This window comes from Enterobacter sp. T1-1, from assembly GCF_000710795.1.
In the GTDB taxonomy this organism is placed as follows: domain Bacteria; phylum Pseudomonadota; class Gammaproteobacteria; order Enterobacterales; family Enterobacteriaceae; genus Enterobacter; species Enterobacter cloacae.
In genome coordinates this window covers 1-112746 of sequence record NZ_JALW01000020.1, presented here as the reverse complement: position 1 = coordinate 112746, position 112746 = coordinate 1, and the positions used below count along the sequence as shown (strand labels likewise).

Below are 112746 nucleotides of genomic sequence, written 5' to 3'. Positions count from 1 at the left end.
AGATGCTGGCCATCGCCCGGGCGCTGATGAGCCGCCCTAAACTCCTGCTTCTGGATGAACCCAGCCTCGGCCTGGCGCCGATTGTGGTGAAACAGATCTTTCAGACGCTGCGCGAACTGGCCCGCAACGGGATGACCATTTTTCTGGTGGAGCAGAATGCGCACCACGCGCTGAAGCTTTCTGACCGCGGCTACGTGATGGTTAACGGGCAGATCCGCCTGAGCGGCAGCGGTGAGGAGTTACTGGGGAATCAGGAGGTGAGGAAGGCGTATTTGGGCGGGGTGTGATGTCAAAGGCTGGTCATTAACTTCTTGAACAGCAGAGCGCGCCAACATTATTTATTTGTTGAATTTCCCTTTATCCCAGCCTTCACCGCGAGCAGTTAAATCGACCGATGGCGCAACCGCTATCCCCTCAGCATCATAAAAAAATGCGGAGGTCGTAAAATCGTATACGGTGCCATGAACGGTGAAAGAGATGTTATTTCCGATTCCATCAACTTTTGCTCGTGGCGTGTTCGCTGTAAGCGTGGGGGCAATGTGCTGTTTTTCGAGTCCCTCCAGGGGATCGCCGTCAAACTTGCTCGCCAAGAAATAGCGGTATACGTCCCCTGTTGTCGTGTCCGGTTCTGCGTATTCAGTGATATATAGCCACGTCCGCGGAGTGAGCTGACGAACCTCGTAAAGCTTGTCTCGCACAGTTAAGCGCTGAATATGCTGTAAATAGCAGTACATCGCGATCATAACGACCATAATCACCGTGGCGGTCCAATGCAGCACTCTAAAAGTGGTGCTGTTTAGCATAGTCTATTCCCTGTTTTATCCAGAACTGATCAATCGGGTCATCGCCGAACGGTGGGCCTTGCATGAAATTTCCCCATTCTTTTCTTGATGTACCCGCTTTCCACTGCGCCGCACCAGCGGCCATATGTAAAATTTCTGCCGGAATGCAAGCAGCATAGCCCACTGCCCCGAAATGAAAGTTACCAAAATCAGCCCACAGCCGATTTTTTTGTTTGTAATCCCACGGCCCACCGTTTCTGACTCGCTGATAAAACCAGATATACGTTAGCGGAGCGGCCATGTCCTGCACTTCGCACCGTGCTCTCGCGAGTCTGATATGTTCCCGTAAAATCTCCAGCCCACGGGGTGGGTAAATTGGTATACATGCCATCCTTGATCTCTGTAGCCATTTAAAGCAGGCAACATAAAAGTAATTGAGAGTGTGTATATTGCTCGAGATCAATTTAATATTTTTATTATTAATATCAATAAGTAACGTAATTTCATTTCAATCATCAATGGCACAATCTGTATTACGCGCTATCCAGTTTTAGCCGTTAATGACCGTTTAATCATCAAAAAGGAGTTTTTGAAATGGCTATTCCTGCTTACTTATGGCTTAAGGATGACGGTGGTGAGGATATCAAAGGATCTGTTGATATTTTAGATCGTGAAGGGAGCATTGAAGTGCTTTCCTTTAGCCACGGCTTATTGGTTCCGACCGATAACGGGACGGGCAAAATAACCGGTACGCGCCTCCATGCGCCTCTCGTAATCGAAAAAGAGTTTGATAGCTCGAGTCCGTACCTCTACAAAGCGGTAGCAACAGGTCAGACGCTAAGAAGTGCAGAGATCAAATGGTATAAAATCAACGATGCAGGACAAGAAGTTGAATACTTCAATATGTTGCTTGAAAACGTCCGGATAGTCAGTATTAACCCCGTTATGCATAACTGCAAAGAGCCAGCATTACAGATACACAATCACAACGAAGGTATACAGCTCCGCTATGAGCGTATCACCTGGAAGTACTGCGACGGGAATGTCCAATACTCGGACGCATGGAACGAGCGCGTTACAGTCTAATGCAGGGCGGTTAATCCGCCTTATTTTTTGCACCCACTCTTGCATTCATACCAGGAAAAGCAAATTTCAAACACAAAAAAACCACCTTTCGGTGGTTTCACGACACTGCTTATTGCTTTGATTATTCTTTGTTTCCCATGGTACCCGGAGTGGGACTTGAACCCACACAGCGCGAACGCCGAGGGATTTTAAATCCCTTGTGTCTACCGATTCCACCATCCGGGCTCGGGAAGAAAGTGGAGGCGCGTTCCGGAGTCGAACCGGACTAGACGGATTTGCAATCCGCTACATAACCGCTTTGCTAACGCGCCGTAAAACTTTTTTAAACTGACACCCGCTATTGCGCATGTCTTTAATCTGGAGCGGGAAACGAGACTCGAACTCGCGACCCCGACCTTGGCAAGGTCGTGCTCTACCAACTGAGCTATTCCCGCATGTCATCAAGTTAACTGCTAACCACTTGATTTCATTATCGTCCGGCTAACTGTGCCGCCGTTCGATGCGTTGCATTCTACTGATATGACGTGATGAGTCAACGTTATTTTTTGCATCCCCGGATCGTTTGCTGAAAATTACGGCGAAACGATCACTGTTCAAGCAAATCTCCGCGCGCCGCGTTCAAATATTGCAGCATTGACCACAGGGTCAGCACCGCGGCAACCCACAGCAGGCCGATTCCCGCCCACTCTACCCAGGCGTTCGGACGCCACAGCATCCAGACCAGCGCCGCCATTTGCGCAGTGGTTTTCACTTTACCAATCCAGGATACCGCCACGCTGCTGCGTTTACCCAGTTCAGCCATCCATTCACGCAGTGCAGAGATGATGATCTCGCGTCCAATCATGGTGGCGGCTGGCAGTGTCACCCACCAGGTATGGTAATGTTCAGCCACCAGCACCATGGCAATAGCCACCATCACTTTATCGGCCACCGGATCGAGGAAAGCACCAAAACGGGTGCTTTGGTTCCAGCGGCGCGCCAGATAACCATCAAACCAGTCGGTGACCGCGGCAATCAGGAAAATCAGCGCACAGGCAAAAGGGGCCCAGACAAACGGCAGATAAAACGCGAGTACAAAGAACGGGATAAGCACGACGCGAAAGAGAGTGAGCAACGTAGGGATGTTATATTGCATAATGACGGTAACTATTTGTTGTCAGTAAAATTTAGCTCTATGTTGCTACAGAGCCCTCAATGTTTCAACGAGTAGTAGATCTTTTCTGCCAGCCCTTGCGAAATACCCGGCACTTTTGCAATTTCCTCCATGCTGGCGTTGAGTAATCCTTGCAATCCGCCCATATACTTCAGCAGCATCTGGCGACGTTTTGGCCCAACGCCTTCAATGGTCTCCAGCGTGCTGGTGTTTTTCACCTTCGCCCGTTTTTTACGGTGACCGCTAATGGCGTGATCGTGTGACTCATCGCGAATATGCTGAATAACATGCAGCGCCGGGGAATCCGGCGGCAGGCTAAAGCCCTCACCTTCCGGCTCGAAGAATAGCGTCTCCAGCCCGGCTTTACGATCGGCCCCTTTTGCCACCCCCAACAGCAGGGGATGGTTTTTATCCCAGCTGACATCCAGGGATTCAAAGACCGCCTTCGCCTGGCCGAGCTGCCCTTTCCCGCCGTCAATCAGGATCACATCCGGGATCTTGCTCTCTTCAATGGCTTTACCATAGCGACGACGCAGCACCTGATTCATTGCCGCATAGTCATCCCCCGGGGTGATCCCAGTGATGTTGTAGCGACGATACTCAGCACGCAGCGGACCGTTCGCATCGAACACCACGCAGGAGGCAACGGTCTGCTCCCCCATGGTATGGCTGATGTCGAAACACTCCATGCGTTTCACTTCCGGCAATTTCAGAAGCGTCGCCAGAGCCGTTAAACGCTGGCTCACCGTCGACTGCTGGGAAAGTTTGGTGCTGAGCGCTGTCGCGGCATTGGTACGCGCCAGCTTCAGATAACGCGCACGGTCGCCGCGCGGTTTGGTCTGGACATTCACCCGGCGTCCCGCCAGCTCGGATAAGGAATCGGCCAGCAGGGTTTTATCGGCAAGGTTAAAATCAAGCAGGATCTCCGACGGCAGCGTGCGCATCTGGCTCCCCTGCAGATAAAACTGGCCGACAAAAGTCTCAACCACTTCACCCAGCTCCGTACCGCCTGGTACTTTCGGGAAATAGCTGCGGCTGCCGAGCACTTTGCCCTGACGAATAAACAGCACATGCACACAGGCCAGACCGGCATCAAAGGCAACGCCGATCACGTCGAGATCGTCACCGGTGTTCGAAACAAACTGTTTCTCCGTCACCCGGCGCACCGCCTGAATCTGGTCACGTATGCGCGCGGCCTCTTCAAACTCCAGCGCGGCGCTGGCTTTCTCCATACGGGCAATCAGTTGGGTCAGGACCTGATCGTCTTTACCGGCTAAAAACAGGCGCACGTACTCAACCTGCTGCGCGTACTCTTCTTCACTCACCAGCCCGGCGACGCAGGGCCCCAGGCAGCGGCCAATCTGGTACTGAAGGCACGGGCGCGAGCGGTTACGGTAGACACTGTTTTCGCACTGACGAACAGGAAAGATTTTTTGCAGCAGCGCCAGCGTCTCACGCACGGCATAGCCGTTAGGAAACGGCCCAAAGTATTCACCCTTCGCATGTTTCGCACCACGGTGCATCGCGAGCCGGGGATGGGTATCACCGCTCAGAAAAATAAACGGGTAGGATTTATCATCCCGCAGCAGAACGTTATAGCGCGGCTGATAGAGCTTAATATAGTTGTGCTCAAGCAGGAGTGCTTCTGTCTCCGTATGGGTGACGGTGACATCAATATTCTGGATGAGCGCGACCAGCGCTTCAGTCTTACGGGAGGCAAGGTTGCTGCGAAAATAGCTGGAGAGGCGTTTCTTGAGATCTTTCGCCTTCCCCACGTAGATAACCGTACCGCCAGCGTCATACATGCGATAAACGCCAGGCTGGCTGGTCACGGTTTTCAGAAATGCTTTTGAATCAAATACATCACTCACTGACTTAATAACGTCTCCGCATTACACAGACCATGACGGATGGCAAGATGAGTCAGTTCAACATCACCGTGGATGTTCAGTTTACTGAACATCCGATAACGATAGCTGTTCACCGTTTTCGGGCTGAGATTCAGTTGCTCCGAGATCTCATTTACCTTCTGGCCTTTGGTGATCATCAGCATAATCTGCAATTCACGCTCAGACAAACTGGCAAACGGAGATTCGGTTTTCTCCGGCTCAATCTGGCTCAGCGCCATTTGTTGCGCAATGTCAGAAGCAATGTAACGCTGGCCGGCAAAGACGGAACGAATCGCGTTCACCACTTCCTGCGGCGCGGCGCCTTTACTGAGGTAACCTGCCGCCCCTGCCTGCATCACCTTCGCAGGAAGCGGGTTTTCGGTATGTACGGTCAGCATGATGACTTTTGTGTCAACAAAGGTACGCGCGATTTTGCGTGTTGCTTCAAGCCCACCGATACCGGGCATGTTCATATCCATCAGCACCACATCGGCTGAATTGGTGCGGCACCATTTAACGGCATCTTCGCCACAGCACGCCTCACCGGCAACTTTAATACCTTTTATATCTTCAAGAATGCGTCGTATCCCTGCGCGCACCAGTTCGTGGTCATCAACAAGAAGGACGTTGATCAAAGGGAATGTCTCCAGAATAGGGATAACGCTACTGAGTGATAATTGGCTTTATATTAACGTTTTTCCTCACAAGATTAAAACGTTAAAAAACCGGCTATTCGATTTCGCTCGCGTTTTTGGAAATTAGCCTGTACAGATGCTGGAAAGAAAGCCCGCGCGGTGAGCGCTTGTACGGCTTTTTTTAAGCATCTGTATTCAAAAAGTTACAAAAATCGCTGCCCCGTCACGGTCAAAAAAACAGTTCTCAAATTTTTGTAACAATAATTAACGGCAAGCGAACCGGCCATAAACAATTAATAATCTTCGACCCTGTGCAGTTTACTGGCACGCGGTGTTTATGCAAATAAACACCCTGCGGAAAAGTATGAAAAACAACCGCTGCATTTTTTGGAACAGCTTGTGGTATACTCCGCCGCCTTGACTTGCATCATCGCGCGCGAGCGCTGTTTTATAACGAGGAAAACAAATGAGCACACCTGAATTTGCAACTGCGGAGAATAGCCAGGAACTGGCCCAGGAAGTCAACTGCCTGAAAGCCCTGCTGACGCTGATGTTACAGGCGATGGGTCAGGCTGACGCCGGACGTGTGATCATTAAAATGGAAAAGCAAATCGCGCAGATGGAAAACCAGGCTGAGTCAGCGGTATTTGCCAATACCGTTAAGCAAATTAAACAAGCCTACCGTCAGTAAAAAAAACGGCTGAATGTGTTGCATTCAGCCGTTATCTCGTCTGGCACGCAGAACGTTCTCTCTGCTCAGATTAACCCTGTCGCCGCCGCGTAACACGCAATCTGCGTCTTGTTTGGCGCGTTGAATTTCTTCTGCATATTCTTCTGATGGAAGTTAACGGTATTCTCCGAGATAGAGAGAATGATCGCTATTTCCGCTGATGTCTTCCCTTCCGCAGTCCATTTCAGAATTTCCCGCTCACGTTTGCTGAATTTCATTTCGGGTGGCATCACCATCTCATCTTCAAAACGCAGCAGGCTGGTTAACGCCATTTGCAGCAGCATCTGCAACCGCAGCTCTAATTCTTCGCTGGTGATCGCGCCCGCCTGAACGCTGGTACACGAAACGGACAGGAAACCGAGCGCGTGATTTGGCAGCATCAGGCACTGTGTTATTCCCTTACGCAAGCCATGGTCACGTGCGCCATTCCATAATGCCTCAGCATCCGCGAATAATTCATCCGTCCAGGGTAAATGGCCCTGAATGAAATTCTCCGGTTTGAGCACCGGATCAATGGCGAAATAATTCTCTGACTGATATTGCGCCATCCACCGTTGTGGATACGTGGTGTGCACAGATATCCTGGGGCGCGTAAATGGCACAGGATGGCGTACACAGAGTGCGTAATAATCAAATTCGAGCGCCTGAGTTTGTCGCTGTAGTTCCTGATATACCTCACTGGCACTGGTCAGTGCCTGAAACCGGAGGAAGCAATCCCGTCGCCAGGTGAAAAAGTCTGAATCCTTCATACTTACTAAATGAAGCCTCTGAAATGATATTCATTATTAAGGTGAATATAACCTAACACATAAAACTTATTTCTAACCACAAAATATCGGCAATAGCACAATTAACTTTAGTTTTGATAAGGTTTATCTGTACTGAGCGGAATAAAAAAACATGGCAGACGAAACCGCGAGAGAATAATTTGCTCCAGAAGAAAAATCTGGAGCAAATGCATGCAAAAATGCTACTGCATAAGGAATTTTTCAAGGAATTGACGGGTTCGCGGCTGCTGCGGGTTGGCAAATAAACTTTTTGCCGGCCCCTGCTCCACAATCCGTCCTTGATCCATGAAAATAGCCCGGTCGGCGACGTCACGGGCAAAGCTCATTTCGTGAGTCACAATGACCATGGTGCGTTTCTCCTGTGCCAGCTGACGAATGGTGTTAAGCACCTCGCCCACCAGCTCAGGATCGAGCGCAGAAGTGGGTTCGTCAAAGAGGATCACATCCGGGCGCATTGCCAGCGCGCGGGCTATCGCCACACGCTGCTGTTGCCCGCCCGAAAGACGACGCGGATAGCTGGTCTCTTTCCCTGCCAGCCCCACTTTGGCAAGCAGTTCACGCGCGCGTGCCGTGGCTTCCTCTTTTGGTTCACCTTTCACAATCACCGGACCTTCAATAATGTTCTCCAGCACCGTCCGGTGCGGGAACAGATTGAAGCTCTGGAAAACAAACCCCACGTGCTGGCGCAGTTGGCGGATCAGGCCTTTTTGCTGGCTGATGGATTTACCGGTATCAATGGTGATCTCCCCAACCCGAATGGTGCCTCCCTCCGGCTGTTCAAGCAGGTTGATGCTGCGCAGCAGAGTGGTTTTTCCTGAGCCGCTCGGGCCAATAATCGCCACCACTTCACCCTGCTCCACCTCCAGATCGATCCCGTGGAGCACCGTTTGCCCGTGGAATTTCTTCACCAGGTTTTTAACGTCGATAGCACTCATTTTGGATCACGCTCCTGGCGGTTAAGCTGGTTTTCAAAATAGTTTTGCAGGGCAGACAGCACCGTCGCCATCACCCAGTAGATCAGCGAGGCAGCAAGATACATGGTAAACACTTCAAGCGTGCGCGAGGTGATAAGCTGCGCCTGACGGAACAGCTCCGGCACCTGAATCGTCGCCGCGAGCGAGGTGTCTTTCACCAGGCTGATAAAGCTGTTGCTGAGCGGCGGCAACGCCACCCGCGCCGCCTGCGGCAGAATGGCCCGGCGCAAGGTTTGCCACGGTGTCATACCGATACTGGCCGCGGCTTCCCACTGCCCTTTATCAATCGACGAAATTGCCGCACGAAGGGTTTCCGAGGTATACGCCGCCGTATTAAGCGACAGACCAATCATCGCCGCCGGGATCGGGTCCAGTTCAATCCCGAACTGCGGTAAACCGTAGTAGATCATAAAGAGCTGCGCGATAAGCGGCGTACCGCGAAACACAGAGATATAAAAACGAGCCAGCCAGCGCACCGGCCAGACGGGCGACATACGCATTAAGGCCAGCACAAACCCGAGTACTAGGCCGAAGAACATGCCACCAATACTGAGCTGTAAGGTGAACACCGCGCCTTTCAGCAGGAACGGCAGCGAATCGATAACCAGTTGAATACTTTCTTGCATTATTATTTTTCGACCTGATTTTTAGACATGAGGATGATAGGCAAACAGCGCGGGCGCGCCGCCGGTGTGCACAAATAAAATCGGGCCTTCATCCTTAAAGCGTTTCTGCGCAATGCCATCAATAAGCCCGGCCATCGCTTTGCCCGTATAGACCGGATCCAGCAGTATGCCCTCGAGGCGCGCCAGCAGTTTAACCGCTTCCATTCCCTCTTCGTTCGGTGTGCCGTAACCCGGCGCAAAATAGTCGTCCCACAGCAGAATATCGGCCTTTGCCTTCAGCTCCAGTTGCTCTGCCACCGCCTGCTGCAAGCTCACCACTTTGGGTTTCTGATCCGCAACGCTGCGCGATACCGTCACACCAATCAGCTCAACGTCCGGCAGCAGGTGCTCCAGCCCGACGGCCAGCCCCGCGTGCGTACCTGCACTGCCAGAGGCAATCACCACTGACGAGAGGCTCACCGCCCCTTCGCACTGCTGAGCAATCTCCAGCGCGCTTTCCACATACCCCAGCGCACCCAGCGCATTCGAGCCGCCCACCGGAATGACATACGGACGAAAGCCCTGTGCTTCAAGGCGTGTGGCCAGCTCATCGAGCTGTGCGGTCGGGTCGGTCAACGCATCGACCATTTCAACCTGCACGTTAAAGAGATCCAACAGCAGACGGTTACCGTTGGTCAGGTAGTTCTCTGCCCGTGTACCGATTGGGTTTTCCAGCAACGCCACGCAGTGCAGCCCAAGTTTTGCCGCCACCGCCGCCGTCTGGCGAACGTGGTTGGACTGAATCGCCCCTGCGGTGACGAGCGTATCCGCCCCTTCACGCAGCGCGTCAGCCGCCAGAAACTCCAGTTTGCGCAGCTTATTGCCCCCCATCGCCATTGGCGTCACGTCATCACGCTTAATAAAAATATCGCGTCCTAAATAGTCAGAAAATCGCGGCAGATACTCCAGCGGCGTCGGCGCGCCGATAAACTCCAGGCGGGGAAAGCGCGTTAAATTCTGTAGTGACATGGGTTCTCCGGTAACTCAGACAAAATGTGATATTTTTCATTATGCACGCAGACGCGTAAGAAATAAAAAAGGCGCTTTTAAAAGCGCCTTTTTTTAACGTCAAAGACTTATTTGGTGACGTCTGCCCCAAACCACTTCTCAGAAAGCGCTTTCAGGCTGCCGTCTTTTTGCATATCCGCAATGGCGGAGTCGATCGCCTTGACCAGGTCTTCGTTACCTTTACGGACAGCAACCCCGGATTCCTGACGAGAGAACGCATCACCGGCGACCGCCAGGGTGTTGTTGGTTTTCTTCACCAGATCCAGCGCCGCCAGACGGTCAACCAGGATGGCATCGATACGGCCAACGCGGAGATCCTGGTATTTTGTCGGGTCATCATCATAGGTGCGGATATCCACACCCTGAACGTTCTGGCGCAGCCACTCTTCGTAGTTGGTTCCCAGACCGACACCGACTTTCTTACCTTTCAGATCCGCGGCCGTTTTGATTGAGCCTTCGTTGCCTTTCTTCACCAGCGCCTGGATACCGGACACGGTGTACGGCGTGGAGAAGTCATACTTCTTCTTACGCTCGTCAGAAATGGTCACCTGGTTAATCACCACATCAATACGTTTGGAATCCAGCGACGCCAGCATACCGTCCCATTTGGTCGGTTTCAGGGACGCTTTCACCCCAAGGTGTTTCGCCAGTTCTTCCGCAAATTCCACTTCGAAACCGGTCAGTTTACCGTCATCACCCTGGAAGCTGAACGGAGGATAGGTTCCTTCCAGCCCGACCAACAGCGTACCGCGCTCTTTCACTTTGTTAAGCAGGTTCTCTGCGGCGAAGGTTTTCACGCTCATTCCCGCGACCAGCGCAACGGCCATAACGCCCATCAGCGCCTGACGACCCAGAAGTGCTAATTTCATAAGTACCCCGATATAGTGGAATTTTTGTGTAGTGTAGAGAAATCGCCTGCAAGGTCAAAGGCGACTGCGCTACATCTTATTCTTTTTTAATATATATCAGAAGTTGTCCCGGCGTGGGCTTTCTGCTTTACCGCCGCCGGCATTTGGACCTTATATTGTGCGTACTTGCGCAGCGCAATACGGTAGTTATTGGTACTGGTCGCAGGCAGCCACGGCTCCAGGTTTTCATCCAGGTAGCCGGTCTTGAGCAGATCGCGGGAAATGTTATTCACGGTCAGATGTTGCCCGAGGCGACGCAGGCGAACCACGTATTCGCGAACGGTCCCGTGACTCATCTCGGTCTGTTCAAACAGGAACTGTTTGAAACCGATAATATCGAAGAAGTCGCTTTGCTCTTTGCAGTGGAGATCGCCACAGAAACGGCAAAGCGCCACCCACTCTTTCTGCTCTTCGAGCCACGCGGCTTCGTCCATCAACGTGTCGAGACGAGAAATCGCAATTTTGTTGACGATTTCGCCACGACGAACCAGCGTGATACGATCGAGTAACTTGTTACAGTGGGCGCAATGCGTCTGGCTGTGTTTAAAGTCTTTCAGGTAGCGGCTTAAAGGCCGTCTTTTAGATTGCTGCACCGTCATGATAACTCCTGGTTGTCAATACGTTGTGCGGCATTTTTCAGGTGAATCAATCACCTATAACTTACCCAGCTTGGTTCGTAAGCGTTTGATGGCCTGGCTGTGCAGCTGGCTTACCCGCGACTCTCCCACTTCCAGAACAGCGCCAATCTCTTTGAGATTAAGCTCTTCCTGATAATAGAGGGTTAACACCAGCTGTTCGCGCTCTGGCAAAGCTTCAATGGCTTCCATCACGCGCTGGCGTAAATTACCTTCCATTAAATGGTGTAACGGGTTTTCTTGCTGATGCTCATCCGTCACCAGCTCGATGCTATCGCCATGCTCTTCGCGCCACTCGTCATAAGAGAAGAGTTGGCTATTATTGGTATCGAGCAACATCTGACGATACTCTTCAACAGGAATACCAAGCCGTTCCGCCACTTCCGTTTCCGTCGCGTTGCGTCCCAGTTCCTGTTCCAGCTGCCCCATCGCATGCGCCACTTCGCGCGCGTTGCGGCGAACACTGCGCGGCACCCAGTCCCGGCTGCGCAGCTCGTCCAGCATCGCACCACGAATACGCTGAACTGCGTAAGTGGTAAATGCCGTTCCTTGCAGAGCGTCGTATCGGTCAACTGCATTCAATAACCCGATACCGCCCGCCTGTAGCAGATCGTCCAGTTCCACGCTCGCCGGCAAACGCACCTGGAGGCGCAATGCTTCGTGACGCACCAGCGGGACATAACGCTGCCACAGCGAGTGTTTATCCATTACACCTTCAGCGGTATAGAGTGAATTCACGATAAACAGCCCTGCGTTAGTTGAGTTATCGGCATGATTATCCGATTCTGCAGGGCGTTCAATTGGATGAATAGTGGGTAAAATAAGGGGTTATTTGGGGGTTACCGATGCATGTCGGGATAACATGCATCCTGCAGCAGGAATAACGTCAGCCTTTTTTACACAGCAAGAATATGCTTGAACATAAATCAGGGTATTGATGGCCTAACTCGTAGCAGCCCTCAAGATATTGCGTCGAGATGATATCCGTCTGTAAAAGTTTATCCCACTGGAAATTAGCCAGCGCTTTGAAAAAAATACCTGTGCGATAAACCACATTCAGTCCGGCAAGACGGGCATCTCTCTCAAGCGTATCCAGAGAATAAGTGCAACGATGGCCATGGAGAAACTCGGCCTCCGTCACCGCACTATTATGCGAGATTAATCCCATTTTGACCGCAATCTGTCTGGAAGCGGCATGCGCATTGGGACACACCAGAAAAAGGTGTCCGTCATCCGTTAGCCATTCATCATTAATGCGTTTTAAGAGGTTAACGGGATCGTCAATATGCTCCAGTACATGGGTGAGAACAATATTGTCATAACGCTCAGGAAGTTGAACATCCTCAAAGCGGGAATGGACAAACGAGACATTTTTTCCCAGGCGCTCACGGGCGATGGTCATCGCCTCTTCGGAAGCTTCCACGCAGGTGATGGCGTTAAATTTTTCAGCCAGGCGTGCGGTGAAATCACCTTTAAAACTACCCAGTTCAAGTAAATTACCCGGCTTAAAGAACGGTGTGAACGCACGAATCATAAAAGGGTGCATCACATCAAAATCAAAGTTATAGGCGTACTGATGATCGGCAGTATCTTTGATTTCCAGATTGTAATCACGAAGGGTCATGTTGTTTTCTCTCTCTGTAAAGTCATGGTTATCTTTGAACCGTTTGCTATTCCAAAGGTAAAACCATGCTTTAGATATAAACGTTGTGCCGACACGTTATTCTTATCGACTTCAAGATTAATTTCAGTCACACCCAGGGAGTGTAAATGTGCAATGCTTTGAATTAACAGCTGGCTACCTATGCCGCAATGCTGAGCGTCCGGCAAAACGGAAACATTGGTAATAAATCCCTGCTGACGCTGCGCGTTATAATACGCAGCCACCAGTCCTCTGAGGGTGTTGTTTTGCCAGGCTTCGCTTCGCCATGCCCGCGCCACTATTTTTTGGGCATAGTCCTGTAACGCTATTCTTTCGCTGATTGACGCAATAAATAGCGGGTCACACCGGTTAAAATGTTCGACTATCTCCTCACGAGAGGCGCGGTTTTGACAAAACACCCAGCGATTCATAACACCAGTTCCGCAAGGCCGAAGCCCGCTTTGCCAAACGCATTACCGTTATAAAGCAAATAGACTTTTTCATCGCAGCGGAAAAGATGGGGATAGCACTGCATTTCGCTGTCCCAGTCATCCACGGACGCGAGCGACGCCATCTGGCTATCATCACGATGCCAGTGGTGTAAATCATCAGACCAGGCATAGCCCAGACGATAACCGCGCCCCTGCCCAGTACGGAAATCGAAACACTCCCGGAAGCAAAAGACCATATGATACCGGCCATTGATTTCAATCACCGTCGGCAGCGCCTGGCATTCGTCTTCCCCCAGCACCGAAGGAATGATTTGCTGGCTGTCACGCTGCCAGTTGATGCCATCGTCTGATTCCGCATGGGCAATTTTATAAATGCGATCCGGCACCGATTCCGGCGTGCGCTTTTTCCAGCCCGTGCCAAAGATGTACCACATGTGGAAACGTTCACGGGTATGGATGACAAAGGCATCACCCACTAAGTGTGGCTCGTGCAATGAGGGGCCCATCACCGGCCCGGTACCGACACGGGTGAAGTGTTCGCCATTGTCTGTGCTTACTGCCAGACCAATGGCCGTATCAACCGAGACCGAAACGCGACGGTTCCACCCGGTTGTCCAGGCCATGATTTTGCCGTCGTGACGCAGAACGTTGCAGGGGAAAATACCGTGCTCGTCGAATGTGCCCAGTTCAGCAGGAGCAAGCACCGGCTCGGGACTGATGCGAAGCACCTCCCGCAGAGATTTATCCATATCCACATAGCAGACGCGGCTGATGAACTTTGCTGAGTGCTTTTCTTGCTCACGCGTGGAGAAGAAGATACGGACAAAGTCATCAAACACCAGCGCTTGCGGAGACTGGGCAAACCCCACCCCATTTGTCAGAGGAGGAAACTGTGACGGCGAATAGATAAGTCCGTGCTTACGCCAGTTCAGGGTTAGCATAATTTGCCCTCCAGTTGTGCCAGGCCAAAGCCATAGCGGCCCACCTGATCCCCCAGATAAGCCATGTAAATAGTGCCATCCAGTTCAAATACGTGTGGGTAGCTGATCATCTCGGCATCCCACCCGGAGGCAGACACATCAATGCCAGCTTTACTGTCATCCCGATGCCACGTGATCATATCAAGACTCCACGCGTAGCCGATGCGGTAACCGTTCTGCTTTCCGCGATAATGGGCGCTGTAGCGGTAGCAAAAGAACATATGGTATTTGCCGTTGGCGTAAAAGACATCCGGGCTGGCCTGCGCCTCGTCCTCTTCGATACGGCTGGGGATCAGATCTTTATTCAGCTTCGTCCAGTTGATGCCATCGTCAGAGGTCGCCATGCGGATCTTGTAGACCGGCTCTGCGCGGCCATCCACCCACTTCCATTTGCGCCCGGCGATATAAAAAAGCTGCCACTGGTTATTGAATCTGCGAATTTTTGGCCCACTCATCACAAACGGCTCATCCGGTGAGTAGCCAATTGCCGGTCCCGGGCCCGCTTTAACAAAGGTTTCCCCCTGGTCATGGCTCACCGCCATGCCAATCGCCACGTTAAACGGCACCGATTCGCAGCGAGTCCAGCCTGCATACCAGGCTTTTACCACATCGTTATCGCGCATTACGGAGACGGGATAGGTTCCAAATTCGTCAAATTCTCCGTATCCGCCCAACGGGAGAATCGGTTCGCGGGCGACGCGCAACACGTGGAAGAGATCGTCACGTGCCAAATCGACCCAGGCGGAGTAGCTGACATATTTTCCCTGTTCATCGGCGGGTGGACGGCAGGAGAAATAGACGCGTACGAAATCATCAAAGATCAGCGTCGCAGGGGCCTGCGCAAACTCTTTAAGCCAGGGGAGATGGGTCACTTCCTGCGGGGTAAAGACCTTACCCAATTTTTTCCATGTAAACATATTAAATTAACTCATAACCATGCTGGAGGCGACGAACCACCTCATTGCGAGGGTTAAACATCATGACGTCAATAATCGACAGCCACGGAATAAACGCCGCGTCAGAATGCGGGTAGTGCCACGGCTGCGGCTGGATAAATTTCAGCTCAAGTCCGCGGTCGACAAAATCCTCCCGGGAATAGAGCGCCATGCCCCCCGGAGGATTAATATACGTACGGGCGTTCATCACCTGACAAATATCGATGACGCGATCCTGAGACTTTAACGCGTGATTCGCCGGTAATGAGGACGAGACAATCAGCTCGCAGGAGAAGCCAAAATAGTCCCGCAGCCGGTTCAGCCCCTGCCACAGATAATTAAAAAGGTTTTCGTCCGGGTTCTGAATAATCTCCTCAACCACCGGCATTACCGCAGAAAATGAGGGGGCGTGGCGATACGCCCCGATAATCTGATTGCACAGCTTGTTGCGGTCAAATGTGGCTGAGAGCTGCCGCTCCCTGATATCCAGAAAGTCCGAGTCTTTTTTTAGCGGCAGCGAGATTAACGACTCCGCACCGCGAACCTGAATACGGTTACGGTTAATCCACCCTTTTTTCGTGTATTTGATGTTGTCATACACCACGAAAGCATCAACGGCCGCCATGAGCTGAAAATAGCCGCAATACGGGAAAAAATAGGGTTGCATGATCGCCAGCTTCATCGGTTTCCTTTCCTATCCATTGACCACCAGCGCTGGCTCTGCCGCATGAGCAGCATCGATAAACAAGCCCTGAATAATCTCAATAATACGACGCTGATCGGCCACCGGCAGTCCGGGATAGATAGGCAGGCAAAGCACCGCATGAGAAATTTCATCGGCAACCGGGAGATGTTGTACATTCGCCGTCGGGAAGTGGCGATACATCGGGAAGGCGCTGATAAGCGGGTAGAAATAACGGCGGGCATAGATATTATGCTTACGTAATTCCGCATAAATCGCATCCCGGCTGACCGCCGAATCTGCGCGAATAAGTACCGGGAAGTAAGAGTAATTCCATTCAATATTACTGGCCGGTTTAATGTATTCCAGCGCCGGAAGCGCGGCATCGAGCAGTTCAACGTAACGCTGATAAATCACCGCGCGCTCCTGCAGCGCACCGTCAATATACTTTAATTGCAGCAGTCCCATGGCCGCCTGCACTTCATTCATTTTGGCGTTAATACCCGGCGCCATCACGATGGTTTCATCGGCAAAACCAAAGTTTTTAAGATAATCGATGCGCTGTTTGGTTTTGGCGTCGTGGCAAATAATGGCGCCCCCTTCGAAGGTATTAAATACCTTCGTGGCGTGGAAGCTCAGCACGGAGAGATCGCCATAATTGAGAATGCTGGCGTTATCCTGTTTGACGCCGAAACAGTGGGCCGCATCGTAAATCACCTTCAGCCCATAGGTATCGGCAATCTTCTGGATGCGTTCCATATCGCACGGAATACCGTAGCAGTGAACCGGCATGATGGCCGTTGTTTTAGGCGTAATCAGTTCTTCAATGCGATCCGGATCGATATTAAACGTGACAGGGTCAATATCGGCAAACACCGGCGTTAAATCATTCCACAGCAGGCTGTGAGAGGTGGCGACAAAGGAGTATGGCGTGGTGATCACTTCGCCCGTAATACGCAATGTCTGCAGCGCCGTCAGCAGCGCGAGCGTGCCGTTAGAGAACAGGCAGACATGCTTTACGCCCAGATAGGCCGCCAGCGCCTCTTCCAGTTGCTGATGGAATTGCCCGCTGTTGGTCAAAATTTTACTTTCCCACAAGGTCTCCAGGTAAGGGATAAACTCCTCAAGTGGCGGAAGAAGTGGACTGGTAACGTAGACATTTTTCATAAGTTAATCCTCAGTACCTGTTACCCGGAAACTGTGAGGTGCTTCGTCAGCACACCATTTACGCCAGGCCTGACGTAGGGCCTGCTGGAAAGGAATCGCCACATTGCTCTGCCCCTGCGTCGGGATCGTGCTCCGCATGTTCTGGCGCAAGGCGTTAAGGGTTTCCAGTTGGGTTTGCCAGCGCACGGCTTTATCGAAATAGTCCTGCTGACTTTCCGCAACAAATTCATCCAGCCCGTAGATATGCATAATCTCGAGCCCCTGACGGGCTGGATAGGTCGCCCCTGCCAGGGTGAGCGTCGGGACGCCCATCCAGATGCCATGGCTGGTGGTGGTGCCTCCGTTGTATGGGAAGGAGTCAAGGAGCATGTCCACCTCGTGATGCATCTGCAGGTAGGCCTCCATTCCCGTGGTTTTACGAAAGATCAGCTGTTCATCCGCTACGCCCAGCGCATTGAGCTTCTTGCGGTAGCGGGCGATCATCGCGTCATCATCCATAAAACCAATCAGCAGCCTTGACGTGGCGTTATGCTGGAGAATGCGCGCCCACAGCGCGAAGACCCGATCGTTCAATTTTTTAGGACGGTTAAAGCTACCGTAGGTAAACCAGCCGTTCGTCAGGGCTGGCAGCGTATTGACGTCAGGACTGGACGCATCCGGCTCGAAGAAATTATCAAGCGGGATCGCAATCAGCTTCTCCGTGAACTGCGCGTCTATCGCCGCATTTCTGACAAACCCGGTACTGATAATGCGGTAATCCATCTGCGTCATCCCGGTTGTGCCCGGGTAGCCCAGCCAGGTGATTTGCACTGGCGCAGGCTTAAAGGCAAACGCAGGTAACCGCGTTCCGGTGGTATGGCCCGAAAGGTCAAAAAGAATATCGATCCCGTCACTGTGGATCTGTTTTGCCAGCTCAACGTTATTGAGATCGGTAACGGATAACCACTTCGTCGAGGTGTTACGGAAGTGCTCCGTGACGGCATCATCTTTATCGAGCGTGCTATAGCCGTAGAGGGAGAACTGTTCCCGGTCCATACCATCCCAGAACGGCCGCAGGAAGCGGCTTACCGGGTGGTTGCGGAAATCGCCGGAGACAAAGCCGACGCGCAGCGGCCGCTCTGGATCCTTGCTACCCTGCCACGGCAGCGCCAGGTCGAATTTTTTCGCCCATGCGCTCACCAGCTCGCCATAAGCAAGATGGCGCTCGAAGAGCACCTCCGGCGAGACGGAAAAATCGTGGGTCAGAACAAACAGCAAGCTGGTGAAACAGTCAAAATCACCCGGCGCAAACTCGAGCGATTTTTCAAGGAAATAGCGTGCTTCCGTCAGTTTCTGGTTATCACTCAGAATGATGCCCATCATTGCGAGATGCAGCGGGTTCGTGGCGTTATAGCGCAAAGACTCTCTGGCACAGCGTTCAGCCATGGCCATGTTGCGGCGCGAGTGATACACCACCGCCAGCGTATTCCAGAATGACGCGTTGTTTTTATTCAACCGCAGCAGCGCCTGGAGGATGCGGGCTGAATAATGCAACTCACCCTTTTTCTGCAGCACCGTGGCCAGGTCGAACCAGATATCCTGCCCGGCAGAGTAGTGGCTCATCAGTTGACCGAGTGCCGACAAGGCCTCATCCCAGTCCCCCATCAGCAGGCTGGCGCGGGAATAGCAGCGAAGCGTATGCAGGTTATGGGGATCGTTTTCAATCTGTCCGCGGATATAATCGCGCGCGTCTTTAGCCAGCCCCGCAGCAATCAGGGCGTTGACGTTTTTGTAGATGAGATCGATAGCAGGATCCTGTTCATCCTTCTCCCCTGCCATTATTTGTCCGTCAGCCAGTAAACCACCCTGCTGCGACCCGACGTTAAGCAGCAACAGCGTATCGATGCTACGTTTGAGATAGTCGACATCCCCCGGGCGTAAATAATGCTGCTGTGCTCTGCGCCACGCTTCAGGGGAGCCTTTCAACAGACCTTTCGCTTTCAGTGCCGAAAAAAGTTCGCTGCTTTTGGCCTGATTGACATCCATCCCTGCAAGTGCAAATTCACGCTCTTCCTGACTAAGCGTGACGCGCGCGCCCCACAGATTAAACGTGACGTCGGCGTCATCGCCTGCCTGAAGAGGTGAAATGAAGGCAAGTTCACGTTCCGGTTGAACATTGTATGGCCCTGGTGAACCGGCCCAGTAGAGTCCCGGAATTTGATTGAGAAACAGATCTTTCAGTGACTCAAGTACCTGTTGGGCGACATCCTCCTCCTTTTCAGGAAGACGGGTGTTGAACACCAGCTGTTCAAACGACAGGCTCAGCGGCCATGCGCCGCCAAGCAGATCAAGAATGTGCAGGGTCGTGGTATTAAGCGTTGAGAAAAACTTCCCTTCCGCGTTGGTGTGAGCATTAACAATTTCACCCCGTTCGTTGCGGTAACGCCTGAAATCACCGGCCCAGTGCAGCGTGTTCAGGCGGGTAAAATCCAGCGCCGCCGCGTTGACGGCATCATCACGGGAAAGCAGGCTGACGCGCTCGCGACGGTTGACGGCAAAATCGAGATATTGCTGCGCGGCAATCGACGTCTGTCCGGATGAGACCAGAGCGTGCAGCTGATGAATTTGCTCGCTAACGCTTTCACCCGTTTCGTACTGCGGCAGCGCATCTCCCACGTAGCGTAACCCGCAGGCGGAAAGGCTATCGTTGAAGTGAATAAACTGCCCGGAGGTATGGGTGGCGCTTGCCAGCATCTCACTAAGGGTGGCGTCGTCAACGTGCTCCATCGCGAGCACATGGTGTTTGTTCTCGCCTTCCGGCTGGGTCATTGCCAGATAGCTGAGCATGCCGCGAGCAAACGCCACCTGCTCTTCTGGCCGGCCCGCAAGACGTGCATGGAAAGCCAGCGCATCCTGGACATATTGCGCCGCGGACTCAGGCGGGGTAAAGGTTTGATGAATGGCAATCATGCCGCGCGCCGCCAAATGACGACGACACCACTGTAACAGCGCGTCACGCTCTGGCATGCCAGCAGGAATAAAGTCCCCGCGGATCAGAATGTAATCGAATTCACCCGGCGACACGCTCAGCACATCGTTAAGACCCGCCGCAACCAGTTCGATATTGGCGATACCCAGACGCTGCGCCTGCCTCTGCCCTGCTAAAACAGCCTCTTCGTTACTATCAATCCCTATCCCGACACAATCCGGCCAGGCCAGCGCAGCGGATAACAACACATCTCCCTGTCCGCAGCCTAAATCCAGGACGCGCGCATTTTCAGGCGCCCCGGCAGGAAACTGATACAGAGCAGCGGCAGCCTGCAGACTGGATAGCGTGAATCGATTATCTGGATACAACATACAGAGAAAGTTCCATGAGTTCAGTGGTTAGCCAAAATAGGTTTGTTGCATCGCAGCTTTATAGTTCTGGTACGCTTCGCCGCCTGATTTTTGCGTGGTCACGGTCCAGCTGAACGTGTCGTCGGTGTAACGAATGTCGATCAGTTTCTCCAGCGGCTCGCGATGAATGGCCATCTGTTCTATCGCCGGAAGGGCATCCAGTGAGACCGACAGCGCGACCTGATCAAGGAACCACTCCGCATTACCGCGGCGTAAGTTCCAGTCAATAAAGGTGGCGACAAGCGAAAGGTATTTACGCGAAAGCGTGCCAGGGACCGTATAGACAAAGCCCGCAGGCACCTGCTCCCACGGCGGCGCGCCGTTGCTGTAAGAGAGGACAATCTCACTCTTCGGGAGATGTGGCTCAATATCCGACCAGTTCTTACGCACCAGACAATCCGCATCAAGCACCATGATCGGTGACGAGAATACGCTCAGCGCATAGCTAAGGAAGACAAAGCGTCTTGAGGCATACCAGACGTTGATACCAAAAACAGGCGTAATGGTTTCGGCCGTCGCGGATATCACCATGCCCGGAAAACGCTGGTGCAGGGCATTAACGTGCGCCTTTGTCTCATCATCCGGGTTATAAAGATGCAGGTGAACGTTAAGCCCATCGCCGTTGGTGTGGTAGACAGACCCTAACAGCGTCAGGGCATGATCGAAGTAATAACGTTTGTCGCACGCCACCAGAACCGTGGTTTTTCCGTTTTCTTCCGCCGGAAGAAGCCACTCGTAGTGCGAAAAATCAGGCTCATAATCAGGCATTTTCAGGGCGGAAAAATCGATGAACGATTCGGGACAGCCACCCAGCTTATGAATGCCCGTGACGATCATCAGCATCGTTAACGCGTCTTCACCAATATTTTCAGGATTGGCGGTCAGCTGCTGGATAAGCGTCTGCATCTGATTAAAATCATCTTCCATCAGACAAACCAACAACAATATTTTCATCACGGTTGGGGATGGACTCACCACCGCGTAGTAGTTAGAAATCAGGAATAAGGCGGCGTCAATTTCGTTAATGCGGAAGAAGACCTGAATACCCGCCACCAGTAGATTAATGCTGTTGTCGTGTTGAAGCGCCTCTACCACCCAGCCGGTAATGGTGTCGCTCATCTCTTTTGAAAATGGCGTGGGCTTCCCTTCATTTTTAAAATCAAACGCGGCGTTTGCAGCAGCAATCGCGCACAGCATGCGCTTCACGGCGAGTTCTTTGTCTGCATCCAGATCGGTCATGGCTTCCATGATCTGGGGTTCGAGCGTGACAATATCGGAATTTTTATAATGCAGGATTTCGGTAACGATATGCGCAGGCAATGCATCCGTTTCCGGCAGGAAAATTAACCGTGAAAATTCGTCACGGTAAAACTGATGCAGCGATCGTGTACGCTCGAACTTGTTCATCCCGATTCTCTTAGTAAGATTGCGATTCTTACCCATCGTACAAGGGAATATCCGGGATAATGGAAGGAACACCCCCGGGAATAATGGCTTATTTCGGAGATTGTCTGACGGGCAAAAAAAAAGGTTGCTGTTTCCAGCAACCTTTTGTGAAACAGGCGCGGCGATTAACGCAGCAGAGACAGCATTGCCTGTGGAACCTGGTTTGCCTGAGACAGTACAGAAGTACCAGCCTGCTGCAGGATCTGCGCGCGAGACATGTTGGAAACTTCGGTAGCGTAGTCAGCGTCCTGGATACGGGACTGAGCAGCAGACAGGTTGTTGATAGAGTTGTTCAGGTTGTTGATGGTAGATTCGAAACGGTTCTGAATCGCACCCATGTTAGAACGCGCGGTATCGATTTTCGCGATTGCAGCGTCAGCAGCAGAGATAACAGCCTGTGCAGAGGCGTTATCAGAGATTGCAGTGCTCAGGCCAGCGCTCAGGGTACCAGAGGTGGCGTTGATCAGCGCGTTGCTGTCGATGGAGATGGTGTCGTTAGAAGAAGTACCTGCACCAACCTGAATTTTCAGCGCGGTAGATACGGAACCGTCCAGCAGTTTCTTACCGTTGAAGTTAGCTGCGCCCGCGATACGGTCGATTTCAGCCAGACGCTGTTTGATTTCAGTGTTGATAGAAGTCAGGTCAGAAGAACCGTTAGTGTCGGTAGCAGCCTGAACAGACAGCTCACGAATACGCTGTAAGTTGGTGTTGATTTCGTTCAGGTTACCTTCAGCAGTCTGAACCAGGGAGATACCGTCGTTGGCGTTACGCGCCGCCTGGGTCATACCTTTAACCTGGGAGGTCATGCGGTTAGCAATCGCCTGGCCAGCAGCGTCATCTTTCGCGCTGTTGATACGCAGACCAGAGGACAGACGCTCGATAGCAGTGCCCAGAGAAGACTGAGATTTGTTCAGGTTGTTCTGAGTGGTCAGGGACAACAGGTTAGTATTGATAACTGCCATAATTTAATTCCTTCAAAAATGGTTTCTAGGGTCGGTGCCTTAACACTCACGGCGTCTCTCACCGTCATGAAAGTTATCGACGGGTCTGAATAAGACTTTAGAAATTTCGTCAAAAAATTATTAACTGATTGATTTTAATGAATTTATAGTTATTAAGGTCTACTCAAAGCACCATCAGAAACGCTATTTTTCAGGAATCGTTTTCACATTTTATTCTTCCCGCGTTTTTCTTTTATATATGTCTCTCACGCGCCAATAGTGCTATATGGCCGTAAGGTTGAGCGCTATTCAGCCGATAATTTTTTTACCTGAAACGTAAACTATCTGCATAAGTCGCCGATAACTACCTGAAACTACCATTGGCTAAAGGAAATAAAAAAATGGCGAGTAGCTCAATCACTCTCTCTTCAGGCGCGACTATTACGAGTCTGGGCGTAGGTTCAGGTCTGGATCTGGCAACACTGTATAACAACCTCGAAACGGCTGAAAAAACCAAGCTGAACACCATCACCAATCAGCAGACGTCCTATAATGCCCAGCTGAGTGCGTTCAGTAAGCTGCAAAGTGCAATGACGTCGCTGAATACCGCCACTGCAGCCCTGGGAAAAACGGACACCTGGAACGCGGCGTCTATTGGCTCGACCAACACCGCCTTCAGCGCCACCACCACGGCCGGTGCAGCGGTTGGTTCCTATAGCGTACAGGTTAAATCGCTGGCGAAAGCTCAGGTATTAACCTCTGCCGTCCAGACCAGTGCCACCGCGCAGCTGGGAGCGACTACCGGTACCACGCGTACCATCACCATCAGCCAGCCAGGCACCACCAAACCGCTGACCGTCGATCTTGCTGACGGCGACACCAGCCTGAACGGTATTGCCAGCGCGATTAACAAGGCTAACGGCAACGTCACGGCAACGGTAGTGAAGTCGAAGGACAACGAGTACACCCTGATGCTGTCCTCGAAAACCACTGGCACGGCCAATGACATGACGGTGACAGTGACCGGTGACGACACCTTAAAAGGCATTATCAGCTACGACTCATCCACGAATACCGGCGCGATGAATCAGCAAACCGCGTCACAAAATGCGTTGGTTACCATCAACGACATCGACATTGAGCGTTCGACCAACACAATTAATGACGCGCTGCCGGGCGTAACCCTCACCCTGAAGGCAGAAAGCACCAAGAGCGAAAATTTAGATGTTACCCGCTCTACCGATGCCACAAAAAAAGCCGTCACGGATTGGGTTACCGCCTACAACTCCCTGCAGTCGACCATCGCCAGCATCACCAAGTATGTGAAGGTGGAAGCCGGTGCCGATCAGTCCGCCAGCAACGGTGCGCTGCTGGGTGACAACACCGTGCGTTCTGTACAGTCACAGCTGCGCGATATGTTGACCGTGGTCCAGTCTGGCTCCTACGCGATCATGGCCCAGCTCGGTATCACCCAGGATCCTACCGTGGGCGCTGACGGCTCAATGGGTAACCTGAAAATCGACGATGCCAAACTGACAAAAGCGCTCACCGACAGCCCGGAAGCGGTGCAGGCCTACTTTATTGGCGATGGCAAAACAACCGGTCTGGCCACGCAGATGGGCAATACCCTGACCGCCATGCTGAGCACAACCACCGGTAAAGAAGGGATCATCAAAAGCGCGACTGACGGTATCAACAGCACGTTGAAAACCCTGGATAAGCGCTACGACGCAATGGAAGCGAGCATCGAAGCCACGATGGCCCGTTATAAAGCACAGTTCAACAGTCTTGATACCATGATGAGTAAACTGAATAACACGGCCACCTACCTGAAACAGCAGTTCAGTTCTTAGTCGTAAGGAACGTATATGTATGCACAAAATGGCGCCCGAGCTTATCAGCAGGTCGGGCTGGAAAGCGCGGTGCTGAGTGCCAGTCCGCATCAACTTGTCGTAATGCTGTTTGACGGGGCACTGAGTGCCCTTGTCCGCGCCCGTCTTTTCCTGGACGAAGGTAAAATCACCGAAAAAGGCGAAGCCTTATCGAAGGCGATCAATATTATCGATAACGGGTTAAAAGCCGGTCTGAATATGGAGATCGACAGTGAACTGCCGGGCAACCTTGCCGCGCTGTACGAGTACATGGTCAGACGTTTGTTGCATGCAAATCTGCGTAACGACGTGGAGGCGATTGTAGAGGTCGAAGCGCTGCTCAATAACATTGCGGATGCGTGGAAACAAATTGGTCCCAATGGTCCTTCTTCTCAGGATATCTATTGATGAATAATCCAGCGTCCGCTCTTGATAACTGGCAGGCCCTCTATAACCTCAGCCTTACCATGTTAAAACATGCTCGTTCCGGTCTCTGGGACGAGCTCATTACCCTTGAGATATCTTATGTTCAGCTGGTAGAGAATATCTCCAAAAACCCTATTTCGGAGGCACATCCGTCCCAGATTGAGCAGGCACGTTTTCTACTCGAGAAGGTTCTGCAAAACGAGACCGAGCTCAAAATGCTGCTTGCCACACGCATGGACGAACTGCGCAGCCTCATTGATCAAACCGGTAAACAGCAATCCATCACATCAACCTATGGAAAGCTGTCAGGGAATATTCTTTATCCAGAAAGTTTGACCCGCGACACACAATTATGATTTCTTCATCCATACTCCAGAAGTCAGCCAAACGGCTTCTGGAGCACGGACGATGAAAAACCCCACCCTGTTACAATGCTTTCACTGGTATTACCCTGCAGGCGGTGAATTGTGGCGAGAGGTCACGGCATTAGCCCCCAATCTTAACGAAATCGGCATCAATATGATCTGGCTGCCGCCAGCCTATAAAGGCGCATCGGGCGGTTACTCGGTCGGGTATGATTCTTACGATCTGTTTGATCTCGGCGAGTTTGACCAGAAAGGCAGTGTTGCCACCAAATACGGTGATAAAGCCCAGCTTCTGGAAGCCATTGATGCGCTCAAAAGCAATAACATCGCGGTGCTGCTGGATGTGGTGGTTAACCACAAAATGGGCGCCGATGAGAAAGAGCACGTTCGCGTTCAGCGTGTGAACGAACAGGACCGCACGCAAATCGATGATGAGATCATCGAGTGCGAAGCCTGGACCCGTTACACCTTCCCTGCCCGCGCCGGACAGTATTCGCAGTTCGTCTGGGATTACAAATGCTTTAGCGGCATCGACCACATCGAAAACCCCGATGAGGATGGCATCTTCAAAATCGTCAATGACTACACCGGCGAAGGCTGGAACGATCAGGTCGATGACGAAATGGGTAATTTCGACTATCTGATGGGCGAAAATATCGATTTCCGTAACCATGCCGTGACGGAGGAGATCAAGTACTGGGCGCGCTGGGTCATGGAACAAACCGGCTGCGACGGATTCCGCCTGGATGCGGTCAAACACATCCCCGCCTGGTTCTATAAGGAGTGGATTGAACACGTCCAGGAAGTGGCAACGCAACCGCTGTTTATCGTCGCGGAATACTGGTCGCACGAGGTGGATAAACTGCAGGCCTATATTAACCAGGTCGAGGGTAAAACGATGCTGTTTGATGCCCCCCTGCAGATGAAATTCCACGAGGCCTCGCGTCAGGGGCGGGACTACGACATGAGCCAGATTTTCACCGGCACGCTGGTGGAGGCCGATCCGTTCCATGCGGTGACGCTGGTTGCCAACCATGACACCCAGCCGTTGCAGGCGCTTGAAGCCCCGGTGGAAGCCTGGTTTAAACCGCTGGCCTATGCGCTGATCCTGCTGCGGGAAAATGGCGTGCCGAGCGTGTTTTATCCCGATCTCTTTGGCGCAAGCTATGACGATACCGGGGGAGACGGTGAAACTTACCACATTGATATGCCGGTGATTGAGCAACTGCACGAGCTGATCCTCGCCCGTCAGCGCTTTGCCCACGGCGTGCAGACGCTGTTTTTTGACCACCCTAACTGCATCGCATTCAGCCGCAGTGGCACGGAAGAGGATCCCGGTTGCGTGGTGGTGATGTCCAACGGTGATGATGGCGAGAAGGTGATCTGCCTTGGGGAAAACTACGGGAACAAAATCTGGCGTGATTTTCTCGGCAATCGTGAAGAAACGGTCACCACCGCAGCGGATGGCGAAGGGACATTTACCTGCAAAGGCGGAAGCGTGAGCGTGTGGGTGATTGAGGATGCATTGTAGTATTTGAAGAGTGCGGCCAGATGCCCTCACCCCGGCCCTCTCCCACAGGGAGAGGGTGCAAACACCAAAAACGGCTACGGTAGCTTACTTTCCAGCGGATTTTTGCTCAGGTAATCGGCACATTCAACCGTTGGGCGATCGACCTTCTGCAGCTCCATGCCATCATACTCCAGCACCGAGCCATCGCGCTCCAGCGGGTAGATATCCAGCTTGCTGGTTACGTTGTAATAGCTGTCTGAACGCAGCATGATTTTACCCGGCACGGCAATTACGCGCTGCCATTGACGGCAGTCCAGCGTATCGCCCTCCTCCGTCACCACCAGCGTGGCAATCGCCTCCGGGCTGACCATTTTGCTCTGCGGCCCTTTTGACTGCCAGTATCCCGCCAGATGTGCCGGAACAGGATGTTTAATCACATCCTTGTAGCTATCTACCTGTACGCACCCGGTGAGTGCCAGCAGCGCGCCAGCAATTGCTATTTTTTTCATCATCTTTCCTGCATTCGAAGAAAAAAATATTGTGGCATTAAAGCGCTAAGGCTGCCAGCGAAGATCGTCCAGGTCTTAGACCTGCATCCCCATCACTTCCTGATACGCAGACACCAGCTTATTACGCACCTGGATCCCCATCTGCAGAGAGACCGAGGCTTTTTGCAAATCGGTCATCACATCGTTCAGCGCCACGCCAGGTTCACCGAGGGTGAACTTCTCGGCCTGGGTACGCGCGGCGGTCTGGGTATCGCTGATACGGTCGAGCGCAGCATGCAGTTGCCCGGCAAAGCTGATGGTCGGCTGCTGTTCTGCCACATTCTGATTACGGGCCGTCATCGCGGTTGCCTGCAGCTGACTGATAACCCCTTCAATACCCTGTATAGCCATGACTCTCCCCTGGATGGTTTTTTACGCGGTCAAGACTAACAGCTTGTCAATAAGATAATGGCGGTAAATAGCGATAAAAAACCAGGTTATTTGGCCCATAGAAAATCACGAATCATCAAATAATGGCTGGGCCATCAATATGGAACTTTTGTCGTGTTTGCCGACCCGGGAGTCAGTTTTGTTTCTCTACACGAATAACGTAAACCACCAGGATTTAAGAGGTGCGCAATGAGTGCAGCAGCATCGACAGCGCCGCAGAATAAATCACTCGAGTGGATGAACCGCCTTCGCGCGAATCCTAAAATCCCGTTGATCGTGGCAGGCGCTGCCGCAATTGCGATCCTTGTAGCGATGGTGTTGTGGGCGAAAAGTCCTGATTACCGCACGCTTTACAGCAACCTTTCCGATCAGGATGGCGGCGCCATCGTCACCCAACTGACTCAAATGAACATCCCTTATCGCTTCGCCGATAACGGGGGTGCGCTTGAGGTACCGGCAGATAAAGTCCATGAACTCCGTCTACGTCTGGCGCAGCAGGGCCTGCCGAAGGGCGGCGCGGTGGGTTTTGAACTGCTGGATCAGGAAAAGTTCGGTATCAGCCAGTTCAGCGAGCAGGTGAACTACCAGCGTGCGCTGGAAGGTGAGCTGGCCCGCACGATTGAAACATTAGGCCCGGTGAAGAGCGCCCGCGTGCACCTTGCCATGCCTAAACCGTCCCTGTTTGTCCGCGAACAGAAATCCCCGTCGGCTTCCGTCACAGTCAACCTTGAACCCGGCCGGGCGCTGGATGAAGGGCAAATCAGCGCGGTTACACATTTAGTTTCCAGCGCCGTCGCCGGTTTACCGCCGGGTAACGTCACGCTGGTTGACCAGAGTGGTCACCTGCTGACCCAAAGCAATACCGCCGGGCGCGATCTGAATGACGCGCAGCTGAAATATGCCGCCGATGTGGAAGCGCGCCTCCAGCGCCGCATCGAAGCGATCCTCGGCCCGGTTGTGGGTAACAGCAACGTCCATGCCCAGGTTACCGCGCAGATCGACTTCTCTAATAAAGAACAGACCGAAGAGCAGTACCGCCCGAACGGTGATCCGGCTCAGGCAGTGATGCGCTCTCGCCAGGTTAACGAAAACGAACAGGTTGGCGGTGCATACCCAGGCGGCGTGCCGGGCGCACTCTCTAACCAGCCTGCCCCGGCTAACGCGGCCCCTATTTCCACGCCGCCGGCTAATCAGCAGAACGGTCAGCAAAATCAGCAGACCACAACCTCGACGGCCAGCAATGCCGGTCCACGTACCAGCAGCCGTAACGAAACCACCAACTACGAAGTGGATCGGACTATCCGCCACACAAAACTGAACGTGGGTGATATTCAGCGTCTGTCGGTGGCCGTCGTGGTGAACTACAAAACGCTGCCGAATGGCAAACCGCTGCCGCTGACGGCAGAGCAGATGAAGCAGATCGAAGACCTGACCCGTGAAGCGATGGGTTACTCCGAGAAGCGTGGCGATAGCCTCAACGTGGTGAATTCACCGTTTAACCCGGTAGATGAGACCGGCGGTGAGCTGCCGTTCTGGCAACAGCAGGCGTTTATCGATCAGCTGATGTCTGCTGGACGCTGGCTGCTGGTGCTGATTGTCGCCTGGCTGCTGTGGCGTAAGGGCGTTCGTCCTCAGTTGCAGCGTCGTGCAGAAGCCGAGAAAGCGGCTCGCGAACAGATGAACGCGCGTCAGGAAGTGGAAGAAGCGGTGGAAGTCCGCCTCAGCAAAGATGAACAGATGCAGCAGCGTCGTGCTAACCAGCGCATGGGTGCTGAGGTCATGAGCCAGCGCATTCGCGAAATGTCAGATAACGATCCGCGCGTCGTGGCGCTGGTCATCCGCCAGTGGATGGGTAACGAACATGAGTAATACGCTTACGGGCACCGATAAAAGCGTCATCCTGCTGATGACCATTGGCGAAGATCGAGCGGCAGAGGTGTTTAAACACCTCTCCCAGCGAGAAGTACAAATTCTGAGTGCGGCCATGGCCAACGTGCGTCAGATCTCCAACAAACAGCTGACCGAAGTGTTGTCGGAGTTTGAGCAGGAAGCCGAACAGTTTGCAGCGCTCAACGTCAACGCCAACGACTATCTGCGCTCCGTGCTGGTCAAGGCGCTGGGCGAAGAGCGTGCCGCCAGCCTGCTGGAGGACATTCTCGAAACGCGCGATACCGCCAGCGGGATCGAAACGCTCAACTTTATGGAGCCGCAGAGTGCCGCAGACCTTATTCGCGACGAGCACCCGCAGATTATCGCCACCATCCTGGTTCACCTCAAACGTGGTCAGGCGGCCGATATTCTGGCGCTGTTCGAAGAGCGCCTGCGTCACGATGTGATGCTGCGTATCGCCACCTTCGGCGGTGTCCAGCCAGCGGCGCTGGCGGAGCTGACCGAAGTGCTGAACAACCTGCTCGACGGTCAGAACCTCAAGCGCAGCAAAATGGGCGGCGTGAGAACGGCAGCGGAAATCATCAACCTGATGAAAACGCAGCAGGAAGAAGCCGTTATTACGGCGGTTCGCGAATTCGACGGCGAGCTGGCGCAGAAAATTATCGACGAGATGTTCCTGTTCGAAAACCTGGTCGAAGTGGACGACCGTAGCATCCAGCGCCTGCTCCAGGAAGTGGACTCCGAGTCGCTGCTTATCGCCCTCAAAGGTGCCGAACAGCCGCTGCGCGAGAAGTTCCTGCGCAACATGTCCCAGCGTGCGGCAGATATCCTGCGCGACGACCTTGCCAACCGTGGCCCGGTGCGTCTGTCTCAGGTGGAAAACGAACAGAAAGCGATCCTGCTCATCGTTCGTCGTCTGGCAGAAACCGGCGAGATGGTAATTGGCAGCGGAGACGACACCTATGTCTAATGAGCTGCCGTGGAAGCGCTGGACGCCTGACGATCTGGCCCCTGCCCTCTCTGAATTCACCCCGGCTGTCGTAGCGTCGCCCGAGGAGGGCGACACCGACGTCGAGGCGCCTGAACTGAGCGAAGAAGAACAGCGCACGCAGATGCTGGCGCAGTTACAAATACAGGCGCATGAGCAGGGTTTCAATGCAGGTCTGAATGAAGGCCGACAGAAAGGCCATGACCAGGGTTATCAGGAAGGTCTGGCGAAAGGGTTAGAACAGGGTATTGAGCAGGCGCGCCAGCAGCAGGCGCCTCTCCATGCCCGTATGCAGCAGCTGGTCAGCGAGTTCCAGCACACCCTGGATGCGCTGGACAGCGTGATTGCTTCCCGGTTGATGCAGATGGCGCTGGAAGCGGCCCGTCAGGTAATTGGTCAGACCCCGGCGGTCGATAATTCAGCGCTGATCAAACAAATTCAGGGCCTGCTGCAGCAAGAGCCGTTGTTCAGCGGGAAACCGCAACTGCGCGTTCATCCGGACGATCTCCAGCGCGTGGAAGAGAGTCTCGGTGCCACGCTGAGCCTGCACGGCTGGCGTCTGCGCGGTGACCCGTCGTTACATCACGGCGGATGCAAAGTCTCCGCCGATGAAGGCGATCTGGATGCCAGCGTCGCCACCCGCTGGCAGGAACTGTGCCGCCTGGCGGCTCCGGGAGTCGTCTGATGACCGCACGCCTCACTCGCTGGCTCAACACGCTCGATAACTTTGAAACGAAGATGGCGCAACTGCCATCTGTTCGTCGTTATGGGCGCCTGACCCGCGCCACCGGTCTGGTGCTGGAAGCCACCGGCCTGCAGTTGCCTCTGGGGGCCACCTGCGTGATCGAGCGTCAGGATGGGCAGGAAACGCGAGAAGTGGAAAGCGAAGTGGTGGGCTTTAACGGCCAGCGTCTTTTCCTGATGCCGCTTGAAGAGGTGGAAGGCATTCTGCCCGGCGCGCGCGTCTATGCGAAAAACATCATCGGCGATGGTCTGCAAAGCGGTAAGCAGCTCCCGCTCGGCCCTGCCCTGCTGGGCCGCGTGCTGGACGGCAGCGGTAAACCGCTCGACGGCCTGCCCGCCCCGGACACCACCGAAACCGGCGCGCTGATCACCCAACCGTTTAACCCCCTGCAGCGTACCCCGATCGAACATGTTCTTGATACCGGTGTGCGCCCGATCAACGCCCTGCTGACCGTCGGTCGCGGCCAGCGTATGGGTCTGTTCGCCGGTTCAGGGGTGGGTAAATCGGTCCTGCTCGGCATGATGGCCCGTTACACCCAGGCCGATGTGATCGTCGTGGGGCTGATCGGTGAACGTGGCCGAGAAGTTAAAGACTTCATTGAAAACATTCTGGGTGCGGAAGGCCGCGCCCGTTCGGTGGTCATCGCCGCCCCGGCGGATGTCTCCCCGTTGCTGCGTATGCAGGGTGCCGCGTATGCCACCCGCATCGCCGAAGATTTCCGTGACCGCGGCCAGCACGTGCTGCTGATCATGGACTCTCTGACCCGTTACGCGATGGCGCAGCGTGAAATCGCGCTGGCCATCGGTGAGCCACCGGCCACCAAAGGCTATCCGCCGTCGGTCTTTGCCAAACTCCCGGCGCTGGTTGAACGCGCAGGGAACGGCATTAGCGGCGGTGGCTCCATTACCGCGTTTTATACGGTGCTGACCGAAGGCGACGACCAGCAGGACCCGATTGCCGACTCTGCGCGTGCGATCCTCGACGGTCATATTGTGTTATCGCGTCGCCTGGCCGAAGCCGGACACTATCCGGCCATTGATATTGAAGCATCCATCAGCCGCGCAATGACGGCGCTGATTACCGAGAAGCACTACGCCCGCGTGCGTAACTTCAAACAACTGCTCTCCAGCTTCCAGCGCAACCGCGATCTGGTGAGCGTGGGGGCGTATGCCAAAGGTAGCGATCCCATGCTCGACAAAGCGATTAGCCTGTGGCCGCAGCTGGAGGCATTTTTGCAACAAGGCATTTTTGAACGTGCCGACTGGGAAGATTCGATTCAGGCTCTGGAGCTGATTTTCCCGCAGGTGTAACACAGGTGGAGGGCGACGATCATGGCGCAAAACAGCGCGTTATCAACGCTGAAAGATCTGGCTGAAAAAGAAGTTGATGATGCCGCATTGCAGCTTGGCGCAATGCGACGCGGGTGCCAGCAGGCTGAAGAGCAGTTGAAGATGTTAATCGACTATCAGCATGAGTATCGCACCAACCTCAATACCGATATGACACAGGGCATTGGAAGCCAGCGCTGGATTAACTATCAGCAGTTTATTCAGACGCTGGAGAAGGCGATAGAACAGCATCGCCAGCAGCTTCAGCAATGGACCCAAAAAGTCGACACCGCGCTGAATTTCTGGCGCGAGAAGAAGCAGCGACTGCAGGCCTGGCAGACCTTACAGGACCGGCAGATTGCCGCGGCGACGCTGGCGGAAAACCGCCAGGATCAGAAAAAAATGGATGAGTTTGCCCAGCGCGCATCAATGAGGAAACCGGAATGATCACACTGCAACAACTGCTGATGACCGACAGCGACCTGTCAGGCGGCATGCAAACGGGGAAAGGCACCGACGGTGCGCAAGACTTTCTTTCTCTGCTGGCGGGCGCGTTAACGGACGCCAGCGGTCAGGGCAAAGATGCGCCGCTGACGCTGGCCGACCTGAAGGCGGCTGGCAGCAAGCTGTCAAAGGTTGCGAAGGACGCCGGGGGGGAGTCCACCCTGCAGGCGAAAATTGCCGATCTGCTCGCGCGTCAATCCACGCAGGCTGGCGATGAAACGGCGCAGACGACGCCGCTGCAAACGCTGGTCTCCGGGCTGATGCCTGCCGCTAAGGGCGATTCCCTGAAGGCGTTAGCCACAACGAATACTGCCGATAACAGCAAAACCGAACTGAGCGAAGAAGAGCTGGCGGGCTTAAGCGCGCTGATGGCCATGCTGCCGCACCAGCAGACCTCCACGCCGGTCACGGCGAAAGGCGCGGGCAGTGAGGGACTCAAAGCAACGTCAGCCCTGACCGCCACGACGCTTACGCAAAACGGCACGTCTGCACACGCGTTGAGCAGCGCCCTGACGGGCAAGGATAACGCGCAGCCGTCTTTCGCCGGGCAGGCGCAAAACGTTGATCCGTCCCTGCCGGCCAACGCACCGGCGACGCCAGCGCTCGCCGTCGCGGCCGAGAAACAGGATCTTGCCAGCGCGTCTTCGTCTTCAACACCAACGGCCACCCTGGCGCCGATTGTCTCCAGCCACGCCACCGCGCAGCCTGCCGCAACCGTTGCCACTGCTCCGGTGCTGAGTCAGCCGCTCGGCACCCACGAATGGCAACAGAACCTGAGCCAGCACATCACGCTGTTTGCGAAGCAAGGACAGCAAACCGCAGAGTTGCGCCTGAACCCGGAAGATCTGGGCCAGGTGCACATTTCGCTGAAGCTGGATAATGACCAGGCGCAGCTGCAGATGGTCTCTGCGCACGGCCACGTGCGTGCCGCACTGGAAGCCGCCCTGCCGGTACTGCGTACGTCACTGGCGGAAAACGGCATTCAGCTTACGCAGAGTAGCGTCAGCAGCGAGAGCTTTGCCGGGCAGCAGCAGTCTTCGTCCCAGCAGCAACAGCAGGCGTCGCGTTCCGGCCAACATGGCGGATTTACTGAAGAGAGCGATGAGTTGCTGCCGACCCCGGCAGCCCTGCAATCCGCTGCGAGCGGCAACCGCGCCGTAGACATCTTCGCCTAAACGCCAGAGGTAGCGTGATTATCCCCGTCTTTTCCACGCTTTGACGTCAGCCGGACACGGGATAATCACCATATTAAGCTGTACCGAAACAGGAAGCTCGTATCAGATGACTGACTCCGCGATCACCAAAAAAAGTAAGCGTTCCATCTGGATCCCGCTGCTGGTGTTAATCACGCTCGCCGCCTGCGCTACCGCGGGCTATAGTTACTGGCGCATGCAGCAGAAACCTTCTACTGCTGCGGCCAAAGCCGAACTGCCACCTCCGCCGGCACCGGTGTTCTTCCCGCTGGATACCTTCACCGTCAACCTCGGTGATGCGGATCGTGTGCTGTATGTCGGCATCACGCTGCGCCTGAAAGATGAAGCCACCCGTTCCCGACTGAACGATTACCTTCCGGAAGTGCGCAGCCGTCTGCTGCTGCTGTTCTCTCGTCAGGACGCTTCAACGCTTGCCACCGATGAAGGTAAGCAAAAGCTGGTCGACGCTATTAAGCAAACGCTGGCGACCCCGCTGGTGAACGGCCAACCTAAGCAGGAAGTCACTGACGTTCTGTATACAGCCTTTATTCTGCGGTAACGACATGGGCGACAGTATTCTTTCTCAGGCAGAAATCGATGCGCTGCTCAACGGCGACAGCGATAAGAGTGATGATCCGCAACCGGGCATTGGCGGCGATAGCGATATTCGTCCCTATGACCCGAATACCCAGCGTCGCGTGGTACGTGAACGTCTGCAGGCGCTGGAGATCATTAACGAACGTTTTGCACGTCAGTTCCGTATGGGGCTGTTTAACCTGCTGCGTCGTAGCCCGGATATCACGGTCGGTGCGATCCGCATTCAGCCGTATCATGAGTTTGCCCGTAACCTGCCGGTGCCAACCAACCTTAACCTGATCCATCTGAAACCGCTGCGCGGCACAGGTCTGGTGGTGTTTTCCCCAAGCCTGGTGTTTATTGCGGTGGATAACCTGTTCGGCGGCGACGGGCGCTTCCCGACCAAAGTAGAAGGTCGTGAATTCACCCACACCGAACAGCGCGTCATTAACCGCATGCTGAAGCTGGCGCTGGAGTCATACAGCGACGCGTGGAAGGCCATTAACCCGCTGGAAGTGGAGTATGTGCGTTCTGAGATGCAGGTGAAATTTACCAACATCACCACCTCTCCGAACGACATCGTCGTCAACACGCCATTCCACGTGGAGATCGGTAACCTGACCGGCGAGTTCAACATCTGCCTGCCGTTCAGCATGATCGAACCGCTGCGCGAGCTGCTGGTCAACCCGCCGCTGGAGAACTCACGTCATGAAGATCAGAACTGGCGTGAAAACCTGGTGCGCCAGGTCCAGCACTCACAGCTTGAGCTGGTAGCGAGCTTTGCCGATATTCCGCTGCGGTTATCCCAGATCCTGAAATTACAACCCGGTGACGTTTTGCCGATAGAAAAACCCGACCGCATTATTGCCCATGTGGATGGTGTCCCCGTGCTGACAAGTCAGTACGGCACAATTAACGGCCAGTATGCGTTACGCGTTGAGCACTTGATCAACCCGATTTTGAATTCGCTGAATGAGGAACAGCCCAAATGAGTGACATGAACAATCCGTCCGATGAAAACAGCGGAGCACTGGACGATCTGTGGGCTGACGCGTTAAACGAGCAAAAAGCGACCCCGGCCAAAAGTGCAGCGGATGCCGTCTTCCAGCAGTTAGGCGGCGGTGATGTCAGCGGTACGCTGCAGGACATCGACCTGATTATGGATATCCCGGTTAAGCTGACCGTTGAGCTGGGCCGCACCCGCATGACCATTAAAGAGCTGCTGCGTCTGACGCAGGGTTCCGTCGTGGCTCTCGACGGTCTGGCCGGTGAGCCGCTGGATATCCTGATCAACGGGTATCTGATTGCTCAGGGTGAAGTGGTGGTCGTGGCCGATAAATATGGCGTGCGTATCACCGACATCATTACCCCGTCTGAGCGCATGCGTCGTCTGAGCCGTTAAGAATGAAAACCCAGGCAACAGTATCACAACCTTCTGCCGTTCCCGGCTCACCGCTGCTCCAGGTGAGCGGTGCGTTGCTCGGTATTATTGCCTTTATTCTTATCGCCGCCTGGCTGGCGAAGCGTTTTGGCCTGGCGGGTAAAACCGCCGGGACGCGCGGTCTGAAGGTCAGCGCCAGTACAGCACTGGGTCCACGCGAGCGCGTGGTCATCGTAGACGTTGAGGACGCACGGCTGGTGCTGGGCGTCACCGCGTCAAACGTCAACGTTTTACATAAACTGCCGCCCGCCCCTGCTATCAGTGATGAGCGTGCAGAAGCCCCTGCGGATTTCCAGTCCGTCATGAAGAGTTTGCTTAAGCGTTCCGGGAGATCCTGATGCGCCGTTTGTTATCCCTGACGCTCGCGGGCGTTGGCCTGTTTGCTCCTGCGGTTTATGCGCAACTGCCCGGTCTGGTTTCAACCCCTCTGGCGGGCGGCGGACAAAGCTGGTCGCTCCCGGTTCAGACGCTGGTGTTCATCACCTCGCTGACCTTTATTCCGGCGATCCTGCTGATGATGACCAGCTTTACCCGCATCATCATTGTCTTTGGCCTGCTGCGAAACGCGCTGGGTACCCCTTCCGCGCCGCCGAACCAGGTGCTGCTGGGCCTGGCCCTGTTTTTGACCTTTTTTATTATGTCGCCGGTTATCGATAAGATTTATACCGACGCCTACCAGCCGTTCAGTGAAGATAAAATCTCCATGCAGGAGGCGCTGGAGAAAGGCGCGCAGCCGCTGCGTGAATTCATGCTGCGCCAGACGCGCGAAGCGGATCTGGCCCTCTTTGCCCGCCTTTCCAACACCGGGGAGCTGCAGGGCCCGGAAGCCGTGCCGATGCGCATACTGCTGCCTGCGTACGTCACCAGCGAGCTGAAAACCGCCTTCCAGATTGGCTTTACCATCTTTATCCCGTTCCTGATTATCGACCTGGTGATCGCCAGCGTACTGATGGCGCTCGGTATGATGATGGTACCGCCAGCCACCATTGCCCTGCCCTTTAAGATCATGCTCTTTGTGCTGGTCGATGGCTGGCAGCTGCTGGTTAGTTCGCTGGCGCAGAGTTTCTACAGTTGAGGAGCGCGCAATGACGCCAGAATCGGTCATGATGATGGGCACGGAAGCGATGAAAATCGCGATTGCCGTTGCCGCGCCGCTGCTGCTTGTCGCCCTGGTGACCGGTCTGATCATCAGTATTCTGCAGGCCGCCACGCAGATTAACGAAATGACGCTCTCGTTCATTCCGAAAATCATCGCCGTGTTCGTGGCAATCATTGTTGCCGGGCCGTGGATGCTCAATCTGCTGCTGGACTACATGCGTAACCTGTTTACCAATCTGCCGTACATCATCGGCTGACGCGACGATGCTCCATTTTACCAGCGACCAGTGGATTCAGTGGCTTGGGGTCTATTTCTGGCCCATGCTGCGCATTCTGGCGCTGATCACCACCGCCCCGATTCTGAGCGAGAAAGCGATCCCGAAGCGGGTCAAAGTGGGGCTGGGCATCATCATCACCATCATCGTTGCCCCTTCCCTGCCTCCGGTGAATATTCCGATCTTCTCGGCCAATGCAGTATGGGTGGCGTTGCAGCAAATTCTGATTGGCGTCGCGGTTGGTTTTACCATGCAGCTGGCCTTTGCGGCCGTGCGCACCGCCGGGGAACTGATCGGCCTGCAGATGGGGCTATCGTTCGCCACGTTTGTTGACCCCGGCAGCCACCTCAACATGCCGGTGCTGGCGCGCATTATCGATATGCTGGCGATGCTGCTTTTCCTGTCATTTAACGGCCATCTGTGGCTCATCTCCATGCTGGTGGACACCTTCCACACGCTGCCCATTGGGGAAAACCCGGTTAACAGCAATGCGTTCCTGGCACTCACCCGCGCCGCAGGGCTGGTGTTCCTCAACGGATTGATGCTGGCGCTGCCGATCATCACCCTGCTCCTGACCGTGAACCTGGCGTTGGGTTTACTCAACCGCATGGCCCCGCAACTGTCGGTGTTCGTCATTGGTTTTCCGCTGACGCTGACGGTGGGAATTTTATTAATGTCATTGCTAATGCCACTTATCGCCCCCTTCTGTGAGCATTTATTCGGCGAGATATTCAACCTCTTAGCGGATATTGTCAGCGAGCTGCCACGTAAATAATAGTCCTCACAGTTGATATTGTCTTTCTGAGGATATTCCTAAAATAAAACACGAAAAACATCTTCCAGGATATATCTGACGCGGTTTAATTGTTTCTAACCACCTCACAATACTTAATATTTACTTTACTTTAAGATGATTCCTGGCAAATTATACGTAACTTTACGGGATAGTGAGTCCGCCTGAAAGTCTTTGTCATGCTCACAGGTTTATTAATTTTTTCCATCCCGTATGGCTGTTTATGAGCTCTCAGGCAGATGGTGAATTATCGTTACGCATTGAGTGAGGGTATGCCATGTCAACGATCATTATGGATTTATGCAGCTACACCCGGCTAGGGTTAACCGGGTATCTGGCAAGCAGAGGGGTAAGAAAGAGAGACATCAACGACGCACACACCGTTGAGGAGCTCGCAGCCGCTTGTGATGAACTCAAACCAGGCGTGGTGTTTATTAATGAGGACTGTTTCATTCACGATCCAGCCAACAGTCAGCACATTAAGCAAATCATTAATCAGCATCCTAAAACCCTGTTTATTGTTTTTATGGCGATCGCAAATATCCATTTCGATGAGTATTTGTTGGTCCGTAAAAATTTATTGATCAGTTCTAAATCGATAAAACCAGAGTCGCTGGATGACATTCTGGGGGATTATTTGAATAAGGAAGTTAAGAATGTAGGAGCGGTTAACTTACCCACCCTATCATTAAGCAGAACTGAATCAAGCATGCTGCGAATGTGGATGGCCGGGCAAGGAACGATTCAAATTTCGGACCAGATGAATATTAAAGCGAAAACCGTTTCGTCACATAAAGGAAATATTAAAAGGAAGATTAAAACCCATAATAAGCAAGTGATCTACCACGTTGTCCGCCTGACCGATAATGTGACGAACGGGATTTTCGTCAACATGCGTTAGTTGCATAAGACCTTGAGTACCCTACACGATCTCTGGCCTGGCCAGAGATTTTTGCTTTTACGGGCGCTGTCGGGCACCCGATGCCGTGTTACTCCGCTTTTTCCACAAAGATGCCATCCGGATGCCCCAGTTCGTTAAAGAACCAGATGCCGAGCGGGTAGTCTTCCAGTGATACCAGATACATTGTACCTTCACTAAACTCTTCAATTGCCAGTACCACCCCCGGGCGGCGCGGTCCACCGTCCGTTTTGACAGTAACCCGATCGTTAACCTTCATACGTTCCTCCTGTGGTTTTGAGCCAGTGTAGAACAAAACGCAAAATCACACATCGCCACGGCGCGCGAATGGCGTTTTTGTGTTCAGTCTATAATCAATGTTGGACACGGTTGAATGAGGATCCCGAAATGAAGACCGATAAAGAGTACAGCGACACCATCAAACGCGAGGTCGAAGTGGATGTCGATGCCCTGTTGGCCGCCATCAATGAGATCAGTGAGTCAGAAGTTCGTCGTGCGGATGACAACTCTGACCGGGTCATCGTCAACGGAAGGGATTATCACACCTACCGTGAACTGGCCGAGGCCTTCGAGCTTGATATCCATGACTTTAGCGTGTCTGAAGCGAATCGTTAGGACGAAAAAAATCCCGGTCATGGGGATGGCCGGGATCAAACTTGCTTATGCAAGAAGCACTTGAAAATTCGTTACACCAGGAAATCTGATGTAGTCGAAACACTATCCTCAACGATTTTGCCTGACAAGCATATATTCTCGTGGCGAATATTATATTTTTTAAACGTGAATTTTTGTTATGAGCAGCAAGGTACGTCGAATGCGGGTTTGGCGGGATCGGTTCCGCGCGTTTCCCTTCCGACAGTCCTATTTTTTAGGAATATTCTTAGATGAAGCGCTATTCGCAATCGGGAGCTGCACGGCCCTCCCTGCAGGACACCCTGCTGGTTTTTTCCGACCTGGATGGTTCGTTGCTGGATATTCATACCTACGCCTGGCAGCCGGCAATGCCCTGGCTGGATAAGCTGCAGGATTTTCAGGTACCGCTCATTCTGTGCAGCAGCAAAACCGCAGCGGAGATGCAGGATATTCAGCAGGATCTGGGCCTCGAGGGGTTACCGTTTATTGCCGAAAACGGCGCGGTCATCCAGCCCGATGTCCGTTGGGAAAAGGCGCAGCGCCATACTATGGGAATGCTTCACCGCGACATTCGCCCGTTCATTGAGCAAATCCGCATGCAGGCAGGGTATAAATTCACCACCTTTGACGATGTCGATGACCGGGTGATCGGCGAATGGACGGGGCTGAGCCGCTATCGTTCGACGCTTGCGCGTAAACATGAAGCCTCTGTCACGCTCATCTGGCGCGACACCGATGAGAAAATGGTGCAGTTTGAAGAGGAGCTGGCGCAGCGCGGTCTGAAATGCCTGCAGGGTGCCCGCTTCTGGCACATTCTGGACGCCTGCTGCGGTAAGGACGTGGCGGTGAACTGGCTGATTGCGCAGTATCGCGAACAGGAAGGCATCATGCCCACGACGCTCGGGCTGGGCGATGGTCCGAATGATGCGCCCCTGCTCGACAGCGTCGACTTCGCGGTGGTGATCAAGGGCATTAACCGCCAGGGCATCACGCTGCGCGACGATAACCCTGCCCGGGTTTATCACACGCAGCAAGCAGGACCGGCGGGCTGGCATGAAGGGCTGGATCACTTCTTGTCCTGATCGTCCCACACCACCTGGTTGCGGCCGCGCTGTTTTGCCAGGTACAGCCGGGCATCCGCTATCGACTGCAGTTGTTCGAAGTCGTAATTCCCCTTCTCCTGCGCGCAGCTGATCCCCATCGACGCGCTGATACGCAACGTCGTGCTCTTTTTCACCAGGATCTCTTTGCTGTCGATGCGTGAGCGAATGCGTTCCGCCACCGCTCTCGCCTCCTCCAGCCCGATACCCGGCAGGACCACGCAAAACTCTTCCCCGCCCACGCGCCCGGCAACGTCGTTCTTACGCAGGGCGCTGGAAATCAGCCCCGCCGCATGGGACAGCACCTTATCTCCGGCCTGATGGCCGAAGCGGTCGTTGATGCTTTTAAAATAATCGAGATCGATCTGCACCACCGAGAACGGCAGCGACTGCGCCTGACATTGCCCGGCCAGCGCTTTTGCCCGCTCAAACAGCGCCCCACGGTTATGGAGGCGGGTGAGAGGATCGTGCCAGGCCTGCCACTGCAACGAGTGCTGGAGCGTGTACATGTTGCTGACCATCCGGCGGATCACCAGCCAGGAGATCAGCAGCATGGCGGTGAAGAGCGCCCACAGGAGCGCCAGCACGATACTGATGCTGCCGAAGTCGCCTTTTACCCCTTCATGCAGGGTATGCACCCGCAGGATAACCCCGTCAAAATGGTCGAGCCGCTCCCAGCTGACAAAACGGCTGCCGAGCCGGATCCCGCCGCCGGTATTGTTCTCAATAGCATGCGCAATCTGTGCCGTTTCACGCTCATCAAAATGGTTGGCCTCGCTTGTGGACGCTTCAGAAGAGGCAATCATATTGAGCCGGGTATCATACAGCTGATATTCGCCCTCGGCGTGGTCATCCGTCGCGTCGGCCAGCATCCGTTTCATGGTATTGAGAGAAAAATCCATCGCCACCACGCCGTACCAGTAATGGTCAAAATAGATGGGTACGCTTGCGGTGATCATGCGCTCGTTGCCCGTCCAGGTTGACGGCGAGGTGATAAACCACAGTACCGCGCGCGCACGGTTGTTACGTTCCGTTTGCTGCGTAAACCAGGGCTGGGTCACCAGATGGTAATAGCGCGGGATAATATCGGCAGTCTGTGTCGCTGTCTCCGTGGAAAGGTAAAACCCGGCGCGGGAGACATAGACCACACGTTCTTCGCTGCGCATGACCGGTGAGGCCAGCCTGAGCAAATACCCCACTTCAAGCGCAGCAGACACTTCATTATCGAGAAGTTCATCGTCGCGATTAAGCAGCGTGGTCTTTTCAACAAAGGCATCCGATACGCCGTTGATGGGCAGCGTACGTTTTGTATCCACGGCAAGTTGCCAGAAAGGACGAGACCGGTCTGCATTGAAGCGTGTCACCGCTGCACGCAGGACATCAAACGCCAGCGGCGTCTGGAGCGCATCGCGCATGCTCTGGCGAAAAAAAAGCAGTTTGTCCACGCTGAACTGAAGCTGTCTGTCCAGCGACGTGGCCACCGTTTCCAGATGGTTGCGCTGGCTTGAGATATAGGCATCTTCCAGCACCACCACTTCACGCCAGGTGAGGAGGGTCGAAAAAACCAGTACCACCAGAAAACAGAGATTAACAATCGCACCTGGATTGCTACGCTTATGCAGCCATTGCAGAAAAGTTCGTCTTACAACAAAAGTATCACGCTGCACACATACTCCCTGATCGCTTCCTTACACCCGATACTTGATATAAAAACGCCCGGCAAGGCCGGGCGTTAAGTGATTAAGCCTTGTCACGCTTTTGCCGCCCGTCACCCGGCTGAAGCTCATCTTCACGAAACGCTTCCCGCTTGATGCTGTAACCGTCATGCCACCGACACTCCACCATTCCGCTGGAATAGCCGGTGACAATCATACGTGGGCCGCCCTTCTTAGGCTTAACTTCATCACTGACCAAAAAGACCATACCTGCCTCCTGTATCAGGGTGAAACTTTTTCAATTTAGACGAGGAATGGCCTTTTTGCATCCTGGCGCGGGTAACAATTAGTGCGCCGTACCGCGCAGCTTTTCAACCAGCTTCACTGCGGCGACCACAATACTGCCCACAATAAAGCCCAGCACCAGATTAAGCAGCGTAGGCAGAATGGCCGCCACCACGGCGCCCTGCTGTGCAGCAAAATGTTCTATCGCATGGTGCAGCGGCGCAATACCGTGTACCACAATCCCACCGCCAACAAGGAACATCGCCAGCGTCCCCACCACGGAAAGACTCTTCATCAGCCATGGGGCGAGCACCAGCAGGCTTTTACCGATCCCTTTAGCTACCGCGCTCGATTTCGCTTCCAGCCAGAAGCCAATGTCATCGAGTTTAACGATAAGCCCCACCAGGCCGTAAACCCCCACCGTCACCAGAATGGCGATCCCGGAGAGGATCAGCACCTGATTCAGCAGCGGCGATTCAGACACGATACCCAGCGTAATGGCCACAATCTCCGCCGACAGAATAAAGTCGGTACGAACGGCGCCCTTGATTTTATCGCGTTCGAAGGTTTTTGGATCCTGCGCTGCCAGCGCTTCCAGACGCTGCTGGCGCATTTCTGGCGTGTCGTGCTTCTTCCTCGCGGCGAAGGAGTGCAGCACCTTCTCTACCCCTTCAAAGCATAAAAAAGCGCCGCCAATCATCAGCAGCGGCGTAATCGCCCAGGGGATAAAGGCGCTGATCAGCAGCGCCAGCGGCACCAGGATCACCTTGTTGAGGAATGAGCCTTTCGCCACGCCCCATACTACCGGCAACTCACGGTTAGCCCGCACCCCGCTTACCTGCTGCGCATTCAGCGATAAATCATCCCCCAGAACCCCTGCTGTTTTCTTCGCCGCCAGTTTTCCCATAACGGAAATATCGTCCAGCAAGGTGGCAATATCGTCCAGCAATGTTAATAAGCTACTTCCCGCCAAAATGACTATCCTTCTTTTTTTGCTAATTAAGTGAATAGTATGGAACAAAACCGCACACCCGGAAACAGGCACATTGCGTCAACAAAAATTTCACAGCAACTACACAATTAAAGGGCTCGCCAGCCCGGTAGTTTTGGCGTTTACTATGAGCGAACTTTTTATTTCGTCGTGAGGGACTATGCGTTTTCGGCACTTACTACCGCTCATCGGGGCGCTCTTTTCGCTGTATATCATCTGGGGGTCAACCTACTTCGTCATTCGCATTGGGGTGGAAAGCTGGCCTCCGCTGATGATGGCGGGTATCCGTTTTCTCTCGGCTGGCGTCCTGCTGATGGCCTTCCTGCTGCTGCGCGGACATAAACTCCCTCCGCTGCGCCCGATGCTGAATGCGGCGCTGATTGGCCTGCTGCTGCTGGCCGTGGGCAACGGCTTTGTCACGGTTGCTGAACATCAGAACGTGCCCTCAGGTATCGCGGCGGTGGTGGTCGCCACCGTCCCGCTGTTCACGCTCTGCTTTAGCCGTCTTTTCGGCATTCGCACCCGCAAGCTGGAATGGCTGGGGATTGGAATTGGGCTCGCCGGGATCATTCTGCTCAACAGCGGCGGCAACCTGAGCGGTAACCCGTGGGGGGCCGTGATTATCCTTATCGGATCCATGAGCTGGGCGTTTGGCTCCGTCTACGGTTCGCGTATTGAGCTGCCGTCCGGCATGATGGCGGGTGCCATTGAAATGCTTGCCGCAGGAGTTGTGCTGCTGATTGCCTCCATGCTGACGGGCGAAACGCTGACAACCATGCCGGATCTGTCTGGCTTCCTCGCCGTGGGTTATCTGGCGCTGTTTGGCTCCATCATTGCCATTAATGCGTACATGTTCCTCATCCGCAACGTCTCTCCGGCGGTCGCCACCAGCTACGCCTACGTTAACCCGGTGGTGGCCGTGCTGCTGGGAACGGGACTCGGCGGTGAAACGCTGTCGCCGGTTGAATGGCTGGCGCTGGGCGTAATTGTGTTTGCCGTGGTGCTGGTCACGCTGGGGAAATACCTGCTGCCCGCTAAGCCTGAGGTGGTGCCGTGTCAGGTGGAGAAACCGTAAACGGATGAATGCCCTGAGTGTCGATCTGCGCGGTCTGACCGCCGCCGCAGATCCACTCTTCAAGCCGTTCGGTCAGATCCCGATCGTTCAGCTTCAGTCTGCCGCGTAGCGCACACTCCCACACCACCAGCACCCGCCATCCCTGTTCGACAAGCGTGGCGATATCCCGCCGATCGCGCTGGACGTTTTTGCCAATCTTCTCCAGCCAGAAATCGGTGCGCGTCGCCGGGACTTTAAACAGGTAGCAGTCGTGACGGTGCCAGAAGCAGCCGTGGGTAAAGATAATGCACTCATAGGCATCAATGACGAAATCAGGACGCCCGGCAAGTGCGGCATCCTGCACCCGAAAGTCAAAGCCTGCCACAGTCAGTAGCCCGGCGAGGCGTTTCTCAATCGCCGTATCACGCGTGCCGATGGCACGCATGTTTTTACTGCGCGTCGCCTTATTGTGCACATCCGTCATTGACGGCCTCACTCTGGCGCAGGGCAACCGCCTGTTTAATGCGTGAGGACAGCAGTTTCGCCACCGCCGCAAAGGCGGGCACCACCACCGAGTTGCCAAACTGTCGGTAGGCCTGCGTATCAGAGACCGGAATGCGGAAGTTGTACCCCTGGGGCGTCTCAAACCCCATCAGCCGCGCGCACTCGCGTGGGGTTAAGCGACGTGGACGATGACGCTGGTTCTCAGGGTTATCAAAGTCTTTCTCGCCCAGCGCTTTGTCCCAACCACGATCGATCAGGATCTCCGCACCGTCTTTGTAATAGCGCGCGGACAGGGTGCGGGTGACACAGTGCGGATCGTTCGGGTTGACCAGGCCAAAACCAAAACCGTTGCCTTTTGCCTGATGCTTTTTGGCATAGCGATAGAGGTACTTCCACAGCACCGGGGTGAGGATAAATTTCGCGTCGACGGCGGGCTCCAGAAGATCGGCGACGGACGGACGGCGCGCCGGATAGAGCGACGGGATATCCCGCAGGGTAAAATCACCTTTCAGGTTGAGATCGCGGCGGAACCCGACCAGCACAATACGTTCCCGGTGCTGGGGCAGGAAGTATTTCCCGTCAATGATTTTCGGATCATCGGCACCCATATCCTGGGAATCCGCCACGTCGTAGCCCAGCTCATCCAGCGTCTGCATAATAATGCGGAAGGTTTTACCGCCGTCATGACTCTTTAAATTCTTGACGTTTTCCAGCACAAAAATGGCCGGACGGCGGGCATCGATAATACGGGCGACATCAAAAAACAGGGTTCCCTGCGTATCGCAGGCAAAACCGTGGGCACGTCCGAGGGCATTTTTCTTCGATACCCCGGCGAGCGAGAATGGCTGGCACGGGAAGCCCGCCAGCAGTACGTCATGCGCCGGGATGTTCTGGCGAATATGCTCGGCCGCCTCTTCATCGCTCACGCCGCTTTTATGGCTCAGCGTGACATCGCGGATATCCGCGTTGAACTGATGCGCATCCGGGTCACAATACCAGTTGGCTTTATAGGTGCGGACCGCGTGTTTGTTCCACTCACTGGTGAAGACGCACTGTCCGCCGATGGCTTCAAAACCGTGTCGAATGCCCCCGATACCGGCAAACAGATCGATAAAGCGGAAGGCATAATGGGGATGGGCGGCGGAAGGACGCGGAAGCAATGTTTGCAGATAACGAAACTCGCCGTCGCTCAGGCGATGCCCTGCCCGCTCGCTGGTGATAAGTCTTTTTATGATTGCCGGGCTCCAGTGGCCCTCACCGTGTGCCATGAGCTGGCTGGCGAGGGTTTTGGCATCATAGATATCCAGCAGCTGGCGCAGCAGCGCCTGCACCGTTGCCGTTGATTTCTCAGCCTGCTCAGGTGCGGGCTCACTCACTGATCGATTTTCCTGCATTCTTTTAACCGGACAATAAAGACTGGAAACAGATTACCACAGTTCAACGGTGCAAACTGCGGCGGAAGCGGCTCAGTACCTGGCTATCCAGCCCCAGGCAGTCACCCTGTAATTCGGCACTCAGTTTTGCCATAAACTGGATGAGAAAATCGGCGTTGTGGCGTGCCAGCTCGCGCCCCATTTCTGTTTGCATTGTATCAGGCAGGCGCAGCAGCTTGGTCTGAAAATGGTCGAGGGCAAACGCCCGGTCATCAGGGGTTCGCGCGTCAGCAAAGGGATCGTGTGCGTCAAAAAGCGGCACGCCCAGCGCCCCAGAAACGGCAAACACGCGCGCCAGGCCAATTGCCCCTAACGCTTCCAGCCGGTCAGCATCCTGCACAATTTTCGCTTCCAGACTCTGCGGCGCGATCCCGGCGCTGAAGCTGTGCGCCTCAATAGCATGCGCCACGGCATCATAATGCGCGGGGGGAAAGTCCGGGAAGTCGCGATGCAGGATCTCACGCGTTTTACGCGCTGCCAGCTGGGATGACTGGCCGCGTTCAGGATGGTTTTTCGGCAGGCTGACAATATCGTGGAAATAGCAGGCGGTCAGGATCACCAGCGGCTCGACCGCCTGGTTAGCCAGGATTTTTTGCGCCGTCATCCAGACGCGACGAAAGTGCGAAATATCATGCGCGGTGTCGTCGGTGGTGTGGTTTTCCCCGAGCCAGCGCTCAAAACGTTGCTGCCACTGCGTAAGTTCCATCATCACGTCCTGTTGTTAAAATGGTTACAATAGCAACTTTCCCGGACGCTATCACGAGTTGTCCTGACGGGGACGGGTGTACCACGCAATCCCGCCCAGGATCAGGCCGACCGTGCCCAGCACCAGAAACCCCAGCAATGCCCCAAGCCATTTGCCGCTGGTCGACCCCAAATCCCCTTCCACTGCTGCATTCGGCAGCGACGGTATTTTACTGATCACCCAGATATACCGGGCCATTGCCCAGACAAAGTAACCGCAAAAAGCGTAAAACACCCACAGGGCCAGTTTGCCTCCCAGGCTGCGTTCGATTTTTCGTTCCATCTTTCACTCCACGGTCACCGCCGTACCGTTTGCACATGCTTACTCTGGTTTTGTGATAATCGTCACATTTTGGCATTAAACCTTGTGCTGTGTGAAGGTTTCTGACGCTCAGTTTGCCTTAAGTTGATCCTGGGCAAGGTTACAGAAGAGGACGACTGGTGAGTGTTTAATCCGGAGAAATATAATTAAGGTTAATAATAGAATTTATAAAATAACCACGAAAAATACTTAACAATAATTAACCAATATATATTTCAAATTATAATTCACGAGAAAAATAAAGCGACACTTAGAAATATTTAGTAATGTTTTTACCCATTTAATTACATTTATTATTGAACTTAAACCCCCTCTCCTGGAATAGTATCGACGCTGTAGTTGCGGAGCGTGATTACATATATTCATATAAATTATCTCTAAAGGGAATATATAATGAAAAGAAAAGTATTGGCCATTCTTGTACCCGCGTTATTAATGGCTGGGGCAGCAAATGCCGCTGAGATGTACAATAAAGACGGTAATAAAGTTGACCTGTACGGTAAAGTCGATGCACGTCATACCTTCTCTGACAACCCTGGCGACGATGGCGATGAAACCTATGTGCAGGTTGGCTTCAAAGGTGAAACTCAGATCACCAACGATCTGATCGGTTACGGCCAGTGGGAATATAAAACCTACGCAAATAATACTGAGTCCGCCGGTGATAAATCCTTTAACCGTCTGGCCTATGCGGGTCTGAAATATGGCGAATACGGTTCATTTGATTATGGCCGTAATTATGGTGTCGTCTATGACGTAGAAGCCTGGACCGATATGCTGCCGGTATTTGGTGGTGATTCCTACACCTGGACTGATAACTTCATGAATGGCCGTGCTAACGGTCTGGCAACCTACCGTAATACGGATTTCTTTGGTCTGGTTGAAGGTCTGAATTTTGCGCTGCAATATCAGGGCGCGAATGAAGGCCAGTTTGCTCAGGAAGATCAGGAAGGAACCAAAAACGGTCACGAAGATGTACGGTTCCAGAATGGTGACGGCTTCGGTATGTCTACCACCTATGATTTCGATTTCGGCCTGAGCCTGGGTGCGGCCTACTCTTCTTCTGACCGTACGAATAAACAAGTTGCTTATGGTGCAGGTAACTACAACCGCTATAGCCCATATGCAGGTGGTGAACGTGCAGAAGCCTGGACCGTTGGCGCGAAATACGATGCTGAAGGTGTTTACCTGGCGATGATGTATGCAGAAACCCGTAACATGACACCATATGGTGATTTTGGTATCGCTAATAAAACTCAGAACTTTGAAGCCGTAGCCCAGTACCAGTTCGATTTTGGCCTGCGTCCGTCTCTGGCATGGGTTTACTCCAAAGGCAAAGACATTGGCGGTAACGATTACAATACTGGTAATGGTTACGACTATGTGGATCAGGACCTGGTCAATTACATCGACCTTGGCATGACCTACACTTTCAATAAAAACTTCTCCACCTATGTTGATTACAAAATCAACCTGCTGGACAACGATGATCGCTTCTATAAAGACAATGGCATCTCCACTGATGACATCGTTGGCGTAGGCATGACCTACCAGTTCTAATCCCCCAAAACACCAAAGGCCGCAATCGCGGCCTTTTTTTATTCCTGCGCGCTCTATTACGGCGCTTCCTGCAACGCCACACGAATGAACCCGTTATTCTGCGCAAGCAACTCATGCGCTTTCCAGGCATCCAGCCCGGTCAGCACCATCAGCACCGCCGTTTTGCAGTTATGGTTACAGCTCTCCAGCGCGGCTTTTGCTACCGCTCGGGTGCATCCCCCCGCTTCCATCACTATCGCGATTTGCCGTTCAGCCCACTGGGTGCTGCTCGCCTCCAGATCCACGCGCAGGTTGCTGTAAACCCGCCCGGTGCGGACGGCCAGCCCGGTGGTCACCATAGAGAGGATCATTTTCTGCGCAATGGCCGCTTTGGTATTCAGATACCCGGCAACCACATCCGGGCCCAGCTCTGGCGCAATCACCATACTTGCCAGTTGCGCCGCTTCGCTTTGCGCATTATCGGTAATCACCGCCACCGGTGAACCGAGCGACCACGCATGCCGCATGGCGCCCCAGACCCACGGCGTTTTTCCGCTTACGGTGACCGCCAGCATCATATCGTGCTCGCCAAAGTTAATCGCCTGCAGGTCGGCAACGCCGCGCTCGTAGCTTGTCGCATCGTCGTCCGCCGTGATGGCAATCACCGGGGTTTTACCCGGGGCATACTCATCCGCCGCCTGTTTCGCCACACAGCCGGACGGCCCCGCGCCAACCATAACCAGACGCCCCCCGTGGCTCAGGGTCGCGGCGGCGTTATCCACCACACGGGCAATAATGGGTAAAAAAGGGGTGATTGCAGCGGAGATAAGTGCATCATCCTGGTGAATAACTTTCAGCATGTCCAGCGTGGACAATCTATCGATATTCATCGTGCTGGCGTGCCGTCTTTCCTTGACCGAACCGGTAAGCATAATGCTCATAAACAGCCTCCTTATTATGAGTACCCACACACTATAAAGTGTTTTATATGGATGACATGCGAGGAGGGTCACGAAAAGCGGAGCAAATGCATGCTTTTACACAGCTTTAAGAAAAGCGCGTCATCGGCGATAATTACCCCTTTCTTCTTCATCGCGGAGTGTTGATGAGCGATTTGCAGCCCTTTCCCCAGACGCGCAAGCGCCCCATGAAACTGAACACGCTGGTCACGTTGATGGTGTGCGCGATCATCGCCTCTGTGCTGCTGCTGGTCTTTGCACTCTATTCAGTGCAGATCACCCGGGCGACCCGCGATGACGTCAAAGATACGGCGCTGGGTATTGCCCGAACACTGGCGAACAGCCCGGAGATCCAGCGTGGCCTGATGCAACCGCCGCAGGCCGATATCATCCAGCCCATCGCCCAGGGCGTTACAAAACGCAACGACCTGCTGCTGACCGTGGTCACCGACATGCGCGGTATTCGCTATTCGCACCCGAACGAAGCGCTGATTGGTCTGCATTTTATCGGCGACGATCTGAACCCGGCGCTGGAAGGGAAAGAGAACGTCTCCGTTAACCGGGGCGCGCTCGCGGAAGCCCTTCGCGTATTTACGCCCGTGTATGACAGCCAGCACGAGCAGATCGGCGTGGTGGTGGTCGGCATCTCGCTTAAAAAAGTGGAAGACCAGATCGCCCGCGGGCGACTCAACGCCGTCTGGACCATTTTGTTCAGTATCTTTATGAGCTCCATGGCGATCTGGGGACTGGTTCGCGTTCTGAAACGCATCCTGTTCGGGCTGGAGCCGTATGAAATCTCCGCGCTGTTTGAGCAACGGCAGGCGATGCTGCAGTCGCTGCGCGAAGGAGTGTTAGCGGTCGATATTCATGGCCGCGTGACGATGATAAACCACACCGCCAGAGAGATATTGCTCCTGCCCTCCGGCAAGCAGACCGAAAACGCCAGCGCCCCCCTGCTGGCCAGCCTGCGTGAGGTGTCAAAGACGGGCATCGCGCGTCAGGATCAGGAGATCAGCTGCAACGGACGGCTGCTGCTGTGCAACATGGTGCCGGTGAAAAGCCAGGAGCGGGTGATAGGCGCCATCACCACCTTCCGCGATAAAACCGAAATCAGCCAGCTGATGCAGCGCATCGACGGCATGGTGAATTACGTCGATGCCCTGCGCGCCCACACGCACGAGTTTATGAACAAACTGCACGTGATCCTGGGCCTGCTGCATATCAAGCGCTACGACAAACTGGAAGAGTACATCCTGCTGACAGCGCACAATTATCAGACGGACATTGGCACCATCCAGAGCAAGGTGAAATCCCCGGTGATTGCCGGGTTCCTGCTGGGTAAAATCAACCGGGCGAAAGAAGCGGGGATCACCCTCACCCTGGCGGATGAGTGCCAGATACCGGATACCGCCAACGAAGAGCAGGTCGCGGTGCTGGTTACCGTGCTCGGTAACTTGATTGAAAACGCGCTGGACGCGATGGAGGGCCAGCAGGAAGGCGAAATCACCCTGCTGCTGCACTATCAGAATGGCTGGCTCAGCTGTGAAGTCAGCGATGACGGCCCGGGAATTGATCCCGCCCAGCTGGAGACTATTTTTACTAAAGGCTTCTCAACAAAAGGTGAAAACCGGGGCGTTGGGCTGTTCCTTGCCCGCCAGCAAATTCAGAACCTGGGCGGTGATATCACTGTCGAATCTGAACCTGGCGTATTTACCCAATTTTTTGTTCACATCCCCTGGGATAGCGAGAGGAATATCGCGTGATAAATGTATTAATTGTCGATGATGACGCCATGGTAGCCGACCTCAACCGTCTGTATGTTAACCGTGTTGAAGGCTTTAGCTGCTGCGGCGTCGCCTCCACGCTGAACCAGGCCGAGGCCATTATTAACAACCCTGCCCAGCCGGTTGATCTGGTGCTGCTGGATGTCTACATGCAGCAGGATAACGGGCTGGATCTGCTGCCGGTGATCCGCGCCTCCGGTCGCCCAATCGATGTCATTATGATCTCTTCGGCTGCGGACGCCGCGACAATCCAGACCTCTATCCATTACGGCGTGGTGGATTATCTGATTAAACCGTTCCAGTTCCCGCGCTTTGAAGAGGCGCTGAACGGCTGGAAGGCAAAGCACAGCCTAATGGGCTCGCACCAGTATTATGAGCAGGCGGACGTCGACAGGCTGATCCACGGCGGCGCGCCGGAGCTGGCAGACAGCAAAAAGCTGCCAAAAGGGTTAACGCCGCAAACGCTGCGCACTATCTGCCAGTGGATTGACGCTCACCCGGAGACCGAGTTTTCCACCGATGACCTGGCCAGTGCAGTGAATATCTCGCGCGTCTCCTGCCGCAAATATCTGATCTGGCTGGCGCAAATCAATATTCTGTTCACCAGCATTCACTACGGCGCTACCGGGCGCCCGGTATATCGTTACCGTCTCCAGCCCGAGCAGACAGGCCTGCTCAAACAGTACTGTCAGTAATGCGATAGCTGTTATCCAGCAAGGTAAAGCGGAAGTGGTGCGCTGAAGAGAGCACCACTTCTTTTGTTTTGGTCACAAAAATCGCTTCAATATCAGGTCGCGCGCGCAGCACCGCGCAGCCTTTCTCCACGCCCATGCCGTACATCAGCGTGGTCCAGATATCCCCGTCGATGGAATCGTTTGAAATGATGGTCACGCTGTCCAGTTCGTTATCAAGCGGATACCCGGTACGCGGGTCAAGGATATGGTGGTAGCGCCTGCCGTTTTGTTCAAAGTAGCGTTCATAGGTTCCCGACGTCACCACGGAGCGGTTCTCTACCGTCATCGCGCCGATCAGCTCATCACCCGCAAACGGTTTTTTAAGCCCCACGCTCCAGCCCCCCTCCGGCGAGCCCAGCGTCTGGATATTGCCCCCGAGGTTGATCAGCCCGAGTTCAGCGCCCTCTTTGCGCAGATAATCCCGCACTCTGTCAGCGATATAGCCTTTGGCGATGGCGCCCAGATCGATCTCCATCCCTTTTTGGATCAAAAAGACGCTACTGCTGGCCTCGTCCAGCACCACATCCTCAGGACGGGTAATCGCCAGCAAGGCGGCGATGTCTTCAGCGGGCGGCACGCTGTCGCCGCGAAAGCCGATTTTCCACCGTTTCACCAGCGGGCCAATCGCCAGGTTAAACGCGCTGTCCTTGAGCAGGCTCGCCGCTTTTGCGCAGCGGATCAACTCAAACACCGGACGGCTGACGGCAACCGGATGCTGACCGGCCGCATGGTTGATATCCATCACCTGCGAATGCGCACGGTTAACGGTAAGCAGATCTTCGTACTGTTTGATCAGGCGAAACACGCGGGAGGCGAGGGCTTCGTCATGGGAAAAGAGTTTGAGGAGAATGGGCGATCCCATCAGGACGGCGGAATAACTGTAAACGCGATGGTCATCAGGCATAGCATGAGTCCTCAGATGTAGCCCCGGCAAGCACCGCGCCGCCAGGGAAAATGCCGGATAACGCTGCGCGTATCCGGCATACAACACAGGGGTCTTACTGCTTTTTCGAACGCATAGCCGCCTGATGTCCTGCAAGCGTACCAAAAATAATGATATCTGCCACCGCGTTACCGCCGATACGGTTACCGCCGTGGATCCCGCCGACCACTTCACCGGCCGCAAACGCCCCTGGCAGCACGTTGTGGTTGCTGTCCAGCACGCAGGTTTCGGTGTTGATGGTCACGCCGCCCATGGTGTGGTGCACGCCCGGCGCAATCTGAATGGCGTAGAACGGCCCTTCGTTGATGGGCGCACGCAGCGCGGTGGTACGGCCAAAATCATCGTCATGCTGTTTTTCAACAAAGCCGTTGTAGCGCTCAAGGGTCGCCAGGAAAGCGTGGTAATCCATACCCAGCGCCTCGGCCAGGGCTTTTGGCGAGCTGGCGCTGGTCACAAAGCCTTTGGCGATGTACTCATCCGCCGCTTTGTTTTTGGCACGAACGTGCTCGTCAAAGACGATATACGCGTATTTCTCCGGCAGTGCGATGATTGAAGCCGAGACTTTATCGCGAGTTTCCATTTCATTGAAGAAACGGTTCCCCTGCTGGTTCACCAGAATCGCTCCGCCGCCGCGAATGGATTCGGAAATCAGGTACGAGGTTTTCTGCTCAACGGTTGGGTGGATCTGGATCTCGCCCATATCTACCGTACCGGCACCGATGCGTTCCAGCAGCGCGATACCGCCGCCGGTTGCCCCTTTGTGGTTGGTGGTGACAAAACCTTCCAGGTCAGGGCGGTATTTCACCACCATCTGGCTGTTGGCGCTGAAGCCACCGGTGGCGACAATGACGCTTTTAGTGGTCACGGTGAGGGTTTCGTTCTCTTCTGTGGTCAGACGCACGCCGGTGACTTCACCGTTTTCGAACAGGATGTCGCTGACGGACGTATCAAGCATTACGTCGATGTTGCGTTTGTTGACGTTACGCACCAGGCCGCTGATCAGATAGCCGCCTACCGCAGAGCCGTCTTTTGGACGGTGCGTACGGTCAATGCTCATCCCGCCGGTGGTGGTGATGTCATTCAGCATAATGCCGCGGGTTGCCAGCCATTCAATCGCCTGCGGCGCATTCTCCACGAAGCGGCGCAGCAGTTCCGGGTTGTTCTTGTTACCGCCCCCTTTCAGGCTCTCCTGGTAGAACAACTCTTTGCTGTCCTGGATCCCTTTCACCCGCTGGAAGCGCGTCTCGGCGGCATTCATCCCGGCAGAAGCTTTGATGGTGTTCCCGCCGATGGTTGGCATCTTCTCAACGATCAGCACGCTCGCGCCCTCATCGTGGGCCTGAATGGCTGCGGCCAGACCGGCACCGCCGCTACCCACTACCACCACATCCACGCAGCGGGTCGCGTTCGGGTCAGCGCCCTCTTCTGCCGCCAGCGCTTTGCTGGATTTCAGCATCGCTTTAGAGACCGCTTTTTTCACCGCTTCACTCTGGCTGGTTGCACCCGTGATGGCATCCACGTGCGGGGTGTTGGCGTCCAGAATGCGGGTGCGGATCTCTTCAAAGCTGGTGACAAACTCAACGTCTTCGCTCGGGCCAGACGCCAGCGCAATATCGGCGATGCGATCGGTTTCCAGGCTAACGTTGATTACCAGTTCGTTAACATCGTCCTGCACCTTCTCAGTGAACATGCCTGGTTTGAATTTTGATTCGCCCATGCTCATATCGCGGATCATCGCTTCCACCAGCGAGAAGCGCCACAGTGGTTCAGGAATGCTCAGATCTTCGCGTTTGGTGCTGTCCATAAACAGCTCCAGACTCTCACCGGCCGCGATCCGGTCAGTCCAGTCCGGGTAAGCGATGGTGGCGCGGCCCACGGCAATCAGGTCGTAACCGCTATCCAGCGCCTCGTTAACGTCTGCGGCATTCACCACGCCGCCGACACCCATCACCGGAACCTGAGCCAGGGTTTCAGAACGCATGGCGCAATATTTTTTGATGAGCGGGGTTGGGTCCTGGGTGTCGACAATGGAAGGACGCAGGGTCGCCCCCACGGAGAAGTGCAGATAATCCACACCGCGCGCCGCCAGTTTTTCCAGCAGGTACATGGTGTCTTCAAAGCGGATACCCGGGACTTCCAGCTCTTCAGGGGAGAAACGGTAGCCAATAATGAACGCGTCGTCCGCGTACTGGCGCACCATTTTGTGCGTGATATCCAGCACCGCCAGCGAGAATTTAGCGCGGTTATCGCGGCTGCCGCCCCACTCGTCGTCGCGCTGGTTAGAGTTCGGGGAGTAGAACTGCTGAATCAGGTAGGTATTTGCGCCGTGAATTTCAACCCCGTCGAAACCGGCCTGGATGGCACGGCGTACGGCTTCACCAAACTTGCCGATCATGCCTTCCACTTCTTCACCGGTCAGGGCAACCGGCGTGGCGGCCCCATCACGCGGCGCGGCAACGGCGCTTGGGCCAACCGGCGTGCGGCCACCGATCAGTTTTGGATCGACCATACGGCCGCCGTGGTAGATCTGCAGCAGGGCTTTCGAGCCTTTGGATTTAATGGCGTCCGCGATTTTCGCCAGCCCGGCGATTTTCTCGTCGTTATCGATACCAATCGCGCCGGGGAACGCAAGGCCGAGGTCATCGATAAAGCAGCATTCAACAATAATGGTACCAATGCTGCCGGAACGGGCCCGATAGTACTCCACCAGCTCGCTGGTGACCGTGCCGTCGTAATAGCCGGTACAGGTGGTCATGGGTGCCATTAACAAACGGTTTTTCAGTTCAGTGCCATTCGGTAATGTGAAGGGGCTCAGAATACGTTCGTTAGTGCTCATAATTGAAACTCCAAACTTTAAAAATTAAGAATTCGTTATCGGATTGATTTTTTTATTTCGTCGTTATTTGCCGATGTCATGATATTAATATAATGATTTTTTTAGTTTCTAAAGTTATTACGTTAGTTAAAAAACTATTTAATCCCTGCGATAACACAAATAACACATTGGTGTTAGCGATTGTAATTTAACTATTCACAATAATTTAAAATTCGTTAAATAACGAATGGTAAAACCATTTCACCAAAACCAAGAAATCCCATATAAATCAATCAGATAAAAATTATCAAAACTCAACATTGTTACAGAAATGATAAATTGAACTCATAATATACGTAATACCCACATACGCCAGAGTGGTTATTAATAAAAGCATAAAAATACCGCTGCAATTCCCTTTTTTTGATCGCGATCAATAGTTATGGCATCCAAAAGCGCAATATAAAAACATCATCAATTTTTAATTTAGCGCAAACCAAAATGCGTTAAATCGCTATTACTGAAAATACAAATCAGCACCTTTAATAACTAAAAAAAGCAAAGAAACTTAAGAAAGCAATTTTGTTTTTCAGTGCGACCGAATTTTTGACAACTTAAGACGTGAAACTATGAATACAAAAACTGCTGTAACGCCCCCTGTGGCGAACCAGGCATCAAATGGGAAAGCAAAACGACTGCTGATGATGGCATTGCCCGTCATCGTCGCCGTCCTGCTGCTGTTTGTTCCGGTACCAGAAGGACTGCCGCCTTATGCGTGGCACTACTTCGCGATCTTTGTCGGCGTGATCGTCGGCTTAATCTTCGAACCGCTGCCGGGCGCGGTGATCGGTCTGACCGGCGTGGTGGCGATTGCGCTGTGCAGCCAGTGGGTGCTGTTCAGCCCTGAACAGCTGGCCGACCCGAAATTCAAGCTGGCGGGTGCCTCCTTTAAGTGGGCGGTCAGCGGGTTTGGTAACTCGACTGTGTGGCTGATCTTCGGTGCCTTCATGTTCGCCGCGGGCTATGATAAAACCCGCTTCGGCCGCCGTCTGGCGCTGATTCTGGTGAAATATCTCGGCCGTCGCAGCCTGACGCTCGGTTATGCCATCACCTTCGCGGACCTGCTGCTGGCACCGTTTACGCCGTCCAACACCGCACGTAGCGGCGGGACCATCTACCCGATCATCGCTAACCTGCCGCCGCTGTATGGCTCAAAACCAAACGACCCAAGCGCGCGTAAAATAGGTTCGTACCTGATGTGGGTGGCGATCACCGCGGCCTGTATCACCAGCTCGATGTTCCTCTCCGCCCTTGCGCCGAACCTGCTGGCACTGGCGCTGGTGAAAAGCACGGTAGGGATTGATATCTCCTGGGGTACCTGGTTCCTCGCCTTCCTGCCGCTGGGCATTCTGCTGATTCTGACTATGCCGCTGCTGGCCTACTGGTTCTACCCGCCAGAAGTCAAAGTGAATAATGAAGTACCGCTGTGGGCAACCCGTGAGCTGGAAAAACTGGGCAAACTGTCCCGCAATGAAATTCTGCTGCTGGTGTTCGTGTGCTGTGCGCTGCTGATGTGGATCTTCGCCGCCGCGTGGATTGAACCAGCCATGGCTGCCCTGCTGATTGTGGGTCTGATGCTGTGGACAGGCGTGCTGGAGTGGAACGATATCACCGGCAATAAAGCCGCGTGGAATACCTTCGTCTGGTTCGCCACCCTGGTCGCGCTGGCGGATGGCCTCTCCTCTACCGGCTTTATCAGCTGGCTGGGTAAAGAGGGCGGTCTGTTAATGAGCGGTATCTCGCCGGGCGTTGCCACCATCGTACTGCTGCTGGCGTTCTACCTGCTGCACTACCTGTTTGCCAGCACCACCGCGCACACCACCGCGCTGCTGCCGGCGATGCTGACCATCGCCTCCACCATTCCGGGCATGAATATGGAAGTCTTCGTCCTGCTGATGGTGACCTCGCTGGGTGTGATGGGGATCATCACCCCATACGGTACCGGCCCAAGCCCGATTTACTACGGGAGCGGCTACCTGCCAACCAAAGACTACTGGCGCCTGGGCACTATTTTCGGTGCCATCTTCCTGGCGGCCCTGCTGCTGATTGGTTATCCGTGGATGTCCATGATGTTCTGATTCCTGACCGCCGGACTTTTCCTCCGGCGGTTTTATTTTTCTGGAGCAAGCTATGTCAAACAAACCGTTTTTTTATCAAAACCCCTTCCCACTCGCGCACGACGACACCGAATACTATCTGCTGACCAAAGAGCACGTCTCCGTTGCCGAGTTCGACGGTCAGGAAGTCCTGAAAGTCGAGCCAGAGGCGCTGACGCTGCTGGCACAGCAGGCGTTCCACGATGCTGCGTTTATGCTGCGTCCTTCCCATCAGAAGCAGGTCGCCGCCATTCTTAACGACCCGGAAGCGAGCCAGAACGATAAGTACGTTGCCCTGCAGTTCCTGCGTAACTCTGAAATCGCCGCTAAAGGCGTGCTGCCAACCTGCCAGGATACCGGCACGGCGATCATCATGGGTAAAAAAGGCCAGCGTGTCTGGACCGGCGGTGGCGATGAAGCCGCGCTGAGTCAGGGGGTGTACAATACCTACATCGAAGACAACCTGCGCTACTCCCAGAACGCGGCGCTGGATATGTATAAAGAGGTGAACACCGGCACCAACCTGCCTGCGCAGATCGATCTCTACAGCGTCGACGGCGACGAGTACAAATTCCTCTGCATGGCGAAAGGCGGCGGTTCAGCCAACAAAACCTACCTCTATCAGGAAACCAAAGCGCTGATCACTCCGGCGAAGCTGAAAAACTATCTGGTGGAGAAAATGCGTACCCTGGGTACCGCGGCCTGTCCACCTTACCATATTGCCTTCGTGATTGGCGGAACCTCCGCGGAAGCGACGCTGAAAACGGTGAAGCTGGCCTCCACCCGCTACTACGACGCCCTGCCCACCGAGGGGAACGAACACGGCCAGGCGTTCCGCGATGTTCAGCTCGAACAGGAACTGCTCCAGGAAGCGCAGAACCTGGGTCTGGGTGCGCAGTTTGGTGGTAAATACTTCGCTCACGATATCCGCGTGATCCGTCTGCCGCGCCACGGTGCCTCCTGCCCAATCGGCATGGGTGTCTCCTGCTCCGCAGACCGTAACATCAAAGCGAAAATCAACCGCGACGGGATCTGGATTGAAAAACTGGAGCACAACCCGGGTCAGTACATTCCTGAATCGCTGCGCCAGCAGGGCGAAGGCGACGTGGTCAGCATCAACCTCAACAAGCCGATGAACGAGATCCTGGCGCAACTTTCCGCGCCCCCGGTCTCTACCCGCCTGTCGCTGAACGGCACCATCATCGTGGCGCGTGATATCGCCCACGCGAAGCTGAAAGAGCTGCTCGACAACGGCGAGGAACTGCCGCAGTACGTTAAAGACCATCCGATTTACTACGCGGGCCCGGCCAAAACACCGGAAGGTTATGCCTCCGGCTCCCTCGGCCCAACCACTGCGGGCCGCATGGACTCGTATGTGGATTTACTGCAGTCCCACGGCGCGAGCATGATCATGCTGGCCAAAGGCAACCGCAGCCAGCAGGTGACGGATGCCTGCCACAAACACGGCGGCTTCTACCTGGGCAGCATCGGCGGCCCGGCGGCGGTACTGGCGCAAAACAGCATCAAGAGCCTGGAGTGCGTGGCGTATCCGGAACTGGGAATGGAAGCCATCTGGAAAATTGAAGTGGAGAACTTCCCGGCGTTTATCCTGGTGGATGACAAAGGTAACGACTTCTTCCAGCAGATCCAGAACAAACAGTGCCAGGGATGTTCACAGCGCTGAGCGTTTCCATAGTGCCGGCAGCCGCGACAATGTTTGATTGATCCGCTCACGCTTGTCGCTGCCCGGCTTCCAGATAGTGACCATCGTCTGACTTATCCCCTGGCTGCCCACTTCGGTGGGCAGCCTTTTTACGTTTTTCCACTGCGTCGCATGAAGATGGGTCGGCAAAAAGCCCCAGCCACAGCCCTGTTCCAGCAGGCCGCGCAGCATCTCAATTTCATTAGAGAAAAGGGTATGCCCGGCAATTTGCAGACGACGGGCAACCGGTTCATCTGACGCGGCATGCATAACCACCTGCGGAACCAGAGAGAGATCGAGCAGCGAAACCGGCGTGGCAACCTTCGCAAAAAGCGCGTCTGCGGCATAAAAATCCATGTCGATGGCTCCCAAAGCCCGCCACTCCATCTCATTGCCCACGCTACGGTTGCGCGCCTGGCAGATACCTAAATCCGCCTCTCCGCTCGCCAGCAGAGCTTCCGCCTCGTCACGCGACGCGCTGGTCAGGCTCAGGCGTATTTTTTGTGCCGCCATTTCTGCAATCAGCGCCTGCAGAAAAGCCCGGGGAGTGAACGGATCGTAAACAAGGGCAATGTCTTGCGTCGCGCTGTCCGGCACCGCTCTGGCAAAGGCCTCAAAGGCTTTCACCTGACGCATCAGCAGGTGCGCCTGTCGCTGAAGCTGTTCCCCTTCAGGCGTTAGCCGCACGCTGCGTCCCTCGCGCAGGAACAGGGCATAACCCAGCCCGTCCTCAAGAAAATCGATCAGATCGCGCAGGGTCGTACGGTCTTTATCGAGCTTAATGGCCGCCTTCATCAGGCTGCCGTGCTCTGCCACCGCAGTAAACGCCTCCAGTTGGGCAAATGAATAGACCATCGCCTCCTCTCCCTTCATTCCGTTTTTCGGGGGAATTTCCCCCATAACCCGTTTTTTATTATAGGGCGCGGCTTCTTAAACTGAAGTCCTTCCTGAACCAAACGAGATAAACATGAAAAACAAAACGTTAAACCGCAGCCTGCTCGCCGCACTGGTGGTCAGCAGCCTCTTATCCCCTGCCGTTATGGCTGCCTGTCACGGCACCGACCTCAACCAGTGTCCTGCACCGTTTGACGCAACCCTTCCCGACACGCACAGCATGCTCACCTGGAGTCAGGCGGATCGCGTGGTGGGCTTTCGTAACGACTATCGCAACTACGCGGGCGATGTTTTCCGCCACGGAAAGGCCACACCGCTGCTGGCAGCAGAGAAACCGCTTACCGACGCCCGGTATCAGGTTAATGGCAAGACTTATACCCTCCAGGATTACGTGAAGCGCCAGAACGTCAGCGGCATGCTGGTGCTGAAGGACGGCAAAATAGCGTGGAAATATCTGGGTGAAGGCAATACCGATTCCACGCTCTGGACATCACGTTCGGTGGGGAAATCCGTGGTCTCTGCGCTGGTCGGGGTCGCCCTTAAAGAGGGCAAAATCCACTCCCTTGACGATCTTATCACCCGCTACGAACCCGATTTAAAAGGCACGGCGTGGGATGGCGTGACGCTGAGACAGCTGATCACTCACACCTCTGGCGTGGCGTGGAACGAAGACTACACCAACCCACAGTCTGATTTCGCGCAGCTCACCGAATGCGAAGCGAAGCCGGGCACCTACGACTGCGTGCGTAAGCTGGTGAAAGGATTACGTCGGGAACATCCGGCCGGAGAGAACTGGTCCTATTCATCGGGTGGCGCGTGGCTGCTGGGTGACGTGCTGGAGCGCGCCACCGGTATGACGCTGGCGGCGTACCTGGAGAAAAGCATCTGGCAGCCGTACGGGATGGCGAACGACGGCGTGTGGCATGCCTATCGTAAAGGCCAGCACGATGTCGGCGCGCACGGCTTTAACGCCACGCTGGAAGACTGGGGCCGCTTCGGCGAATTTATCCTGCATAACGGTACGCTCCCTTCGGGCAAACAGATCCTGCCTGACGGCTGGGTAAAAGAGTCGTCAGACTGGACGCAGGCGAAAGGTTCCGTCTCAGACGCGCATCCGAAAGGGTTGTACGGCTATCAGTGGTGGAATAACGAGGTGCCCGCCACGGCAAAAGACGTTAAGCCCGCGCCAGAGGATTCCCTGAAAGATTCACTCTGGGCGCTGGGGATTTTTGGCCAGATGATTATGGTGAATCAAAAGGAAAACCTGGTGATCGTCCAGTGGTCCACCTGGCCGCAGGCGGAGCCGTCTTTCAGCGCCCAGCCGCTGGAAGCGTCGCTGATGTTTAGCGCGATTGCACAGGCGCTGCGCTGAATAGAGCGCTCTGCCAGTTTTGCCCGGCGGCGCTACGCTTGCACGGGCCTACAAAATTCACAGGTCGGGTAAGCGAAGCGCCACCCGACAAGAGCAGCGGCTACTCTGCCCTTCTGCGCGATATCACAAAATAGCGATATCAGCCACTTAGCGAATTATGGTGAATGAAAAATCAAGGAATTGTTAAGTTATTGTTAGGTATGTAAATCCCGGTCAACGTCCTGTCATTGATGTGCAGTACGCATCAGTTAATGCGTGATTTGCGCTTATTAATTTCCGTTTAATGCGCCAGTTTTCAGAAACAGACGGACAACACGTCAATAAAAAACTGGAGACGACCATGATTTCCTCAACCCCACCTGCAACCGTTCGCGCAAGAGCGGGCGCGATACTTCGCGTCACCTCGGGCAATTTCCTTGAGCAATTCGACTTCTTCCTGTTCGGGTTCTATGCCACCTACATCGCGCATACCTTCTTCCCGGCGAGCAGTGAGTTTGCCTCGCTGATGATGACCTTCGCCGTCTTCGGCGCAGGCTTCTTAATGCGCCCCATTGGCGCGATTGTCCTCGGGGCTTACATCGACAAGGTGGGTCGCCGTAAAGGGTTAATCACCACCCTGTCGATTATGGCGGCCGGCACCTTCCTGATTGTGCTGATCCCCTCTTATGAGAGCATCGGCCTGTGGGCGCCACTGCTGGTGCTGGCTGGACGCTTGCTGCAGGGCTTTTCCGCCGGGGCGGAGCTTGGCGGCGTGTCGGTCTACCTGGCTGAAATTGCCACGCCGGGTCGCAAAGGCTTCTTTACCAGCTGGCAGTCCGGCAGTCAGCAGGTGGCGATTATGGTGGCCGCCGCAATGGGCTTTGCGCTGAACGCGATGCTGGAAGAGAGCGCCATTCGTGAATGGGGCTGGCGGATCCCGTTCCTGTTCGGCTGCCTGATTGTGCCGTTTATCTTCTTCCTGCGCCGCAAGCTGGAAGAGACCGAAGAGTTTCGCACCCGCCGTCACACGCTGGCGATGCGTCAGGTCTTTACCACCCTGCTGGCGAACTGGCCGGTTGTGGTCGCGGGCATGCTGATGGTCGCCATGACCACCACCGCGTTCTACCTGATCACCGTCTATGCGCCTACCTTCGGCAAAAAAGTGTTAATGCTCAGCGCCTCCGACAGCCTGCTGGTGACGCTGCTGGTGGCCATCTCCAACTTTATCTGGCTGCCGGTGGGCGGTGCCCTGTCGGACCGCTTCGGCCGTAAACCGGTGCTGGTTGCCATGACGCTGCTGGCGCTGGCAACCAGCTATCCGGCCCTGACGCTGCTGGCGCAGGCACCGAGCTTCTCCATGATGCTGAGCGTATTGCTGTGGCTCTCCTTCCTCTATGGCCTCTATAACGGCGCGATGATCCCGGCGCTGACGGAGATCATGCCGGTTGAAGTGCGTGTTGCCGGTTTCTCACTGGCGTATAGCCTTGCTACCGCGATCTTCGGCGGGTTTACACCGGTCATTTCAACGGCCCTGATTGAGTACACCGGCGATAAAGCCTCCCCGGGCTACTGGATGAGCTTCGCGGCGATCTGCGCGTTGCTGGCAACGCTTTATCTCTACCGTCGCAGCGCGATGCGTCTGCAAGTACAGAGAGGATAATATGCGCACATTTGTACGTTCAGGTCTGACCGGGCTGGTAATACTGGCGACCAGCGCAGGCGCGCTGGCCCAGGAGGTGACGGTCATGATTTCAGGCGGTTTTAAGGCCGCGCTGGAAAAACTCGCCCCCCAGTATGAAGCCCGGACGGGCGACCATATCGTGCTGATCCCGGGGCCGTCGATGGGACAGACGCCGCAGGCGATCCCCAACCGACTGGCGCGCGGTGAAAAAGCAGACGTGGTGATTATGGTGGGTGATGCGCTGGCGCACCTGGCGAAGGACCGGATGGTCAAAGAAGGTTCGCGCGTTGAGCTGGCGGATTCGCCCATCGGCGTGGTGGTGAAAGCCGGCTCGCCGGTACCGGATATCGCGACCGATAGCGCGCTAAAACAGACCCTGCTTAAGGCCAGCGCCATCGCCTATTCCGACAGCGCCAGCGGCCGGTATGTGCAAACAGAGCTCTTCAAAAAGCTGGGGATTGAAGCACAGGTAGAGGGCAAAGCGCATAAGGTGGAGCGCATCCCGGTCGCCTCTGAGGTGGCAAAAGGGAAATACGCCGTGGGTTTCCAGCAGGTCAGCGAGTTGTTACCCGTGCCCGGCGTAACCTTTGTTGGCAAACTGCCGGATAACCTGCAGTACATCACCCGTTTTGCCGGCGCGGTCACCGCTCACGCGGAGCATCCTTCCGAAGGTAAAGCGCTGCTGGATTACCTCGCATCAGCAAACGCGCAGGAGACCATCACCGCCACCGGGATGCTCCCAGTCACTCCGCCGCGCGATAACGCGCAGTAATGAGTGTTTCCAGCTCAGCGGCAATCCACGACTGAATACGCCCGCTGCGCCGGATCAGCCCGACAGTGCGTTTGACCTCGGGCTCGGTCAGCGGAATGTGCGTCAGGAAGGAGTGCTCAGAGTGCGGCATTGACATGGCGGGGACGGCAGCAATACCAATCCCCGCCTCCACCATTCCCAGCATCGTGGTGACGTGGCGCGTCTCGCAGATCCCCGGGCGCTCCGGCTTAATATGGCCGAGCATCTGATCGAGCAGATTCCGGTTGCCCGATGTAATGTCCAGGCTGATGTAATCCTGCTGATAAAACGCCTGCCAGGTCAGACTCTTGCGTCCCGCCAGCGGATGATCGCGACGACACGCGGCGACGTATACATCCTCCACCAGCGGAATAAAGGTGAGATCTGGCTGCAGGCTCCTCGCAAAACAGATGCCAAAATCCGCCTGCCCGCTGGCCACCGCGTCAATGACGTTGCCCGCGCTGCTGTCGATAAGCTTGATGCGCACGCGCGGATAGCGGCGATGAAACTGGCGGATCACCTCCGGCATAAAATGGCAAGCCGCCGAAGGCACGGTGGCAACGGTAATTAGCCCGGTGCGCTCCTCGCTCACCTTGTCGATATCCGCCAGCATCGTTTCCACGTTTTCCAGAAGCTGCCCGCAGCGGTCGGCAAAGGTCTGCCCGAAGAGCGTCAGCGTCACGCGCCGGGTGGTTCTGTCGAACAGTTTCGCGCCGACGGCGGTCTCCAGCTTTTCAATGCGGCGGCTTAAGGCGGACTGGGAGAGGCAGATAGATTCCGCGGCAATACGGAAGTTACCGTACTCCACCAGCGCTCTGAAGGCATAAAGATCGTTGAGGTCGAAATTGACGGGCATAGATTCTGGCAATCCTTAGCGCTTTCTGGAAACTCGAATATTCATAATAGCGACTTATGAATCAGCGGCAACCTCCACCGCTGATGCATATCCAGAAAGCGCGATGCGCCTTAGCGGGAGTCGATATATGACTCGGTCACCGAATCCACCAGCGCCATCTCTTCACGGCTCAGCAGCATCTCAATATTCACCAGAATAATCATTCGACTGTCGAGCACGCCCAGCCCAAGCAGGTAGCGGCCAGAGAGCACCGAGGCCACGTCCGGGGTCGGCTTGATGTTATCCACATCTATCGACAGCACGTCTGCCACGCCGTCAACCACGATACCCACCACGCGATCGTTCAGATTGAGCACGATGACCACCGTTTTGTCGTCCTGTGACGGATCGGGCAGATCAAAGCGCACGCGCAGATCGACAATCGGCACAATCACGCCGCGCAGGTTGGTTACGCCGGTAATAAAGTTCGGCGCGTTCGGAATGCGTGTGAGGCGATCGCAGCCACGGATCTCCTGCACTTTAAGAATATCAATGCCGTACTCTTCATCGCCCAGGCGGAATACGAGGTACTCCTGGGCGATGGCGTCGGTTGCGGCGGGTTTACTGGCGGTTGCTACAGTCATGCGTTTACCCCCTCCCTCTGGGGTTGTGGAGCGTTGAGCGTTGAAAGCTCAACCACATCAAGGATCAGCGCCACGCTGCCATCACCGAGGATGGTCGCTGCAGAGACGCCAGGCACTTTGCGATAGTTATGTTCGAGGTTCTTAACCACCACCTGCTGCTGGCCGATAAGCTGATCGACCCACAGCGCATAGCGGCAGCCCGCGCTTTGCACAATAACCACAATGCCGTCATCGGCAGGCGCTTCGCCCGCCACCGAGAGGCGCTGGCGCAGCAGCACCAGCGGCAGATATTCGCCGCGCACCTGCAGCAGACGCTCTTCGCCGACAAAGCGGCACAGCATGTCGTCGGTCGGCCGCAGCGACTCCATCACCGCGCCCAGCGGCAGGACGTAAATCTCGTCCCCCACCTTCACCAGCATGCCGTCGAGGATCGCCAGCGTCAGCGGCAGAATAATGCGAATGGTGGTCCCGGCCCCCGGCGTCGAGAGCACGTCCACGTGGCCGCCCATCGCCAGAATGTTGCGTCGCACCACGTCCATGCCGACGCCACGCCCGGAGACATCCGTCACGCTCTCGGCGGTAGAGAAACCGGCGGCGAAGATCAGCATCCACACGTCGTCATCACTCATGGTGTCGCTGATGGTCATCCCCTGAGAGCGGGCTTTGGCGAGAATTTTCTCCCGGTTCAGCCCGGCACCGTCGTCGCTGACCTCAATCACGATATTGCCGCCGTGGTGTTCGGCTGAAAGCGTCAGGTTCCCGGTCACCGGTTTGCCTTTTGCGGCGCGCACCTCTTTCTCTTCAATGCCGTGGTCGAGGCTGTTACGCACCAGGTGGGTAAGCGGGTCGATAATGCGCTCAATCAGGCTCTTATCCAGCTCGGCGGAACCGCCTTTCAGGGTCAGTTCGACCTCTTTATTCAGGCGAGCGCCCAGGTCGTGCACCAGCCGCGGGAAGCGGCTAAAAACGTAGTCCATCGGCATCATACGGATGGACATCACCGACTCCTGCAGCTCGCGGGTGTTGCGCTCCATCTGCGCCACGCAGCCGGACAGCAAATCGTAGCTGGCCGGATCGAGGGTTTTCGACAGCTGGGAGAGCATTGCCTGGGTGATAATCAGCTCACCGACCTGGTTGATGATCTGGTCGACTTTACTCACCGCCACGCGAATGCTGCCCGACTCCTGACTGGCTGCGCGTGGTGCAGGAGGCGCTTTTTTGATAACGGTTTGAGGTAGCGCAGCAGGCGTTGGTACCGGCGGAGTGGCTTCTGCAGAACGTATCTCAATCTGCTTGCTGTCAAGCACAAAGCAGAGCACGGCAGTGATATCCTCCGCCGAGGCAGAGGTCTGTAGCGTGACCGTCATGCTGTCTGACGTCGCCTCAACGTCTGTCACCTCGCCCATGTTGGTCAGCTCGTCGCGCAGCGTCGTCTGTTCGCGCGCCCCGACGTTACGCAGGGTCACCACCAGTGTGGTTTCCGTTTCCTGCGTCGTGCTGGCAGACGCTGGCGCGGGTTCGGCTGGCGTCACAGGCTGCTGGCCTTCAAGGGCAATCTCCCTCAGGGCTTCACAGATATAGCGATAACGGGCTTCATCAGGCTCCTGCGAAGACTGATAGGCTTCCAGCTGCGCTTGCATAATGTCCTTACATTCCAGAAAAAGGTTGATGATTGAGCGACTGAGCGTTCTCTCCCCTGCCCGCGCCTGGTCAAGGAGGTTCTCCAGCAGGTGGGTCGTCTCCTGTAATGCGGTAAAGCCAAAGGTTGCCGCGCCCCCTTTCAGCGAGTGTGCCGCACGAAAGATGGCGTTCAGTTGCTCCTGGTCCGGTGCTTCTATGTCAAGCTGCAGCAAAAGCTGCTCCATCTCAGTCAGCAGTTCTTCCGCCTCGGTAAAGAAGATCTGCGAAAAATCATTCATGTCCATCGGTATAGCCCTGCACGTTTTGCAGATTGATATCGCTCAGCACGCTATCTGCACGCTGGGCCTGCGTATCTTCCAGACGGATCTCCTGCTCTTTCGAGCGGCTGAGCACCAAAATGCTGATGCGGCGGTTCACCGCACTGTCCGGGGATGTGTTCTCCAGCGGCATTCGGCTGGCGGTGCCAATCACGCGTAAGAAGCGTTCATCGTTAAGGCCGCCCCGGATCAACACCCGGCGGGCGGCATTTGCGCGCCCGGCGGATAGCTCCCAGTTGCTGTATCCGCCGTCGCCACCGGCATACGGCAGCGAATCGGTGTGCCCCGTCAGGCTCAACGCGTTTGGCAACTCCTGCAGCAGCGGCACCAGCGCCTGCAGAATGCCGTTCATGTAGGATTCCGGCAGTTCGCTGCCGACGCGGAACATCGGGCGGTCCTGCGAGTCGGTGATCTGGATCAGCAGACCGTCGTTGGTGAGGTTGAGCAGAATGTTGGATTTAAAGTTATTCAGCCGCGGATCGGTTTCGATCATCTTCTGCAGCTTCTCTTTCGCCTGCTTCAGGCTTTCGAAGCGCTTGTGCTTATCGATACTGGCAATTTGTCCTTTAAACACCTCACCCTGCCGCTTGAGAATGTCATCCCCTCCCCCGGGAATGACGCTGTCGCTCAGGCTGGTTTTATCGCCGTTGGCCATCGAGGGCTTCAGCGGCATACGGAAGTAATCGGCAATGAGCTCCCTTTCCATGTCCGTGGACTGCGACAGCAGCCACATCACCAGAAAGAACGCCATCATCGCGGTCATAAAATCGGCATAGGCAATCTTCCATGTCCCACCGTGGTGGGCATGTTTCTTTTTCTTACGCTTACGTGAAATGATGACAGGCGTGACGTTCTTCATGCGGCGCCGTCCGAGGTTTTGGTTTTCAGCGTGGCGTTAGATTTGACTTCACGCACGTGCTCTTCAAGCTCTTCAAACGACGGGCGTTCGCTGGTAAAGATGGTTTTACGACCAAACTCAACCGCAATCTGCGGGGCATAACCATTCAGGCTGGAGAGCAGCGTTACCTTAATGCACTGCAAAATTTTGACCTGGTCAGAACTCTTCTGGCGCAGCAACGTCGCCAGCGGTAAGACAAAACCATAAGCGATAAGGATCCCGAGGAAGGTGCCCACCAGCGCGTGGCCAATCAGCATACCCAGCTCCGCCGCCGGGCGATCCGCCGACCCCAGCGCGTTAACCACCCCCATTACCGCCGCTACAATACCGAATGCCGGAAACGCATCGCCAACCGTGTTCAGGCTGTGGGCGGGCACTTCCAGCTCTTCTTCACAGGTTTCGATCTCCTCGTCCATCAGGGCTTCGATTTCATGGGAATTCATGCTGCCGCCAATCATCAGACGGAAGTAGTCGAGGATAAAGTTGGCGAGCATTGGGTCGCTCATCAGGCGGGGATAGGCGCTGAAAATATCGCTGTTCTGCGGGTCTTCAATGTCCTTTTCCAGCGACATCAGCCCGTGAACGCGGCTCTGGGAGAGCAGCAGAAACATCAGCGCCATCAAATCCATATACACCGCTTTGTTGTAGCGCTTACCGACAAAGATTTTAACCAGCGCCTTCCCCGTCGACTTCAGGGATTTAATATTGTTGCCGACAATAAACGCCCCGACCCCGGCACCGCCGATAATCAGCAATTCCAGCGGCTGAAACAGCGCCATCAGGTTACCGCCGGACAGAAGAAAACCACCAAAAACGGTCAATATGACAACAAGATAGCCAACAATAACTAACACACTCTCTCCTTTTACTTTTTTGACCGATGCCGGTCCTCCCGGCATCAGGTAAACGCCATCTTGCGCACAGCCGTCTGGGGTTACGCCGTCATGATTTCCGGCGCGGCAAACGAGCCCAGAAGCCCGGTATTGCTCACCTGGGATTTTTTAAGCGCGCGCGACGGCGGGCTGCACAAGCTGCAGGTAAATGGGTTTTTAATAAATTCGGTGGTGACGATAAAACCACCACCACACACGCTACAGGCTTTACGCGAAATAATGCCGCAGTCGATAAAGCGTAATAATGTCCAGGCTCGGGTCAGCCCCAGCACCGGCTTCTCATCAGAACAGGTACTGCACTGTTCCAGATAAAGACGATAGGTCTTCATCAGCATTTCAATGGAGCGGCCCTGCTCGGTCTTTTTCAAATAGAGGTAAATGTTGTAGAACATGGAAGAGTGAATATTCTGCTCCCACGACATAAACCAGTCTTCGGAAAAGGGCAGCATCCCTTTTGGCGGCGGACAGCCGCGCAACTCTTTATATAAACGAAGCAGGCGACGGCGGCTGAGTGATGTTTCCGATTCCAGCACCTGCATTCTCGCCCCGAGAGAAATTAACCCCATGGCGATATTTACTTCGTCAATTTCCTGCAGCAGACTCTTTTCACCACACATGATTATGCCTCCTCCGCGGTAATGGCATCTTCTTCGCTTAAGGCATTAAGAAGATTGGTCGACAAAATAATGCCGGTGTGAATTTGCTGCAGCGCTTCAATACGCGAATCCTTGGTCAGATTTTCAATCACAACTTCATCGTCAACCCGCAGACGACAGATAAGCTGATTAGTGGTGGCCAGCTTCATTAATTGTGGCAGCGAAAGTTCTTTCAGGTTATCAATTGTGCCTTCAGACAATCCAAGGCGAAAACCCGCCGCAAATTTATCCTGACGGATCAGCTGCTGCGCCAGCAGAAGATAGGACAGGTTAATATCGTGAATATTTTGCAGATACTCGTCAAAATTGGACACAGGCGAAAACTCCCAATGTTATTCAGCCAAAAGCTGGCATGTCAGTTAAGATAGATAACGTTTCCGAACTGATGCAGAGAGTCTTTTGGTATTGATATTCACCAAGGTAAGTCATTCTTCCTCAGTAAATGAGTCAATGCCAAAGGAGGCTGCATCTCAAAACTGGCAAAATCATAAACACTAAGTATTTTCCGAACAAGCGACAGAAATTTCCTCAAATCCACAAATTGATGTTAACTCGTTGATTTTATAAGTTAATAAAGCATTATTAAACGTTATTAAACCTTGATTTTAATGATTAATCCTGCAGAGAAACCAGTATTAACAATATAAATGTTAATATCCTGTAATTCACGTTAAGCTGATTCCATACGGCTTCTTAACCTTTTCACGGCCAGACTATGTAACTGACTCACGCGTGTTTCCGTAATCCCCAGCACCAGCCCAATCTCTTTCATATTCAAATCCTGCAGATAATAGAGCTGTAAAAGCACTTGTTCCCTTTCGGGTATATACTGAATATGCTCAGCGATCCGTTCTATCAAATTTTCTTTGATAGCGTCATTCAGTGGATTAAGCTGTTCATTCTCATCGCCGTTTGTCTCCCAGCTGTCGGCATAATTCTCCTGCAGCTCATCAACCGAGTACATCTGGCTGGCGTTATTATCTGCCAGCATCTGCTGAAATTCCTGCAACGAGACGCCCATGCGTTCGGCGATTTCAGCTTCAGTAGCTTCGCCCCCTTTTTCCTGCTCGATTTGCTGAATAAGCGCGACAATTTCACGCGTATGGGTGCGTACCCGACGTGGAACCCAGTCACTTTCTCTCAGCTCATCTAATAATGCCCATTTCACCCGCTGGGCGATCCACGCCGTAAGCGTTACCCCTTTTTTGGGGTCAAAACTCTCGACTGCACTTAAAAAACCGATTGAGCCCGCCTGAATTAAATCATCCAGCTCGACGCTGGCAGGAAGTCGCTTATGTAAACGCAATGCCTCCTGCCGCACCAGATAGTGATATTTAGACCAGACTACCGATTTATTTTCCAGCCCTTCGGCCGTGTAAATACCATCCACGATTGCATTCCACCTGCTATTCTCTTAAAGAATTATCCGGTGAAATGGCGCATTCAAATAGTGCGATAAGCCTTTATAAAAATGCGCATTCTGTTACTTCGTCTGTATTAACAGGCTATTTTATAAAATAGCGAGATTAATGGCGGTATTTAATAAAATTAAAAGGTTTCCCACTGGGCCAGGTCGGGCTCTTTTTGACGCTGCGGTTTATTCACTTCCACAGGCACCTTCGCCATCGCGCTCTCATGGTTCAACCTGAATTGCGCCACCAGTTTCTCCAGCGCATCGGACTGCGCTTCCAGTTCGCCCGCCGCCATTGCCGCCTCTTCCACCATCGCCGCATTCTGCTGGGTCACCAGATCCATTTCGTTGACCGCCTGGGAAATCTGATTGATACCCGCGCTCTGCTCGTCAGACGCCGAGGTGATTTCGCCCATGATCTGCGTTACCTGCGCAACAGAGGTCACAATCTCCTGCATCACGGTGCTGGCCTGCCCGACCTGACGTGAACCGACATCGATATTGTTCACGCTGGTATTGATCAGCTGGTTGATCTCTTTGGCCGCATCGGCGCTGCGTTTTGCCAGGTTACGCACCTCTTCTGCCACTACCGCAAAACCACGCCCCTGCTCACCTGCTCGTGCCGCTTCCACCGCCGCGTTCAGGGCCAGAATGTTGGTCTGGTTGGCAATGCTGTCGATCACGCCGTTGATATCGGCAATCTGGCGCGAGCTGGTGGTGATCTGCGCCATGATCTGCTCCAGGCTCTGCATCACTTCCCCGCCGTTATGGGCATTGTGGCTGGCGCTTTCCGCCAGCTCACGCGCCGCATGGGCGTTATCGGCATTCTGACGCACGGTGGTTTTGATCTGTTCCATGCTGGCCGCCGTCTCCTGCAGCGCCGCCGCCTGCTCTTCCGTACGGGAAGAGAGATCGTTATTGCCGTGGGCAATCTCCTGGGCGTTGGTGTGAATACGCTGCACGCTGTCACGGATGCCGAGGATCGTACTGGTCAGGGAAGTACGCATGGTCTCCAGCTCGGTCAACATGTGGCCAATTTCATTCTGGCTGCCAGTGTCAATGGGCTGACTCAGATCGCCCGCCGCCACGCGACGCAGCATTTCAACCGTGGTCTCCATACGACGCACCAGGGTATGGCGCAGCCAGTAACGCACGGCGAATAACAGCCCGACGGCCAGAATCAGCACAGCAATTCCGACACCCAACATAATCTTGTAGCCACGCTCGGATGCATGAATATAGCTTTCGCTCATGCGGGCGCTGGTATCGGTATACTGATCGACCTTATTACGCAGCGCGGTGCGCAGCTCCATATCGTGTTCCAGCGACCCGGAATACCCTGCCGGGTTATGCAGGTAGCCCAGCTTAATTTCGGCAACCTTGTACACTTCGTTGAAAGCCGCATTGACCTCAGCCGCCAGACGATTCTCCTCCGGGGTGTTAAACGGCGAGGCCATAAACGCATCCATATTACGACGCGCAAGTTTCACCACATTCACCGTATGTTTGGCAACATTCTCAGAAACCGGGTTACCCAGCGCTGCCTGCAGCATCAGGCCGTTGGTATTGGCCATTACCGCGCTGATGTTATAGGCGGCATCGCGCATCTGATCGTTATTTTCAGAGGCCACGACAATACGTTTGAAATTGGTATTATTTGAGACTGTGTCATAGACATAATAGGCGGTTACGCCGAACAGCATCACCGCAAACAGGCCAATAATAAGGCTGATTGCGCTATAAATTTTGAGTTTCGTTAACATAGATTTTCACCGGCCGCAGACGGCCGGTGCCTGTGGGAGTCAATTAAACGGTCAACTGGGGGACATATTAAAGAGGTTCATCGACTGCATTTTTTTGTAGACGAACATCGACGCATTAAAGGCCAGCTCTGACATCTGTGATTCAGACACCAGCGTCACCAGCTTGCTGGTGTCTGAACCAATCGCGTTCTGCACCTTTACGATCGTGTCATTGATCATCACGTCACCGGACAGATCCAGCGCGTCCAACTGCTGCAGATTCGTTCCCAGTTCGGCCTGCGCCTTACCCAGACGGTCGATACCTGCGTCAACGGCTTTGCTGGCGGCTTTCATTGCTGCTTTCATCGCGTCTTCGTCAAACGGATCGGCTTTGATGGCCTCTGTGGCAGCTTTAAGAACGGTGAAAATATCATCAAAAATTTCACTACCCAGATGGCCGATCTGCATCTCGGTACTGTCTGCAACGGTCTGCTTTCGGGCTTCAGTGCCTCCCTGATAGACACCGTTTTCATCAAATGGCGGCTTATCCGTCTGAAAACCAGAAAAAATATAACGACCGTTACCGTCACGGTTATTGGCGAGATCGAGCATATTTTTCCATATACCCTCCATCTCTTTACCTAATGCTTCTAACCCCTCTTCCGGGTAGGTTCCATTGCCCGCAGCAACCAGTTTTTCTTTAAGGGTAGTGGTCATTAAATTCACCACACCGTTCAGAATATTGTCCCCATGTTCGAGCGCGCCGCGCGCGCTCGAACGCACGCTGCTGTACATCTCCAGTTTTGCCAGCGCGTCCTGCTGTTTCACCGCGTCGGTTGCAGCCGCCGGATCGTCCGACGCCTTCAGCAGCGTTTTGCCTGCCGACATGCGCAAATAAACATCATTGCTTTGACTCATGCGTTTCGTCATGGCCTCTGCGCTAGTTTTATACATATAAAGCGTACTTAATCGCATCATCGGTTCCTTATCGGATAGACAGTAAGGCATCAAACATATCGGTAGCGGTTTTCAGCAGCTGCGCGTTGGCGTTGTAATACTGTTTAAACATATCCAGATTGATGTACTCCTCATCCATATTGACGCCAGAGAGCGCCTGCTTAGTGTCGTACTTGGTCTGAAAATCAGTTTCGGCACTGGCAAGCTCAGATTTCACGCCACGCGCATGGTCACCGATAGTCCCCACCAGACTGGCGTAGGCTTCAGTTAACGTGTTTTCGCCAATCAGCTTTTCATCCTGGATTTTTCGCAGCGCATCGAGGTTCTTGCTATCACCCGGTTCACCCGCGTTATCACCCGCAGCCGCAAACTCCTGCGCGCTGGCGATCTTGCGGGTTATCCCTTCCGCAGCACCAGCCATCGGGTTAAGGGTGAAACTGTCGCCGGCATCGAAACCGGTCGCCGGAACGTCAATTTCCACACCGTCAAATTTGAGCTTCGTCGGATCGGTCGTATCTACAGGTACCGTGCGTCCATCTTCACCCGTTACGGTCCAACCGCCAGCACCATCGCTGGTCAGGGTATAGTTTTCTGATTTGACATTTTTGTAGTCGGCGACGGTAATTGCTCCCAGCTTACCGGTCCCGGTGTTTTTCGCGTTGGCATAGGCTTTAATTTCTGCCAGTGAGAAGAGATCCCCACCCTGTTTTCCGTCTGGCGTATAACCCTGCGCATGCTGCTCGTTCATGCGGTTCGCCATCGTAAAGGCGATCTGATCGAGCTCCTGGCGCGCAACAGTCAGGTCTTCGTTACGGAATTTAAACAACCCCCCCAGGCGACCTTTGGTGATGTTGCTTTCATCCAGCGGCGAGGCTTTACCGTTCGCATCCACGTAGGAGACGATGGTTTTATTGGGATCGCTGTCCGAGGGCGAGGTTTGTAGCTTATAGGCTCTGTCTCCGGACACCAGCGGACGTCCGTCAGACAGGAGTACGTCAACCCGACCCGAGGTTTTGTCTTCGGTCACTGTGATCCCAATGTGCTCGCTCATCTTTTCCAGCAGCGCATCGCGCTGGTCGAGCAGGTCGGCAGGCGGAGCACCATTTCCCTGGGCGCGTTCAAGCTGTTTATTCAGCTCTGCCAGTTGCTGGGTATAGCTGTTAATATCTTTGGTGCTCTGCTCAATCTGTGTATTGGTGCTCTTTTCCAGTGCGGTCAGGCGCCTGGCGCTGGCGTTAAAACGATTCGCCAGCGTACCAAGGGAGTTGTACACCGCCGCTCGCCCCGACCCATCAGACGGATTACCGCTCAGCGTCGCCATGGCCTTAAACATATCGTTCATTGAGACCGAAACATTATCGGACTCGTCGGCCAGCATATTGTCGATGTCCGCTAACTGTTCATTTCGCCCGGCGAGAGCGGCATAGTGAGAAAGCGAGCCACGCATCTGATTGTTGGCAAACGCGTCATAGGCGCGCTCGACACCACTGGCGCGCGCCCCGTAACCGAAAAAGCCCTGTCCGGTAGACATACCGCCCATTTCGCCAATGATCAGACTGCGACGGCTGTAAGTGCCGGACATGCCGTTTGTCAGATTATCACCCGTCACGCGCAATGCAGCCTGTGCAACGCTCAGGCCACCTTTCGCAAGGTTAAATAAGTTATTCATAATATTCGATATTCCCTGATTGCAGGCCCGGCATACGCAACCGGGCCAGAAAGTTCATGGCTCTGTCTATTTCATCGGTGATTCAAAAAATCACTAAAAAATTTTGTCGAGATCGTTTTTGTAAGCGTTCACGCCCTGCTGAATATCGCCTTTCACTTTCTGAATAATGGTGATGAGCTTTTTGGCGTAGGCCGGGTCGGTCGCATAGCCCCCCGCCTGCAGCGCCTTTGCCCCCTGTTCCGGCGAACCGGACTGCACCACGCCGCGATAGCGCGGATTTTTGGTCAACAGCTTTGCGTAGTCAGAAAGGGCATGTTCATAGGAGTCATAGACGCGGAAGGCGGCTTTCACCTTCTGCTTCACGCCGTTGATATATTCGGTGGTGGTGATCTCAGTGGTTTTGCCGCGCCAGTCTCCCGTCGCTTTAATGCCAAAGAGGTTGTGGCTCGGGCGGCCGTCCGCCGCCGGGATTTCGCGTTTCCCCCAGCCGGATTCCAGCGCCGCCTGGGCGAGGATCAGATGCGGATGCAGCCCGCTCTGCTGCGCGGCGGCCTGGGCCGGGCGCAGCAGACGGGCAATAAACGGATGCGCCCCTTCCGCCGGTTTGGCGAACGATACGGGCGCAGGCAGGCGCAGTGGCCCGCTGGCAGGAGCCGAAGAAAGGCCCGGGGGCAGGAAATCACGTCCTGGTGCGCTCACCACGGGTTCATCAGCCTCCCCACCCAACTGGCGGACGATAAGATCGGCAAAGCCGAGCTGACCACTCCCGGCAATGTTTTGTGCGACCTGCTGATCGTGCATCGCGGTGTACATCTCTGAAGACTGGCTGCTCAGCAGATCGCTCTTAAAGGTGGCATCGCGCATGCTCTTCATCATCATCTGCACGAAAATCCCCTCCATCTGCTTTGCCGCCGCTTTCAGCGCGCCGGGCGACTGCCGCCCGGCCTCCCGTTTCAGCGTATCCAGCGAACGAACATCAAACGCTGGCTGGTCGAATTTGTCGAAGGCATTCATCAGTTCACCTCCAGCTTCGCCCGCAGACAGCCGGCACTTTTCATCGCCTGCAGAACCGACATCAGCTCGTTCGGCGTGGCGCCCAGGCTGTTGAGGGCGCGGATCACCGCGTTCAGATCGGTACTGCTGCGCACGTGCTGCAGCGAGCCGCCGCTGTCACGCACCGAGATATCGGTCTGCGGCACCACCACCGTTTCGCCGCCGCCAAACGGCGTATCCGGCTGGCTGATAATGTTGTTCTGCATCACCTCCACCGTCAGCGAGCCGTGCGCCACCGCGCAGGCGTCGAGCGAGACGTGGCGGTTCATCACCACCGAGCCGGTACGCGAGTTCACAATCACCTTCGCGTCCTGCACGTTCACCCGTAGCGGAATGTCCTGAATGTCGGCCAGAAAACGCACGCGGGACGGGCCGTCCGGCGGCGCGAACAGGCGCACGGTGCGGGCATCTTCCGGCAACGCCGCCCCGCCGCTGTAGCGCTGGTTAATGGCGTCGCTGATCTGCTGCGCCAGCGAGAAATCGGTCTCGTTCAATTGCAGGCGCACAATGCTCTGGGTGGCGAAATCGTTCGGCACTTCCCGCTCGACGGTAGCACCATTGCTGATGCGCCCGCCGTTAAGCTGGTTCACCTGCACGCGGCTGCCGCCCGCCTGCGCCCCTGCGCCGGAGATCAAAATGTTGCCCTGGGCGATGGCGTAGATCTGGTTATCCGCCCCTTTCAGCGGGGTCATCAGCAGCGTGCCGCCGCGCAGGCTTTTAGCGTTGCCCACCGAAGAGACCACGATGTCCAGCTTGTCGCCCGGACGGGCAAACGGCGGCAGCTCAGCGGTGACCATCACCGCCGCAATGTTTTTCAGCTGCATATTGGTGCCCGGCGGGACGGTGATCCCCAACTGCGAGAGCATGTTGTTCAGGCTCTGGCCGGTGAACGGGGCCTGCATGGTCTGGTCGCCGGTCCCGTCAAGACCGACAATCAGGCCGTAGCCCATCAGGGAGTTGGAACGCACACCCTGTACCGTCGCCAGATCGCGGATACGTTCCGCGTGGACCACTTTGGGTACCGCCAGCGTCATGCCATAGAGCAGGATGCTGAGAAAAAACAGGATAGATTCTTTTTTCATGGTCATATCAGAAAGGAGAGAGGTTCAGGAACAGGCGTTGCAGCCAGCCCATGTTCTGCGCTTCGTTGATGTAGCCGTTGCCGACGTACTCGATGCGCGCGTCCGCCACCTGAGTGGACGGCACCGTGTTGCTGCCGCTGATGGTGCGCGGGTTCACCACGCCGGAGAAGCGGATAAATTCGGTGCCCTGGTTGATGGCAATCTGCTTCTCGCCCACCACGCCGAGGTTGCCGTTCGGCAGCAGCTCTTTTACGGTGACGGTAATGGTCCCGGTAAAGGTGTTGCGCGCCGCCGCGCCGCCCTTCCCCGCGAAATCGTTTTTGCCTTCGGCTTCGAAATCCGCTTTACCGTCGCCCAGCCAGCCGTTGAGTTTGGTCGGTACCGCAATCAGCCCCATCCCGGCCGATCCATTACGGTTGGCACTGGCGGAGGAACTTTTGCTGGCGCTCACGTTCTCCTGCAGCAGGATGGTCAGCGTGTCACCCACGTTACGCGGGCGGCGGTCTTCGAACATCGGCTGATAGCCGTAGTTCATGGCCTGCCCGGCCTGAAACAGTGAACCGCCGGTCGCTGCCGGTGCCATCGGTAATGGTGTTGCCGTGGTAGGACCCTCGACGAGGGGCTTTTGCATAATGTGCGCGCAGCCACTGAGCAGCAGTGTGCTTGCCAGCAGCGCGGCCGCCGGAATGTGCATAGACAATATTTTCATTTCAGTGTCGATAAAATGTCTGGCCGCTCGCGCGGCCAGAGAAGATTAAAGCTGGGAAAGACGCTGCAGCATCTGGTCAGAAGCAGAGACCGCTTTACTGTTGATTTCGTAGGCGCGCTGCACCTGAATCATGGTCACCAGCTCTTCCGCCACGTTGACGTTGGAGATTTCCACGTAGCTCTGCTTCAGCGTGCCCGCGCTCTCCATGCCGGGGTTCAGCTCGTTCGGCGCACCGGACGACTGCGTCTCTTTGTAGAGATTGCCGCCAACGCTTTCGAGCCCCGCGTTGTTGACGAAGGTAGTGAGCGTCAGTTGGCCGATCTGCTGCTCTTCCGCCTGACCGGGCACCTTCACGCTGACGATACCGTCGCTGCCGATGTTCAGTTTGGTGGCATCCTGCGGGATGACGATCCCCGGCTGGATTGGGTAGCCTTCAGCATTCACCAGTTGCCCGTCCGGGCTTTTGGAGAAATGACCGTCGCGGGTGTAGGCGTTGCTGCCGTCCGGCATCTGCACCTGGAAGAACCCTTCCCCTTCAATGGCCACGTCGTACTCGTCGCCGGTCTGGTTCATGCCGCCCTGAGTATGCACGCGTTGAGTGGAAACCGGACGCACGCCGGTACCCAGCTGCAGGCCGCTTGGCAGGGTATTCTGCTCGGTCGACTGGGCGCCAGGCTGGCGCATGTTCTGATAGAGCAGATCCTGAAACACGGCGCGCTGACGCTTAAAGCCGTTAGTGTTGACGTTCGCCAGGTTGTTGGAGATAACGTCCATATTGAGCTGCTGTGCTTCCAGCCCGGTTTTTGCGATCCATAAAGAACGAATCATTGTGACTCCTTGCGCGGGCTTAGCTCACGCTTAATAGCTGATTGGCTTTCTGGGCGTTCTCGTCGGCGGTACGGATCACCTTCATGTTCATGTCGAACCCGCGGGAGTTGGCGATCATCTGCGTCATGGCCTGTACCGGACTGACGTTGCTGCCCTCGATGGCCTCTGGCGTCAGACGCAGGGTTTCATCCTGGGCCAGCATCTCGCCGCCTGCGGTGCGGAACAGGCCGTCGTCGCCGTGAACCAGGCTGTTCATGTCGGCGTTGACCAGCTTCAGACGGCCAACCGGCACCAGCATCGTCGGGTCATCGCCCATACCGAGTGCCGAGACGGTGCCATCGCTACCGATGGTGACGTGGGACTGCGGCGGCACTTCCAGCGGTCCGCCGTCGCCCATCAGCGGACGGCCGTTAACGCTGAGCGCCCCGTCCTGATCCACTTCAATAGCGCCGTTGCGGGTATAGCCTTCACTGCCGTCGTCCAGCGCCACTGCCAGCCAGCCGTCCTGCGGCAATGCCACGTCCAGGCTGCGCCCGGTATGGGTAATCGGCCCCATGGTGGTGTCGTGAAACGGGGTGGACTCCGCCACCAGCGCGCGGGTGCGCAGGGTTTCCCCTTCAATGGGCACCGAACGGAAGGCCGCCAGTTGGGCGCGAAAGCCTGCGGTGGAGCTGTTCGCCAGATTGTTTGAGGTGACCGCCTGGCGATTGAGCGCCGCGTTAGCGGCACTCATGGCGGTATAAATAGCGCGATCCATCACTCAGCCTTAACGCAGGTTAACCAGCGTCTGCAGAACTTCAGACTGGGTTTTGATAGTTTGTGAGTTGGACTGATAGTTACGCTGGTAGACGATCATGTTGACCATCTCATCGCCCAGGTTGACGTTGGAGGATTCCAGCAAACCGCCCGTCATGTTCCCGAAGCTGCCGGAACCCGAGGTGCCAAGGTACGGCTGGCCAGACTGCACGGTTTCCGCCCACAGGTTATTCCCCTGCTGTTCCAGACCACCCGCGTTGGCGAAATCTGCCAGTACGACCTGCGCCACGGTTTGACGTTTGCCGTTGCTGTAGATGGCGATCACTTCGCCAGTGTCACTGACCTGATAGCTGTTAAATTTACCCGGTGCCTGGCCGTCAATTTCATCCAGCATCACCTGGGTATCGCTGGCGTTTTGGGTGAGCTTTGACAGGTCCAACTTCAACGTCAACGCATCGGATCCGTTGTAGCCCTTGCCCTTGATATCCATTACCCCAGGGCCGATCAAATTACCGGATGAGTCAAAATTAAGCTCAAGTTTCGCCAAACCATCAGGTGAGGTGGAGTCTTCGGCATGCGCTTCCCATTTCCCTTCCGCGGTATGCACAAAATAGACTTTGATGGTATGTTTGTTCCCGAGACTGTCTGTCGCGGTAACATCACTCACATAGTTATAAGTCTCTTTGTCATCCTTGTTAAAGGGGACCTTGGTTATGACTTCGGCATCCGACTTCAGATTGCCCGTCAATGAACCGGCTTTCGACGCCACTGGTGGCATATCATCTTTTGGAATTTGGATCGGCCCCACCTGTGCACCGGGGTTGATCACCCCATCCGTGGCCTGGTAGCCAGTTAAAAAAAGACCATTTGTTTTGTTAGTGATGAAGCCGCTCTCATTTTCCTCGAACTGACCGTTGCGCCCGTAGAACACACTGCCCGCTTCATCAACCATGCGGAAAAAGCCTCGTCCATTGATCATCATATCCAGCGCCGAACTGCCTGCCGCTGGCCCGCCCTGAGCAAAGTTTTGACTCACACCGGCGACCTGTACCCCCATCCCGGTTGAACCGGCAAAGATATCGGCAAACGAAACAGAACCCGCTTTAAACCCCACGGTCTGGGAGTTGGCGATGTTGTTACCCACCACGTCCAGTGCTTTTGCAGCGGCACTCAGGCCGCTAAGACCTTGTGAAAAACCCATTATTAATTTCCAGAAAGTAAGTGATAACTATTTTTGAATAACGAAGACTTTATCCATGCGAATCGGGTCGTGATTCAGCAGATGCAGAATCGGGCCGGTCGGATCCATGGTGACCCCTTGCACCTGCTCTTGTACCAGACCAAATACCTCCGGCTTATCGCCATCAGGATTACTGGCAGCAAAGGAGATGTCGTATTCGCGATCGTGCGGTGGACCCGGCTCCGGCTTGAAGTTTTCCAGGTCATCGAGATTGTAGGTATTCATCCCCTGCTTAACGTTTTTCAGCTCGGCGGTGTAGGCATTCCCTTCGCTGTCTTCCAGGGTGACGGTGACCGTTTCTGCATCGGCCGTCAGCGCGAAGTGGAAGTCGTCCGAATTGCCCGGGATCTCCACGCCTTCCTGCATGATGCCGATACCCGGTTCGCCAAAGGAAACCTTTGCCTCCCCTTCTATCAGCACGCTACGCCCCACCCACGACGAGGCGCTCATGCTGCCAAGCTGGACCATCCATGCCTGTACATTCGCGACAGAGGTATTGAGCTTCTCCACGCCCGCCGCCATGTTGAACTGCGCCAGCTGTGAGGTGAGCTGGTTGTTATCCATCGGGTTGGTGGGATCCTGGTTTTTCATCTGCGCGACCAGCAGGGTCATAAACTGGTTCGACAGATCCGCCGCGCTGTTTCCGGTACCGGTGCCACCTGCGCCGCTGTTGTTGTTAATCGAAGAGACCGCCATATGCGTCCTTACTGACCAAGCGTTAATGTTTTCAGCATCAGGCTTTTGGCGGAGTTCATCACTTCCACGTTGGCCTGGTAGCTGCGGGAGGCTGAAATGGTATTCACCATCTCGTTCATGACGTTGACGTTGGGCATGCGCACATAGCCCTGTTCATCCGCCAGCGGATTGCCCGGCTCATAGACCAGGCGGTCCGGCGCGCTGCTCTCCACCACGTCGCTAACCTGCACGCCACCAATCTCCTGACCGGCAGACGCGTCAACGGAAAACACCACCTGACGCGCGCGGTACGGCTGCCCGTCCGGGCCCGCCACGCTGTCGGCATTCGCCATATTGCTGGCGCTGACGTTAAGGCGGCGGGACTGGGCGGCCATCGCCGAGCCCGAAATATCAAATACGCTAAAGAGCGACATCGTTGATTACCCCTGACTGAGCACAGTCATCATTTTTTTAATATCCGCGCCAAGGAACGTCAGTCCCGACTGATATTTCACGGCGTTATCCGCAAAATTGACGCGCTCACGATCCATATCCACGGTATTGCCGTCGGCACTCGGTTGATCCGGTACGCGATAGAGCAACTGACTGTCGTCAAACGGCCTCGCTTTACCTTCAATATGCTTATTTGACGTTAATGTCAGTGACACGGGTGATTTCGCCATGGCGTTATTTTCCATGGCAGCTTTTAGCTGCTGAGTAAAATCAATATCTCGCGCCTTGTAGCCCGGCGTATCAGCATTCGCAATATTTGAAGCCAATATATCCTGACGGCGCGACAGCAAACCTAACGCCTGCTGTTGAAAGCGAAAGGCGTCATCAAGTTTATTCATGACAACAGGACTCCTGTCTCGCGTTATTTAAACTGCGATAGTGTAGTCAGCGCGGGTGAAATATCACACCGCGAAGACCCGACAGAAATAAGCCTATTTAGAGAAATAGAAATAATGAGAGAAACGTTAAAAAATCGAAGAAATTAAATGGCGACAAAAGTGTCATTATTTTAGGGAATAAAACACAGGTTTCTGCGTATATAATTTCGCCACGTTTTATATATTAAGGCAATAAGATGATGCTCCGATTATTCAGCACGGCGGTGGCCGTCTTGCTCTGTTCTGCCTCCGCTGCAGCCAGCGTACCGTCTGACCAGATGGCGAAGCAACGTCTGATGCTCAAGCTGGACGCCCTGATCAAACAGCCTGAGAACGGCAGCGAGATCGTGCGCACCGCGACCCTGCTCGCCACCCCGGCACAGCTGGCCGCCGTGTGCGAAAACCCCACGCTGAGTCTGGTGGGGCGCGACAGCCGTCTCACCGGCAAACGCACCGTGCTCGCGCAGTGTGGCGCGCGCCGCCACTTCCTGCCGGTACGCATCAGCGCGCAGGGTACCTGGTGGGTGGCAAGCCAGAGCCTGCCCGGCGGGGCGATTGTGCAGCGCAGCGATATCGAACCGGTCACCGGCAACCTTGACCACCAGCCAGGCGGTTTAATCTTTAATGCCGACGAGATTATCGGCCAGCGTCTGACCCGCGCAATTGATGCCGGTAAACCGCTGTTAGAAAACCAGCTGCGTCAGCAGTGGCGACTGCGGGCCGGGCAGACGGTGGACCTGGTCACCACCGGGGCAGGCTTTCGTATTCGCAGCCAGGGCAAGGCGTTGAACAACGCGGCGGTGGATGACGTACTGAAGGTGAAAACCCTGAGCGGGCGCACCGTGAGCGGAAAAGTGGGGGCTGACGGTCAGGTGATGATTATTTCGCAACAATAAATTTTAGGTTTTCTGTGAATCACCGATGAAAGCAGTATTGAGTAGATAAATTGATTTGCGAGGACACCCATGAGCATTAATAGCAGTCAGACCACCGCGCCGATTACAAAAATCGCCCCGACTCAGGATCTGCGCGCCCGTACACATCCTCAGGACCAGGACGTTGCAGCAAAACGCGCGGAAAAGCGTGATAACACCAACGTTACCCTGAGTGAATTGACGAAAAAGATCCAGACCGACGACAGCCGCGACGTGGATTTCGCGCGGGTCGCCGAACTGCGCGACGCGCTGGCAGCAGGTACCCTGCGCATTGAGCCTGAGAAAATTGCTCAGGCCATGGTGCAGGACATGTTTCAGTTTTAACCGTTTACAGGCCCCTTATGGACAAGCTTTACCCGATACTCGCGCAGATGAAAACGTCTCTGGATGAACTGGAGGCGATCATGATTGAAGAGGTGAATCAGCTCAACCGCACGCAGATCAACCCGGTGTCGCTGCAGGTGCTGGCGGATAACAAAAACCAGCTGCTGACCACGCTTCAGTATTACGACGACATGCGCCGCCAGCAGGAGCAGAGCTGTGGCACTGAAGCCCCCTACCCGGGGCTCGGTAAGCTGTTTGCCAGCTGGCAGCAGGTGCATGAGAAGGTGCGCAGCACCAAGGTGCTGAATCAAAAAGTGGAATCGCTGCTGCAAAGTCATATGAAGAAAAATCAGCATATCCAGAAAGTGATTGACCATGTAGGCAATACAAACTCGCTGTACGGTCCGGCGGGGGAATCCAGCGTCGTAGCGACTGGCCGCAAATATAACATCAGCATCTGATCGTTTCTGTCTGCGTTGTCCTCTTTTGCCCGCCTCTGGTGGGCTTTTTTTGCACGGGCCTGCGGGTTTCATCGTTGAGTAGGCCGGGTAAGCGCAGCGCCACCCGGCAATCAGGGAGGGAACTAAACAGCCGTGTAGGCTTTATTCATCGTACTGGATTTGCGCATGGCGGAGAGTTCGGTGCTGATGGTGGTCAGACGGCCCTGAATAGCCTGCGTTAACAGGGCATCGTTCTCCAGCAGCGTCGCCAGTTGAGCGCTGACGGGTGCTTTGTTGTGCTGTGCCAGCAGGGTTAAATCGATATCACACAGCGTTCTCATTCCCATGGTGTACGCCACAGACTCGTCAAGAAACAGATCCCATTCGCCGTCCCCGGCCTGCTGACGCAGCTTCGCATTGCTGATAAGCAGTTCTTCAATCAGCGCAATAACATCCTTATCCATGTTTCACCTGCTTTTGCTGTGGCGCAATGGCCTGCCAGGTTTCCAGCATACCGGTCATTAGTGCGATGAGGTGCGGCAGCTTTTCGCCGGATTTATTGAGATTCGCCTCCAGCAACGTGCGCGAAATATACTCGTACAGGCTCTCCAGCTCTTCGGCGATTTTCCCGCCTTTCTCGTGGTCCAGCCCGGCGCGCAGGCCGTTATCGATAATATTGATGGCGCGGGAAATCATCTCACCGCGACGGGCGATATTGCCCGACTGGAAATAGATTTCTGCGCGCTTCATGGCGTTGATCGCCCCGTCGTAGAGCAGAACGATCAGCTGGTGCGGCGTGGCGCCATTGATCTGGCTGTCCAGTGAGACAGCGGTGTAGGCACTGTTGCCCGTTTTGGTGTACATCGTCAAATCCTGCCGGGCAGCGGCCTGCCCGGTGTTGTTTGAAAGTTAAATCAAGCCCGCCAGAGAACTCTGTAATCGGGAATTCATGCTATTCATATCACTCATGGCTTTATCCAGACGCATATACTCTTTTTCTCTGCGCAGCATGGCCTCTTCGATACGTTTTTCAACCGCAGCAATCTGTTTACCGACACGGGTATCCTGCTCACGCAGCGACTTGAGGTTGACGTTAATCGCCCCTTCATCACGCGGAATAGAATCGCTGTCGCCGAGGTAGGTTTTAAACACATCCTCTAAACGTCCCTTAAGCCCCTGCGCCTCTCCCTTGCCAAGAAACAGCGCCTCCACCTCTTCGGGGTTATTTTTCAGGGCTTCATCCAGCTTTTTATTATCGATGCTTAAAACCCCGAGGGTGCCGCTGCGCTCCTCCCCCGGCTTCACCTCTTCAAACTTTACAGCAATACCCAACATCCCCAGTGACTGGATAACTTCGCTGGCCTCACCGTAGTTGCCGGATACGGTTGATTTGAGCTGGCTGCTCAAACGACGTAGCGTACCGTCACTGAACAGTGCGCCATTATTGGGATCCTGAATCGGCAGTGAATCCGAGTTGGTGTTATTATCAGGGGCTTTATATTTGGTTACAGACGCTGCCGTGTTGAGATAGGCATTATAATTTTTAACAAATTCTTCAATCAGACTCTTCACTTTCGACGTGTCGGCGGTGATCGCGAGAGTTTCTGGTTTGAACTCATCTTTACTGTCTTTTTCAGAGACTTCACGGAGTTCAAGCGTGATCCCGGTAATGGCATCGGTGATGGTATTTGCGCTGCGTTCAACCTTTTCACCATTGATACGAATGAGAGCGTTATCTGCAGGCGTCACCTGCGCAGGTTTAGTAGGATCATAGCCGGGTTCGCCTGGCTGATTAGATTCTGCCCCGGCAGATTTCAGCACATCGTTAAGCGTGTCATCACCTACAACCTCAATCTGCATCTCTCCGTCTTCACCTGTTTTTTTCGAGGTGAACACCAGTTTGAATTTATCGCCTTCGGCGGGCATCACCTGCGCTGTGACATCGCCGTTTTTGTCGTTCACTTTTTTGGCTATCTGAGCAAGAGAGGTTTCATCATCTTTCAGTACGACCTCCATTGTCTTTCCACCGGTCGTAATTTTCAGCGTACGCTGACTCACCGAGGTATCGCCAAGCTGTTTACTTTGGCTATCCTGTACCGAAGAGGAAAGCTGATGCGCCCTTGCCAGTCGTTCAACAATGACAGAATAGCTGTTGGGGATCGCCCCTTTACCTGCCGTTGCCTTGAAGGACTTATTATCACCAACGCTGACACCGTTAAAACCTTCTTCCTCCAGTTTTTCCATATTCTTTTTTAGGGTATCCAGCGAATTGCTAATACTGCCCCAGGCAGAAATCTTCCCCTGATAGCTGCTCTGCTTTTGCAGATAGGGGTTCAGTTTCTGCATCTGGCCTTCACGCTCTTTCGACAGCCATTCATCAAAAGGTAAGCCGGACCCAACACCCATGAAATTAACAGCCATAAATCTACTCCGTAATAAATGATTATCCGATATTCATTGTCATCGGTAATTTCATCGATCAGTTTAATTTTTTGCATAATCGCGAACAATCTCATCAGGTAAAAAACACATACCTTTGCGCTTATTAATAGATTGATTTTACGATTCGAAGAAAAGACCACAAAACTGATGCTATTTCCTTTAATAACAAAAAAGACAGAAAAATAATTTAGCCAATTTTTAATTCCTCCGATGAATGAGTTATGCGAGGCAACGAACGCATATCTCATACGTTAGTTATCAATTTAAAAGGATATCAATATGGCCCAGGTCATTAATACCAACGCCCTGAGTTTGATGGCTCAGAACAACCTGAATAAATCCCAGTCTTCTCTGGGTACCGCAATTCAGCGCCTCTCCTCTGGTCTGCGTATTAACAGCGCAAAAGACGATGCGGCAGGTCTGGCAATCTCTAACCGCTTCACCTCTACCGTGCGTGGCCTGACCCAGGCAGCGCGTAACGCCAACGACGGCATCTCCCTGGCGCAGACCACCGAAGGCGCACTGCAGGAAGTAACCGAGAACTTACAGCGTATCCGTGAGCTGACCGTTCAGGCTAAAAGCGACACCAACTCCGCAGATGACCGTGCGTCCATCAAAAAAGAGATCACTGCCCGTCTGGAAGAGATTGGCCGTATCTCCAAAACAACTAACTTTAACGGCGTCAACGTTCTGGACGGCTCCCGTGAATCGCTGACCATTCAGATTGGCGATAAAGATGGCCAAACTATTGATATCAACCTGCCGAAGATGGACCTCTCTTCCCTGGGTCTGGAAGCTTTTGGTAAAGACTTCGAAAAGATTATCGATGGTTCGCCGAAGGATTCTGAGTTTACAGTTGCGGGTACCGATCGTTCCACCACGCCAGCCGCCTTTGATGTCGGCCTCGGAACAGCAGTGCAATATACTTTAGATGCAACAGAAAAGGCTAAATTTGCTACCGCTGCTGGTATTGCTGTAGCCGATCTGGAAGTCAGAACGGTGGATGACGGCAAAGGTAATCTGCGTTTCTTTGCTATCGATAATAACAATAAAGATAAATCTGTTGAGTTAGATGTTTCATTTAAGGCCAATGCCGCCGGTACGGCAGCAGAACTGGATGGTGCAATTACCAAAAAAGATGCAATCACCGAGCTCGATAAAGATATCCTGAAAAATGGCGTTAAAACGCTAACCGATATTGAATCTGCAGGCGTTGGTAGCACAATTCCGGCTGTTGGCGGCGACGTAGAGCTGGATCAGGCTGCTCTTGACAAAATTTCACAGGACCTTTTTGCAGGCAAAGACGCAGCAACGTCTGGAATGCAAATATTCAGTGCCAAAGATGATGGCGGAAATACTAAGCTGTTTGCGATGGATAAAGACGGTACCATCACAAGCTTTACCTGGGATCCTGCGACAGCGGGTGGTACCGCTACAGCGGTAGCCGCAACAGAGCAGGAAAAGCACGCCATCCTGAAAGATTCTAGCCAGCTGCTGGATAAACTGGATAAAGCGATGACACAGGTGACCAACTTCACCGCCGATCTGGGTGCGATCCAGAACCGCTTTGGCTCTATCATCGCTAACCTGAACACCACGGTCATCAACACCTCTGAAGCGCGCTCCCGCGTGCTGGACGCGGACTTCTCCGTGGAAGTATCAGCCATGAGCCGCGCGAACATCCTGCAGTCTGCCGGTGTGTCCGTTCTCGCCCAGGCAAACCAGGTTCCGCAGAACGTCCTGTCCCTGCTACGTTAATCTGTATTGCCTTTATATCATTATGTTGCCCTCCCTTGCGGGGGGCTTTTTTATATCCCTATCTTGTCATTGAGGTAATACGCAAAAGGTTACCCACAAAATATTTCAGTGATTCCGTTTATCTCCGATGAAAAAAATATGCGCACACATTCACGCGTATTTTTATTGGCAAATGCCAGACAGCTTTAACAATTAAAAGGATATTGATATGGCCCAGGTCATTAACACCAACGCCCTGAGTTTGATGGCTCAGAACAACCTGAATAAATCCCAGTCTTCTCTGGGTACCGCCATTCAGCGCCTCTCCTCTGGTCTGCGTATTAACAGCGCAAAAGACGATGCAGCAGGCCTGGCAATCTCTAACCGCTTCACCTCTACCGTGCGTGGCCTGACCCAGGCAGCGCGTAACGCCAACGACGGTATCTCCCTCGCGCAGACCACCGAAGGCGCGCTGCAGGAAGTAACCGAGAACTTACAGCGTATCCGTGAGCTGACCGTGCAGGCGAAAAGCGATACCAACTCCAAAGATGACCGTGACTCCATCAAAAAAGAGATCACCGCGCGTCTGAGTGAGATCCAGCGTATCTCTGACACCACCAATTTCAACGGCGTTAACGTTCTTGATGGTTCACGTGAAAAGCTGACCATTCAGATCGGCGATAAAGATGGTCAGACTATCGACATCGACCTCACCCAGATGGATATCAAAACGCTGGGCCTGGAAGACTTTGACCTTGAGTTCTCGAAAATTACCGTTTCTATGGGCAAAGGTGAAGTGGAAGTGCCGCGTATTGGCGATACGCCAAGCGAGATTACTGGTCCCATCGACGTAGGCCTGGCCGAGGACTGGGCGTTTGAGGATGCCGACCTGACAACAATTGCCCAAAAGATCAATGCAGGTTATGACCAGGACGATATTGAAGTATATAGCGAAGGTACAGGGGCCGACCAAAAATTTTATATCAAAGATGTGAATGATGATGAAATTTATGTCGCAGACCTGACGTTCAAAGACGATACTGCTCCACCAACCAAATCGATCCTGAATACAGTGACTCTCGATACCACCGCAGGTAAACTCACCACTCTCGAAAAAGATATCTTCGATAATGGTGGAAGCACGCTAAACGTCACCGCAGCCACCATCAAAGATGGCCTGACCAGCATCACCAACGACAATGGCGATAATGTTGACCTCACCGAAGATCAGATGAACGAAATCGCTGCCCTGTTTGGCGCAGATGCAACTGCAGCAGGCCTGCAGATGGAAATCTTCTCTGACGGTAATGATCATTACGCTGTAGATAAGGATGGCAACATCAAGAAGTTCTCCCTTGATAATGCAGACAGCAATAAAGTCGTTGAAGACACCACGGCAATCAGCGCGATTGATCAAAACAAGATCCTGCAAAGCTGGTCGACCACTACAGCCCCAGATTATCCAGACGTGGCCGACGGCCTGCTGAAGAAGCTAGACGATGCCATGACCCAGGTAACCAACTTCACTGCTGACCTGGGTGCGATTCAGAACCGCTTCGGCTCGATCATCGCTAACCTGAACACCACGGTCATCAACACCTCTGAAGCGCGCTCCCGCGTGCTGGATGCGGACTTCTCCGTTGAAGTTTCGGCCATGAGCCGCGCGAACATCCTGCAGTCTGCCGGTGTGTCCGTTCTCGCCCAGGCCAACCAGGTTCCGCAGAACGTGCTGTCCCTGCTGCGTTAATCTGCGTTACCACCTCACTATTATTACGCGCGTGCCTCACGCGCGGTTTGCCCTCCCTGGTGGAGGGCTTTTTTGTTTTTGTGCTCTGTGCGCATTGCCCGGCGGCGCTGCGCTTGCACGGGCCTACAAGGATCAACGCAAACGTAGGTCGGGTCAGGCGCAGCCGCCACCCGGCAAGGGTTTTAAGACGGGAGGTAAGGCTCCTTCACATAATCCGCCAGCAGGTACACCCTATCGTGCAGTCATCCCGTCAACGCGATGTTCATCTCCTGCGGCAGGGTATTTCCTAGTATTGCCTGTGCCAGCGCTTGCGCATAGTGAACCGGCGTAAGCGTTTCTTACCATCTGTCCTGCATGCACGACGGTGTAGCGTCATGGGCAATGAGTTGCTGGAGAAATCGTTGCGAGAGAAAGAAGAAAGTGCGGACAGAATCGTCATATGAAAGCCTCCGGAGAGATGAGAAATGAATAACAAAGAGCAAACCAGCAGGTCGCTTCGGTACCGCCTTGTATTTTCAGGTTCTCACGCCCGGCTGCGGATATTGCCGCAACGCGGGCACTTTAGTTGGGATAGAAACGAATAACAGGATAAATCACGTATTACAGAGAGTTACTTATGGGATTGCGAGGCGGCTTCCAGATTTGTGCCGGGTGTCGGCTACGCCTTACCCGGCCTACAAAATCTCCGAGAGTAGGCTGGGTAAGCGCAGCGCCACCCGGCTAGCTGCCTGTGCGCTGAAGCAGGGTATTCGCCACCGTATAAACCTCTTCAATCAGCACGCTGTTATTCTGCGTCACCGACGGTGCCCCGCTTTGCGCCTGCATCATCGCATCGTCAACCAGCGCCCGGAGTTCTTTCGACGAACGCGCACAGCGGCTGGCCAGATTGCGCGACTCGACGGCAAAAACACCCTCTTCGTTATGCAGCGAATAGCTGTAAGCACGGCTGGCCAGTTGCACCAGCGTACCGCTACTGTCGGCAATCTGCAGCGCGGCATCGTGCAGGGCATTCATCGCCTGAACCACGCCCGTGGTGCTTTCACTCAGCATGGCCAGGAGATTACCGTTCGCATCAGGTACCCGCAGCAGACGCTCGTTCTCCTCAGCAATGGTGCTGGCTGCCTGCGCAATCACCCTCACCTGTTCGCCAATCTCCTGCATCAGCGGCGGCAGGTGCGCCCCCTGCTCGGTTTTCAGCTGTGACGGAAGTTCTTCGTTAAGGCGGGAAAGGTGCAGGTTAACGCTGCGCAGGAGAGTCAACGTGGAGACCAGCAGCAAAGCCGCCAGCGGCCACGGTTTATGCAGAAGTATGCCCGGGCGTTCGCCCAGCCTACGGGTGGGAACATCAATGGCCAGCAGCCATGGTGTCTCTGCAATGGGCGTCACCACCAGCGTATGTTCGCCGCTGGCGCTGCGAAAACGGGTATGCCGTAATCCTTCGCCCGGCTGGGCCAGCAGCCCACGCAGCGGAACCGCCATCGGCAGGCTGGCATCGTTAAGAGATTGCACCGTCGGCGCACCGGCGGCATCACCGATGATGCGCCCGGTGTCATCCACCATCCAGGCGCGGCCGCCAAGACGCTCGCCGATCTCTTTGACCAGTGAATTGAAGAACTGACGGCTGGTACCCGTCTCTTCGGCGATATCGGTATCGCCTGGGGCTCCTTTGTCCAGCGCAAAGCTTTTCAGGGTGACCACACTTTCGGTCATTGAACGCTGCTGCGCTTCAACCCTGTCGAGTTGCTCACGTAACTGGGTGGCCAGGGCATCAACCTGCGTGCGCAGACGCTGTCCCTCGGTACGAATAAACCAGGGCATAACCCCAGCCTGCACCAGAATCACCAGAATAATAAAAATAACAACTAAAATAACGATAAAAACCATGACAACAGCCCTGTTCTTTTAACGGCAGCACAACGCTACCTCTACAGGGCTATTTTATTATGCAGGCGTCAGTAAATATGCTCTTCAAACCGTTGATAACCGCACACTTGTGTTACCCCTCCACAAAAACAATTTTGCGCACGTTATCCCAGCGTTTGACCAGCCAGCCGTCAAGACTGCAAAGCGTGCCGCCCCAGGTCAACGGGAACAGGCAGAGCACGATATACAGCGTTTCAGGCAGATAAAAAAGCCAGCTCAGCCATGCAATCAGATTAAGCCCGCGTGGAATGGTATAGATGCCAATGGTGGCCAGCGCTACGGTACTAATAATTATCAGTACCAGCGCGCTAAAACGGCTGAATAGCCCCAGCGTCAACAGCAGGCCCATACTGCATTCCAGGAAAGCAACAACAATCGCCATCACGGCCGGAAACGGGATCCCCGCATCGTGCATCGTATCGACCATCAGCAGCTGGTTTTCCGTCACAAATAATTTATTAAACCCGGCGGTAAAGAAAAATACCCCCACCACCAGACGGCAAATAAATACGGGAAACATCGCTGGCAGCTCGGACGTTTGCATAAAATTTTTCAGAGAGAACATCATCCATCCTTGTAAAGAAAATTCATACTGTGTAATAAATTCAATAATCTGTCTTTGCGCAGTATAAATTCGCAGACCTCATTAGCAACCGCTCCCGTTCCCTTCCCGACACAATTAATAATTATATACAGATTAAAAATTGTTAATTCCAAATAATAACAGCGTCTCATTATCACTGCGACAGATGCCCCATCCGCGACATCAATTCCGCAAGTATCTGGTTTTAATAAAATTAAAGTAAAACCACCTAAAGCATTACTTTTAATGAGGTTAACACCCCCCTATTTAATAACCTTAAAAGCATTAAGGCTGTTATTACGTAGTGGTTGCAAAAATATGACGTAAGACATAAAAAGCATGTCGCTCTGGCCTTCGGCTAGCAATAAGGGGCATTCATTACTATTAATTACAGTAACCAGAAGCGATACCTAATACACCAGAAGAATCAAATAACTATGCTAAACCATATCGCGATTGGAACGTCCGTCACGCTGGATTTGCAGACCCGCATGCTTACCCGGACGGATACGCAACAGACCGTTACCCTTCCTCAAAGCGCGTGCCTGTGTCTCGCCGCGCTGGCCGAGGCGCAGGGCGAGGTACTTTCCCAGGAACAGCTGATGGAGATCGGCTGGCGTAGCGCCGGGGTAGAAGTCACGGACAACAGCGTGCGGGTGATGATCACCAAACTGCGCCGCGCGTTTACTCAACTGAACCTGCAGGAAGCGATCACGCTCATCGCCGTGACGCGCAGCGGCTACCGCCTGCTGGTGCGGGAGGCCAGCAGCGAACTGCCACAAGCGGAACCCCTGCCCCTGCAGGATGAACCGGTACAGGCAGACACAGCTGAAGCACAGCCGGTGGTCACCCACGCGCCTGCCCGTGGGGGCAACACGTTTAAACAAAAGCTCTGCGTCACGCTTAGCGGCGTGCTCGTTGGGCTGGTGATTGCGCTCCTCCTGCGCGGCATTGTCGACTTTAGCCCGCAGCCGGTTCACTTTGTGCGCTGGAATGGCCCTGGCGTGCCGCCGGGCTCAATGGTGATGGTTCAGGAGGATAAACAGTCGCAGCAAGCGCTGATTGAATCCACGCTGCAAACCTATTCCCGTCACGTGCTGGACCGCCGCCCCAACGAAAAACCGGCCGCCGTGCTGTACGTCACCACCGGCTCTGAAAAAATGAGCCAGTTCCAGGGCCTTATTGCCTGCCAACAACCCTTTAAGGATTCAGGGAATGACTGCGAATCGTTCTATTTCCGCCTTTATTAAATCCCCGCTCGCGCTGCTGTTTCTGGGCGGGATGGTCGTCGGGCTGGGCGGTATGGCGCTGTACGGATTTCAGACCTCGCCGTACGCATCGCAGTGTATCGCCCCCACCTCCTACTACGTGATTGAAGACGACAACAACGCGACGCTGGCACGCGGTATCTACCGCTCCTACCGTGACGGTCTGTTTAGCGGCCATACCACCTATATCGGCACTATCAGCCACTTCAAAGACGGCAAGCGCGACGGACTGCCCAAAGCGGTGAACCGTGAAGTGCGTTACGATGTTGAACTGTCGGGCAAACGGATCCATCTGACCGTCACCAGCCAACACCGCAAACTTGGCGGCCAGGCCCCGGATCAAGACGTGACGGATTATATTTTCCCGCAGATTAAACCGGGTGAAGTCGCCACCAGCACCGCCTACCTGCTGGATAACAAAGTGCTCGCCTCCGGTACGGAAACCGTCGCCCGCATCGCCTGCATAAACTAAGGGTTATACCAGCGCCTGAATCAGCCCGGCAAGGGTATCAAATCCGGTAGCCATCAGGCGCTCAAAGAATGGGGCCAGCGTTTCGGCAATCAGGAACAGCGCCAGCATGCCGAAGGTGAGCGTCAGCGGGAAGCCAATCACAAAGATAGAGAGCTGCGGCGTCAGGCGGTTTAACAACCCGAGGATAAAGTTGATGCACAGCAGCAGCGCAATGACGGGCAGCCCCAGCATCAGCCCCTGGCTGAAGATCATCCCCGCATGGGTGACCAGGTACATAAACCCGCCCGCGTGCAGCGGCGTGGCGTCTATCGGCAGCGTCTGGAAGGTGTCCGCCAGCAGCGCCAGCAACCAGAGATGACCGTTAAAAGCGAGAAACAGCAGCGTCACCAGCAGGTTGAGAAAGCGTGAGATCACCGGGCTGTTCCCGGCACCCGGGTCAAAGAAGGTGGCGAACGACAGCCCCATCTGCATACCGATGATCTCCCCGGCCATGCGCACGGCGGCAAACAGCAATTGCAGCGTCAGCCCCATCGCCGCACCGATAATCACCTGTTTTGCCAGCACCCAGACCCCTTCCCAGGCGTAAAGGCCCACCTGCGCATCGGGCAGCGTGCCGCCAATCAAAATGGCGATCAACAGCGCCAGACCGGCACGCAGCCGGGCACTGACCGCCTTCTCACCAAACACCGGGGCAACGTGCAGCAGCGCGGCAATGCGCACCATAATGAAAAAATAGTGGCTGACCAGCCCGTAGAGCTGGTCGAGAGGAAGTCCGAAGGCCATCAGCCGATCACGAACGGGATGCTGGCGAACACCGCGCGGGTGTATTCAATAAAGATTTTCATCATCCACGGGCCAAGCGCCACCGCGACGCCGACAATCATCAGGATTTTCGGGATGAAGGTCATGGTCATTTCGTTGACCTGGGTGGCGGCCTGCAAAATGCTGATGATAAGACCGGTGACCAGCGCGGCCACCAGCAGCGGGGCTGATACCATCAGTCCCACCTTGATCGCCTGCATGCCAATCACCATTACGCTTTCCGGGGTCATGGGTCTCTCCTAACTGTAAAAGCTCTGCGCCAGCGATCCCACCAGCAGCTGCCAGCCGTCGACCAGCACAAACAGCATCAGCTTGAACGGCAGCGCAATGGTGGTCGGCGGGACCATCATCATCCCCAGCGCCATCAGGATACTGGCGACCACCAGATCGATAATCAGAAACGGAATAAAGATGGTGAAGCCAATCTGGAAGGCGGTTTTCAGCTCGCTGGTGATAAATGCCGGCACCAGAATGCTGAGCGGCACCTCTTCCGGCGAGGCGATATCCGGGGTTTTGGCGATACGGGCAAACATCGCCAGATCGCTTTCACGGGTCTGGTCGAGCATAAACGCGCGCAGCGGTTTCACCCCTTCCGTCAGGGCCACCTCCATGGTGATTTTGTTTTCCTGCAGCGGTTGCCAGGCTTTTTCGTAGATCTGGCTGAACACCGGCGACATAACGAAAAAGGTCAAAAACAGCGACAGCCCCACCAGCACCTGATTTGGCGGCGCGGTAGGCGTGCCCAGCGCGTTACGCATTAACCCCAGCACAATGATGATGCGGGTAAACCCGGTCATCATCAGCAGTACGGCGGGGATGAAGGTAAAGCCGCTCAGCAGCAGCAGGGTTTGTACCGGCAGCGTCCAGCCCCCTTCCCCGGAAGGCTGGCCGAGGGTGATGTCACCGTTGGCCGCCAGCGCACCGGCGGCGGGGAACATCAGGCCGAGCGCCAGCAACAGACGACGCGTCACTGCTCACCTCCCGGACGGTATTTCTGGCGCAGCTTTTCCAGCATCAGCGGGAACGTCGCGGGCGCGGAGGCCTGTGGGGCGTTTTCCGGGCGCGCCTGCGTGGCGAGGCAGGTAATCTGCGAGGCGGTGACGCCCAGCACCAGACGCTGTTCACCCACGTCAACCAGCACCAGGCGCTCACGCGGCCCCAGCGACTGGGTCGCCACCAGGGTCATGTTGCCCTGGGCGTCGTTAAGCCGACGCGCCAGTCCGCTACGGCGGGCAGCCCAGGCCATCACCACCATCAGCAGGATAATCAACGCCAGCGCGCCGGTAACCGTCATCAGCATCGAGCCAGTGGCCGGAAGGGAATCAGTGGTGTTCATTAGCGGCTCAGACGGTGCATGCGCTCGGACGGGGTAATAATGTCCGTAATGCGGATGCCAAATTTATCGGAGACCACCACCACTTCACCCTGCGCAATCAGGTAACCGTTGATCAGAATATCCAGCGGTTCCCCCGCCAGACCATCCAGCGAGACCACCGAACCCTGGCTTAAACGCAGCAGCTCCTTGATGGTCATTTTGGTGCGTCCCAGCTCCACGGTCATTTTTACCGGGATATCCAGGATCAGGTTCATCTCGTCAGAAAATTGCGGTGCAGCCATGGTGTCGGTAATTCCCGCCGCGTGCTGTTCGGTCATGGCCTCACCCCAAAGATTATCGATGGACTGATCGTCAGTACCCGATGAGGTGTTCATATCGCTCATGGGGAAATTACTCCTTGTTTAATGAAAGTAATGAAGGCTGAATCATCTGCTCGACCTTCAGGGCATATTGATTGTTCACGGCGCCGTAGCGGGCCGTGAAGACCGGCACACCGCCGACGCTGGCTTCGATAAACTCCTGCTTATCCAGCGCGATAATGTCGCCTTTTTTCATCTGCATCACGCGGGAGAGCCGGGTGCCGATATCCGCGAAACGCGCCGTAAGCTCCAGCTCCGTTTCCCGCATCTGGCTGGCCAGCAGGCCGCGCCAGTGGGAGTCCTCGTGCCGGGAGTTGTCCATCGGCGGGTTACTCAGCAGCTCGCGCAGCGGCTCGATGGTGCTGAAGGGAATACAGATATTGAACTCCCCGCGATGCGAGCCGATCTCCACCGAAAACGGCGTAGTGACCACCACGTCATTCGGCGATGAGGTGATATTGGTGAACTTCACCTGGATTTCGGAACGGATATACTCCGTTTTGATTTTATAGATTGAGCTCCAGGCAAATTCGTAGGCCTCGCGCGCCATCGACAGCATGCGGTGGATCACGCGCTGCTCGGTTGGCGTAAACTCGCGCCCGTCGGCCTTGGTCGGGAAACGACCGTCGCCGCCAAACAGGTTATCCACGGCCATAAATACCAGCCCCGGCGAGAACGCCATCAGCGAGGTGCCGCGCAGCGGGTTAAGGTGCAGCAGGTTCAGGTTTGTCGGCACCGGCAGGTTGCGGGCAAACTCGTGATACGGCTGGATCTTAATGTTCCCCGCCGTAATATCCGGGCTACGGCGCAGCAGGTTAAACAACCCCATACGGAACTGACGGGCAAAACGCTCGTTAATAATTTCCAGCGAATGCAGACGCTCGCGAATAACCCGGCGCTGGGTGTGCGGATCGTAAGGTTTAATCCCTGCATCGGGGCCGTTTTTATGATGTTCACTGTTGCTTTCCGCATCGGCGTTTAGCAAACGGTCGATCTCATCCTGAGATAAAAAGCTGTCAGCCATAATAATTACCGCAGAATAAATTCATTAATAAGGACGTCGGTGACGCGAATGGACTGGTCAAAAGCCAGCGGTTTATCCAGCTCACTCTTAATATTGGTCATCAGACGGCGTTTACCTTCATCGGTGGCTAAATCTTCATATGTCTGGTGGGTTAACAACATAAATAAGCGGCTGCGATATTCCGGCAAATATTTTTCCAGCACCGCCAGCGATTTTTGTTCTGCCACGCGAATGGACAAGCCCAGGTACAATACCCGATCCGATTCGTTCGCCGTGGGCTTCAGGCTCACGGTAAAGGTATTCATTGAGGCGTACAGCGGCTCTACCTGCGCGGGTGTCGGTGCTGTTTCCGCTTCCCCTTGTGCAACCTCTGCTGCCGGTTTCGCAAATTTCATTTCCCAGAACAGGTAGCCGGAAACACCGCACGCCGCAACGGCAGTCAAAAACATGAACGTCATCAGAAGCGAGCGAGAGCCTCCGCCGCTGGCGACCTTTTTATTTTTATTACTCATTGAACGTACACCTGAAAATAAGAGAGGGCAGCGTATTGCCCTCGGGTCAATATGGCGGACATTGTAGTCCATATCATCACCCTGATAATCAGGTGATAAAATTTCATTCCTGAAGCTAATTCGCCACTTCAGGCAAAGGTATTTATTCCGTATATATTTCCGGGAGTGGTGGTTAATAGAGTCGGCACGATCTCCTCTTCAACCGATTGCTCTTCCCCTTCCTGGGCACCGTGCTCGTCACCCGATGCATTTTGGCCCTGCTCACCGGCGGCAAACTGCTGTCCTTCCGCGCTCACGTTGGCCTGGCCAAGCTGAATACCCGACTCCGCCATCGCGGCACGCAGCTGCGGCATGGCCTGCTCCATGGCGTGACGAATGTGGGCATGCTCGCTGACGATATGGATCTGCGCCTGATCCTGCTGCACGCGCAGGGAAATCTGCAGCGATCCCAGCTCTTCCGGGTGCAGGCGGATCTCCGCGCTGTGCAGCCCGTTACGGCTAAAGATGGCGATATGCTGGCTGACCGACTGCTTCCACTCCGGCGTTTCTGGCGGATGGTTGACGGTGACTACCTGCTGTGGGGCGTGCGCGACGCTGGTGCGTACGGCGGCAGGCAGCGCCACGGCGCTGGCCGGTGTTGCCGCAGGCATCTCTGGCGTGACCACCATCTCACTGGTGACCGGTGCAGGCTGGGCCGTCAGCGGCGTGGCATTGGCCGCCGGGGTTTTATCGGCGGCGGTCATGAGCGGAGAAACGGTTTTGCCCTCAGGCTCAGGAGCCTTCCCGTTCGCTACGCCCTTCGCAGGGTTGACCGTTTCTGTCCCCGTGACGCTGCGGGTCACCAGCTGTTGCAGCTGCCACTGCGGGCTCTCTTCACCCTCACCGTCGGTGAGCGAACCCCCTTTAAGAGCTTCTGCCAGCCCCGGCGGCGCGGCGAGCAGCATACCGTCGGCATCCGTTACCGGTGTGTCGTCGGCAAGCTGTTGCGGCAGTAAATCTGTGGGCAACCCCGCCAGCGCGGCTTCCGGCATGGCTGCCAGCGTCTGCGGGTCGAGCCCCGGGAAAAGCTGCACCAGTTCAGCCAGCTTGTCATCCAGCGCCAGGCTGAAGCCGTCGTCCGCCAGTAAACCGCCCTTCGGTTTGCCCTGCGCTCCCCCACCCAGTAACAGGGCGGCAATATCAATGTTCATAGCCTTTCTCTCTTTTGTCCGGCACGCTGAGCAAATTCATCCATCAGCTTTTGTTCATGTCGGCTCTGAACTAACGCCTGCGCCGTCGCCCGGCGTTCAATCAGCGTTTCAAACGCGTTCAGGCGCTGCTTGTTTTGCACCCAGTTCTTTTTCACCTCGTCTACCGCCTTTTCGCAGGCGTTCACGTGGCCTGCCTGCTGCTTTACCACCTGCTTCAGCGACAAAATAAACGACTGGTGATTCACCAGATCCGCCACCGACATACCGCCGCCCATCATCCCCTGACGCAGGGACTGCTGGTACTCCTGCTCATAGTGCTGCAGCTGTTCGTGCTGAGTCATCGCCTGCTGGAGCTGCTGCTGAGCACCGCCCAGCGCGCGTGTGGTCTGCGTTAGCGTCTCCTGCGCCTTGTCGCGCAGCAGAACCATGGGGTTATGTGCTTTCATCACACCTCCGGCTTAGTCTTTAATATCCGGGAAAAGCCCGGACAGGGCGCGAATGGCGTCGTCATAGCCGCTGCGCTCGTGGATCGCCTGGTGGAGGAACGCCTCCAGCGAGGGATATTTGTCGATAGCCTGATCCAGCATCGCATCGCTCCCTTTGACGTACGCCCCCACGCTCACCAGGTCGCGGTTGCGCTGATACGCGGATAGCAACTGTTTAAAGCGTTGCACCTTGCGGTACTGGACATGGGGGATAAGCTCGGTCATGGCACGGCTGATCGAGGCTTCAATATCAATCGCCGGATAGTGCCCCGCCTCGGCAAGACGACGCGACAGCACGATGTGGCCGTCGAGGATTGCGCGAGCGGAGTCGGCAATCGGATCCTGCTGGTCATCCCCCTCCGTCAGCACCGTATAAAACGCGGTGATTGAGCCGCCCCCTTTCACGCCGTTACCGGTCCGTTCGACCAGCGCAGGCAGACGGGCAAAGACAGACGGCGGATAGCCTTTGGTCGCGGGCGGTTCACCAATCGCCAGAGCCACTTCACGCTGCGCCATGGCGTAGCGGGTCAGGGAGTCCATGATCAGCAGCACATTAAGACCGCGCTCGCGGAAATCTTCCGCAATGCGCGTGGCGTAAACGGCACCCTGCATACGCAAAATCGGCGAAACGTCAGCCGGGGCGGCCACCACCACCGCCCGCGCCAGCCCCTGCTCGCCAAGGATATTCTCGATAAAATCTTTTACCTCGCGGCCACGCTCGCCAATCAGCCCCACCACGATGACGTCCGCAGTGGTAAAGCGGGCCATCATGCCGAGCAGCACGCTTTTGCCGACGCCGGAACCGGCGAACAGGCCCATACGCTGACCACGCCCCACCGTCAGCAGGCCATTGATGGCGCGTACGCCAACGTCGAGCACGTTTTTGATCGGATCGCGGTTCAGGGGATTGAGCGTTGGCGTAAACAGCCCCGCCGCCGGTTTCCCCGGCGCGGGGCGGCCATCCAGCGGTCGACCCTGCGCATCCAGCACGCGGCCCAGCAGATGCGGGCCTACGGGCAGTTGTTTACCGGCGTGGCTGTCGCTTTGCAGGGCATAAATGCGCGCCCCGGGCAGAATGCCGTCGACATGCTCCAGCGGCATCAGAAACAGCGTCTGGCCGTTAAAGCCCACCACTTCGCTCTCAACCGGGATAATGCCCTGCTCCGTCTGACGCTCAACGATGCACAGCGCACCAATAGGCAGCTTGAGCCCCACGGCCTCCATTACCAGCCCGGTGGCGCGCGTCAGTTTGCCGTACTGGCGAAAATCGGGTACCTGGGTGAGTTTTTCCTCCACCCGGTCAAGGGCGGAGAGCCACTTTTTTAGCTGCTGGCTCATTGCGAGAGCTCCTCGCGCGCCAGCTGACACAGCGCCTGCCAGCGGGTTTCCATACTGGCGTCCACCTCAACATCCGGTGAGACCACCCGACATCCCCCGGCGGCCAGGCTGGCGTCGCGGTGCAGCTCCCAGCCCATTGCAGCAAGCGTTTCACCCAGCGCCGCCTGCACCGAAGCAAACGCCTCCGGGCTGACATAGAGTTGAATGGTGCCGTGCAGCAGCGCGTCCTGCTGCATCAGGCTGCGGATCTGCGTGACCAGAGCATGGTTATCCGCCACACGAGACGTACCGTAGAGTTGCTGCACCGCCGTCAGCGACAGCTGCACCAGACGCGCGGGGATCAGCCCTTCGAGGTTTTCCAGCGCCAGCTTAAAGTTGCTGACCCAGGTTTCTGCCTCGCGCAGCAGCGCCTGCTGCTCCACGCGTCCCTGCTCCACGCCCTGGGCATACCCGGCGTCGCGGCCCTCTTTCAGCCCGGCCTCATAGCCCTGTTTGCGCCCCTCTTCCTGGCCCTGCTGCTGCCCCTGGGCATACCCCTGCTGCTCCGCCTGCTTGCGCAGGCGTGCCAGCTCGGCTTTCAGCTGTGCCTCAGACTGGGTATTGTCCAGCGTAGGCAGCGGGGTTTCCTGCGGTTCACCCAGCAGATTTTCAGGCTGCCAGGCGCGCCACCCGGTGGCGTTATGTTCATCAAACGTAGGCATCGTCGCTGCCTCCAATCAGGATCTCGCCAGCCTCGGCCAGACGGCGCACCACGTTGAGAATGGTCTTCTGTTCGGCTTCCACCTGAGACAGACGCACCGGGCCACGGGAGGCCAGATCGTCGGTCATCAGCTCGGCCTGACGGCGCGACATATTGCGGAAGAACTTCATGCGCAGCGGCTCGTCGGCCCCTTTCAGGGCGATGATCAGCGTTTCGCTCTCGATCTCCTGCAGCAGGCGCTGGATGCTGCGGTCTTCCACCTCCACCAGGTTTTCGAACAGGAACATCTCGTCGATAATTTTTTGCGCCAGCTCGCCGTCGAACTCACGTACCGCCTCAATGGCCGCCTCTTCCTGGTGAGATTTCATCAGGTTAAGGATCTCCGCCGCCGGACGGACACCGCCCATCTTGCTGCGCTTGAGGTTCTGACCGTGCAGCAGGTTGTTGAGCACTTCCGTCAGCTCCTGCAGCGCGGCAGGCTGTACGCCGCCAAAGGTGGCGATACGTAGCATGATGTCGTTACGTTCGCGCTCGTCGAATTTGCCCAGCACGTCCGCCGCCTGGTTACGTTTGAGGTGGACCAGAATGGTGGCGATGATCTGCGGGTGCTCTTCGCGGATAAGGTCGAACACCGCCTGCGGATCCATAAAGTTGAGCGTTTCAATGCCGTTGGTGCCCTGATGAGTATCCAGCAGATCCTCCAGCAGCGAGGAGGCACGCTCTTCGCCCAGCGCTTTGACCAGCACACTGCGCAGATAGTCGTTGGTGTTGAGGCTCAGCGCCGCATATTCGCTGGAGTCTTTCTTAAACTCCTCCAGCACCATGGCCATCTGGTCGTGAGTAAAGCCCGCCATGTTGACCATTGAGGCACTGATCTGCTTCACCTCGTGGGCGTTGAGGTGCTTGAACACCTCCGCCGCCAGGACATCTCCCAGCGTCAGCATGACGATGGCGCTTTTTTCTGAGGCATTCATTATTTCGGCTCCTTACTCATCCACTGGCGGATCACCAGGGCGATAACGCGCGGCTCCTGCTCTGCCAGCTCACGCAGCTGTTGACCATTGAGTTCCGTATCCACGCGCTGCTGGGCACGGTCGCGGTTGATTTTCTCCGCTGCACGTTTTTTCGCGGCAATCTCTTCCTCCCGCGCCTCTTTTTCCATCTCCAGACGGCGCAGGGTGGTCTCCTGGTGACGGATCCAGGCAGGCTGTACCAGCTTGCGCCACATGACCCAGGCGATAATGGCGATAACCAGATAGCGGGCGATAGCCATTAACAGCGCGTAGAAACGATCCTGCTCCCAGAATGGCGGAACTGGCTCTTCCACTACCCCGTTAAAGGCGGAATTGAGGATATTGACGCTGTCGCCACGGCTGGCGTTAAAGCCTATCGCCTCTTTAACCAGCGCGTTAATGCGGGTCAGTTCGGCCTCGCTAATTGGTCCCGGTTTGCCCTCTTCCCCCTGCGGCAGGTGGTTGATAACCACCGCGACCGACAGGCGCTGGATGCGTCCGGCATTGGATTTTGTGTGGATTAAAGTGCGATCGACCTCAAAGTTGGTGGTTTCGTCACTGCGGTTGTTGTACGGCTGTGCAGGCTCACGGTTCGCGCTGTTACCGGTGGTTTTCTCTTTTTTGTCATCCGCCGGGGTATTGAGCGGCTGGGTCAGCGGTGCGGTGGCCGGTGCCGGTGGCGTATTGCTCAACGCCCCCGGCACGCCACCCGCGCCACGGCGATTCCCCTGCTCGGAGAGGCTTGCCTGACGGCTGCGGATCGCCATTTTTTCAGGATCGCTGTTCGGCTGATACTGCTCCTGCGTCTGCTCCTGCTCGGTGAAATCAATCTGCGCGGTGACCTGGGCGCGGATGTTTTCATCCCCCACCAGCGGGGCCAGAATGCGCTGAATGCGCTGCTGATAGTCGGTTTCAATTTCACTGGTGTATTTCAGGTGCGCCGTCTGCAAACCGCGCAGGCCGCTCTGGGTCAGCAGGTTGCCGCGCTGATCGACAATAGTCACGCTCTCGGCTGCAAGGCCAGTCACCGCGCTGGAAATAAGATGGGTGATCGCCACCACCTGGCTGTCGTCAAGGGTACGACCCTGCAACAGGTTAACGGTGACGGATGCGGTCGGTTTTTTCTGTTCGCGGACAAACATCGACGGTTTTGGCGTGGCCAGATGCACGCGCGCGCTCTGGATCGGCCCGAGATTTTCAATGGTGCGCGCCAGCTCGCCTTCCAGGGCGCGCTGATAGTTTACCTGCTCGGTGAACTGGCTGACGCCAAACTTCTCCTGATCGAGCAGTTCAAAGCCCACGCCGCCGCCCTTCGGCAGCCCCTGCTGGGCCAGCTTCATGCGCACCTCATGCACCTCGGAGGCCGGCACCATGATCACGCCCCCTGGCGTGTCGATGCGGTAAGGGACATTGAGCTGCGACAGCTGCGCCACGATGGCGCCGCCTTCTTCATCACTGATATTACTGAACAGCACCCGGTAATCCGGCTCCTTTGCCCAGAACATTAACGCGATGATGACGGAAAGCGCCGCAGCGCCGCAAATCACCAGCAAAAGCTTCGGGCTGCCGCGAAGTGAGGACAGCATCGATTTAATTCGCTCTGCCGGATTGTTGGTTAACTCATTTAGTGTGGCACTCATGCCGTATTCCTGTATGAAATAGCACGCATCAACGATGCGCGTCAGCTCACGAAATTCGCGAGAGTGATGTCGACGATTTCAAAAATATAAGAATTTTTCAGGCGGGCATTATCGTCTGAAAGGCGTTTTTTTTAAGGATAAATAAGCTCAAAGTTCTGTCGGCTTATTGGATTTTCTGAGGTTTTTAATCACGTGCTAAGCTGTCGACGTTTAAAAGATATGCAACAAACCGCCGTTTTTATCTTAATTACCAGGAATAAAAAGAATGTCAGCGACATTAATGCGTGGCGTACTCGATCAAATTCAGAGCCAGGCGCAGCAGGTCAGCGGCCCGTCACACCGGCTGCAGACCTCTCGCGGCGACGCCCCCTCCTTTTCTGACGTTTTATTTAACAGCATTAACGAAATAAATAAAACCCAGGTTGAAGCGAAGAGCAAAACACAGCAGTGGATGTCTGGCAGTAGCGATATTGCCCTGAATGACGTGATGCTGGCGATGCAGAAATCGTCTATTTCATTCAGCTTTGGCATGCAGGCACGAAATAAGATGATTAGTGCGTATCAGGAAATAATGAATACACCGGTTTAAGGTCTGCCCCAATTCTATGAGTGAAATTATCAGCACTTCTGCACGCTTATCCCTGAATACGCTTTCTCTGACTGACAGCGAATTGCAGCGTGTCGGGAAATTAATCTATAAGCGCGCCGGAATTGTCGTTAACGCGCAAAAGCGAGAGATGATTTTTAATCGTCTTTCCCGTCGCGTGCGCACACTGGGGCTTGCCACGTTCAGCGACTATATCGCCCTGCTTGAGTCACACTCGGAGCATCCGGAATGGCAGAACTTTATCAACGCGCTGACCACCAACCTGACCTCTTTTTTCCGCGAGGCGTATCACTTCCCGATCCTCGCGGAACATGCGCGTCAGCGCGCTAACGGCTACCGCGTCTGGTGTACCGCGGCGTCCACGGGGGAAGAGCCCTGCTCTATCGCCATGACGCTGAATGAACAGCTGGGCGCGTCAGTGGCCGGACCGCGGATCTGGGCGTCGGATATCGACACCGAGGTGCTGGCAAAAGCGGAAGCGGGCATCTACCGCCTGAGCGATCTGGACGCGCTGACGCTGGCGCAAAAGCGTCACTATTTTCTGCGCGGGGCGGGTGACAACAGCGAATGGGTGAAAGCCCGGCAGGAGTTGCTGTCCGCCATTCACTACCAGCAGCTGAATTTACTCGATGAAAAGTGGTCCGTTCCCGGGCCGTTCGACGCCATTTTCTGCCGCAACGTGATGATTTATTTCGATGCGCCGACGCAACAGCGTCTGTTGCAGCGCTTTGCGCGTCTGCTCAAGCCGGGCGGCCTGCTGTTTGTCGGCCATTCGGAACATTTTAACCATGCACATATTCCGCTGCGCCTGCGTGGGCAGTCGGTATATGAACTGACGGAGGCCACACGGTGAAGTCGATTCGTGTGCTGGCGGTCGATGATTCTGCCCTGATGCGTAACATGCTCAGCGCGGTCGTCAATCAGCAGCCAGATATGGAAATGGTCGGCACGGCGCCGGACGCGTTTATCGCGCGCGAGCTGATTAAACAGCTCAACCCGGACGTGCTGACACTGGATATCGACATGCCTCGCATGGACGGGCTGGAGTTTCTCTCCCGCCTGATGCGCCTGCGCCCGATGCCCGTCGTGATGATCTCCTCCCTGACCACCCGCGGCTCGAAAGCCACCATGACTGCGCTGGAGCACGGTGCGGTCGATTTTCTGCCCAAGCCCGAGCATCGCGGCGCAGAGAATATCGACAGCTGGAGCCAGCTGGTGGTGGAGAAGATCCGCGTCGCCGCCCGCGCGAAGCTGGCGCAACATACCCCCGACGCCAGACCGGTGCTCGCCGGGATCCCCGTGCGCCAGCAGAGCCTCATCGCTATCGGCTCCTCTACCGGCGGCACGGAGGCATTGCGTCGGGTGCTGATACCGCTGCCGGTCAGCACGCCGGGGATTGTGATTGCCCAGCACATGCCCGCCGGTTTCACCTACTCCTTCGCCCAACGGCTTGACTCGCTGTGCCAGATTGCCGTGCGTGAAGCGCAGGATGGCGAACCGGTGCGGCCAGGTACCGCCCTGATTGCCCCGGGCGATCGTCATATGGAGGTTATCTGTCAGGACAACGGCTACCGGGTCCGGCTCAGCGATGCCCCACCGGTGAATCGTCATCGTCCGTCAGTGGATGTGCTGTTTGACTCCGTGGCACGTCAGGCCAGCAAGCATGCCAGCGCCGCCCTGCTGACCGGCATGGGCGCGGACGGCGCGCGCGGCCTGCTGCATCTGCGCCAGACCGGGGCGTTTACCCTCGCGCAGAGCGAAGCCACCTGCGTGGTGTTCGGCATGCCGCGCGAGGCGATTGCGCTGGGCGCGGCGAAGAAGGTCGTCGACCTCGACGATATCAGCCAGTGCCTACTGGACAGTTTCCATAAACATAATTCATCCAAAACCGACTCACATTCAGGAGATACCCCCCATGTCGGATAAAAATTTGCGTTTTCTGGTGGTGGACGACTTCGCCACCATGCGACGCATCGTACGTAACCTGCTGCAGGATCTGGGCTACAAGCACATTGACGAGGCCGAAGACGGTCAGGACGCGCTAAACAAGCTGCGTGCCGGAGGTTTTGATTTCGTCGTCAGCGACTGGAACATGCCAAACATCGACGGTCTGGAGCTGCTGAAAACCATTCGCAGCGATGCCACCATGGCAAAGCTGCCGGTGCTAATGGTGACCGCTGAGGCAAAGAAAGAGAACATCATCGCTGCCGCGCAGGCGGGGGCCAATGGTTACATCGTTAAGCCGTTTACCGCCGCCACGCTGGAAGAAAAGCTTGGCAAAATCTTTGAAAAACTCGGGTAACGCTTATGAACTCCCCGTTAAATATGCAGGCGGATAACGCCACAGAGATTTTTGTTCGCATCGGACAACTGACCCGTCTGCTGCGCGACAGCATGGCCAACCTCGGTCTGGAACAGGCGATTATGGAAGTCGCCGACGCTTTTCCGAACACCCGCGACCGCCTGAACTACGTGGTCGGCAAGACCTCGCAGGCCGCCGATCGCGCGCTGACCAGCGTGGAAGTGGCGCGCCCTCTGCAGGAAGGGCTGAGCGATAACGCCACTGCGCTGAGCGCGCGCTGGGATGCCTGGTTTGAAAACCCGCAGCCGCTGGAGGATGCCCGCGAGCTGGTCAAAGCCACCCGCGCCTTCCTGCACGACGTGCCGGAGAAGACCCAGCAGACCAACCGCCAGCTGACCGAAATCATGATGGCGCAGGACTTCCAGGATCTCACCGGACAGGTGCTGCAAAGCCTGATGCATGTGATTGAGACCGTTGAGAAAGAGCTTATCAGCGTGCTGGTGGAAAACATGAGCGAGCGCGACGCCAGCGCCGCCACCGGTGACGCGCATCTGAAGAACGGTCCGCAGATCGATGCCCGCGCCGAAGGCATTGTGGCCTCTCAGGAGCAGGTGGACGACCTGCTGGAGTCACTCGGCTTCTAATCCCGCCGGGCAAACGTCATGTCAGAACAAAACGACAGCGAAAAAACAGAAGACCCCACCCCCCACCGAAAGCAAAAAGCGCGCGAAGAGGGACAGGTTCCCCGATCGCGCGAGCTGACGAGCGTCCTGATGCTGCTGGCAGGCTGGGGGTTACTGCTGGTGGCGGGCGGCTGGCTGGCAAAACAGCTGCAGCATCTGCTGCATAACGGCTTAACGTTTGACCGGCTGTTAGTCAGCGATCCGCAGCAGATGCTGCATCACGCCGGATCGCTTCTTGGGATGGCGTTTCTGGCGCTGCTGCCGTTCGTCGGTGGCCTGTTTCTGACCGCCGTCGCCACGCCGTCGCTGATTGGCGGCCTGAATATGAGCGCCAAGGCTCTCAAATTTAACGTCAAAAAGCTCAATCCGATCAGCGGCATCAAACGCCTGTTTTCCGGGCAGATGGTGTCCGAGATGGTGAAAAGCATTCTGAAGGTAACGCTTGCGGGCATCGGCGGCGGGCTGTTTTTGTGGTTCAACAAAGGGAAGTTTATCAGCCTGATGTATGAACCGCTGCGCATGGCGCTGGGCGATATCAGTGCCCTGCTGATGGGCTGCATGCTGGTCATTATTTTATCGCTGATCCCGATGGTGGTGTTCGACGTGGTGTACCAGCTCTGGAGCAACTTCAAAAAGCTGCGCATGAGCCTGAAAGAAATCAAAGACGAATTCAAAAATCAGGAAGGCGACCCGCTGATTAAAAGTAAGGTTCGCCAGCTGCAGCGTCAGATGGCGCAGCAGCGAATGATGAGCGATGTCCCCACCGCTGACGTGGTGGTGAATAACCCGACACACTATTCGGTCGCCCTGAAATACCAGGAAGGCGCCATGGGCGCGCCGATGGTGGTTGCCAGCGGTAGCGGGCTCATCGCCCTGCGCATCCGCGAACTGGCCGAAGAGAACCGGGTCCCCATGCTTGAGGCGCCGCCGCTGGCGCGCGCCCTGTATCGCCACTGTGACCCCGGCACACCGGTTCCCGCCGAGCTGTACAGCGCGGTGGCGGAAGTGCTGGCCTGGGTTTATGGCCTTAAGCGCTGGCGTAAGGGCTATGGCTTACGTCCGCTGACACCTAAAGATCTTCCCGTTCCGGCGGGGATGGATTTTGCACAAGAGAGTAGAGAGTGATGGCCAATATCGCCACCAAATTACGATTACCCAACATGAAGGAAACCCAGTGGCAGGTGCTGGCCGGGCCGGTACTGATCATGACCATCCTCGCGATGATGATCCTGCCGCTGCCGACCTTTGTGCTGGACCTGCTGTTTACCTTCAACATCGTGCTGTCGATCATGATCCTGCTGGTCGCGATGTTTACCCAGAACACGCTGGAGTTCTCGGCGTTCCCGACGGTGCTGCTGTTCTCCACCCTGCTGCGTCTGGCGCTTAACGTCGCCTCAACGCGCGTGATCCTGATGAACGGCCATACCGGTTCGGAAGCCGCGGGTCAGGTGGTGGAGGCCTTCGGCCACTTCCTGGTGGGCGGTAATTTCGCCATTGGTATCATCGTGTTCATCATTCTGATCATCATCAACTTTATGGTGATCACCAAGGGTGCCGGACGTATTGCAGAAGTGGGCGCGCGCTTTTCTCTCGACGGGATGCCGGGCAAGCAGATGGCGATTGACGCCGATCTTAATGCCGGACTGATCGGCGAAGAGGAAGCCAAACGCCGCCGTAAAGAGGTGACGCAGGAGGCGGACTTCTACGGTTCGATGGACGGTGCAAGTAAGTTTGTGCGTGGCGATGCCATCGCCGGGCTGCTGATTATGGCGATCAACATTATTGGTGGCCTGGTGATCGGCGTGATGCAGCACGACATGTCCGTGGGCGTAGCCGGTGAGACTTATACCCTGCTGACCATCGGTGATGGTCTGGTGGCACAGATCCCGGGTCTGGTGATCTCCACCGCGGCTGGCGTGGTGGTGACCCGCGTTGCCAACGATCAGGATGTGGGCGAGCAGATGGTGGGCCAGCTGTTTACCTCTCCGCGCGTGATTGTACTGGCGGCAGGCGTGATTGGCCTGCTGGGCCTGATCCCCGGCATGCCTAACTTCGTCTTCCTGCTGTTTACCGCCACGCTGCTGGGTGTCGCCTGGTGGCTGCGCGGCCGCGAAGGTGAAGCGAAAAAAACCGGCGGCGTACAGGCGGATGCCGATGCGGCGG

119 protein-coding genes, 3 tRNA genes and 1 pseudogene (1 of these 123 only partly in view) are annotated in these 112746 nt (G+C 55.1%); 47 read left to right on the top strand and 76 right to left on the bottom strand.

Annotated elements, in window-relative coordinates; all coding sequences use genetic code 11:
* Positions 1 to 287, top strand: the 3' end of a protein-coding gene (locus AK59_RS0108810) for an ABC transporter ATP-binding protein (RefSeq protein ID WP_029882583.1). The gene continues 430 nt to the left of window position 1, outside the view; only the last 287 of its 717 coding nucleotides appear in the window; its start codon lies off the left edge, out of view; the stop codon is at positions 285 to 287.
* Positions 288 to 338: 51 nt separating this feature from the next.
* Here the strand turns inward: AK59_RS0108810 and AK59_RS0108805 are convergent, their stop codons facing one another.
* Both AK59_RS0108805 and AK59_RS0108800 read right to left on the bottom strand, forming a co-directional pair.
* Positions 339 to 803 carry a hypothetical protein gene (locus AK59_RS0108805; protein WP_029882582.1) on the bottom strand — a complete coding sequence of 155 codons (465 nt, stop codon included), beginning with the start codon at positions 801 to 803 and terminating at the stop codon, positions 339 to 341.
* Positions 781 to 1083: a polymorphic toxin type 44 domain-containing protein gene (locus AK59_RS0108800; protein ID WP_226834736.1), complete on the bottom strand. Its 303-nt coding sequence runs from the start codon at positions 1081 to 1083 to the stop codon at positions 781 to 783. The genes AK59_RS0108805 and AK59_RS0108800 overlap by 23 nt, the downstream gene beginning before the upstream one ends.
* Before the next feature lie 293 nt (positions 1084 to 1376).
* Between AK59_RS0108800 and AK59_RS0108795 the strand changes: the two genes are divergently transcribed.
* A complete protein-coding gene (locus tag AK59_RS0108795) occupies positions 1377 to 1868 on the top strand; it encodes an Hcp family type VI secretion system effector (protein WP_029882580.1) in 492 nt (163 codons plus the stop codon).
* A 138-nt stretch (positions 1869 to 2006) separates the two neighbouring features.
* Here AK59_RS0108795 and AK59_RS0108790 read toward each other — a convergent pair.
* The 6 genes from AK59_RS0108790 to uvrY form a co-directional block, all read right to left on the bottom strand.
* Positions 2007 to 2093: transfer RNA gene (locus AK59_RS0108790), tRNA-Leu, on the bottom strand.
* A 12-nt stretch (positions 2094 to 2105) separates the two neighbouring features.
* Positions 2106 to 2179, bottom strand: a tRNA-Cys gene (locus AK59_RS0108785).
* 47 nt (positions 2180 to 2226) lie between these two features.
* Positions 2227 to 2302, bottom strand: a tRNA-Gly gene (locus AK59_RS0108780).
* A 152-nt stretch (positions 2303 to 2454) separates the two neighbouring features.
* Positions 2455 to 3003, bottom strand: a complete 549-nt coding sequence (pgsA, locus tag AK59_RS0108775) for a CDP-diacylglycerol--glycerol-3-phosphate 3-phosphatidyltransferase (protein ID WP_029882579.1) — start codon at positions 3001 to 3003, stop codon at positions 2455 to 2457.
* A gap of 56 nt (positions 3004 to 3059) precedes the next feature.
* Complete coding sequence (gene uvrC, locus AK59_RS0108770) at positions 3060 to 4892, bottom strand: excinuclease ABC subunit UvrC (protein WP_013096027.1); 1833 nt, start codon at positions 4890 to 4892, stop codon at positions 3060 to 3062.
* Positions 4889 to 5545 (bottom strand): UvrY/SirA/GacA family response regulator transcription factor, encoded by a 657-nt coding sequence (gene uvrY, locus AK59_RS0108765; protein ID WP_013096026.1) that lies wholly within the window; start codon positions 5543 to 5545, stop codon positions 4889 to 4891. The genes uvrC and uvrY overlap by 4 nt, the downstream gene beginning before the upstream one ends.
* A 399-nt stretch (positions 5546 to 5944) precedes the next feature.
* On the opposite strand from uvrY, the gene AK59_RS1000000125445 reads away from it, so the two are divergent.
* Both AK59_RS1000000125445 and AK59_RS0108760 read left to right on the top strand, forming a co-directional pair.
* On the top strand, positions 5945 to 6025 hold the full coding sequence (locus tag AK59_RS1000000125445) for a hypothetical protein (RefSeq protein ID WP_442854875.1): 81 nt from the start codon (positions 5945 to 5947) through the stop codon (positions 6023 to 6025).
* Positions 6012 to 6236 carry a DUF2594 family protein gene (locus tag AK59_RS0108760; RefSeq protein ID WP_013096025.1) on the top strand — a complete coding sequence of 75 codons (225 nt, stop codon included), beginning with the start codon at positions 6012 to 6014 and terminating at the stop codon, positions 6234 to 6236. Before AK59_RS1000000125445 ends, AK59_RS0108760 begins: the two co-directional genes overlap by 14 nt.
* A 65-nt stretch (positions 6237 to 6301) precedes the next feature.
* On the opposite strand, the gene sdiA is transcribed toward AK59_RS0108760, so the two are convergent.
* The 16 genes from sdiA to AK59_RS0108680 form a co-directional block, all read right to left on the bottom strand.
* A complete protein-coding gene (gene sdiA, locus AK59_RS0108755; protein ID WP_029882578.1) occupies positions 6302 to 7024 on the bottom strand; it encodes a transcriptional regulator SdiA in 723 nt (240 codons plus the stop codon).
* 221 nt (positions 7025 to 7245) lie between these two features.
* Entirely contained in the window at positions 7246 to 7998 is a 753-nt protein-coding gene (gene tcyN / locus AK59_RS0108750) for an L-cystine ABC transporter ATP-binding protein TcyN (protein WP_013096023.1), read from the bottom strand.
* The gene (gene tcyL, locus AK59_RS0108745) at positions 7995 to 8663 is read right to left on the bottom strand and encodes a cystine ABC transporter permease (RefSeq protein WP_013096022.1); all 669 of its coding nucleotides are present in this window, start codon (positions 8661 to 8663) and stop codon (positions 7995 to 7997) included. Before tcyL ends, tcyN begins: the two co-directional genes overlap by 4 nt.
* A gap of 21 nt (positions 8664 to 8684) precedes the next feature.
* Positions 8685 to 9671 carry a D-cysteine desulfhydrase gene (gene dcyD, locus AK59_RS0108740; RefSeq protein ID WP_029882577.1) on the bottom strand — a complete coding sequence of 329 codons (987 nt, stop codon included), beginning with the start codon at positions 9669 to 9671 and terminating at the stop codon, positions 8685 to 8687.
* Positions 9672 to 9778: 107 nt separating this feature from the next.
* Positions 9779 to 10579: a cystine ABC transporter substrate-binding protein gene (tcyJ, locus tag AK59_RS0108735; protein ID WP_013096020.1), complete on the bottom strand. Its 801-nt coding sequence runs from the start codon at positions 10577 to 10579 to the stop codon at positions 9779 to 9781.
* Between the two features lie 86 nt (positions 10580 to 10665).
* Entirely contained in the window at positions 10666 to 11217 is a 552-nt protein-coding gene (gene fliZ / locus AK59_RS0108730) for a flagella biosynthesis regulatory protein FliZ (protein ID WP_013096019.1), read from the bottom strand.
* Positions 11218 to 11271: 54 nt separating this feature from the next.
* Positions 11272 to 11991 carry an RNA polymerase sigma factor FliA gene (locus AK59_RS0108725; protein WP_013096018.1) on the bottom strand — a complete coding sequence of 240 codons (720 nt, stop codon included), beginning with the start codon at positions 11989 to 11991 and terminating at the stop codon, positions 11272 to 11274.
* Positions 11992 to 12139: 148 nt separating this feature from the next.
* Positions 12140 to 12877, bottom strand: coding sequence for a class I SAM-dependent methyltransferase (locus AK59_RS0108720; RefSeq protein ID WP_023622419.1), 738 nt, complete (start codon positions 12875 to 12877; stop codon positions 12140 to 12142).
* The gene (locus AK59_RS0108715; RefSeq protein ID WP_029882576.1) at positions 12874 to 13326 is read right to left on the bottom strand and encodes a GNAT family N-acetyltransferase; all 453 of its coding nucleotides are present in this window, start codon (positions 13324 to 13326) and stop codon (positions 12874 to 12876) included. The genes AK59_RS0108720 and AK59_RS0108715 overlap by 4 nt, the downstream gene beginning before the upstream one ends.
* Positions 13323 to 14288 (bottom strand): hypothetical protein, encoded by a 966-nt coding sequence (locus tag AK59_RS0108710; RefSeq protein WP_029882575.1) that lies wholly within the window; start codon positions 14286 to 14288, stop codon positions 13323 to 13325. Before AK59_RS0108710 ends, AK59_RS0108715 begins: the two co-directional genes overlap by 4 nt.
* Positions 14282 to 15244: a glycosylase gene (locus AK59_RS0108705; RefSeq protein ID WP_028028148.1), complete on the bottom strand. Its 963-nt coding sequence runs from the start codon at positions 15242 to 15244 to the stop codon at positions 14282 to 14284. The genes AK59_RS0108710 and AK59_RS0108705 overlap by 7 nt, the downstream gene beginning before the upstream one ends.
* Position 15245: 1 nt before the next feature.
* Positions 15246 to 15944 carry a WbqC family protein gene (locus AK59_RS0108700; protein ID WP_013096013.1) on the bottom strand — a complete coding sequence of 233 codons (699 nt, stop codon included), beginning with the start codon at positions 15942 to 15944 and terminating at the stop codon, positions 15246 to 15248.
* Between the two features lie 12 nt (positions 15945 to 15956).
* On the bottom strand, positions 15957 to 17111 hold the full coding sequence (locus AK59_RS0108695) for a DegT/DnrJ/EryC1/StrS family aminotransferase (protein ID WP_013096012.1): 1155 nt from the start codon (positions 17109 to 17111) through the stop codon (positions 15957 to 15959).
* 3 nt (positions 17112 to 17114) lie between these two features.
* Positions 17115 to 20450 carry an O-linked N-acetylglucosamine transferase family protein gene (locus AK59_RS0108690; protein WP_029882574.1) on the bottom strand — a complete coding sequence of 1112 codons (3336 nt, stop codon included), beginning with the start codon at positions 20448 to 20450 and terminating at the stop codon, positions 17115 to 17117.
* Positions 20451 to 20477: 27 nt separating this feature from the next.
* Complete coding sequence (locus AK59_RS0108685; RefSeq protein WP_029882573.1) at positions 20478 to 21896, bottom strand: hypothetical protein; 1419 nt, start codon at positions 21894 to 21896, stop codon at positions 20478 to 20480.
* Positions 21897 to 22060: 164 nt separating this feature from the next.
* The gene (locus tag AK59_RS0108680) at positions 22061 to 22897 is read right to left on the bottom strand and encodes a flagellin FliC (protein WP_013096009.1); all 837 of its coding nucleotides are present in this window, start codon (positions 22895 to 22897) and stop codon (positions 22061 to 22063) included.
* Between the two features lie 380 nt (positions 22898 to 23277).
* Between AK59_RS0108680 and fliD (AK59_RS0108675) the strand changes: the two genes are divergently transcribed.
* The 4 genes from fliD (AK59_RS0108675) to amyA are packed head-to-tail and all read left to right on the top strand — an operon-like array spanning position 23278 to position 27069.
* Positions 23278 to 24729 (top strand): flagellar filament capping protein FliD, encoded by a 1452-nt coding sequence (gene fliD, locus AK59_RS0108675; RefSeq protein ID WP_013096008.1) that lies wholly within the window; start codon positions 23278 to 23280, stop codon positions 24727 to 24729.
* A 15-nt stretch (positions 24730 to 24744) separates the two neighbouring features.
* The gene (gene fliS / locus AK59_RS0108670; RefSeq protein WP_023622487.1) at positions 24745 to 25155 is read left to right on the top strand and encodes a flagellar export chaperone FliS; all 411 of its coding nucleotides are present in this window, start codon (positions 24745 to 24747) and stop codon (positions 25153 to 25155) included.
* Entirely contained in the window at positions 25155 to 25529 is a 375-nt protein-coding gene (gene fliT, locus AK59_RS0108665) for a flagella biosynthesis regulatory protein FliT (RefSeq protein ID WP_013096006.1), read from the top strand. The genes fliS (AK59_RS0108670) and fliT (AK59_RS0108665) overlap by 1 nt, the downstream gene beginning before the upstream one ends.
* Before the next feature lie 52 nt (positions 25530 to 25581).
* Entirely contained in the window at positions 25582 to 27069 is a 1488-nt protein-coding gene (amyA, locus tag AK59_RS0108660; RefSeq protein WP_029882572.1) for an alpha-amylase, read from the top strand.
* A gap of 74 nt (positions 27070 to 27143) precedes the next feature.
* Here the strand turns inward: amyA and yedD are convergent, their stop codons facing one another.
* Together yedD and fliE (AK59_RS0108650) are read right to left on the bottom strand one after the other, a co-directional pair.
* Positions 27144 to 27557, bottom strand: a complete 414-nt coding sequence (yedD, locus tag AK59_RS0108655; protein ID WP_013096004.1) for a lipoprotein YedD — start codon at positions 27555 to 27557, stop codon at positions 27144 to 27146.
* A gap of 75 nt (positions 27558 to 27632) precedes the next feature.
* The gene (gene fliE, locus AK59_RS0108650) at positions 27633 to 27947 is read right to left on the bottom strand and encodes a flagellar hook-basal body complex protein FliE (RefSeq protein ID WP_013097729.1); all 315 of its coding nucleotides are present in this window, start codon (positions 27945 to 27947) and stop codon (positions 27633 to 27635) included.
* Between the two features lie 228 nt (positions 27948 to 28175).
* Here fliE (AK59_RS0108650) and fliF (AK59_RS0108645) point away from each other — a divergent pair, with 228 nt between their 5' ends.
* From fliF (AK59_RS0108645) to rcsA, 14 genes and pseudogenes are all read left to right on the top strand, one after another.
* Positions 28176 to 29855 carry a flagellar basal-body MS-ring/collar protein FliF gene (gene fliF / locus AK59_RS0108645; RefSeq protein ID WP_023619799.1) on the top strand — a complete coding sequence of 560 codons (1680 nt, stop codon included), beginning with the start codon at positions 28176 to 28178 and terminating at the stop codon, positions 29853 to 29855.
* Entirely contained in the window at positions 29848 to 30846 is a 999-nt protein-coding gene (gene fliG, locus AK59_RS0108640; protein ID WP_008500327.1) for a flagellar motor switch protein FliG, read from the top strand. The genes fliF (AK59_RS0108645) and fliG (AK59_RS0108640) overlap by 8 nt, the downstream gene beginning before the upstream one ends.
* The gene (gene fliH / locus AK59_RS0108635) at positions 30839 to 31549 is read left to right on the top strand and encodes a flagellar assembly protein FliH (RefSeq protein ID WP_029882571.1); all 711 of its coding nucleotides are present in this window, start codon (positions 30839 to 30841) and stop codon (positions 31547 to 31549) included. Before fliG (AK59_RS0108640) ends, fliH begins: the two co-directional genes overlap by 8 nt.
* Positions 31549 to 32919, top strand: a complete 1371-nt coding sequence (gene fliI, locus AK59_RS0108630) for a flagellar protein export ATPase FliI (RefSeq protein WP_013097732.1) — start codon at positions 31549 to 31551, stop codon at positions 32917 to 32919. Before fliH ends, fliI (AK59_RS0108630) begins: the two co-directional genes overlap by 1 nt.
* A 21-nt stretch (positions 32920 to 32940) precedes the next feature.
* Positions 32941 to 33384, top strand: coding sequence for a flagellar export protein FliJ (fliJ, locus tag AK59_RS0108625; RefSeq protein ID WP_013097733.1), 444 nt, complete (start codon positions 32941 to 32943; stop codon positions 33382 to 33384).
* The gene (gene fliK, locus AK59_RS0108620; RefSeq protein WP_029882570.1) at positions 33381 to 34616 is read left to right on the top strand and encodes a flagellar hook length control protein FliK; all 1236 of its coding nucleotides are present in this window, start codon (positions 33381 to 33383) and stop codon (positions 34614 to 34616) included. Before fliJ (AK59_RS0108625) ends, fliK begins: the two co-directional genes overlap by 4 nt.
* 106 nt (positions 34617 to 34722) lie before the next feature.
* Complete coding sequence (gene fliL, locus AK59_RS0108615) at positions 34723 to 35193, top strand: flagellar basal body-associated protein FliL (protein WP_014832480.1); 471 nt, start codon at positions 34723 to 34725, stop codon at positions 35191 to 35193.
* A 4-nt stretch (positions 35194 to 35197) separates the two neighbouring features.
* Positions 35198 to 36202 carry a flagellar motor switch protein FliM gene (fliM, locus tag AK59_RS0108610; protein WP_013097736.1) on the top strand — a complete coding sequence of 335 codons (1005 nt, stop codon included), beginning with the start codon at positions 35198 to 35200 and terminating at the stop codon, positions 36200 to 36202.
* Positions 36199 to 36612, top strand: coding sequence for a flagellar motor switch protein FliN (gene fliN, locus AK59_RS0108605; RefSeq protein ID WP_008500318.1), 414 nt, complete (start codon positions 36199 to 36201; stop codon positions 36610 to 36612). The genes fliM (AK59_RS0108610) and fliN (AK59_RS0108605) overlap by 4 nt, the downstream gene beginning before the upstream one ends.
* Before the next feature lie 2 nt (positions 36613 to 36614).
* Positions 36615 to 36989, top strand: coding sequence for a flagellar biosynthetic protein FliO (gene fliO / locus AK59_RS0108600; RefSeq protein WP_029882569.1), 375 nt, complete (start codon positions 36615 to 36617; stop codon positions 36987 to 36989).
* Complete coding sequence (fliP, locus tag AK59_RS0108595) at positions 36989 to 37726, top strand: flagellar type III secretion system pore protein FliP (protein WP_013097738.1); 738 nt, start codon at positions 36989 to 36991, stop codon at positions 37724 to 37726. Before fliO (AK59_RS0108600) ends, fliP (AK59_RS0108595) begins: the two co-directional genes overlap by 1 nt.
* Positions 37727 to 37736: 10 nt before the next feature.
* On the top strand, positions 37737 to 38006 hold the full coding sequence (gene fliQ, locus AK59_RS0108590; RefSeq protein ID WP_008500315.1) for a flagellar biosynthesis protein FliQ: 270 nt from the start codon (positions 37737 to 37739) through the stop codon (positions 38004 to 38006).
* 7 nt (positions 38007 to 38013) lie between these two features.
* Positions 38014 to 38815 (top strand): annotated as a pseudogene (gene fliR, locus AK59_RS0108585) (flagellar biosynthetic protein FliR).
* A gap of 279 nt (positions 38816 to 39094) precedes the next feature.
* Positions 39095 to 39718: a transcriptional regulator RcsA gene (gene rcsA / locus AK59_RS0108580; RefSeq protein ID WP_013097740.1), complete on the top strand. Its 624-nt coding sequence runs from the start codon at positions 39095 to 39097 to the stop codon at positions 39716 to 39718.
* A gap of 88 nt (positions 39719 to 39806) precedes the next feature.
* Here the strand turns inward: rcsA and dsrB are convergent, their stop codons facing one another.
* Entirely contained in the window at positions 39807 to 39995 is a 189-nt protein-coding gene (gene dsrB, locus AK59_RS0108575) for a protein DsrB (protein ID WP_013097741.1), read from the bottom strand.
* 128 nt (positions 39996 to 40123) lie between these two features.
* On the opposite strand from dsrB, the gene yodD reads away from it, so the two are divergent.
* On the top strand, positions 40124 to 40351 hold the full coding sequence (gene yodD, locus AK59_RS0108570) for a YodD family peroxide/acid resistance protein (RefSeq protein WP_029882567.1): 228 nt from the start codon (positions 40124 to 40126) through the stop codon (positions 40349 to 40351).
* 269 nt (positions 40352 to 40620) lie between these two features.
* Positions 40621 to 41451 carry a mannosyl-3-phosphoglycerate phosphatase-related protein gene (locus AK59_RS0108565; RefSeq protein ID WP_029882566.1) on the top strand — a complete coding sequence of 277 codons (831 nt, stop codon included), beginning with the start codon at positions 40621 to 40623 and terminating at the stop codon, positions 41449 to 41451.
* On the opposite strand, the gene dgcQ is transcribed toward AK59_RS0108565, so the two are convergent.
* From dgcQ to AK59_RS0108550, 3 genes are all read right to left on the bottom strand, one after another.
* Positions 41436 to 43136 (bottom strand): cellulose biosynthesis regulator diguanylate cyclase DgcQ, encoded by a 1701-nt coding sequence (gene dgcQ / locus AK59_RS0108560; protein ID WP_029882565.1) that lies wholly within the window; start codon positions 43134 to 43136, stop codon positions 41436 to 41438. The genes AK59_RS0108565 and dgcQ overlap by 16 nt on opposite strands.
* Positions 43137 to 43209: 73 nt before the next feature.
* Positions 43210 to 43392 carry a YodC family protein gene (locus AK59_RS0108555; RefSeq protein ID WP_013097745.1) on the bottom strand — a complete coding sequence of 61 codons (183 nt, stop codon included), beginning with the start codon at positions 43390 to 43392 and terminating at the stop codon, positions 43210 to 43212.
* Positions 43393 to 43470: 78 nt separating this feature from the next.
* Positions 43471 to 44391 (bottom strand): DUF808 domain-containing protein, encoded by a 921-nt coding sequence (locus AK59_RS0108550; protein WP_170942733.1) that lies wholly within the window; start codon positions 44389 to 44391, stop codon positions 43471 to 43473.
* 169 nt (positions 44392 to 44560) lie between these two features.
* On the opposite strand from AK59_RS0108550, the gene yedA reads away from it, so the two are divergent.
* Positions 44561 to 45475 carry a drug/metabolite exporter YedA gene (gene yedA / locus AK59_RS0108545; protein WP_029882563.1) on the top strand — a complete coding sequence of 305 codons (915 nt, stop codon included), beginning with the start codon at positions 44561 to 44563 and terminating at the stop codon, positions 45473 to 45475.
* Here yedA and AK59_RS0108540 read toward each other — a convergent pair.
* From AK59_RS0108540 to drpB, 4 genes are all read right to left on the bottom strand, one after another.
* Positions 45435 to 45938, bottom strand: coding sequence for a very short patch repair endonuclease (locus tag AK59_RS0108540; RefSeq protein WP_029882562.1), 504 nt, complete (start codon positions 45936 to 45938; stop codon positions 45435 to 45437). The genes yedA and AK59_RS0108540 overlap by 41 nt on opposite strands.
* Positions 45919 to 47334 (bottom strand): DNA cytosine methyltransferase, encoded by a 1416-nt coding sequence (locus tag AK59_RS0108535; protein ID WP_029882561.1) that lies wholly within the window; start codon positions 47332 to 47334, stop codon positions 45919 to 45921. The genes AK59_RS0108540 and AK59_RS0108535 overlap by 20 nt, the downstream gene beginning before the upstream one ends.
* Positions 47335 to 47395: 61 nt before the next feature.
* A complete protein-coding gene (locus tag AK59_RS0108530) occupies positions 47396 to 48097 on the bottom strand; it encodes a phosphohydrolase (RefSeq protein WP_029882560.1) in 702 nt (233 codons plus the stop codon).
* Positions 48098 to 48148: 51 nt separating this feature from the next.
* Positions 48149 to 48418: a cell division protein DrpB gene (drpB, locus tag AK59_RS0108525; protein ID WP_029882559.1), complete on the bottom strand. Its 270-nt coding sequence runs from the start codon at positions 48416 to 48418 to the stop codon at positions 48149 to 48151.
* 432 nt (positions 48419 to 48850) lie between these two features.
* Here drpB and ompC point away from each other — a divergent pair, with 432 nt between their 5' ends.
* Positions 48851 to 50017: a porin OmpC gene (ompC, locus tag AK59_RS0108520; RefSeq protein WP_029882558.1), complete on the top strand. Its 1167-nt coding sequence runs from the start codon at positions 48851 to 48853 to the stop codon at positions 50015 to 50017.
* Between the two features lie 56 nt (positions 50018 to 50073).
* On the opposite strand, the gene AK59_RS0108515 is transcribed toward ompC, so the two are convergent.
* Positions 50074 to 50937, bottom strand: a complete 864-nt coding sequence (locus tag AK59_RS0108515) for an N-acetylmuramic acid 6-phosphate etherase (protein WP_013097753.1) — start codon at positions 50935 to 50937, stop codon at positions 50074 to 50076.
* A gap of 164 nt (positions 50938 to 51101) precedes the next feature.
* Here AK59_RS0108515 and AK59_RS0108510 point away from each other — a divergent pair, with 164 nt between their 5' ends.
* Positions 51102 to 52718, top strand: coding sequence for a sensor histidine kinase (locus AK59_RS0108510; RefSeq protein WP_029882557.1), 1617 nt, complete (start codon positions 51102 to 51104; stop codon positions 52716 to 52718).
* Positions 52715 to 53434 (top strand): two-component system response regulator DcuR, encoded by a 720-nt coding sequence (gene dcuR / locus AK59_RS0108505; RefSeq protein ID WP_013097755.1) that lies wholly within the window; start codon positions 52715 to 52717, stop codon positions 53432 to 53434. Before AK59_RS0108510 ends, dcuR begins: the two co-directional genes overlap by 4 nt.
* On the opposite strand, the gene AK59_RS0108500 is transcribed toward dcuR, so the two are convergent.
* Positions 53415 to 54377 (bottom strand): FAD:protein FMN transferase, encoded by a 963-nt coding sequence (locus AK59_RS0108500; RefSeq protein ID WP_029882556.1) that lies wholly within the window; start codon positions 54375 to 54377, stop codon positions 53415 to 53417. The genes dcuR and AK59_RS0108500 overlap by 20 nt on opposite strands.
* A 94-nt stretch (positions 54378 to 54471) precedes the next feature.
* Positions 54472 to 57252, bottom strand: coding sequence for a flavocytochrome c (locus tag AK59_RS0108495; RefSeq protein WP_029882555.1), 2781 nt, complete (start codon positions 57250 to 57252; stop codon positions 54472 to 54474).
* A gap of 608 nt (positions 57253 to 57860) precedes the next feature.
* Between AK59_RS0108495 and AK59_RS0108490 the strand changes: the two genes are divergently transcribed.
* Positions 57861 to 59369, top strand: coding sequence for an anion permease (locus tag AK59_RS0108490; RefSeq protein WP_013097758.1), 1509 nt, complete (start codon positions 57861 to 57863; stop codon positions 59367 to 59369).
* A gap of 52 nt (positions 59370 to 59421) precedes the next feature.
* On the top strand, positions 59422 to 61071 hold the full coding sequence (gene fumA / locus AK59_RS0108485; protein WP_029882554.1) for a class I fumarate hydratase FumA: 1650 nt from the start codon (positions 59422 to 59424) through the stop codon (positions 61069 to 61071).
* Here fumA and AK59_RS0108480 read toward each other — a convergent pair.
* Positions 61060 to 61962, bottom strand: coding sequence for a LysR family transcriptional regulator (locus tag AK59_RS0108480; protein WP_029882553.1), 903 nt, complete (start codon positions 61960 to 61962; stop codon positions 61060 to 61062). The two genes, fumA and AK59_RS0108480, sit on opposite strands and share 12 nt — an antisense overlap.
* 94 nt (positions 61963 to 62056) lie before the next feature.
* Here AK59_RS0108480 and AK59_RS0108475 point away from each other — a divergent pair, with 94 nt between their 5' ends.
* The 3 genes from AK59_RS0108475 (at position 62057) to AK59_RS0108465 (ending at position 65787) form a co-directional block, all read left to right on the top strand.
* Entirely contained in the window at positions 62057 to 63355 is a 1299-nt protein-coding gene (locus tag AK59_RS0108475) for a serine hydrolase domain-containing protein (RefSeq protein ID WP_029882552.1), read from the top strand.
* 340 nt (positions 63356 to 63695) lie between these two features.
* Positions 63696 to 64994 (top strand): MFS transporter, encoded by a 1299-nt coding sequence (locus AK59_RS0108470; RefSeq protein ID WP_029882551.1) that lies wholly within the window; start codon positions 63696 to 63698, stop codon positions 64992 to 64994.
* A gap of 1 nt (position 64995) precedes the next feature.
* Positions 64996 to 65787 (top strand): substrate-binding domain-containing protein, encoded by a 792-nt coding sequence (locus AK59_RS0108465; RefSeq protein ID WP_029882550.1) that lies wholly within the window; start codon positions 64996 to 64998, stop codon positions 65785 to 65787.
* Here the strand turns inward: AK59_RS0108465 and AK59_RS0108460 are convergent.
* From AK59_RS0108460 to flgB, 20 genes are all read right to left on the bottom strand, one after another.
* Positions 65759 to 66661 (bottom strand): LysR family transcriptional regulator, encoded by a 903-nt coding sequence (locus AK59_RS0108460; RefSeq protein WP_029882549.1) that lies wholly within the window; start codon positions 66659 to 66661, stop codon positions 65759 to 65761. The genes AK59_RS0108465 and AK59_RS0108460 overlap by 29 nt on opposite strands.
* A gap of 110 nt (positions 66662 to 66771) precedes the next feature.
* Positions 66772 to 67284 (bottom strand): chemotaxis protein CheW, encoded by a 513-nt coding sequence (locus AK59_RS0108455; RefSeq protein ID WP_029882548.1) that lies wholly within the window; start codon positions 67282 to 67284, stop codon positions 66772 to 66774.
* The gene (gene cheA, locus AK59_RS0108450) at positions 67281 to 69209 is read right to left on the bottom strand and encodes a chemotaxis protein CheA (RefSeq protein ID WP_029882547.1); all 1929 of its coding nucleotides are present in this window, start codon (positions 69207 to 69209) and stop codon (positions 67281 to 67283) included. Before cheA ends, AK59_RS0108455 begins: the two co-directional genes overlap by 4 nt.
* A complete protein-coding gene (gene motB, locus AK59_RS0108445) occupies positions 69196 to 70101 on the bottom strand; it encodes a flagellar motor protein MotB (RefSeq protein ID WP_029882546.1) in 906 nt (301 codons plus the stop codon). The genes cheA and motB overlap by 14 nt, the downstream gene beginning before the upstream one ends.
* Positions 70098 to 70994, bottom strand: coding sequence for a flagellar motor stator protein MotA (gene motA, locus AK59_RS0108440; protein ID WP_029882545.1), 897 nt, complete (start codon positions 70992 to 70994; stop codon positions 70098 to 70100). Before motA ends, motB begins: the two co-directional genes overlap by 4 nt.
* Positions 70995 to 71074: 80 nt before the next feature.
* A complete protein-coding gene (flhC, locus tag AK59_RS0108435; RefSeq protein ID WP_029882544.1) occupies positions 71075 to 71650 on the bottom strand; it encodes a flagellar transcriptional regulator FlhC in 576 nt (191 codons plus the stop codon).
* Positions 71651 to 71652: 2 nt separating this feature from the next.
* Positions 71653 to 72003, bottom strand: coding sequence for a flagellar transcriptional regulator FlhD (gene flhD, locus AK59_RS0108430; RefSeq protein ID WP_013097770.1), 351 nt, complete (start codon positions 72001 to 72003; stop codon positions 71653 to 71655).
* Between the two features lie 356 nt (positions 72004 to 72359).
* Positions 72360 to 73079, bottom strand: coding sequence for an RNA polymerase sigma factor FliA (fliA, locus tag AK59_RS0108425; protein ID WP_029882543.1), 720 nt, complete (start codon positions 73077 to 73079; stop codon positions 72360 to 72362).
* A 158-nt stretch (positions 73080 to 73237) separates the two neighbouring features.
* Entirely contained in the window at positions 73238 to 74863 is a 1626-nt protein-coding gene (locus tag AK59_RS0108420; RefSeq protein WP_029882542.1) for a methyl-accepting chemotaxis protein, read from the bottom strand.
* Positions 74864 to 74914: 51 nt separating this feature from the next.
* Positions 74915 to 75817 carry a flagellar hook-associated protein FlgL gene (gene flgL, locus AK59_RS0108415; RefSeq protein WP_029882541.1) on the bottom strand — a complete coding sequence of 301 codons (903 nt, stop codon included), beginning with the start codon at positions 75815 to 75817 and terminating at the stop codon, positions 74915 to 74917.
* A gap of 10 nt (positions 75818 to 75827) precedes the next feature.
* Positions 75828 to 77468, bottom strand: coding sequence for a flagellar hook-associated protein FlgK (gene flgK / locus AK59_RS0108410; protein ID WP_029882540.1), 1641 nt, complete (start codon positions 77466 to 77468; stop codon positions 75828 to 75830).
* Positions 77469 to 77561: 93 nt separating this feature from the next.
* Positions 77562 to 78482 carry a flagellar assembly peptidoglycan hydrolase FlgJ gene (gene flgJ / locus AK59_RS0108405; protein WP_029882539.1) on the bottom strand — a complete coding sequence of 307 codons (921 nt, stop codon included), beginning with the start codon at positions 78480 to 78482 and terminating at the stop codon, positions 77562 to 77564.
* Entirely contained in the window at positions 78482 to 79609 is a 1128-nt protein-coding gene (locus AK59_RS0108400) for a flagellar basal body P-ring protein FlgI (RefSeq protein ID WP_029882538.1), read from the bottom strand. Before AK59_RS0108400 ends, flgJ begins: the two co-directional genes overlap by 1 nt.
* A gap of 1 nt (position 79610) precedes the next feature.
* Positions 79611 to 80297, bottom strand: coding sequence for a flagellar basal body L-ring protein FlgH (locus tag AK59_RS0108395; RefSeq protein ID WP_013097777.1), 687 nt, complete (start codon positions 80295 to 80297; stop codon positions 79611 to 79613).
* A 60-nt stretch (positions 80298 to 80357) separates the two neighbouring features.
* A complete protein-coding gene (gene flgG / locus AK59_RS0108390) occupies positions 80358 to 81140 on the bottom strand; it encodes a flagellar basal-body rod protein FlgG (RefSeq protein ID WP_029882537.1) in 783 nt (260 codons plus the stop codon).
* Between the two features lie 19 nt (positions 81141 to 81159).
* Entirely contained in the window at positions 81160 to 81897 is a 738-nt protein-coding gene (locus AK59_RS0108385; RefSeq protein ID WP_029882536.1) for a flagellar basal body rod protein FlgF, read from the bottom strand.
* A 9-nt stretch (positions 81898 to 81906) separates the two neighbouring features.
* Positions 81907 to 83097, bottom strand: a complete 1191-nt coding sequence (gene flgE / locus AK59_RS0108380) for a flagellar hook protein FlgE (protein ID WP_029882535.1) — start codon at positions 83095 to 83097, stop codon at positions 81907 to 81909.
* Between the two features lie 27 nt (positions 83098 to 83124).
* Positions 83125 to 83832, bottom strand: coding sequence for a flagellar hook assembly protein FlgD (locus AK59_RS0108375; RefSeq protein ID WP_029882534.1), 708 nt, complete (start codon positions 83830 to 83832; stop codon positions 83125 to 83127).
* A gap of 8 nt (positions 83833 to 83840) precedes the next feature.
* Complete coding sequence (gene flgC, locus AK59_RS0108370; protein WP_029882533.1) at positions 83841 to 84245, bottom strand: flagellar basal body rod protein FlgC; 405 nt, start codon at positions 84243 to 84245, stop codon at positions 83841 to 83843.
* Between the two features lie 6 nt (positions 84246 to 84251).
* Positions 84252 to 84662 (bottom strand): flagellar basal body rod protein FlgB, encoded by a 411-nt coding sequence (gene flgB / locus AK59_RS0108365; RefSeq protein WP_029882532.1) that lies wholly within the window; start codon positions 84660 to 84662, stop codon positions 84252 to 84254.
* 236 nt (positions 84663 to 84898) lie between these two features.
* Here flgB and flgA point away from each other — a divergent pair, with 236 nt between their 5' ends.
* From flgA to AK59_RS0108350, 3 genes are all read left to right on the top strand, one after another.
* Positions 84899 to 85597, top strand: coding sequence for a flagellar basal body P-ring formation chaperone FlgA (flgA, locus tag AK59_RS0108360; protein ID WP_081852442.1), 699 nt, complete (start codon positions 84899 to 84901; stop codon positions 85595 to 85597).
* A 69-nt stretch (positions 85598 to 85666) separates the two neighbouring features.
* Entirely contained in the window at positions 85667 to 85960 is a 294-nt protein-coding gene (flgM, locus tag AK59_RS0108355) for a flagellar biosynthesis anti-sigma factor FlgM (protein WP_029882530.1), read from the top strand.
* Between the two features lie 17 nt (positions 85961 to 85977).
* Positions 85978 to 86421, top strand: a complete 444-nt coding sequence (locus tag AK59_RS0108350) for a flagella synthesis protein FlgN (RefSeq protein WP_029882529.1) — start codon at positions 85978 to 85980, stop codon at positions 86419 to 86421.
* A 122-nt stretch (positions 86422 to 86543) separates the two neighbouring features.
* On the opposite strand, the gene fliT (AK59_RS0108345) is transcribed toward AK59_RS0108350, so the two are convergent.
* Genes fliT (AK59_RS0108345) through fliD (AK59_RS0108335) form a run of 3 tightly spaced genes read right to left on the bottom strand, consistent with a single transcriptional unit; the run spans position 86544 to position 88821 of the window.
* The gene (fliT, locus tag AK59_RS0108345) at positions 86544 to 86864 is read right to left on the bottom strand and encodes a flagellar protein FliT (RefSeq protein WP_029882528.1); all 321 of its coding nucleotides are present in this window, start codon (positions 86862 to 86864) and stop codon (positions 86544 to 86546) included.
* A complete protein-coding gene (gene fliS / locus AK59_RS0108340; RefSeq protein WP_029882527.1) occupies positions 86857 to 87264 on the bottom strand; it encodes a flagellar export chaperone FliS in 408 nt (135 codons plus the stop codon). The genes fliT (AK59_RS0108345) and fliS (AK59_RS0108340) overlap by 8 nt, the downstream gene beginning before the upstream one ends.
* 45 nt (positions 87265 to 87309) lie before the next feature.
* Complete coding sequence (gene fliD / locus AK59_RS0108335) at positions 87310 to 88821, bottom strand: flagellar filament capping protein FliD (protein WP_029882526.1); 1512 nt, start codon at positions 88819 to 88821, stop codon at positions 87310 to 87312.
* Between the two features lie 300 nt (positions 88822 to 89121).
* On the opposite strand from fliD (AK59_RS0108335), the gene AK59_RS0108330 reads away from it, so the two are divergent.
* Complete coding sequence (locus tag AK59_RS0108330; RefSeq protein WP_029882525.1) at positions 89122 to 90600, top strand: flagellin N-terminal helical domain-containing protein; 1479 nt, start codon at positions 89122 to 89124, stop codon at positions 90598 to 90600.
* Positions 90601 to 90808: 208 nt separating this feature from the next.
* Positions 90809 to 92326 (top strand): flagellin N-terminal helical domain-containing protein, encoded by a 1518-nt coding sequence (locus AK59_RS0108325; RefSeq protein ID WP_029882524.1) that lies wholly within the window; start codon positions 90809 to 90811, stop codon positions 92324 to 92326.
* A 720-nt stretch (positions 92327 to 93046) separates the two neighbouring features.
* Here AK59_RS0108325 and AK59_RS0108320 read toward each other — a convergent pair.
* Together AK59_RS0108320 and AK59_RS0108315 are read right to left on the bottom strand one after the other, a co-directional pair.
* Positions 93047 to 94210 (bottom strand): methyl-accepting chemotaxis protein, encoded by a 1164-nt coding sequence (locus tag AK59_RS0108320; RefSeq protein ID WP_029882523.1) that lies wholly within the window; start codon positions 94208 to 94210, stop codon positions 93047 to 93049.
* 112 nt (positions 94211 to 94322) lie between these two features.
* The gene (locus AK59_RS0108315; RefSeq protein WP_231501489.1) at positions 94323 to 94793 is read right to left on the bottom strand and encodes a DoxX family protein; all 471 of its coding nucleotides are present in this window, start codon (positions 94791 to 94793) and stop codon (positions 94323 to 94325) included.
* A 476-nt stretch (positions 94794 to 95269) separates the two neighbouring features.
* Here AK59_RS0108315 and AK59_RS0108310 point away from each other — a divergent pair, with 476 nt between their 5' ends.
* Positions 95270 to 96082, top strand: a complete 813-nt coding sequence (locus AK59_RS0108310) for a winged helix-turn-helix domain-containing protein (RefSeq protein WP_029882521.1) — start codon at positions 95270 to 95272, stop codon at positions 96080 to 96082.
* Positions 96048 to 96572 (top strand): hypothetical protein, encoded by a 525-nt coding sequence (locus AK59_RS0108305; protein ID WP_029882520.1) that lies wholly within the window; start codon positions 96048 to 96050, stop codon positions 96570 to 96572. The genes AK59_RS0108310 and AK59_RS0108305 overlap by 35 nt, the downstream gene beginning before the upstream one ends.
* 3 nt (positions 96573 to 96575) lie before the next feature.
* Here AK59_RS0108305 and fliR (AK59_RS0108300) read toward each other — a convergent pair whose 3' ends face one another.
* The 13 genes from fliR (AK59_RS0108300) to fliF (AK59_RS0108240) all read right to left on the bottom strand — a co-directional run bounded on the left by fliR (AK59_RS0108300) (position 96576) and on the right by fliF (AK59_RS0108240) (position 106991).
* Positions 96576 to 97355 (bottom strand): flagellar biosynthetic protein FliR, encoded by a 780-nt coding sequence (gene fliR / locus AK59_RS0108300; protein ID WP_029882519.1) that lies wholly within the window; start codon positions 97353 to 97355, stop codon positions 96576 to 96578.
* Positions 97355 to 97624, bottom strand: coding sequence for a flagellar biosynthesis protein FliQ (fliQ, locus tag AK59_RS0108295; RefSeq protein ID WP_013097797.1), 270 nt, complete (start codon positions 97622 to 97624; stop codon positions 97355 to 97357). Before fliQ (AK59_RS0108295) ends, fliR (AK59_RS0108300) begins: the two co-directional genes overlap by 1 nt.
* Positions 97625 to 97633: 9 nt before the next feature.
* Positions 97634 to 98332, bottom strand: coding sequence for a flagellar type III secretion system pore protein FliP (gene fliP / locus AK59_RS0108290; RefSeq protein ID WP_050491980.1), 699 nt, complete (start codon positions 98330 to 98332; stop codon positions 97634 to 97636).
* A gap of 29 nt (positions 98333 to 98361) precedes the next feature.
* Complete coding sequence (fliO, locus tag AK59_RS0108285; RefSeq protein ID WP_029882517.1) at positions 98362 to 98730, bottom strand: flagellar biosynthetic protein FliO; 369 nt, start codon at positions 98728 to 98730, stop codon at positions 98362 to 98364.
* On the bottom strand, positions 98730 to 99113 hold the full coding sequence (gene fliN / locus AK59_RS0108280) for a flagellar motor switch protein FliN (RefSeq protein WP_013097800.1): 384 nt from the start codon (positions 99111 to 99113) through the stop codon (positions 98730 to 98732). Before fliN (AK59_RS0108280) ends, fliO (AK59_RS0108285) begins: the two co-directional genes overlap by 1 nt.
* A gap of 7 nt (positions 99114 to 99120) precedes the next feature.
* Positions 99121 to 100113 (bottom strand): flagellar motor switch protein FliM, encoded by a 993-nt coding sequence (gene fliM, locus AK59_RS0108275; protein WP_029882516.1) that lies wholly within the window; start codon positions 100111 to 100113, stop codon positions 99121 to 99123.
* Positions 100114 to 100118: 5 nt separating this feature from the next.
* Complete coding sequence (locus AK59_RS0108270) at positions 100119 to 100625, bottom strand: flagellar basal body-associated FliL family protein (RefSeq protein WP_029882515.1); 507 nt, start codon at positions 100623 to 100625, stop codon at positions 100119 to 100121.
* Positions 100626 to 100753: 128 nt separating this feature from the next.
* On the bottom strand, positions 100754 to 101815 hold the full coding sequence (locus AK59_RS0108265) for a flagellar hook-length control protein FliK (protein WP_029882514.1): 1062 nt from the start codon (positions 101813 to 101815) through the stop codon (positions 100754 to 100756).
* The gene (fliJ, locus tag AK59_RS0108260) at positions 101812 to 102261 is read right to left on the bottom strand and encodes a flagellar export protein FliJ (protein WP_013097804.1); all 450 of its coding nucleotides are present in this window, start codon (positions 102259 to 102261) and stop codon (positions 101812 to 101814) included. The genes AK59_RS0108265 and fliJ (AK59_RS0108260) overlap by 4 nt, the downstream gene beginning before the upstream one ends.
* Before the next feature lie 12 nt (positions 102262 to 102273).
* Positions 102274 to 103638 (bottom strand): flagellar protein export ATPase FliI, encoded by a 1365-nt coding sequence (fliI, locus tag AK59_RS0108255; protein WP_029882512.1) that lies wholly within the window; start codon positions 103636 to 103638, stop codon positions 102274 to 102276.
* Positions 103635 to 104339: a flagellar assembly protein FliH gene (locus AK59_RS0108250; protein ID WP_029882511.1), complete on the bottom strand. Its 705-nt coding sequence runs from the start codon at positions 104337 to 104339 to the stop codon at positions 103635 to 103637. The genes fliI (AK59_RS0108255) and AK59_RS0108250 overlap by 4 nt, the downstream gene beginning before the upstream one ends.
* A complete protein-coding gene (gene fliG / locus AK59_RS0108245; RefSeq protein ID WP_013097807.1) occupies positions 104326 to 105312 on the bottom strand; it encodes a flagellar motor switch protein FliG in 987 nt (328 codons plus the stop codon). Before fliG (AK59_RS0108245) ends, AK59_RS0108250 begins: the two co-directional genes overlap by 14 nt.
* Positions 105312 to 106991, bottom strand: coding sequence for a flagellar basal-body MS-ring/collar protein FliF (gene fliF / locus AK59_RS0108240; RefSeq protein WP_029882510.1), 1680 nt, complete (start codon positions 106989 to 106991; stop codon positions 105312 to 105314). The genes fliG (AK59_RS0108245) and fliF (AK59_RS0108240) overlap by 1 nt, the downstream gene beginning before the upstream one ends.
* 265 nt (positions 106992 to 107256) lie before the next feature.
* Between fliF (AK59_RS0108240) and fliE (AK59_RS0108235) the strand changes: the two genes are divergently transcribed.
* From fliE (AK59_RS0108235) to AK59_RS0108205, 7 genes are all read left to right on the top strand, one after another.
* On the top strand, positions 107257 to 107580 hold the full coding sequence (fliE, locus tag AK59_RS0108235; protein ID WP_029882509.1) for a flagellar hook-basal body complex protein FliE: 324 nt from the start codon (positions 107257 to 107259) through the stop codon (positions 107578 to 107580).
* 16 nt (positions 107581 to 107596) lie between these two features.
* On the top strand, positions 107597 to 108451 hold the full coding sequence (locus AK59_RS0108230) for a CheR family methyltransferase (protein WP_029882508.1): 855 nt from the start codon (positions 107597 to 107599) through the stop codon (positions 108449 to 108451).
* A complete protein-coding gene (locus AK59_RS0108225) occupies positions 108448 to 109524 on the top strand; it encodes a protein-glutamate methylesterase/protein-glutamine glutaminase (RefSeq protein WP_029882507.1) in 1077 nt (358 codons plus the stop codon). Before AK59_RS0108230 ends, AK59_RS0108225 begins: the two co-directional genes overlap by 4 nt.
* Complete coding sequence (cheY, locus tag AK59_RS0108220) at positions 109514 to 109900, top strand: chemotaxis response regulator CheY (RefSeq protein ID WP_013097813.1); 387 nt, start codon at positions 109514 to 109516, stop codon at positions 109898 to 109900. Before AK59_RS0108225 ends, cheY begins: the two co-directional genes overlap by 11 nt.
* A gap of 5 nt (positions 109901 to 109905) precedes the next feature.
* Positions 109906 to 110544 carry a protein phosphatase CheZ gene (cheZ, locus tag AK59_RS0108215; protein ID WP_029882506.1) on the top strand — a complete coding sequence of 213 codons (639 nt, stop codon included), beginning with the start codon at positions 109906 to 109908 and terminating at the stop codon, positions 110542 to 110544.
* 18 nt (positions 110545 to 110562) lie between these two features.
* A complete protein-coding gene (gene flhB / locus AK59_RS0108210) occupies positions 110563 to 111708 on the top strand; it encodes a flagellar biosynthesis protein FlhB (RefSeq protein ID WP_029882505.1) in 1146 nt (381 codons plus the stop codon).
* Positions 111708 to 112746, top strand: a 1039-nt coding sequence (locus AK59_RS0108205) for an FHIPEP family type III secretion protein (RefSeq protein WP_029882504.1), incomplete at its 3' end; no start/stop codon positions are given. The genes flhB and AK59_RS0108205, both read left to right, overlap by 1 nt.

Coding starts and splice junctions, on each gene's coding strand:
- fliH (WP_029882571.1), top strand. CDS start 30,839: ATGTCTAATGAGCTGCCGTGGAAGCGCTGGACGCCTGACGATCTGGCC.
- fliD (WP_029882526.1), bottom strand. CDS start 88,821: ATGGCTGTTAATTTCATGGGTGTTGGGTCCGGCTTACCTTTTGATGAA.
- flgC (WP_029882533.1), bottom strand. CDS start 84,245: ATGTCGCTCTTTAGCGTATTTGATATTTCGGGCTCGGCGATGGCCGCC.
- amyA (WP_029882572.1), top strand. CDS start 25,582: ATGAAAAACCCCACCCTGTTACAATGCTTTCACTGGTATTACCCTGCA.
- AK59_RS0108470 (WP_029882551.1), top strand. CDS start 63,696: ATGATTTCCTCAACCCCACCTGCAACCGTTCGCGCAAGAGCGGGCGCG.
- AK59_RS0108350 (WP_029882529.1), top strand. CDS start 85,978: ATGGACAAGCTTTACCCGATACTCGCGCAGATGAAAACGTCTCTGGAT.
- AK59_RS0108460 (WP_029882549.1), bottom strand. CDS start 66,661: ATGCCCGTCAATTTCGACCTCAACGATCTTTATGCCTTCAGAGCGCTG.
- fliP (WP_013097738.1), top strand. CDS start 36,989: ATGCGCCGTTTGTTATCCCTGACGCTCGCGGGCGTTGGCCTGTTTGCT.
- AK59_RS0108515 (WP_013097753.1), bottom strand. CDS start 50,937: ATGAGCATTATGCTTACCGGTTCGGTCAAGGAAAGACGGCACGCCAGC.
- flgM (WP_029882530.1), top strand. CDS start 85,667: ATGAGCATTAATAGCAGTCAGACCACCGCGCCGATTACAAAAATCGCC.
- flgA (WP_081852442.1), top strand. CDS start 84,899: ATGATGCTCCGATTATTCAGCACGGCGGTGGCCGTCTTGCTCTGTTCT.
- fliS (WP_029882527.1), bottom strand. CDS start 87,264: ATGTACACCAAAACGGGCAACAGTGCCTACACCGCTGTCTCACTGGAC.
- AK59_RS0108510 (WP_029882557.1), top strand. CDS start 51,102: ATGAGCGATTTGCAGCCCTTTCCCCAGACGCGCAAGCGCCCCATGAAA.
- AK59_RS0108800 (WP_226834736.1), bottom strand. CDS start 1,083: ATGGCCGCTCCGCTAACGTATATCTGGTTTTATCAGCGAGTCAGAAAC.
- AK59_RS0108330 (WP_029882525.1), top strand. CDS start 89,122: ATGGCCCAGGTCATTAATACCAACGCCCTGAGTTTGATGGCTCAGAAC.
- cheA (WP_029882547.1), bottom strand. CDS start 69,209: ATGGACATGAATGATTTTTCGCAGATCTTCTTTACCGAGGCGGAAGAA.
- cheY (WP_013097813.1), top strand. CDS start 109,514: ATGTCGGATAAAAATTTGCGTTTTCTGGTGGTGGACGACTTCGCCACC.
- AK59_RS0108565 (WP_029882566.1), top strand. CDS start 40,621: ATGAAGCGCTATTCGCAATCGGGAGCTGCACGGCCCTCCCTGCAGGAC.
- AK59_RS0108795 (WP_029882580.1), top strand. CDS start 1,377: ATGGCTATTCCTGCTTACTTATGGCTTAAGGATGACGGTGGTGAGGAT.
- AK59_RS0108480 (WP_029882553.1), bottom strand. CDS start 61,962: ATGAAGGGAGAGGAGGCGATGGTCTATTCATTTGCCCAACTGGAGGCG.
- AK59_RS0108680 (WP_013096009.1), bottom strand. CDS start 22,897: ATGGCAGTTATCAATACTAACCTGTTGTCCCTGACCACTCAGAACAAC.
- fliN (WP_013097800.1), bottom strand. CDS start 99,113: ATGAGCGATATGAACACCTCATCGGGTACTGACGATCAGTCCATCGAT.
- flgG (WP_029882537.1), bottom strand. CDS start 81,140: ATGATTCGTTCTTTATGGATCGCAAAAACCGGGCTGGAAGCACAGCAG.
- fliL (WP_014832480.1), top strand. CDS start 34,723: ATGACTGACTCCGCGATCACCAAAAAAAGTAAGCGTTCCATCTGGATC.
- fliI (WP_013097732.1), top strand. CDS start 31,549: ATGACCGCACGCCTCACTCGCTGGCTCAACACGCTCGATAACTTTGAA.
- tcyN (WP_013096023.1), bottom strand. CDS start 7,998: ATGAGTGCTATCGACGTTAAAAACCTGGTGAAGAAATTCCACGGGCAA.
- AK59_RS0108315 (WP_231501489.1), bottom strand. CDS start 94,793: ATGCAAACGTCCGAGCTGCCAGCGATGTTTCCCGTATTTATTTGCCGT.
- rcsA (WP_013097740.1), top strand. CDS start 39,095: ATGTCAACGATCATTATGGATTTATGCAGCTACACCCGGCTAGGGTTA.
- AK59_RS0108805 (WP_029882582.1), bottom strand. CDS start 803: ATGCTAAACAGCACCACTTTTAGAGTGCTGCATTGGACCGCCACGGTG.
- AK59_RS0108400 (WP_029882538.1), bottom strand. CDS start 79,609: ATGACCATGAAAAAAGAATCTATCCTGTTTTTTCTCAGCATCCTGCTC.
- AK59_RS0108320 (WP_029882523.1), bottom strand. CDS start 94,210: ATGGTTTTTATCGTTATTTTAGTTGTTATTTTTATTATTCTGGTGATT.
- drpB (WP_029882559.1), bottom strand. CDS start 48,418: ATGGAACGAAAAATCGAACGCAGCCTGGGAGGCAAACTGGCCCTGTGG.
- AK59_RS0108465 (WP_029882550.1), top strand. CDS start 64,996: ATGCGCACATTTGTACGTTCAGGTCTGACCGGGCTGGTAATACTGGCG.
- fliP (WP_050491980.1), bottom strand. CDS start 98,332: ATGTTCCCCGCCGCCGGTGCGCTGGCGGCCAACGGTGACATCACCCTC.
- AK59_RS0108230 (WP_029882508.1), top strand. CDS start 107,597: ATGAGTGAAATTATCAGCACTTCTGCACGCTTATCCCTGAATACGCTT.
- fumA (WP_029882554.1), top strand. CDS start 59,422: ATGTCAAACAAACCGTTTTTTTATCAAAACCCCTTCCCACTCGCGCAC.
- yedD (WP_013096004.1), bottom strand. CDS start 27,557: ATGAAAAAAATAGCAATTGCTGGCGCGCTGCTGGCACTCACCGGGTGC.
- fliJ (WP_013097733.1), top strand. CDS start 32,941: ATGGCGCAAAACAGCGCGTTATCAACGCTGAAAGATCTGGCTGAAAAA.
- dcyD (WP_029882577.1), bottom strand. CDS start 9,671: ATGTCACTACAGAATTTAACGCGCTTTCCCCGCCTGGAGTTTATCGGC.
- flgJ (WP_029882539.1), bottom strand. CDS start 78,482: ATGAATGCCTTCGACAAATTCGACCAGCCAGCGTTTGATGTTCGTTCG.
- fliO (WP_029882517.1), bottom strand. CDS start 98,730: ATGAACACCACTGATTCCCTTCCGGCCACTGGCTCGATGCTGATGACG.
- AK59_RS0108305 (WP_029882520.1), top strand. CDS start 96,048: ATGACTGCGAATCGTTCTATTTCCGCCTTTATTAAATCCCCGCTCGCG.
- fliG (WP_013097807.1), bottom strand. CDS start 105,312: ATGAATGCCTCAGAAAAAAGCGCCATCGTCATGCTGACGCTGGGAGAT.
- AK59_RS0108250 (WP_029882511.1), bottom strand. CDS start 104,339: ATGCCTACGTTTGATGAACATAACGCCACCGGGTGGCGCGCCTGGCAG.
- AK59_RS0108495 (WP_029882555.1), bottom strand. CDS start 57,252: ATGAGCACTAACGAACGTATTCTGAGCCCCTTCACATTACCGAATGGC.
- fliO (WP_029882569.1), top strand. CDS start 36,615: ATGAAAACCCAGGCAACAGTATCACAACCTTCTGCCGTTCCCGGCTCA.
- fliJ (WP_013097804.1), bottom strand. CDS start 102,261: ATGAAAGCACATAACCCCATGGTTCTGCTGCGCGACAAGGCGCAGGAG.
- fliD (WP_013096008.1), top strand. CDS start 23,278: ATGGCGAGTAGCTCAATCACTCTCTCTTCAGGCGCGACTATTACGAGT.
- AK59_RS0108265 (WP_029882514.1), bottom strand. CDS start 101,815: ATGAACATTGATATTGCCGCCCTGTTACTGGGTGGGGGAGCGCAGGGC.
- tcyJ (WP_013096020.1), bottom strand. CDS start 10,579: ATGAAATTAGCACTTCTGGGTCGTCAGGCGCTGATGGGCGTTATGGCC.
- sdiA (WP_029882578.1), bottom strand. CDS start 7,024: ATGAAGGATTCAGACTTTTTCACCTGGCGACGGGATTGCTTCCTCCGG.
- fliN (WP_008500318.1), top strand. CDS start 36,199: ATGAGTGACATGAACAATCCGTCCGATGAAAACAGCGGAGCACTGGAC.
- AK59_RS0108475 (WP_029882552.1), top strand. CDS start 62,057: ATGAAAAACAAAACGTTAAACCGCAGCCTGCTCGCCGCACTGGTGGTC.
- AK59_RS0108695 (WP_013096012.1), bottom strand. CDS start 17,111: ATGAAAAATGTCTACGTTACCAGTCCACTTCTTCCGCCACTTGAGGAG.
- AK59_RS0108705 (WP_028028148.1), bottom strand. CDS start 15,244: ATGTTTACATGGAAAAAATTGGGTAAGGTCTTTACCCCGCAGGAAGTG.
- AK59_RS0108385 (WP_029882536.1), bottom strand. CDS start 81,897: ATGGATCGCGCTATTTATACCGCCATGAGTGCCGCTAACGCGGCGCTC.
- pgsA (WP_029882579.1), bottom strand. CDS start 3,003: ATGCAATATAACATCCCTACGTTGCTCACTCTCTTTCGCGTCGTGCTT.
- AK59_RS0108395 (WP_013097777.1), bottom strand. CDS start 80,297: ATGCACATTCCGGCGGCCGCGCTGCTGGCAAGCACACTGCTGCTCAGT.
- dsrB (WP_013097741.1), bottom strand. CDS start 39,995: ATGAAGGTTAACGATCGGGTTACTGTCAAAACGGACGGTGGACCGCGC.
- AK59_RS0108270 (WP_029882515.1), bottom strand. CDS start 100,625: ATGAGTAATAAAAATAAAAAGGTCGCCAGCGGCGGAGGCTCTCGCTCG.
- fliM (WP_013097736.1), top strand. CDS start 35,198: ATGGGCGACAGTATTCTTTCTCAGGCAGAAATCGATGCGCTGCTCAAC.
- tcyL (WP_013096022.1), bottom strand. CDS start 8,663: ATGCAAGAAAGTATTCAACTGGTTATCGATTCGCTGCCGTTCCTGCTG.
- AK59_RS0108540 (WP_029882562.1), bottom strand. CDS start 45,938: ATGACGGATGTGCACAATAAGGCGACGCGCAGTAAAAACATGCGTGCC.
- flhC (WP_029882544.1), bottom strand. CDS start 71,650: ATGTGTGGTGAAAAGAGTCTGCTGCAGGAAATTGACGAAGTAAATATC.
- fliQ (WP_008500315.1), top strand. CDS start 37,737: ATGACGCCAGAATCGGTCATGATGATGGGCACGGAAGCGATGAAAATC.
- AK59_RS0108555 (WP_013097745.1), bottom strand. CDS start 43,392: ATGGTCTTTTTGGTCAGTGATGAAGTTAAGCCTAAGAAGGGCGGCCCA.
- motB (WP_029882546.1), bottom strand. CDS start 70,101: ATGAAGAACGTCACGCCTGTCATCATTTCACGTAAGCGTAAGAAAAAG.
- fliM (WP_029882516.1), bottom strand. CDS start 100,113: ATGGCTGACAGCTTTTTATCTCAGGATGAGATCGACCGTTTGCTAAAC.
- fliZ (WP_013096019.1), bottom strand. CDS start 11,217: ATGACGGTGCAGCAATCTAAAAGACGGCCTTTAAGCCGCTACCTGAAA.
- fliT (WP_013096006.1), top strand. CDS start 25,155: ATGAATAATCCAGCGTCCGCTCTTGATAACTGGCAGGCCCTCTATAAC.
- AK59_RS0108720 (WP_023622419.1), bottom strand. CDS start 12,877: ATGACCCTTCGTGATTACAATCTGGAAATCAAAGATACTGCCGATCAT.
- AK59_RS0108530 (WP_029882560.1), bottom strand. CDS start 48,097: ATGGAACTTACGCAGTGGCAGCAACGTTTTGAGCGCTGGCTCGGGGAA.
- AK59_RS0108690 (WP_029882574.1), bottom strand. CDS start 20,450: ATGTTGTATCCAGATAATCGATTCACGCTATCCAGTCTGCAGGCTGCC.
- fliE (WP_029882509.1), top strand. CDS start 107,257: ATGTCAGCGACATTAATGCGTGGCGTACTCGATCAAATTCAGAGCCAG.
- AK59_RS0108310 (WP_029882521.1), top strand. CDS start 95,270: ATGCTAAACCATATCGCGATTGGAACGTCCGTCACGCTGGATTTGCAG.
- fliE (WP_013097729.1), bottom strand. CDS start 27,947: ATGGCTATACAGGGTATTGAAGGGGTTATCAGTCAGCTGCAGGCAACC.
- AK59_RS0108455 (WP_029882548.1), bottom strand. CDS start 67,284: ATGACTGTAGCAACCGCCAGTAAACCCGCCGCAACCGACGCCATCGCC.
- AK59_RS0108375 (WP_029882534.1), bottom strand. CDS start 83,832: ATGGCGGTCTCTTCGATTAACAACAACAGCGGCGCAGGTGGCACCGGT.
- yodD (WP_029882567.1), top strand. CDS start 40,124: ATGAAGACCGATAAAGAGTACAGCGACACCATCAAACGCGAGGTCGAA.
- AK59_RS0108700 (WP_013096013.1), bottom strand. CDS start 15,944: ATGAAGCTGGCGATCATGCAACCCTATTTTTTCCCGTATTGCGGCTAT.
- fliR (WP_029882519.1), bottom strand. CDS start 97,355: ATGGCCTTCGGACTTCCTCTCGACCAGCTCTACGGGCTGGTCAGCCAC.
- AK59_RS0108760 (WP_013096025.1), top strand. CDS start 6,012: ATGAGCACACCTGAATTTGCAACTGCGGAGAATAGCCAGGAACTGGCC.
- fliK (WP_029882570.1), top strand. CDS start 33,381: ATGATCACACTGCAACAACTGCTGATGACCGACAGCGACCTGTCAGGC.
- fliF (WP_029882510.1), bottom strand. CDS start 106,991: ATGAGTGCCACACTAAATGAGTTAACCAACAATCCGGCAGAGCGAATT.
- fliG (WP_008500327.1), top strand. CDS start 29,848: ATGAGTAATACGCTTACGGGCACCGATAAAAGCGTCATCCTGCTGATG.
- AK59_RS0108685 (WP_029882573.1), bottom strand. CDS start 21,896: ATGAACAAGTTCGAGCGTACACGATCGCTGCATCAGTTTTACCGTGAC.
- fliF (WP_023619799.1), top strand. CDS start 28,176: ATGAGTGCAGCAGCATCGACAGCGCCGCAGAATAAATCACTCGAGTGG.
- fliI (WP_029882512.1), bottom strand. CDS start 103,638: ATGAGCCAGCAGCTAAAAAAGTGGCTCTCCGCCCTTGACCGGGTGGAG.
- AK59_RS0108420 (WP_029882542.1), bottom strand. CDS start 74,863: ATGTTAACGAAACTCAAAATTTATAGCGCAATCAGCCTTATTATTGGC.
- fliQ (WP_013097797.1), bottom strand. CDS start 97,624: ATGACCCCGGAAAGCGTAATGGTGATTGGCATGCAGGCGATCAAGGTG.
- fliS (WP_023622487.1), top strand. CDS start 24,745: ATGTATGCACAAAATGGCGCCCGAGCTTATCAGCAGGTCGGGCTGGAA.
- cheZ (WP_029882506.1), top strand. CDS start 109,906: ATGAACTCCCCGTTAAATATGCAGGCGGATAACGCCACAGAGATTTTT.
- flgL (WP_029882541.1), bottom strand. CDS start 75,817: ATGCGATTAAGTACGCTTTATATGTATAAAACTAGCGCAGAGGCCATG.
- AK59_RS0108490 (WP_013097758.1), top strand. CDS start 57,861: ATGAATACAAAAACTGCTGTAACGCCCCCTGTGGCGAACCAGGCATCA.
- AK59_RS0108715 (WP_029882576.1), bottom strand. CDS start 13,326: ATGAATCGCTGGGTGTTTTGTCAAAACCGCGCCTCTCGTGAGGAGATA.
- AK59_RS0108710 (WP_029882575.1), bottom strand. CDS start 14,288: ATGCTAACCCTGAACTGGCGTAAGCACGGACTTATCTATTCGCCGTCA.
- AK59_RS0108500 (WP_029882556.1), bottom strand. CDS start 54,377: ATGCCTGATGACCATCGCGTTTACAGTTATTCCGCCGTCCTGATGGGA.
- AK59_RS0108325 (WP_029882524.1), top strand. CDS start 90,809: ATGGCCCAGGTCATTAACACCAACGCCCTGAGTTTGATGGCTCAGAAC.
- fliT (WP_029882528.1), bottom strand. CDS start 86,864: ATGGATAAGGATGTTATTGCGCTGATTGAAGAACTGCTTATCAGCAAT.
- ompC (WP_029882558.1), top strand. CDS start 48,851: ATGAAAAGAAAAGTATTGGCCATTCTTGTACCCGCGTTATTAATGGCT.
- yedA (WP_029882563.1), top strand. CDS start 44,561: ATGCGTTTTCGGCACTTACTACCGCTCATCGGGGCGCTCTTTTCGCTG.
- flgK (WP_029882540.1), bottom strand. CDS start 77,468: ATGAATAACTTATTTAACCTTGCGAAAGGTGGCCTGAGCGTTGCACAG.
- flgB (WP_029882532.1), bottom strand. CDS start 84,662: ATGAATAAACTTGATGACGCCTTTCGCTTTCAACAGCAGGCGTTAGGT.
- flhB (WP_029882505.1), top strand. CDS start 110,563: ATGTCAGAACAAAACGACAGCGAAAAAACAGAAGACCCCACCCCCCAC.
- flgE (WP_029882535.1), bottom strand. CDS start 83,097: ATGGGTTTTTCACAAGGTCTTAGCGGCCTGAGTGCCGCTGCAAAAGCA.